Genomic DNA, 95,382 nt, shown 5'->3' with positions numbered 1-95,382 from the left:
GCTTACTGATAAGCCCGTAAGAAGCCGGCCATTATAACCTACTCACTTAACTTGTCAACGTCCTTGCTGGCTTTATTTCCTACCAAGCATCCTGCTCGCCCTTCCAAAGGCTTCATACCCGGAAGAGCTGCGTATTATACAACTACAGCCAATATGGTCAAGAAGTTATTATTTAAAAATCCTTTTATGCGTTTAACCAATCAAGATATTTTGTGACGCCCTGCTTAACGGTCAGAAACTCCTTCATATAACCCGCCTCTCTTAAACCGGAAATATCGGCTTGCGTATAACTCTGATAAGCCCCTTTTAAATGATCTGGGAAAGGAATGTACTCAATACTTCCTCCCTTATGCCAATCAATCACCGCCCGAGCTACCGCATTAAACGTTTCCGCTTGCCCCGTCCCCACATTATATATTCCGCGCTGCTCTGGATGATCTAAAAACCACAGATTTACATCGACAACATCATCAACATGAACAAAGTCGCGCTTTTGCTCACCGTCAGCCATGCCGTCGCACCCTTCAAACAGTCTTGCTTTTTTTTGCTCGATAAGCTGCCGATTAAAATGCAGTGCAGTACTGCTCATAGAGCCTTTATGCTGCTCCCTGGGCCCATAAACATTAAAATAGCGAAAACCGACAATCGGGCTTTTTGTTTTAGCCAATAAAGGGCGAACATACTGATCGAACTGGAACTTTGAATAAGCATACATATTGATAGGATGCTCACAGCAGCGCTCAACCCGAAAGCCATGCTTGCCGTCACCGTAAACCGAAGCAGATGACGCGTACATAAAAGCGACATTCCTTGCAATGCACCAATGCAGCAGGCGCTTGGAATAATCATAATTGTTCTTCATCACAAACCGCCCATCCCATTCCGTCGTCGCAGAACACGCTCCCTGATGAAAAACAGCCCGCACCCCATCAAAAAAGTGAGCCACACCGATTTTCTCTATAAACTCCTCCTTGTCCATATAATCGGCGATATCAAGATCGGCGATATTGTGCATTTTCCGCCCATTAACCAGATGATCGACCAACAATATATTGCGCTCGCCGCGCTGGTTTAATGCCCGAATAAGATTACTACCGATAAAACCGGCACCGCCCGTGACAACAATCATTCCAATCCCCTCGCTTTTTTAATCATCGCCGTCGTCGACTGACCGTCGACAAACTGCAAAATCTTTACTTCGCCGCCCGCCTTAATAACGCAATCGCCACCGGCGACTTGCTCCTCACTGTAATCGCCGCCCTTGACGATAACATCCGGCAACAATCTGCAATACAGTCTTTCAGGGGTTTCCTCTTCGAATGAAACCACCCAGTCGACGCAGGCTAATGCCGCCAAAACCGTCATCCGCTCCTGCAATCCATTTATAGGCCGGGTCTCGCCCTTGAGCCGCCTAACCGACGCGTCGGAATTCACGGCGACAACCAAGCGATCACCTAAGGCCCTTGCCTGCTGTAAATAAGTCACATGTCCGGCATGCAACAAATCGAAGCAGCCATTGGTCATAATGATCCGCTCATCGTGAGCCTTTGCGCCAACAAATATATGCGCCAGCTCATCTTCCGAAACGATACCATACTGTGAATCCCGATCGCCGTGCATGGCGCGCGTTAGCTCCTGCATTGATACGGTCGACGTACCCAGCTTTCCGACCACGATACCTCCCGCCAGGTTAGCCAGATACATCGCCTCATGCAACGCCATATCCAATGCCACACAAAGAGCCATCACGGCAATAACCGTATCGCCGGCGCCGGTTACATCAAAGACATCCTTGGCCTGGGCCGGCAATGAATGTACATGAACCTCCTGTATCAAGGTCATCCCCGCTTCGCCGCGAGTCAGCAAAAGCGTCGGGATTTGATACTGCGTTAACAGGCCCCGGCCTTTTTCTATCAAATCTGCTTCATGTTCAGCGACGCCAACTACTGCCTGCAATTCAGACAGGTTTGGCGTTATCAGGTCCGCTTGGGCGTAACGCCGATAATCCACGCCTTTGGGATCCACCAAAACCTTAAGACCTGCCTGCTTAGCCTCAATGATATGCGCCGAAACATCCGCCAACGTTCCTTTGCCATAGTCGGAGAAAACAACTGTATCATGCTTGGGCAGATACTCGGCCAGCTTGGCACGCAAGGCAGCTGCATCAAACCTGAGAGCCGTCTCTTCAAAATCAAGCCGGATAAGCTGTTGATGCTGCGCCATAATCCGTAACTTGCAGATGCTGCGAATATCCCGCTCGACTACAAAGTCGCAATCCACGCCTTCCGCTTCCAGCAGACGCCTTAATATATCGCCCTCGGCATCATCGCCGACAACGCCCAACAAGGTGACCTTGCCGCCTAATTTGGCAATATTGAGCGCGACATTGCCCGCACCACCGACGCGATCTTCGATAGCTTTAACACGAACCACCGGCACAGGCGCTTCCGGCGAAATACGCGAGGCCTGCCCGGACCAATATCGGTCCAGCATCACATCGCCGATGACTATGATTCGAGCCCGCCCAAACTCAGGTACAGCCGCCAACATTAATAGGCCTCCTCGGCAACCGTTCCTACGTCGCCTAAAGCGCCTATTTTTGGTCTTCTATCTCCTGCGCCGATGCTGTCGTAAATAGCGCCATATCCGGTTATTCCGATAACAACCATACCTTTCAACCTTGCAGCTCCCACTGCGTTTAATATCTTTTTACGGCATCCCGACGAGGAAACTGCTACCAGCTCCCCAGCAACATGCCGACAATCAATCCGGCGCTTCATCATAGCCTTATGCTGTCCAAGCTCGGAAATAAATGTCTTCAAAATAATGCTCCCTAAGCAATGCCTGAGTTTAATGCTTCAGTAGCGGCAACCGGCTTACCGCCCTTACGATGTTCCTTGAATTGCATGGAATGCAAGCGCGCATAGGCCCCATTCGTTGCAATCAGTTCCTGGTGAGTGCCTCTTTCCACGATTCGGCCATGATCCATCACCAAAATTATATCGGCGTTTTCAATGGTCGATAACCGGTGGGCAATAACCAGCGTCGTCCGGTTGCTCATGACCTTTTGCAGCGCCGCCTGTATATACCGCTCAGATTCGGTATCCAGCGCCGATGTCGCCTCGTCCAGTATCAAGATGGGCGCGTCTTTCAGCAGCGCACGGGCCAAAGCCAATCTTTGCCGCTGCCCACCGGACAGCTTGACGCCATTCTCGCCTATTTCCGTATCCAGTCCCTGCTCCAGCTTGGCGATAAATTCCATCGCATAGGCATCCGTTGCGGCCTGGGTTATTTCACTTCGGGATGCGGTTGCAAGCGCCCCGTAAGCGATATTGTTGGCTATCGTATCATTGAATAAAGTCACTTGCTGGTTGACCAGCGCCAATTGTTTTCTTAAATTCGCCAGCTGATAAGTATTTATTTCAACCCCGTCCAGCAATATCTCCCCGGTATCATGCGGATAAAACCGCGAAACCAGATTGGCGAGCGTGCTTTTACCGCCGCCGGAAGCCCCTACCAGCGCAATAGTCTGTCCCGGCTCGGCCTTGAAATTGATGTCGATCAGCGCCGGTTCATTTGCGCCTGCATATTGAAACGTCAGGTTTTTAAATTCCAGCGCTCCCTTGCATCTTTCGGCCTGATAGGTGCCTTCATCCAATTCGCCCGGCTCATCCAAAATCTCAAATAACGATTCGGCGGCCGCGATGCCTTTTTGAATATCGCTGTTTGCATCGCTCAACTGCCGGATCGGTTTCGGCAATAAAAAAGCCGCCGTCAGATAGCCGACAAACTCGCCGACAGTGGATTGCTTCATCAGGAACAATGCCATGTACATCAGGAATGACAAGGCTATCGCGATAATAAACTGCATGATCGGATTATGTATCGCCATCGTCGTTGACAGTTTTAACGATTGGCTCCGGTTATATAAACTGCTCTCCAAAAACCGCCGACGCTCGTATTCTTCGCCGCCGTAACTGCGCACAACCCGATGCCCACCGACCAATTCCGAGGTGATATGGGTCATGTCGCCTATCGATTCCTGCATTTTCTTGCTGATCCCCCGTAGGCGTCTGCTGACATACCCGACCAACACCACAAGAACCGGCGCTATGGCGACAAAAACCAGCGACAACATCCAGTTTGAATAAAACAGGTAAATTAACAAACCTATCGCCGTAAAGCCTTCGCGCACAATGGTGCGCACCGCATCGGTGGTGGCCTGGGTCACCTGACCGACATTATTGGTTATCCTTGAAATCATGTAGCCGCTGTTATGTGCGTCAAAATAGGCGGTCGGCAATCGCGTATACTGATCGAAGATTTCACAGCGCAAGGCATGCACGACATTGTTAGATACCTTGGCCAGAAAATAGTTGCCCAAATAAGCGCCAATGCCATGCACGATAATTAATCCGCTGAACAATAGCGGCAGATAATTCATGCCCTCCCGCGTCTCGGTTTGCAGCGTATCGATGATATGTTTGATCAAGGCCGCAAATAAGGTTTGGGTACCCGAATAAATCAGGAAGCCGATAATGCTGATTGCAAAAAGCCCTAAATGCGGCTTCACATAGGTCAACAAACGCTTGTATATTTGGGCGCTTTCTTTAGATTTTTTTTTCATATTTTTTGAATATTTCATTAAACGCGCGGCGCATTAGACGCGTCCCCACAATACTGAGATACGCCTTTTATTGCGACAATAAAATCCCGCTGCTCCAAACGGTCCAACAATCGCTGATAATTAAGGTCCTGCTTGCTCTTGTCATTATGCCGATGCCATAGATGCAGCACAGGCGCCGCAAACCGACCTTCCTTGCGCTTGACGCCCGCATGTATCAAGCGAATGACCAGATCGGAGTCCTCAAAACCCCAGCCCTCAAAAAGCTCGTCAAATCCATTCGTCCGCAAAAAGTCGCTTTTCCATAGCGCCAGATTACAGGTCATGGCTTTTTGCCACTTGTTGGGCTGCAATTTCCTTAAAAACCCCAAGGGCAGCCGAATAAAAGCAGAAACCCGGTTGATCTTTTTTTGCAGCCGGAGGGACATAAAATAACTCAACGGCTTTTGATGCAACGGAATATGTTTTTCAATGACTTCCTGGGTAAACGACTCGCTTAGCAACACCCTGTTGCCCGGCACAAAATAACCGGGTTCCGCCAGCTGCCGATGCCGGGCAATAAAATCAGGCCGAAGCACACAATCACCATCAATAAACAGCAAATAGCCGCCCTGACTGCTTGCAACCGCCTTATTCCTGATGGTACCCGCTCTGAAGCCTTGGTCCTCGTGATGAACATAGCGAATCGGCACCGGGCTGTTGGCGCAATAGGCTTGGGTCCGCTCCTGATTGGCCGGCGTGGAACCGTCGTCGGCAATGATGATTTCAAACGCCGGATCTTGCTGGGCAAACAGACTGTCCAGACAAAGCTCCAATGCAGCCGTCCAGTTATACGTGGTTACGATAACGGAAATTAAATTCATGCTTAACGAGGCTGCCGGTTTTGCAATTCCAGCAATTTAAGATATTTGTAATAAGCGCCTTCCGCATTGGAAATCGACAGCATCAGCCCTTGCCGTCCGTCCAGAAAAGCCGCTTTAATCCAATAAGTGCGGATGAACGTCCATAGCCCTTTTAAGACGGCTTTACCCAACGATGAGCGAACGCCCCGTTGATAGAGCATTTCCGCGCCCAAGCTTGAATAGCTGTCCACTTTATGCAAAACCTCATCCAGATTTACAAAGGCGTCATGCAGCAGCGGCGAGCGTAGGCGACCGATTTGCCCCTGAACGATAATATTCTCATGGACGACTGAATCGGTGAACCGGCCGCAATCGCGTCGAAACAATCTTAATATATAGTCGGGCCACCAACCGCCGTGCCGCATCTGCCTGCCGCAATAGCTGGAAAGGCGGGGGATTTCATAACCCTTACAGTTTCCCTGTTGGATCGCTTTTTCAATTTCCGCCCTTAACTCCGACGTCACAACTTCATCGGCATCGACCGATAAAATCCAGTCGCCATTGGCCTTATCCAGCGCATGCTGCTTCTGAATGCCGAACCCCGGCCAGTCTGTTTCATAGACTTTATCGGTATATTGGCGGCAAATGGACACCGTATCATCCTCACTGCCTGAGTCGAGCACCACAATTTCATCCGCCCACGCAACCGACTCCAGGCAGCGGCCAATATGTGACGCTTCATTTTTGGTGATAATGATTACGCTAAGCACACTCAGCCTCCGCCATATTCTTCGGCTGCCGTGCTAATAAACAACCGACAAAAAAAGCCAGCAAATGTCCCTCTGGAAAGGTTTTAAAGTTTGAATTAAACAAACTGGTGGCTGCAACCGCAACCAGCACACTCGCCGCAATCGCTCCATACGGCTGCTGGCTTGCCCCCTGCCTGATAGCCGTGTAAATGTAAGCTAAAAATATCAATAATCCGACCAAACCATTTTCCAGCCAGACGAATAGATATTGATTATGCGGATCGGATGCCGGTGCGCCGCGCCAATCTTGATATTTTGCGGCAACATGTGCGCTGTAAACCGTCTTGAAAGAAGACGTTCCATAGCCAAACAACGGTTTTTGTTGGATTAATTCCAGCGTATTTTGCGCAAAAATAACGCGAATCCCTATAGACGTTACACTTTCACTGCTCTGGTAATTGGTTTTTTCCTCCAATCCTAATTTAATACGCTGCTGTAAAGTACTTGAAGTTAATATCACTAACAACATTGCAGCTGCAACAATACCATGAATATAATGAAGTTTTTTATGCTTATACAGAATAAAAAACGCAAAGGCGGCGGCGGCAGGCAAAGCAAGATAACCGCTTCGAGACGGACTGATAAAAAAAATATTAACCAAAAACAAAGCCATCACTCCGACTAACAAAGATTTTTTTTGCAGACTGAGCGATTCTTTGAGCAAAAAAATACAGCATAAGGTGGCAACCACAAACGCTAAACTTTGCGAAGAGTGGTTGGTCATAAAAATGCCGGCCTCCCTGCCCGACCTTACAGTAATATCCAGCAACCACAAAGGGACTGCGATCACAGCGGCGAGAGACATCGCCGCTAAATAGCAGTAAATAAAACGCGCTTTCCACTGCGATTCATAAAACAGACCGAATAAGACAAAAGTGAACAATAATTTTTTCCAGCTGGACAACGTATCGATTTTATCCGACCAAGAGGTATCGGCGTACAGACTGCTGATAACAAGCCAGGCAAAAAACAGTAGCAGCATTTTCCCCGCAGGCTGCACCGCCGATCTTTTCAGGCTTTGCCAAACTTGCCCTGAAATAAGCCAGGTTAGCAGCATGACAACGCAAGCCACACCGGTAACAGCCGTAGAAGCCGGGGCGGCAATGGCCGCAATTATCGCCACACATCGGCAGATTAAAAGGGATTTTTCAGCAATCGCTGTGTAGGAAACCATAGACTTTTTTGATTAACGCTATTAATTGATAAATAGTTTTGCGTTTTAACTTTTCAAAGTTAAATAACGGATTTTGCAACCGCGCTGGCGAAACGGATTCCAAGGGTAATGTCAAACAAACCATTTTACTGTCTTGTTCAACAATAAGATCTTCTCACCGCAGTGTGTTGGTATCGAGCAGCTTGCGGCCAATGTTCGATGACATAAGATTTGCAAACAGCCAATAAGCTGTTGTTTCTTAAAAAGAACGCCCTATCCCTTCCCGCTATCCCAATCAAAAGTAAACGCCGCCGAAATCCTGCTTTAGCGCGTTATTTTTCCATAAAAGCGCGGCCATTGGGTAAGTTTTTTGTCATTAAGCCGATTGCTATGCCCAAAACTTATAGCTGCGGATTGAGCAATCATTGACCTAAGGAAGCGCTGAACAAAATGCTTCCGTTCATGGTTCGACGGGCTCACCACGAACGGAATCAATACGTTACCGCTCGTCCCGAGCCTGTCAGAGGACTAAGTCAGCGCTTCCCTAACAATTGCCCGGCCATGCGTTTAACACGTTCCGGGGACAGTTTATCCAAACATTGACTCCTGCTTTGCCGATACCGGTCGCAACCTTCTAAATGACAAGGAACGCAATCTGCCTCACCTTGAATGAGGTTGACATTATTAACATGCTGACAGCCTGTTTTATGAAAAGGATTGATGTTTTGACTAAACCCGTAAGGCCAGGGCGCCCATTTTACCGGATTGGTCGGCCCATAAAGCGCAATCACCGGGACTCCTGTTGCAGCGGCCAGATGAGTGATGCCGGTATCGGGACCGATATATAATTTTGCTTGAGCAATGATGTACGCCAATTGCGCCAACGAAACCTGACCCGCCAGATTGATCGTATCCTCGGGAAGCTGACGTTGAATAGTAGCGACATAATCAACCTCCTCCTGGGCGGAACCTCCCGAAAGAACCAGCTTCAGTCCCAGCTCTTTGAGATAACGGCCGACCTCGATCCACCCCTCTACAGTCCATTGCTTGTATGTCCATTGCGGATGCGGGTGCAGAACCGCGTAGCCGGTATTATCCGACAAAAAAGGAAATTGCTTCGCTAACTGCCGACTGTCGCCGATTTGCGGCGGCACCAATGCAAAGCACCGGGGGACATCAATCAAATCCAACAATTTAAGGTGTTGCAGGACCGTGTGCGTGTTTTCGTCATCGAATTCCGTCCAACGCTGAACAAAAAATCGCTTCCACCAGCCGGTGGAGTTTTTCGGCGGCACGGCGGCAATCCGAAACGGCGCGGCGAGCAAGGTGTACAAAAACGGACGGTCTCCCGCCTGAGTGGCGACAGCAAGATCATACCGCCTGAATAATTGCCTGAATAATTGCCAATAATCAGGAAGCTTAGGGCGGTTAGGCGTGGTAATAATATGATTAATATCCTGATTGCCTTGTAGCATGGCAACCGTATTACGGAACACTAATACATCAAGCCGGGCATCAGGGTAGGCCTGCCGCAACGAATGCAATAAGGGCGTTGTCAACAGCACGTCGCCGAGATAGCGCATAGCGATCACTAGGATTTTTTTCGGCTTTGGCTGCAAAGCTTGGCGGTTTTTCATTAGTTAAATTATGTTCCGGCAATGACTACAATGAAGCGCTTACCATCCTATCCATAAAATGGATGCTTACACTTCCGCCCCATTCAACCAGAGATCATGTTTGTTGCACATGCTCAACGCATAAATCGGGCCGCTATAATCATGCAGCGTATATGTCGATACTGCGGCTTTGTCCTTATCCGGCTTAAACAGGTATTCGCCTATGAATTTATAGCTTTGGTCCAGCAGAACGTGCTTAACAATATAGTGTTCGTAACCTTTCATTTCATGGGCGGTGACGATTTTTACAACGACTTCCACTCCCGCTTTTTCTATTTCAATGTTGGGCAAGTGCGTTGCAACTTTATCGCTCCAGCGGCCGGGCGCATCTTTTGTATAATAGATGCTTCCTGCCGCCTGTTTTCCGCTGTCGGCCAATGCCATTGCCGGTGCAACCATACCTGCACCCACACCCGCTGCGCTTAATCGAATAAAATCGCGACGATCCATAATATTCCCCTTATTTTTGCTTGCTGATGATTCCCTGTTTACGACAGGGCGCTTTAGTTAATTTAGCGTAATCCGATTACGCGATTTTATTCATTTTCCGCGCCCTGATATGCGCTTTTTCGTAACTTGGCGGACTTTAGCCAGTCGCGGACACTCTTTGCCGCCTTTAATACCGGCGCGGCGCCCCCCATAGCCACCGCATCAACCAGACAATACCAGGCGGCGACACCACTAGGCGGATTGCCTTGAGGCAGCCCCAAAACAGGGTCTATCGCCGCCCACTTCCAGGTGCCAACGGCGGTGCCGATTAACTCCAGCCATGTGGTAATAAAAAAGGCCGCCAAATAAACCATTGGCGAACGGCCCTTAAAAAGATAAGCCAGAAAAACACAAAACAGCAATGCACCAACCGAATCGCCTTGTTCGGCATAACCACTGATACCCCAAACAGACCAGACGCCGCACACGAATACCACTGAGGTGGCGATTTCTCTGGCATAACGCTGAAATAACCCGGAACGGCCCAGCGCGACCGCAGTTAAATAAACCATGCCATGACCGGGCGGCACATAGGCCGGAACATTCCCGAAGCGGTATGTGTATCCGCCCATAAAAGGCGACGCAAAATGCTCGCCGATAGTCGCAAACATGATGGCAATGACAACCTGCACTCTTATTTCTCTATTTTCCCCAAGCAACAATCCGGTCAAAAACACCCAAGCGCAAACACCAAGAGCATTTTGCTTTCCCAGGCTCCCATTGGCATCGCTCAACAGGCAGACCGCCACGCAAAAAAAAGTAAACGCCGCTATAAAATAATCCCGCTTTCTATGGGAATAAGCAACGTTAACAGGTGGAAAATGACGCAGCACAATGACCTCGTATTCAATCAATAAAATGTAAGTAAATAATTCACCATGAAAACATGCATAAGTTAATTTAAGCAATTACCATGAAGAGCATGAAGGAATGAAGCTTAAATTCTTCATGTCCTTCATGCTCTTCATGGTTTAAAAATAAAACCTGCTCAAGTTATTTTATGCACATTCCTAAGTAGTACGGCTTCTCTTCGTGAACTTCGTGGAGATATATTTTAAATTGGTTCGGGTAAGTCAGACCGTCACACAAACATCCAGGCTATCACCGCATATCGGCCAAATTTACCCAGCAATATGATTAAACAGGCCTGCAAAAATGGCAGCTTTAGCCATCCGCCGGCAAAACACAACGCATCGCCAACCACCGGCAACCAGGTAAAAAACAGCGTCCAAATACCTTTTTGCCTTACTAAAGCCAACGCTTTTTGTTTGTTTTCCGATAAAAGCGTGGCAACCGGGAACTTTTTAGCCGCCAGAACGCCCAAGCCCCATGTTGTGATCGCGCCCAGCGTATTGCCTATCGTGGCAACGATAACGACAAGCTCAGCCGGATAGTGTCCAGCCGCTATCATATAAGCCAAAACAGCTTCCGACCCCCCCGGCGCTATCGTTGACGATATAAATGCGCTGATAAACAGCCCGCCTATTTCAAACCCTATGTCTTGCACTTTTTCTCTCAAAAAAAACCCCTGCGGTCAAAGAGCGCAGGGGTTTTCATGTTGCCGGAACTTAATTTCCGGGCAATATCTTGTTTTTATTGGAAACGACCAGTTTAATCAAACCGGATAACAGCTTTATCACCAGCTCAATTCCCGCTCTCAGCCATTCAAAAACAGTTGCGACCGCTTCCGATACGCTCATCCCTTTAAATTTTTTCGCCAGGAACGGCGCAAGCAACAAACCAATCGCTAAACCGATCACGGTGACGCCTGAAATAACCGAGTCTTCTTTCGGTTGTTGTGTGGACGCCGGGGCCACAGCGGGAGCAACAACCGGAGCGGGTGCCTCAGCTGCCGCCGAAACCGCAGCCATCACTGTCTCCAGGCTTCCCTTGTAGTCGTCCGGCACAACGTAAGCGGTCACGCCGGGAATACTGGGCAGATCGCCATCGCCTTTGCCGACTTTCAACTGGGCTTTCATGCCTTTTTCCATATGCTGGGCAATGTCGCAATGCACCAGATAGGTTTTGTCTCCGGGAGGCAGAATCAATGTTCCTGAAATTTTCGCAGGCCCGGACACTTCTAAATGAAACATACCCTTTGGATACAAATATTTGGGCAAGCCATGCATCATCCATTGATGACGGATTTTATCTTCATTGACAAAATGGACGGTCAATTTAGTGCATGGCTTAAAATTAAATTCCTGCGTATCAAACGCAAACATTCTGCCGGGGAATTTCTCAGCGTATTTATGACCGGCATGCACGGTAATTTCCTTGGTCTCGGCGATGCGGTCGCAGCCACCCGGCAACGTGCTGGTATTCTGACCCATCACCATGCCGCCACCCATATCCATTAAATGGCCATCACCGTGATCCATCAGCATACCGTTATGATCTTCATACTCCACCGCCAATACCGGCGCAGAAAAAAGAAAAATCAGCGCCCCAGCCGATAATAACTTCACCATTATTCATTTCCCCCTGTTTAATAAATTCAAAGCTTCCGCCCCTGTTCCTTGCCTACGTCCCTGTAGGCAATGGCGTCACAGGACAACCGACCTAAAAAGCCGTGCCTGTTAGCCTTTAATTTTCGCTATGATTTCATCCACTTTGCTTTTGAAACCTGCGTGTGACAAATAAAGCACATATAAACCCGCAAATGCGAACAATGCGTACAACATCATGTTGTTTTTACTGACTGCTTGCCCGCCGCCTGCTTTAAAGCCCATATGCGCATCCAATCTCTGACCGGAATCAGGAACCAGCGTAATATGGATCAGGTATTTGCCTGGCTCAGGCACGCCATTCGGGAGTTTTAACTCAACAGTACCTTTTTTATGCTTCTGGGCCGGCAGGAAGAATACGCGAGTTCCTTCAGGTTCTTTTGTCACTTCAAACTCAACCGACATATCCCTGTATTTCATGTCCTGATAATCGAATACCAGCAAAGTCATTTCGTCAGTACGCGGAATATTGGCGCAAAAATCTTCAGCGGGGAACGCGTTGGGTTGGTAAGCGGTGTAATGCAACCAATGCCCCGGCTCCAATTCAAATTTACATTGGTCAGTATCGGTACCGGCAGCTCCACCATGCGCCCATAACGATGCAGAAAACAACAATCCCAGAAGTACCAGGAAACCTTTTCTTAAAATGTGTGTACTGTTCATAATGTCTTCCAGTTTTGATAAAATTATTATTATGAAAAAATGTAAATGCTATTAATTTTGACCTCATCAAAAACAAGCTTTTTCCGCTGTATTCTGACTAATAGCAATGGGTCACTCTAGCACATCAATTTAGCCAAATAAAGGAATTGATGGAAAGCCGGCCCTACAAATACCATTTAGGTAAATGCGCGGCTGTACTATTGATTGCTATCCTTCCCTGCTTTTCGTAGACTTAAGCCAACTTTATTCAAACGGAGTTTTACCGCATGTCATCCTTGACCACTTCTACAGCCTGGACAGCTTTAATAGAACATCACAACGAAACCAAAAATATCCTGCTCCGCGACAGCTTTAATGCTGATAACAACCGACACAACAAGTTCTCCCTCCGTTTTAACGACATCCTTTTCGACTACTCCAAAAACAGAATAACCGATCAAACCCTACCCTTGCTAATTGACCTTGCCAAGCATGCCGGGCTGGACGAAAAAATCAAGGCCATGTTTTCAGGAGCTGAAATAAATAAGACCGAACACAGATCCGTGCTGCATACCGCCTTGCGCAACCGAAGCAACCAACCTGTTTATGTTGACGGACAGGATGTGATGCCGCAAATCAACAGCGTTCTCGCCCAAATGCGGACTTTCAGCGACCGCGTCCGTTCAGGCGAATGGAAAGGCTATACCGGCAAGTCGATTACCGACATCGTTAACATCGGCATCGGCGGCTCCGACCTGGGACCGAAGATGGTTTCGAGAGCGCTTACCCCTTATGCTTCCGAAGCATTAAAAGTTCATTTTGTGTCCAATATCGACCAGGCCGATCTTGTTGAAAATCTAAAGCACTTATCGCCTGAAACGACGCTGTTTCTGATTGCGTCCAAGACATTTACCACGCAAGAAACCATGACCAATGCAAAATCGGCAAAAAGCTGGTTCCTTGAAAGCGCAAAAGATCCGCAGGCCGTCGCCAAGCATTTTGTCGCCATCTCTACAAGCACCAAGAATGTCGCCGCATTCGGCATCGATACCGCCAACATGTTCGAATTCAGGCATTGGGTCGGCGGGCGTTATTCTCTCTGGTCAGCCATCGGCCTGTCTATTGCCTTGTATGTCGGCATGGATAATTTCGAGGAACTTTTGCTAGGCGCTTACGAAGTTGACGAACATTTTCGCACCACGCCTTTTGAAAAGAACATCCCGGTCATCATGGGCTTGCTCGGCATTTGGTATAACAACTTCTATAACGCGGAATCCCACGCCCTGCTGCCTTACGACCAGTCCATGCTTTATTTCGCCGATTATTTTCAGCAAGGAGACATGGAGAGCAACGGCAAAAGCATAGACCTTAACGGTGAAAAAGTAGATTACAGCACCGGCCAGATTATTTGGGGACAACCCGGAACCAACGGCCAACATGCCTTTTTCCAGCTTATCCATCAGGGTACCAAACTGATACCCTGCGATTTTCTGGCCGCCGCGAACAGTCAATACAAACTGCCCGATCATCATGACATTTTGATTTCAAACTTTCTCGCCCAGCCGGAAGCCTTGATGAAAGGCAAGACTGCCGAAGAAGTTAAACAGGAATTATCGGATGACGAAAAAGCCGACGCCGTATTGGTCGCATCCAAAGTATTCGACGGCAATAAACCGTCCAATTCGTTTTTATTCAGCAAATTGACGCCCAAGACCTTAGGCTCGCTGATTGCATTTTACGAACATAAAATTTATGTTCAGGGCGTCATCTGGAACATCAATTCATTTGACCAGATGGGCGTGGAATTAGGCAAAACCTTGGCCAAAGTCATCCTGCCGGAGCTGCAAAACGACAAAGTCATCAACAGCCACGATTGCTCAACCAATGCATTAATCAATGCATACAAACAACTGCGACTGCCAGGGACGGCGGAGGTGTCGCAATCGGTACGGAACCGAAGCGACCGGCAATATTGACTCGTCTGCCCGGCCTGATTATCGGCTTTGTTTTTACCGCTTCGCTGACGGCTTGCGACAGCGGATTTCTGTCGCACAACAAACTGGAGCAAATCAAACGGGCGGGAACGTTGCACGTATTAACCAGAAACGATCCGACAACCTATTATGAAAGCCCGGAAGGCTTTACCGGGCTCGAATACGATCTGGTCATGCTTTTTGCCGAGCAGTTAGGCGTTAAAGTAAAGTTTGAAACTCCCGGCACCTTCGACGGCATCCTGAATCGCATTGCCAAAGGCAAGGCCGATATTGCCGCCGCCAGCCTGACCATCACCGAGCAGCGCAGCAAAAAAATGCGCTTCGCCCCGGCCTATTATGAAGTGACCGAACAGCTGATTTACCGGTCAGGCGCTCGCCGCCCAAACGATGTCAGCAGCCTGACCCACGGCATTATCGAGGTTGCCAAAAGCACCAGCCACATCGACAGCCTGACCTATCTAAAGCAGGACACGCCCGAGCTGGCCTGGAATGTCAACGACGAACTGGATACCGAAGGCTTGCTGTATCTGGTCAACGAAGGACTTATCGATTACACCGTAGCCGATTCAAACCAGACCATTTTGATCAGCCGTTTTTATCCCAAACTTAACATTGCTTTCGACATTTCCGAACCCCGCCAACTGGCTTGGGCGTTAAGCCCATCGGACGACAACAGTTTGTACGATGAAGTTGTACGTTTCTTCGGTCGCATAAAAAAGGATAAGACGCTCGATCAACTACTCGAAAAACATTACGGGCATACCAGCAGCTTAAGCTATATCGGCAACTGCAAATTCCGCCAGCATCAAAAAAGCAGGCTTCCGCTGTATCAGAAATATTTCAATTCGGCGGCAGCGCAATACCATATAGATTGGCGCTTACTGGCCGCAATCGGCTACCAGGAATCCCACTGGTTGGACAAAGCCGCGTCCCCGACCGGCGTCGAGGGCATCATGATGTTGACTAACGATACCGCGGCGGACCTCGGCATCAACAATCGTACCGATCCGGCTCAAAGCATTGACGGGGCTGCACGGTATTTTCAACAACGAATCAAGATCATCCCCGAGCAAATCCCGGAACCCGACCGAACCTGGTTTGCGTTAGCCTCATACAATGTCGGCTTGGGCCATCTTGAAGACGCCAGGACATTAACAAAAAAACAGGGCGGAAATCCCGACAAATGGATGGATGTCAAACAGAGACTGCCCCTGCTCACCGAAGAAAAGTGGCACCAACAAACCAAACACGGCTATGCCAGAGGCTATGAGCCGGTTAAGTTTGTCGAAAACATTCGCAGCTATTACGATTTACTGGTCTGGCTGACCGAGGAAAACCAGATCAAGAAAAATGCGATGGACAAGGACAGCGAAGATTCTGAAAATGAAGCGGTAACCATTGATCCGGCGGCGCTTTAAAAGTCTTTTATTCACCACGAAGGACACGAAGTTTTTAGCTTTTTCTTCGTGTCTCGGCAACTGCTCCTGCGTTGCTCTAGCTCCTGCATCCATGCAGTCGTTCGTGGTGATAGTTTTTTATTCATCAGCGTCTGGCTTTAAAAAAATCCCGCAGCATTTCCGAGCATTCCGTTTCCAATACGCCGCCGTCCCAGCTGATCCGGTGATTTAAAAAGCTCGCATCGGTCAGGCTCAGTGCATTGCACACCGCGCCCCGTTTGGGATCATACGCGCCGAACACCAGCCGCTTAATCCGCGCATGACTCATCGCGCCTATGCACATCACGCAAGGCTCCAGGGTCACATACAGGGTCGCATCGGTCAGCCGGTAATTTCCCAAGGCTACGCCGGCGCTTCGCATCGCAACCACTTCGGCGTGAGCGGTCGGATCATGACTGCCTATCGGGACATTCCAGCCTTCCGCGATACATTGATTGTCCCTGACCACGATAGCGCCGACCGGAACTTCGCCCTGCCGCTCGGCCCGCTCTGCCAGCCTGATCGCATGGCGCATCCATGCTTCGTCCGTTGCAAGGTTTATTCCCATTCAATCGTTGCGGGAGGCTTGCCGCTGATGTCGTAAGCGACGCGGGAAATGCCCGGCACTTCATTGATAATGCGGCGGGAAATCAAGTCCAGAAACTCATACGGCAAATGCGCCCAGCGCGCGGTCATGAAATCGATGGTTTCGACCGCGCGTATTGCGATCACATAATCATAGCGGCGGCCATCGCCCATCACGCCGACCGACTTGACCGGCAAAAATACCGCAAACGCCTGGCTGACCTTGTCGTACAGATCATGGCGATACAGTTCTTCAATAAAAATCGCATCGGCCTGACGCAGCAAATCGGCATATTCCTTTTTCACTTCGCCCAAAATCCTGACGCCCAAACCGGGACCGGGAAACGGGTGGCGATAAACCATATCCGCCGGCAAGCCCAGCTCCACGCCGAGCTTCCTGACTTCGTCCTTGAACAGCTCACGCAACGGCTCAACCAGTTTTAACACCATGTTTTCCGGCAAACCGCCGACATTGTGATGCGACTTGATCAAATGCGCCTTGCCGCTTTTGGAACCGGCCGATTCGATCACGTCGGGATAAATCGTACCTTGCGCCAGCCATTTTGCGTCGGTAATTTTCGCGGCTTCCTCATCGAATATTTCAATAAACAGACCGCCGATGATTTTGCGTTTTTGTTCCGGATCGGTGATGCCGCTCAGGGCGTCCAGATAGCGCTGCTCGGCGTCCACCCGGATCACTTTAACGCCCATGTGCTCGGCAAAAGTCGCCATCACTTGGTCGCCTTCGTGCAGGCGCAGCAAGCCGGTATCGACAAAAACGCAGGTCAACTGGTCTTTAATAGCCTTGTGCAGCAACGCGGCGACAACCGACGAATCGACGCCGCCGGACAAGCCCAAAACCACATGATCGGTGCCGACCGTTTTACGCACGACCTCGATGCTGTCTTCGATGATATTGCTGGATGTCCACAAGGCTTCGCAGCCGCAAATTTCCAGCACAAAACGTGACAATATCCGACCGCCTTGCTTGGTATGAGTCACTTCGGGATGAAACTGCAAGCCGTAAAAGCCTTTGCCTTCGTTGGCGATACCCGCAATCGGCGCGCCGTCCGAACTGGCAATCAATGTAAATCCGGGCGGCAAATCAACCACGCGGTCTCCGTGACTCATCCAGACATCCAACAGGCCATAGCCTTCCGGCGATAAATGATCTTCGATGCCGGTCAGTAATTTCGAATGGCCCCGAGCCCTGATTTGCGCGTATCCGAACTCGCGGTGATCGGAACTTTCAACCTTGCCGCCCAGTTGCTCGGTCATGGTTTGCAGGCCGTAGCAGATGCCCAGCACCGGAACGCCCAATTCAAAAACGATCTGCGGCGCTCTCGGCGTATCGCCGCTGGTTACCGTTTCCGGGCCGCCGGACAAGATAATGCCGTTGGGCACGAATTTTTCAATTTGTTCGGCGTCGCATTCGCAGGAATAAATTTCGCAATAAACGCCGATTTCACGAATACGGCGCGCGATCAATTGGGTATATTGCGAGCCGAAATCCAGAATCAGGATTTTGTGGGTATGGATGTTTGGGGATTGTTGTTTCACGATAGAACTCTTTTAGATCAGGCGAAAGGTTAAGGGCGAAGGGCGAAGGACGAAAGGCGAAAAAACCGTGCTTCAAATTAGATCAATCCTAACCTTTAGCCCTTCGCCTTTCGTCTTTAGCCTAAACTCACTCCATCCTGTAATTAGGCGCTTCTTTAGTAATGGTCACATCATGCACATGGCTTTCCCGCATACCGGCGCTGGTCACCCGCACGAACTGCGCTTTCTCATGCATGATCGCAATGGTTTGGCTGCCCGTGTAACCCATGCTGGCGCGAATGCCGCCGAGCAACTGATGAATAACCGCGAGCAAGCTGCCTTTATAAGGCACCCGGCCTTCAATGCCTTCCGGCACCAATTTTTCGACCAGCTCGGTTTCTTCCTGAAAATAGCGGTCGCTAGAACCTTGCTGTTGCGCCATCGCGCCCAGCGAACCCATGCCGCGATACGATTTATAAGACCGGCCCTGAAACAGTTCAACCTCGCCCGGCGCTTCCTCGGTACCGGCAAACATGCCGCCCAACATCACCGCATAGGCTCCGGCAGCCAGCGCTTTGGCGACATCGCCGGAATAGCGGATACCGCCATCGGCAATCAACGGCACGCCGGTTCCTTTTAACGCATCGGCGACATTACTGACTGCGGTAATTTGCGGCACACCGACACCGGCGACAATACGGGTCGTGCAGATAGAACCGGGACCGATGCCGACCTTAACGCCGTCCGCGCCCGCTTCAACCAAGGCCAGCGCCGCCTCAGCCGTCGCAATATTGCCGCCGATTACCTGCACCTGAGGATAGTTTTGCTTGACCCAACGCACCCTGTCCAATACGCCTTGGGAGTGGCCGTGCGCCGTGTCGACGATAATCACATCCACACCGGCTTCGACCAGGGCCGCGACGCGCTCTTCGGTACCCTGCCCGGTACCGATGGCCGCACCGACCCGCAACTGCTCGTGTTCGTCTTTACAGGCCAACGGGTAATCCTTGGCTTTCTGAATGTCCTTTACCGTGATCATGCCGCGCAAATGGAATGCACCATTAACCACCAGCACTTTTTCGATGCGATGTTCATGCAGCAGCGCAATCGCTTCTTTACGATCGGCATTTTCATTAACCGTAATCAACCGCTCTTTGGGCGTCATGACTTTTGAAACCGGCTCGTCAAAGCGCGTCTCAAAGCGCAAATCGCGGCTGGTCACAATGCCGACCAATTCATCGCCGTCAACCACCGGCACGCCGGAAATATTTTTGGCTCGGGTTAATTTGATAACGTCCCGAATGCTCACATCCGGCGAAACCGTGATCGGATCTTTAATCACCCCGCTCTCGTATTTTTTAACGCTCTGGACTTCGCGCGCCTGCTGCTCGGCGGTCATATTCTTATGAATAATGCCGATGCCGCCTTCCTGGGCAATCGCAATAGCCAGCCGGGCTTCGGTCACCGTATCCATCGCCGCCGCGACCAGCGGGATATTCAGCGTAATGCCCCGCGTCAGCTGGGTCTTCATCTCTACGTCGCGTGGCAGTACAGTCGAGTGCGCAGGCACTAATAAAACATCATCAAACGTCAGCGCTTCCTGAAGAATTTGCATAGACCACACCTTATAACTCAGTGAAAAATAACCGCGCATTATACAGCGTAGGATGGGTAGAGCGCGAGCGAAACCCATAAATTATTGAATGATCGGGGATTTTGTGATTGGGCAGGCGTGCGTTTGCGGTGTCTAGCGTTTAGGTTTATTATTCTCGGCCGTTGTAAGTGGATATGCTTAAATTATTCGCGGCCTTATGTGATGCCAACTGAATTTGTTTTAGGACGCACCAAATTTACACAACCGCATGGAACAACAATGATTTTTAAATTTTGTAAGTTACTCGACACACAAATGATGCAATGTCTTGCGTCTCTTAGAGATTTCTAATATTAGTTAAACGGCAGTTTTTTACGGGGTTAAAATGACGGACCTAGAATCGCTTTCTCACAAGCTCAAGATCAAATTTGGTACAGCACCGCATGAACCAACAGAGGCTCAAATAGCTCTGATTTCCGATGCTATCAAAAAAATCATTCAATCTGGAAAAACACCATCGGCAAAGGACTGGTCAGATGTGGTTCATCGGTATTGCCCAAGTGCCGGTCAATACAGATGCTTAGGAATTGACAACTCAGACCTGAATACTCTTCTTGCTCTAGCACTCCAGGTAGCTAATAGAAAGGGGGGATTATGAGCACCTTAAATTTAAGCTTGAAAGTATATGCTCGATTGCATCTTGGAATCCAACAACATTCCAACTTAAAACAATTGCATATGAACTGGTTCGTACACACCCCACATCCATCAATGATGTTGAGGCAATTATTGCTAGTGTATGCCCTAATACGACTTTTATTTGTTTGGAAGGGATTGATAACTCGGACGTTCGGGCTCTCCTTGAGTTAGCAATACAGGTCGCAAATGCAAAGAGTTAACGAATGAACCCAACCAAAGAACAAGATGTAGTTAATGCAAAAAACAAACTATCTGAACTAAAGTCAATATATATGACTTCTATCGCTCAATACATTGAGCATGACAGGCGTTCAACGAATAATGGATTATCTGAATTATTGGCCTGCCAAAAAACCGGAAATGAATACTTTAATTACGCCGAAGAATTTGTTGGCAATAGTGACTTATTAGGAGCACATAATAGTTCATTTTGGGCACAGGGTTTTGCAGAGGATTGTGCTGAAATATTAAACTCCATGCCAGCGCACTTTAAACTATTACAAGATGGTTTTTCTAAGGCTAATAGCCAAGCAGCCAATCTCGTAAGCCCCGGTAGAACAGCATATGCAAACATGCAGCGAATGGTTTACAAGTATTTGACAAAATCGGAATCCAACAAAATAAAGTCTGTATTTTTAAAGTCAAACTTGCCGATTTATGGTTTTAATAATCAAGCGAGAGAATTCATGAGTAAAAAGCTTCAAACTATACTTTCCTTCAGTTTCGGAGTTGTCTTTGTAGTTGTGATGCTAGTGATTAGCTTTATTCAGCCGATACCAAGCAGTTTTCAATATTCGGTATTTCGAACAGTTCTAGCTCTTGCTGGTGCAGGAGCCGTTGCAGTTTTTCCTGGGTTTATTGAAGTAAAATTTGGCAGTTGGCTTAGGGCTGGAGGTGCTCTTGCAGTCTTTGTTGTTTTGTATTTCTACAATCCAGCACTACCAAATACAGAAATAAATTCAAACTCAATTGCTGAGTCCAGTAATTCTCTTCATACAAATACAATCGGTTCAAACTCGATTGATTTTTCGCATAAGTAGCGCCAGCCGACATGAGCCGATTCGAGCGATGGCAAGAACAGGCGTTTCCGGCACACACCACCCAAACTCACCGGAATAACACCACTTCGCGCTACGCGCTTGGATGGCCTTATTCCGGCTTACACCATTTCGATCAGTCGAGGCGAAGAGATTGCGCCTGCCAACCGACCTGATCACATCTATTTCCCAAGCGGGTCGGGGCTTGCAACCCCGGCCCAAACGTTTGCCGCCGCCGTTATATTTGAACCACGCACGACCCGGCGGGCTGAATAGCTTAGCCCGTCCAGCCCACTTTTTAGTTAGACAATCATAAACACTAACTTTAAAATCCAAGTTGCTTTAAATTCAGGCTTACAAAATGCCTAGAAAAATCAGAGAGCTTATACAAGATTTAAAAAACGCTGGGTTTTATGAAATTTCCGGTGGAGGCAAAGCTTTATCAAGAAAAGCATATTGCGCAAGCTTTGGAACGGGTGAAACTATGAAAAAAAGCGATCTGTACCACAAGTGGGTAGAGTGGAGTGAGGAAGACCAAATATACATTGGAAAATGCCCTGATCTAATTACTGGTATCCACGGAGATGATCCGGTGAAGCTGTACAGCGAATTATGCGAGGTCGTTGAAGATGTTATTAGTCACTTTGAAACCGAAGGCCGCACACTTCCCAGCCCTCACATTCGGCCCATGCGGGATGTGGCCTGAAAATTGACTACCGAGAGCACAAAATTCTGTAGCCGGTTCGAGAGACAACGAAAACCGGCTTTCTCACCCATGCCATTTTGATCGGGTCGGAGTAACGGAATTACACTCATCTCCCCAGCCCTACGCCCTCTTATTTCTTCGCCGCCTGCATTTTCAGCAATGCCAGTTTTTTCTTCTTCGCACGCTCCGCTTTTTCAGCCTCTTCCATTTCCTTGCGCAAACAGCGCGCATCGTAGCGCCGTTTTGCCTGTGCGGATTTTTGCGCCCGGCTCCGTGCGGTATTGCTTGGCGGTGCGGGCTGCATGACGATGCAATCGACCGGGCAAGGCGCTACGCATAATTCACAGCCGGTACATTCTGAGACGATAACCGTGTGCATGAATTTTGATGCGCCCAATATCGCATCGACCGGGCATGCGGCGATGCATTTGGTGCAGCCGATGCAGTCTTCCTCGATAATGAACGCAACGCTTGCGGGCTTGTGTATGCCGAATTTAGCATTCAGTGGCTTGGGGGGGACGCCCAATAAATCGGCCAGATCGCGTATGCCCTCGTCACCGCCCGGCGGACACTGGTTGATGTCCGCCGCGCCCGAGGCGATGGCCTCGGCGTAGGGGCGGCAGCCTTGGAAGCTGCATTGCCCGCATTGGGTTTGCGGCAGTAAGGCGTTTATTTGGTCAATCAATGTGGGATTTTCAAGTGAAACAGGCATATTCCGGGTATTAGTCTGGCCGATTTGACAAACTCATCATGGCTACCAACTTAACACAGCGCAGTTTAAGGTTAAGCCGTTCGTGGTGAGTCCTTCGACCAGGCTCAGGAGAGCCTTGTCGAACCATGATCGGCTTAACCGTCCATCCTTCGACAAGCTCAGGACGAACGGTTAAGCCTTACGCGTATCTCCCTCTTAAGTGAGAGATCTTCATTATTACTTAACCCGCATCCCCGGCTGAGCCCCTTCATCAGGGCTCAAAATCCAAATATCCTTGCCGCCGGGTCCTGCGGCCAGCACCATGCCTTCGGACAGGCCGAAACGCATTTTCCTCGGCGCAAGATTGGCGATGACCAGGGTCAGTTTCCCTTCCAAATCTTCCGGGCTGTAAGCGGATTTAATCCCGGCAAAGATGTTGCGGGTTTCATCGCCGATGTCCACGGTCAACTGCAACAACTTGTCCGCGCCTTCGACGTGCTCGGCCTTGAGGATTCTGGCGATACGCAAATCCAGTTTGGCGAAATCTTCAAACTCGATCGTGTCGGCAATCGGTTCGCATTTTTTAGCCTTCGGAGCTTCGGCGGTTTTTTCCAGATTTTCTTTGGACGCCTCGATAATCGCCGCGATTTTATCGGCCTCAACCCGCGTCATCAATGGTTTGAATTCATTGATGACGTGATTTAACAAAGGCTTCGCATCAGCCGGCCAGGCTTGCGCGTCGATGTTTAAGAAGCTTTCCGAATTGCCCGCCAACACAGGAAGCACCGGCTTTAAATAAACGGCCAGCAGCCGGAACAGGTTGAGTCCCATCGTGCAGACTTCGTGCAGCTCTTTATCCTTGCCTTCTTCTTTGGCGATCAGCCAGGGCTTAAGTTCATCGATGTACTGGTTGGCTTTATCGGCCAGCGCCATGATCTCGCGCATGGCTTTGCCGAATTCGCGTGCCTCGTAATGCTCAGCGATTTGTGCGTTGGCGGCGACGAATTCATGGAATAAGGCTTGCTCCGAACAGTGTTCGGACAGCTTGTTATCGAAGCGTTTGGCGATAAATCCGCTGCAACGGCTGGCGATATTGACCACTTTACCAACCAAGTCGGAATTAACCCGCTGGCTGAAATCGTCAAAATTCAAATCGATGTCATCGACCCCGGCGCTGAGCTTGGCGGCGAAATAATAGCGCAGGTATTCGGGATTCAAATGATCCAGATAGGTCCGGGCTTTGATGAACGTGCCGCGCGACTTGGACATTTTTTCGCCGTTCACGGTTAAAAAACCGTGCGCGAAAATGGCGCTGGGCGTCCGAAAATGAGCGCCGCTGAGCATCGCAGGCCAAAACAACGCGTGGAAATAGATGATGTCTTTGCCGATGAAATGATACAGCTCGGCGTCGCTGTTCTTTGACCAGAATTCATTAAAATCCAGCCCCTGCTTATCGCACAGGTTTTTGAAACTGGCCATGTAGCCGATCGGCGCATCCAGCCAGACATAAAAATATTTGCCCGGCGCGTCGGGGATTTCAAAGCCGAAATACGGCGCATCGCGGCTTATGTCCCATTGCTGCAAGCCGCCGTCCAGCCATTCGGCCAGTTTGTTGCTGACTTCGGGCTGCAAGTGTCCTGCATTCGTCCACTCGCGCAACATGTCGCTAAAGTTGGCCAGATCGAAGAAATAATGCACGGACTCTTTATCGACGGGCTTGGCGCCTGAAATCGCCGACACCGCGTTTTTCAGTTCGGTCGGCGCATAGGTTGTACCGCACACTTCGCAGCCGTCACCATATTGATCGAGCGCGCCGCATTTGGGGCATTCGCCTTTGATAAAGCGGTCGGACAAGAACATGTTCTTAACCGGATCGAAGGCCTGGGTAATGCTGCGCGAACTGATGTGTCCGGCATCGCGCAGACGTTCGTAGATCAGCGACGAGAAGGCTTTATTTTCTTCGGAATGGGTGCTGTGGTAATTATCGAACGCCACGCTGAACTCGGTAAAGTCGGCCAGATGCTCTTTGCCGACCTGGGCGATCAATTGTTCCGGGGTAATGCCTTCCCGATCCGCCCTGAGCATGATCGGCGTGCCGTGGGTGTCATCCGCGCAAACGTAATAGCAGAGGTTGCCACGTTGTTTTTGAAAACGCACCCAAATATCCGTTTGAATGTATTCAACCAGATGACCGAGGTGAATCGGGCCGTTGGCGTAAGGCAGCGCGCTGGTGACGAGAATTTTTCTATCTGACATAGTGTAAAAGCTCTAGCAATTCGAAGGCAAAATTAGCTGGTTATTATGGCATAAAATAAACGCAAGCTGCGCAGCTAAAAAGTGCATTGTCGCAGGGTAATCGGTAGAATGAACGCTATCTTGACTTAATCGCTTGGTTATTGATCGGGCGCATTTTATTGACAATTAGGAGCATGGGCATGGCGAGCATCGAAAAGGCTGATGTAGAAAATCTTCTGCAAACATTTATCGATCCCAACAATGGAACCGATCTGGTTTCCGCAAAATCGGTCAAAGCCATCGAGATCGATGGCAGCAACGTCGGCGTTAAACTGGAGCTGGGCTACCCCGCCAGAAGTTATATCCCCGAACTTAAAGCGGCGGTTGAAGAACACCTGAAGACGCTTGCCGGCATCGGCAATATCAGCGTCGAGATCAGCGTAAAAATCGTTTCCCATGCCGTGCAACAGGCATTGAAACCGCTGCCCAACGTCAAAAATATTATCGCCGTGGCGTCCGGCAAAGGCGGCGTCGGCAAATCGACGACGGCGGTCAACCTGGCCCTGGCTCTGGCCGCGGAAGGCGCTAATGTCGGCATTCTGGATGCGGACATTTACGGCCCCAGCATCCCGATGATGCTGGGACTTTCAGGCCTTCCCGAAAGCAAGGACCAGAAAACCATGATGCCCAAGGTCGCTTACGGCGTGCAGACGATTTCCATCGGCTATCTGGTCGAGGCCGATCAAGCCATGATCTGGCGCGGCCCGATGGTCACCACGGCCTTGCAGCAACTGCTGAAGGACACCAACTGGGACAACCTGGATTACCTGGTTATCGATTTGCCGCCCGGCACCGGCGATATTCAGCTGACCCTGTCCCAGCAGATTCCGGTCAGCGGCGCGATCATCGTCACCACGCCGCAGGATATTGCGTTGATCGACGCCCAGCGCGGCTTGGGGATGTTCGAGAAAGTCAACGTGCCGGTACTGGGCCTGGTTGAAAACATGAGCATCCATATTTGCAGCAACTGCGGCCATGAAGAAGCCATATTCGGCGAGGGCGGCGGCCTTGCGATGGCCGAACGCAACCGGATCGAGTTTCTCGGCTCCCTGCCTTTGGATATAAATATCCGGCAATTTGCAGATAGCGGCAGGCCGACCGTGGTGGCCGACCCGGACGGGCGGCCTGCGCAAATTTACAAGCAAATCGCCCGCAAGACAGCGGCGCGATTGGCGCTGAAGGCCAAGGATTTCACTACGAAGTTCCCCAAGATTGTCGTACAGAACACGTAATATAAAAAAGCTTTTCACCACGAAGACACGAAGAGCTCGAAGAAAAAACATCAAACTTCGTGTCCTTCGTGTCTCGGCAACTGCTCCCTGCGTTGCTCTACCTCCTGCATGACCCACAGGGATGTGGGAAATGCAGATATTGCAGGAGCAAATATCTGTCCATGCAGTCGTTCGTGGTGAATAAACAACTCTTAATCGCCTGTTTCCCGTCATTCCACGCTTAGTTCTTGTGCCGCCTGTGGCTAATGAGAAGTTATGAAGTTCTGTGTTAAAATCCGCCTTTTTAAATCAATCAGGTAGTAATACTCCATGAGCATTAAGTCGGACAAGTGGATACGCCGCATGGCGGAACAACAGGGCATGATCGAGCCGTTTGAGAGCGGACAGATCAGGGATTCGGAACGCGGCCGGGTCATTTCCTACGGCACCTCCAGTTACGGCTACGATGTCCGCTGTTCGGACGAATTCAAGATTTTCACCAACATCAATTCCGCTATCGTCGATCCCAAAGACTTCGATTCAAACAGCTTTGTCGATGTTAAGTCCGATGTCTGCATTATTCCGCCAAACTCGTTCGCGTTGGCCAGAACGGTTGAATACTTCCGCATTCCCCGCGATGTGTTGACGATTTGCCTGGGCAAATCGACCTATGCCCGATGCGGCATTATCGTTAATGTCACGCCGCTGGAACCCGAATGGGAAGGCCATGTAACGCTGGAATTTTCCAACACCACGACACTGCCCGCAAAAATCTATGCCAATGAAGGCGTGGCGCAAATGCTGTTTTTCGGCGGCGACGAGGTTTGCGAGACCTCTTACAAAGACCGGGGCGGCAAGTACCAGGGCCAGACAGGCGTTACCTTGCCGAAAGCGTAAGCAGGTTTAATAATTCACCACGAACGACTGCATGGCCGCAGGAGGTAGAGCAACGCAGGGAGCAGTTGCCGAGACACGAAGAACACGAAGAAAAAACAGGTAAAAAACTTCGTGCTCTTCGTGCCTTCGTGGTGAGCAAAAATGCGTAACTTTCGGATGTTCTTGCGTGAGAACTATTGAATTTTCAACGGCGCAGGCAGATTGATCGGCGGCAGCTGCACAAAAAAACCTTTTTCTTTCAGGCTTTCAAGCACTTTTCCGGCGTCTTCCTTGGCCAGTTTGCGTTCCGGCGTCAGCTCCAAATCCATCACAAATTCCATATTGCCAAAGCTGTTGAACAGCGCTTCCGGCACCTTTGAAAAATCGTCTTTTTTATCGACATACAAATAAAGATTTTCTTTTTTCAGGCTTTTATAAATAAAACACAGCATATTGTCAGTCGCAGTAGTCAATCAAAACGCCCATTCTAACCATTTTTGATTAGAATGGCCTTTTCTTACCGATCGAATAATACGCAATGAATAAATCCTCGTTCCACCCCGATGATTTTTTTAAAAAAGCCTGTGCTTTTGAAGCCTCGCTGATTCTGGTCGCGGCGCTTTTAGGCTGGATCGCAAACATCAACCCTTTCGCTGACCTGAATTTTTCAGAATCGGCCATCGCTTGCGGCGTGATAGGGACAATACCTTTATTCTTAATGTTCCTGCTCCTGGAGCAGATACAGGCGGAGCCGGTCATAAAAATCAAGAACATGCTGTTTCAGACCCTAGGCCCCAGTTTGCATCGTTACCACTGGACCGACTTGTTCATACTGGCGGCGATTGCCGGACTATCGGAAGAGCTGCTGTTTCGCGGCGTCATTCAGCCCTGGATGGAATCGTCCTGGGGAATACCCGCAGCTTTGATCGGCAGCAATATTATTTTTGGCTTGGTTCATGCCGTAACCCCGCTTTATGCCGTGTTAGCGGCTTTAGTGGGGATCTATTTAAGCTTATCCCTGGATTATGGCGGCGACAGAAATTTATTAATCCCTATCATCATTCACGGCTTGTACGATTTCCTGGCGTTTGTCGCCCTAATGCGCGCCTATCGGGCAAGCCTTCTGACCGGTTCGGGCCAGTAACGTTTAAATTTAAAATCGACCCACTTGACAAATAAATCGTTGCCCCCATTTATTCCGGTGAAGACGAATCATCGTTTTTAAGTTTGTTATTGCATTAAATCATTAATCTTTAGGAGACGAAAAATGGCTATCATACGTTATGAACCTTGGGGTTTACTGAATCAATTACAAAGAGAACTGTCGCTTTCGCAAGATGAAAAAGCCGGTGAAGGCTCGGTTGCAACCGCCGAATGGGCGCCCGCGGTCGATATAAAAGAAGAAGCCGACAAATTTGTCATCCATGCCGACATTCCGGGGGTCAAGCCGGAAGACATCGAAGTCAGCATGGAAGCCGGTGTTTTGACCGTAAAAGGCCAAAAAGAAACCGAAGTCAAAACCGAAAAAGAAGGTTATAAACGGATCGAAAGAACATCCGGTTCTTTTTACCGCCGTTTTAGCCTGCCCGATTCTGCCGATGGCGATGCAATCAATGCAAAATGCAAACTCGGCGTGCTGGAAATCATCATTCCCAAGCGGGAAGCCATTAAGCCGAAACGCATCAATGTCGTGTCGGAAGAATAATTTCAAATACTCACCGGCATCATTAATCCTGCTTTTGTACAAACAGGACAACCCCAGGAGCAATCGGGAACCGAAAGCCTCCGAGGGGCGTTGATTAAATCGATTGCGTTCATGGTTCGGCAAGCTCGCCATGAACGCAATCGGAAACTCCACTCTCATCCACTATCGAAGGATTAAATCAGCGGCTCCTTGGGAGAAGATGATGCCAAAAATGACTATGACTAAGCATTTAAGGCGCTTGCTGTTGTGTTCGGCCCTTATGATTATTCATTTTTAGCTAAGGATCGTGCATAAATTAATTTAGGCAATTACCATGAAGAGCATGAAGGACATGAAGACTTAAACCTTTCATGCCGCTTCATGTCCTTCATGGTTAAAAAATGAAAAATAAAACTTGCTCAAGTTATTTCATACACGTTCCTAAATACGATTAACCGATTAAGTTTTGATGCACCCAAGGATGACAATTGATTTCCGGTAGTGTACAAACATCAAATCCGCCTGGATTCTCCAGGCAACTTCAACTGTGATCCGACAGGCAACTCAACATGCAGTATAAAGATTACTACCAGATCATGGGGCTATCCAGAAGCGCCAATCAGGCTGAAATCAAGCGCGCCTATCGCAAACTGGCGCGCAAGTACCATCCCGATGTCAGCAAGGAACCGGACGCCGAGGCCAAATTCAAGGAGCTGGGCGAAGCTTACGAAGTGCTCAAGGACCCGCAAAAAAGAGCCGCTTACGATAAACTGGGCTCCAACTGGAAAGCCGGCGAAGATTTCAGCCCACCGCCAAAATGGGATGAAGGCTTCGAGTTTAGAGGCGGCGGTTTTACCGGTGGCGACGCCAACGCTTTTAGCGCTTTTTTTGCACAATTGTTCGGTCGCGACGGCTTCCGTCCAGCGGACCAGGTACCGCACGGTTTCCGCGTGCGCGGCCAAGACAGTCATGCGAAGATTTATATCGACCTGGAAGACAGCATCCAGGGCGCAACACGCAATATTTCCCTGAGTACGCCGGAAATGGATGCGCAAGGCCGTGTGCAGATCAAACATAGAAACCTGAACATCAAAATCCCCAAAGGCGTTAAGCCCGGACAGCACATCCGGCTGGCCGGCCAGGGCGACCCCGGCCTTGGCGACGGCAAATCCGGCGACCTGCTGCTCGAAATAGCCTTTAACAATCACCCGCTGTACCGCGTTTCCGGGACCGATATTTATCTGGACCTGCCCGTTACGCCCTGGGAGGCGAGACTAGGCGCTAAAATCAAGATCCCGACACCGGTAGGAACCGTCGACCTGAAAATACCGCCCCACTCGGAGCAAGGCACCAAACTGCGCCTAAAAGGCCACGGACTGCCCGCTAAAACGCCCGGCGATTTCTACGTGGTGCTGCAAATCGCCCTGCCGCCCGCACACAGCGAAGAGGCCAAAGCAGCCTACCAAAAAATGCAGCACGAGTTTGATTTTAACCCACGCGTATCCCTGGGGGTATAACGCCAATGAATTCGCATCATTTATTACCGGTTCATACCGGAACCGTTATTGAAGACGACAAACTGACGTTAGGGCAACTGTGCCATGCTTGCGGCGTGCATGCAGACTGGGTTATCAGCCTGGTTGAAGAAAGCATTATCGAACCGCAGGAAGGGGATGAAATGCACTTATGGCGTTTTTCAGGCGCAAGCCTGGTAAGGGTGCGTTCTGCGCTACGGCTACAGCGCGATCTCGGGGTTAATCTGGCCGGCATCGCACTGGCGCTGGACTTGATCGAAGAGCTCGAACAGCTGCGCACCCGGCTAAAAATAATGGGTCACGACTAAATAATACCGGGTTTACGGGCAAACGGCCGTCATTAGCCGATTTCATTTCCATATTCGAAAAGATGACAATGACTTTGCAGTAGCGTACAAATATCGAGTCTATCTGGGTTTTTCCAATTGTCATCGGACGGGCCGGCATGCAATATAAAGACTACTACAAGGTCATGTGGCTGCCAAGAAACGCCACGCAAGTCGAAATCAAGCGCGCCTATCGCAAACTGGCGCGCAAGCACCATCCCGATGTCAGCAAAGAACCGGATGCCGAGGCAAAATTCAAGGAGCTGGGCGAAGCTTACGAAGTGCTCAAGGATCCGCAGAAAAGGGCCGCTTACGATAGGCTAGGCTCCCACTGGAAGGCCGGGGAGGATTTCAGTCCGCCGCCAAACTGGGACGAAGGCTTCGAGTTTAGCAGCGCTTCCGCCGATAGCGAAACCGGCGCGTTCAGTCATTTTTTTGAACAATTATTCGGGCGCTCGGGACTCCGTTCAGCCGACCGGAGACAGCGCGGCATCCATGCACGGGGCCTGGACAGCCGGGCGAAAATTTATATCGATCTGGAAGACAGCATCCAAGGCGCGACGCGCAATTTTTCCCTGAGCATGCCCGAAACCGATGCACAAGGTTTTGTGCAGGTCAGACACAGAGCCCTGAACATCAAAATCCCCAAAGGCATCAAGGCCGGCCAGCACATCCGGCTGACCGGCCAGGGCGAACGCAGCCCTGATGACGGTAAAACCGGCAATCTGCTGCTAGAAGTCGCTTTTAACGCCCATCCCATGTACCGGGTGTCCGAAACCGATATTTATCTGAATCTGCCCGTTACGCCCTGGGAAGCGAAGTTAGGCGCCCGCATCAAAGTGCCGACACCGAACGGAAGCGTTGAGCTGAAAATACCGCCCCACTCCCAACAAGACTCTCATCTGCGTTTAAAAGGCCTTGGGTTGCCGGCCAAACCGCCGGGCGATTTCTACGTGATGCTAAAAATTGTCCTGCCGCCGGCGAATACCGAACAAGCCAAAGCAGCCTACCAAAAAATGCAGCAAGAATTTGATTTTAACCCGCGCCTATCCTTGGGGGTATGAGACCCATGAATTCTGACGACTTATTGCCGGTACAGACCGGAACTGTCATTGAAGATGACAACCTGACGTTAGAACAGCTGTGCGATGCTTGCGGCGTCCAGCCCGACTGGGTTATCAGTTTGATAGAGGAAAGCATTATCGAACCGCAAGGGGATGAAACTCATTTATGGCGTTTTTCCGGTGCAAGTTTGGCGCGGGTACGTTCCGCGCTAAGGCTGCAACGCGACCTGGGCGTTAACCTGGCCGGTATCGCGCTGGCGCTGGACTTGATGGAAGAGCTAGAACATTTGCGCGCCCGATTAAAAACAATGAGGACATGACTGAAAATATCCAAACCGTCCACACTGCACTACTGAAACCCGGCAAAGAATTTATCCGCCTAATCTGCGGAAATGCAACCCTACCACGATGCGTAAACTAATAAACAGCAACATGACTGACGCCATATAAGCCGTTGCCACGCCGACAGAACCAACGCTCGCGCCAAGCACAAAGCTCAGCGACACCATCATTACCGTAGAAACCATAGTCAAGCTTAATACGATGCGGTGCGAGCCCATAAATTGCAGGTAATAAGGCACATCGGCAAACAGGGCGCTGAAGCAGGCGCCTGAGGCAATAATCAGCATAGTATGATAGCTGCCGCTGAAATGTTCGCCGAATAATCCCAGTATGGGACGGCCCGCGAAAATCAGAGTGACCAGCAAGGCCAGAACCATGCCGCCGACCGCTAACCCCCTTTGTTCCATAATCTTTCGTATCGCCTGTTTATCACCGCGGCCTATCATCACAGCCATCATGGGCAGATAATAACGATTGGTCGAGGTCCCTATCAGCGAAATAATACCGCCTGTCTGGGCGGCAACGGCATAAACGCCCACTTCTATACCCGAAGGGAACAGTATTTCCAGAATAATAACGCCGCCGCTGGTCATGACGGTTAACAACAGGCTATTCAAAACCAGGGGCAAAGAGCCTCTAAGCCATTTTTTACCCTGCATGACCGGCATCGTATTTTTAATGCCTGCCGGCATCAGCCTTTTAGCCATGCACCACATAATGACCAAGGCAATCGTCCATGCGCCGCCGAAACAAAGCACTGCGGACAGGGCGGATACTTTAACAGGGCTCAATGACAAACCGGCAAGCAGCACAAGATAAACCGCCGGCAGAAACAGCCTGTAAATCGTGACACTGAGCAGCTGAGCGCCATGCGCGGCAATAACATCAACCAAAAACAGCGTCACCGCGATGACCGGCAAAAAACCGGCGAACACGACAATAGCGATATGCACGTCGGCTTGCCGTAATGCTAAAAAAGCTTCAAGGCTTATACTCAGTATTGCCATCAGCAACAGACTGAAAGCGCTGATGCTGCGCAAGGCAAACAACCAGAAGCCGCGAAACCTTTGCCAGTCCTCGCGATCACGCAGCAACGCTATAGCCCGCAACGCATATTTTTCAAGGCCCAGGGTCGCCAGCGTTGACAGCATTGTTACGATTGACACGGCCACACTGTAATCGTCAAAGTCACCGACGCTGAGCCATCGCGCCAGAAAAATATTGGCTATGTATATCAGACCGTAATTGGCCAGCGCCATTACAAACAATCCCAGTGAACGAAAACTATTCGAATGCGGGTCTAGGTGGTGATCCATTGACGCTAATATTTTTAAGTAAAACCATGATTAGAATAACGGCCAATAAGCATTTAAAGCGCAGCTTGCCCCCCAGTACTTTGTAACTTAGGATCGTGCATAAATTAATTTAGGCAATTACCATGAAGAGCATGAAGACTTAAACCTTTCATGCCGCTTCATGTCCTTCATGGTTAAAAAATGAAAAATAAAACTTGCTCAAGTTATTTCATGCACGTTCCTAATCAGTTTTGAGCATCGGGCTCCTTTCTGATTATTTTAAAACATTCAACAGTTCCGCTCATTTCATTGGCCGTCAGCAGATAATGCTCCCCGTCTACCGTAAAATGAGTGATTCCTTCAGGCGACTTGCCTTCGTCGCCGCCAATCTTGCCCAAAGCGATTACCGTAGGGTGGAAAGGATCTGCCAACGAAATCAATCCAACTGAACCGGCTCTTTCCATACCGACGGCGACAAAAGGTACGCCGTCCAGATCGAACGAAACCACCATTTCCGGTTCAGAGCCTTTTTTGTTGCTGCGCCGCTCAGGGTAGACTTTATTGGCGAACGCAAGCTCATCAAGCTGATTGCCGGTGTCGCCCAGCAAGACGCCTGTCGCTGCATCGAAAACGCTGACCGAGCGCCCGCCGCTGACCGGCTGTCCCTCCGCCGGCGTTGAAGTATCCGAATCGGTATCGCCTTCATCGGCAGTGACGAAATAACGGCCGTTAGCTACCGTGGTTATCCCGTCGGGCTCGCGCAGCCCGGCCATCGATTGCTCGAATTTCACCCAACCGTCGTAGCGGGCGTCGGTTTTATGTTGGCTTGCGCCCAGGCCGTAGTAACTGATGACCTGTTCGCTGATTAAATCGACGACCGCAACCGCATCGTCTTCCTGCAAAGTTACATAGGCTTTCTTTGCGTCCGGCGAAATGGCGATATATTCCGGCTCCAATAAGGCGGGAGAATGGGTCTTTATCGGGATTAGTATTTTCTGCTCGCCTTTGGTTTCCGTACCATAAACATCCTGCCCTTCAAAATACCCCAGCAGGACTTTTTTCTTGTCAATCTTGCCGTTGCCGTCAAAATCCATGTTCTTGCTGATAATGCCGTCGCCGTTCCAGTCGATTTCTCTTTCCATAAACCGGCCGCCTTTGCTGACAATAAAGCCTTCATAGTTAATCGCGTTGGCCAGCTCCAGGTTTTTGTGGCTTACAATATGCCCGGATTGGCTTAAACGAACCGTGGAAATGCTGCCTTCCGGCGAGAAAAATTGTTTGCTCGACGGTTCAAACAAAAAATCTTCCCCTTCATTGGCGATCATCGCGAGCTTGCCGTCTTCGGAAAAAACCACCGAATCAGGCCCAAAGCCGACGACGATACGATCGATCAATACACCTGTTGTTGCCGAACGAATCTCCAGCCTGCCGGGGCGGTTACCGACATCGATAACCGCCGCAAACAGATCCAATACAGGATGAAAAGCAACCGAAGTCAGCTCTTCGCCCTTGCTTAATTTAAGATTGAAACGCGCTTTTCTCTGCAAATGCTGAGGCTGGCTGACATCCAGCACATCAACTTCGCCCGTTGCGAAATTGCTGAGCACCGCCCGCAACGTCGATTGTTGTACGCTGACGATTTCCGTGCCTTTGTCATGCCCGGAATCATAGAGACTGACCGGCTCTATGACCCAATTACCGGTAACGGATGGAACCGGCGCCAATGCGCAACCTGCCAACCATAAAACAGGTATTAATTTAATGATGTAACTAATTTTCAACGCTAACCTCTTTAATGACCGATTTTATAGACTGTTTAAATCGCCCATCATATATGAATTCTTTCCAATAAAAAAAGCCGCGCTGGAAATCCAGCGCGGCTTTTTATCTAACTAATACCCGATCTATTTAATACGCTAATTGTGTGCGTATAGTGAAAGTATCATTCGTATCTGGTTTACCTCCTGTAACGGTAGTAACAGCTGCATCAGTCATATTAAATGCCCGGGTGTAGTCACCCATTATGCGGATATTACTGTTAAGGTACCAGTTTAAAGCGACAGTGACATTCGACATTTTGCCACCGCGGAAAGCACCATCGTTTAGATCGGCATCAGAGTAACGGGCCGCAAGTTCCCATGCACCCAAGCCGCCATTCTTAAAACTGAAATTCTTCGCTGGATCGACTTTATAAAACCGGCCTTGCTTGTAGTGGCGCGATTCACCGGTGATTGTCCATGCAGCGTCTGCATACCAGCCATCTAATTCCAGATTAGTGCCGCCATTTTTACGATCAAGCCAAGTGCGCGTATATTCCGCTCCTACTGAAACAGGCCCGTAAAGTCCGGCAGCTTCTAGGCCCATCATTTTGATGTTGTTAACACCGGTTACTCTGGTATCTATCAAGTTAAGATTAGACATATGATTGGTTTCATATACATAATGTACGCCGCTGCTATCCAGAACCTTATCGTCAGCGTTTGGCGCCCGGTAATTACCGGCGACACCTAAATGCACAACTTTGGTTTTCTCTTCAATCGGCGCATAAGTAGCGCGTCCTGAAATAGCCCAACCTTCGTCACCTTTGTTAGGAGCGGCGGGCTTATTAGCGGTAATAGTGTCGCCATAAATACCGAGCGCAGCGGTATAGCCTTTTTTGGCTTCACTTTGAAGATTCAGACCGATCGCACGATCAACAACCGGGGCGTTTAATACGTTCATTAAGGAACGCTCGGCAAACATCAGATCGTTAGAGCTTTCGAGCAACTCCCGACTGAAGTTTTGTTTCTGTTGACCAACAGTAGCGCTCATGAAACCTAAGCCGGTATATTGAATAAATAAATCCTTCATGGCAACGCCGTTATCAGCGAAGTCCGCTTGGGTTTTAAAGTTCCAGTCTTTAAAGAAAGTACCGGTAAAGTCTATCCGGGCGCGGCGGAATTCCGTGCCGTCATTGGCTTCAACATGATTGTTTGTGCCTGCTGTAACAAAGTTATCATTGCTGCTGTAATTCGCATCTGCCTGAATACGGCCGCCCAGTTTAAATTTGAAATTTTTATCCTTTGTTTCAAAGTTAAGACCTTTTTTATCCAGCTTAACATTAACCGAATCAGGCCCTGTAGATTCCTCTTTGTGCTCTTGCAATGCCTTGATTGCGTTATCTTTTAACGCCAAATCTTCGCGAATGGCTTTAATTTCCGCTTTGTCCAGTTTCTCTGCTTTAGAGGGAGCATTGTCGACTTTCTCGAAAGACCCCATCAGTTCCCGACCCCGACCGGGTTCCGCATAAATTTGTTTGGTTTTGGTATCGACATAAAGGTCCATCGCAAAAGCGCCGGATGTTACGCCCGCTCCTAAAACGGTAGCAATGGCCAATGTAAGTTTAGAAATTTTCATATTTTGCTCTTGGTTGTTATCAAAAAAGTTTGAGCAAGAATATGGAAAGTAAATGACAGCCTAATGACAGCTTTGTTACATTTTTGTTACAGCGCAACAAATCGGCAATTAATTTGCCAACCTGCAACAATTTAAATCCGCTGTTTGGATTTTCTGCTATTCCTAATAAAAACCAGCAGGTTAGCAATTATCTTTTTAGCAACAAAGACACTGTATTTTAGACGTTAACCCCGAAGTAACCTGCTCTCTGTGTTAAATCAACATCTAAAAGCCGGCCGATGTGGCTACAAAGTTGCAACAACGCAGAGGGGTGTGGCTACAGTAAAACGGCTCTATGTGAAATTGAGTCGGTAACTTATTGAGTGGATAACTTTTCGTAAGCATGTCACCTTTCCCCGTTCGCCCTGAGCCTGTCGAAGGATGAATGGGGAAAGGTGACATGCTCTGATGGATTATATGAGCCAACAAAAATATATTATTATGAATTCAATTACTTATCAGATAAGAATAATATCAAACTCAACCGTAAATCCGCCCATCCTTCGACAAGCTCAGGACGAACGGATTTACTCTTCTCGACGTCTCGATGAGGATTGTAATGAACACAGGTGTACTAGCCATTATTGTTTTAGCCGTTTTGATCATTGGATTATTGTTTTTCGGTGTATCCAAGTTATCTGAAGAATAACTCACCTCGCAACGGCAAGCCGGTTTACTGTTCCGCTTGCTTAAACACCAAATCAATCCGGGCGCCGCCTGCCGCGCTGACGCGTTTTAACTCAAGCCGCGCTTTATGCAGGTCGGCAATCTCCTTGACAATCGCCAAACCCAATCCGCAACCGTCGCCCGGGCTTCCGGGAATGCGATAAAACCGCTCGATAACCTTGTCCATTTCAGCTTCGGGTATGCCTGGGCCGTCGTCTTCGACAATCAGCCGAGGCGCCGGATGGCTCTTGACTTTAACCACAATATTGCCTTGGGCATGACCGTAACAAATGGCGTTATCCAGCAGGTTAGCCAGCAATTCCCGCAACAGCACCTCGTCGCCGCGCACATACACCGCCCGCTTCGAGCCTTCAAAGCTCAGCTCCATGTGCTGCTGCAACGCTTTAGGCACCCAGTCCATGCAGGTTTCCCTGGCCAGTTTGCACAAATCCACCGGCCGCAATTCATAATCGCCATTAACCGGTTCCGACCTGGCTAACACCAATAATTGCGTGGTCAGGTGCGACATGCGGTCGGCACAACCCTGAATATGCCTCAGCGCGGGTTTCATGGCCGACAGGTCTTGTTCGCGCTGCGCGCGTTCGACTTGCAGTTTCAAGCCCGCCAGCGGAGTGCGCAATTGATGCGCGGCGTTGGCGATAAAGCGTTGCTGAGCTGCAATGGCTGCCGACAATCGCGCCAGTAAATCATTGATGGTATCGGTCAGCGCCCGCACTTCCAAAAACACATGCCGATCGGAAATGGGCCGTAAATCGCGCGACGAGCGCTGGGCAATTTCACCGGCCAATACGTGCAACGGCTGCAAGCCGCGTTTTACGCCTGCTACCAGATAAATTCCCGCCAGCAACACCAGCGCCATCTGCGGCAACAGGTCGGCCAACAAAATATCCGTCATCATGTTCCGCCGTTTATTTAAGGTTTCCGCAACGTGAACGAAAACCTTTTCCGATGTATTCTCGCGGGTAATCGACATGGACACCACCCGGACCGGTTCGCCATACATTTCGTCGTCAAAAAAGACCGGATGCGTCCAGTCGGTTTTCGAATCGAACGGCTCGGGAACAAATTTGTCGCCCGCCAGCATGCCTTTTTCTTCGGAGATGATTTTAAAATAGGTTTTGTCCGATTCATCCCATTTGAAGATCTCTAAAGCGGCGGGAGGCAATTCCACGAATATCTTGCCGTTGCGCACCTTGATTTCCTGGGTTAACGACCTTGCGGAATCGAGCAGCCAGCGGTCATACGCCACGTCGACATGATGCAGGGTGACAAAATAAGACAGGACAGACTCGAAGCCGATAAAAAAAATCAGCGGAATGGCCAGACGTAGAAGAATTTCCGTTTTGAGGCTGCGCTGTTTAGTCTTCATCCGAGCGCTCCAGCAAATAACCGAGCCCGCGCACCGTCCTGATCACCGCGCCATAGGGTTCGATCCGCTTGCGCAATCGATGCACATAAATTTCAACCGCATTATCGGTCAGCGCGTCGCCGTCAACGGCCAGCCGCTGCGCAATGCGGTCTTTGCTGACGACTTTTCCGGCCTGAATCAGCAGTATTTCCAATACGCCGTATTCCCGCGCCGACAAGCTGATCGCCTGACCGTCGACCAGGACTTGATGATTGCGGGTATCCAGCACCAAGCGGCCGATCACAATATCGTTATTAAAGCCGCCGTAACAGCGGCGAATCAGCGCATGAACCCTGGCTTCCAATTCCCTGAGTTCAAAAGGTTTGGTCATATAGTCGTCGGCGCCTTGTTCAATGCCGCTGATCCTGTCGTTGACGCCGTCGCGCGCGGTCAAAATCAAAATCGGCAACGGGATTTTCCGGCTGCGAAGCTTGCGCAACAGCTCCAACCCATCCATATCCGGCAAGCCCAAGTCCAGTACGATCAAATCGAAACCTTGCGCCAGCAACAACTGTTCGGCGTAAGCGCCGCTCGTGGCCGAAGTCACCGAATAGCCGCTATCGCTCAAGGTGTGCGTCAAGCCGTCGGCTAGAACGGCGTCGTCTTCTATTAACAAAATGTTCATACAGTCGGAAAATTGTGAAAGGTTCTTGAAAGGTTAAGCGGCTAGGATAAGTATCATCGGGATAAACAGCGCCAGCTGTTTAAATTTAAAACCGGCTAAAAATTGGGAAAACAAATGAAAACCTTAATCAGAGAAGTGATTCAAAGTAGTGCAATCGGAATTGCCGGCGGCAATCATGATATGCGACCGGCGAAGTGAGTTTTTATGAGGACAGTTTACGTTATTAGCCCTGTTATGTACGTCCAGCTGGAAGACGAGCACTTTAGAATCAAAGGAATATTACTATGATACACAAACACACTCAATATTATATCCGCCATCTAAAAGACGATATCCCCGCAGGACTCGTAGTGTTCTTGGTCGCCCTGCCATTATGCCTGGGTATTGCGCTAGCCTCGGGCGCGCCGTTGTTTTCCGGGCTGATTACCGGTTTAGTGGGAGGGCTGATCGTTTCATGGCTCAGTGGCTCGCAACTGGCTGTTTCGGGTCCTGCCGCAGGTCTTACCGTGATCGTTTTCAATGCCATTGAAACCCTGGGCAGTTTCCAGGGTTTGCTGTTAGCCTGCGTCTTAGCCGGGATCATTCAACTCGCCTTGGGCTACCTCAGAGCCGGGATTATCGGCGCTTTTTTCCCCTCGGCCGTCATTGAAGGCATGTTGGCGGCTATCGGTTTGATTTTGATTATCAAGCAGATTCCGCATGCCACCGGTTACCATAGCAGCTATGAAGGCGACGAAAGCTATATGAAGGAAACGGCCCGCTCAAGCTTTATGGAATTGGTTGACGCATTTGGCGGCATATCGCCAGGTTCGACTGTTATCAGCGGGGTGGCGTTGTTGCTGTTGATCCTATGGAGCATGCCCTGGTTTAAAAAGCAGAAACTGTTAAAGCTGATTCCAGGACCATTAGTCGTGGTGCTGTGGGGAGTCGGCTATAACCTGGCCGCGACAAAATTTGCACCGGCTTGGTCGGTCGGTGCGGAACATCTGGTCAGTTTACCGGTCCCGGAAAAAACCACGGATTTCTTCAACAATTTCATGTTCCCCGATTTCAGCTATCTGACCAACCCGCAGGTTTATGTAGTCGCAATAACGATTGCGATCATCGCCAGCCTGGAAACCCTGCTCAGCCTTGAGGCGACTGATAAACTCGACCCTTTCAAGCGTATCGCGCCAACCAACAGGGAACTGAAAGCGCAAGGAATCGGCAATATCATCAGCGGCCTGATCGGCGGCCTGCCGATGACCGCCGTTATCGTGCGTAGCGCGGCCAGCATCAACGCCGGCGGCCGAACCCGCATTTCCTGCTTCACTCACGGTTTGTTTTTGTTGCTGAGCGTCCTGTTTTTGGCGTACTACCTGAACTACATTCCGTTGCCCTGTCTGGCGGCGATTTTACTGCACACCGGATATAAGCTGGCCAACCCCGGCCTGTTCAGCCATTTCTACCACAAGGGCATGAGCCAATTTATGCCGTTTGCGATCACCGTGCTCGCCATTCTGATAACCGACCTGTTAAAAGGCATGGCGATCGGCATGGTCATCGGCCTGTTTTTTGTAGTCAAAGCCAATTATTCCGCGGCAATTACCTTGATTCAGGACGGGTCGCATTATGTGCTGAAATTCAACAAAGACGTTTCTTTCCTGAACAAGGCCTTGCTCAGGAAATTCATCCTTCGGATTCAGGAAAACAGCAGCGTAGTCATTGATGCGAGCAATGCCAAGTTTATCGATCATGATATTGTAGAGTTAATCGAGGATTTTCTGGTGCAGGCGCCGGACGACAACATTAGCGTTGAAGTCATCGACTTATACGGCAAAGAAAAGATCAAGAAGCATGAATCTTTAGTGGTGTTGAATGAACGCGCCGACGCTTAAATACCTTCCGGTATAAGCTCTTGCCAGCGCTCTCATAAACGATAAGAAACACTGCCGATCCGGCAGAAAGGGCATTGCAACCTTAACCAGCCTCCACAATCTCAGCGTATTTGCCGACCTGCTCGGCGGTCGGCAAATACGCCGCATTCGCATCGAATGCCCCTTAGGATCGTGCATAAATTAATTTAGGCAATTACCATGAAGAGCATGAAGACTTAAACCTTTCATGCCGCTTCATATCCTTCATGGTTAAAAAATGAAAAATAAAACTTGCTCAAGTTATTTCATGCACATTCCTTAATAGCTCCATGACTTTTGCAAGCGGATCCTGCCCACATAACCCAATTGGCACAAAACCTGCTTTTAATTTATCAAACAAGAAAATCCGCAGGCTCGGCTAATTAAATTGTTTAACTTAAACAGCCGAGCCTGCGGATTTTTTTACTTAATGGATAGCGATTTACTTTCAATAACCTAACCAGGAATGCAACGTTATGCGGAGACCCGGAAAATCATTTCACCCCTCCCTATCAAATTCATCCCGATATCTTGGTTTCATCCTTACGCTAAGCGTTTTTTGGCATGACAGCCTGTCCGCAGAAACGCTCAGCTTAGCTCAAATACTTAATCTGCTTGAAACGCACAATCCGTCGCTAGCCAATGCTCAAGCCCGCAAGGAGTCCGCGCAGGCCGCATTGGTGACGTCCAAAGCCTATCCGAATCCCGAGCTGGAAATAGGCGGAGGCTCTTCGACCGGCATCGGCCAGGGCGCGCTCAACGGTTCCAATGAGCAGGTTTATATCTCCCAAACGCTGGACCTGCCGTTCGTAAGAGAAGCCCGAAGCAAGGTTGCCGAAGCCGGTATTACTTCGGCGGATGAAGCCGGCCGCCATGTCTGGCTGACCGTGCGCAGCCAGGTACGGCTGGCGTTTTACGAGATTTTGCGGCGTCAGGCGGAACTGCAAATCAGCAAGGACAACGAGCAATTACTGACGCAGATACGCGATAAAATCAAACTCAAGGTTGAAGTAGGGGAAGCGCCCCGTTATGAACAGGTCAAATCCGAAGCGGAAGCGCTGAACGCAGTAAAACTGCGGGAAAGCGCGGAAACCCGGGTGGATGACGCCAAATCGGCGCTACGCATGATGTTCGGCCCGGCCTTGCCGCACCAATATGAGGCGGCGGGCGACTTGCCCGCACCACCCGCGTCACTGCCATCCCTGGAAAGTTTGCGTGAAGAAGTGATGAACAAACAACCCGTCTTGCAGCAGTTTCGCGCCGAAATCGAAAAAGCCGAGGCCAAAGTCAAGTATGAGCAAAACCTCCGCTACCCGCAGCCGACCTTGAAAGCGGGCGCGGAACGGGATCCGGGACTTGAGCAGTGGCGGGTCAACATTGTCGTCCCCTTACCGTTGTGGAATCAGCGCCAGGGGCCTATCGGCGAGGCCGCTGCGGAGCTGCAACAAGCCGAAGCATTGGCCACGCAACAGGAGTTCTCGGTCATGCGGGAACTGGAAAACGCTTACAACCGGTACCGGATAGCCCATCGCCAAGTTGAAACTTTCGATGCCGGTTTGCTGAGGGAAGCCGAAACGGTGCTCAAAGTCGCCGAATCCGCCTATCGCCTCGGCGAACGCGGCATTATCGATTATCTCGACGCCCAACGCACCTACCGCACCGTTCGTAGCGACTATATGAACGCCCGCTTCGACCGCCAGGCCGCATTGATTGACCTGGACCGTTTACGCGCTACCGATCTGGAGGATCTGTAACTATGACATCATTTTACCCTTTGCTGTTTATCCTGCTGCTGATCTCCCCGGCAAGCAACGCCGACAATGCCTTACCGGTGGTCAAAGCCAACTCCGTACTGATGAAGCAGATCAAAGTCATCGCGATAGGCAAAGGCCAAGTGCATGATTCCTTGCGCTTGCCGGCGCGGGTCGACCTGGATCAACAGCGCGTCGCCCGGATCGGCGCAACGGTAACCGGCCGGATTACCGAAATCCAGGCCGTACTCGGCCAGGAAGTCCGTAAAGGCGAACAGCTGGCGATACTCAACAGCACCGAACTCGGCATGGCCCAGTCGGCTTATCTAAAGACCAGTTCGCAAGTCAATCTGCGCCAACTGGCGGTAAACAGGGCCAAGCGCCTGCTGGCCAGCGACGTGATCGCGGCTGCCGAGCTTCAGGAAAGGGAAAGCATGCTGAATGAAGCCGACGTGGATTTGCGCACCGCGACCGACCAGTTGCGCGTGTTCGGCATGTCGGACAGCGATCTGTCCAGGCTGTCCAGGGAAAAGAAAATCCATTCGTTCCTGCCGATTACCGCCAGCATTCAGGGTACGATTGTCGAGCGCAACGTCACCGTCGGCCAAGTCGTGCAGCCCGCCGACGCCTTGTTTACCGTAGCCGACCTGTCCCATGTCTGGGTGGTCGCCGAGCTGCCTGAGCAACAGGCGGGCTGGGCGCACAAGGGCGATGAAGCGCTGGTCACTATCGCCGCCCTGCCGGGGGAAGAACTGAGCGGCCGCCTGATTTATGTGGACGACATGGTTGATCCCCAGACCCGTACCGTCACTGTGCGTATGGCGCTGCCCAATCCGCAGCGTGTTTTCAAGCCGAACATGCTGGCCACCTTGCTGATTCGCAAGCAGGGCGTACAGGAACTGGTTTTACCCGATTCGGCGGTGCTGCGCGTCAATGACGGCGATCACGTCTTCGTCCAGACCGCGCCGGAAGAATTCCAACTGAGACCGGTACAACTGGGCATTCGTTACGGCAATGTCCGCCGCGTTCTCGGCGGCTTGAAACAGGGCGAGAAGGTTGTCGTGGAAGGCGGCTTTCATCTTAACAGCGAACGCCAGCGCAAGGAATTGGAGTAAAACCGATGGTCGAAGCCTTGATTCGTAGAAGCCTGGATAACCGTATCCTTATTCTGGCGCTGGCGCTGGCGTTGGCGGCTTTTGGCGTGCGCGCGCTACAGTCGCTGTCCGTCGATGCATTCCCCGATGTCACTAACGTGCAGGTGCAAATCGCCACCGAATCCTCCGGGCGTTCGCCGGAGGAAGTCGAGCGTTTTATTACCGTGCCGCTGGAGATCGCAATGACCGGCCTGCCCGGCCTTACGGAGATGCGCTCGTTAAACAAAAACGGCCTGTCCCTGATCACACTGGTGTTTACCGACGCTACCGACGTCTATTTTGCCCGGCAATTGGTCATGGAGCGCCTGATGGAAGTCAGCCACAACATGCCCGAAGGCGTCAATCCGGTATTGGGTCCGGTTTCCACGGGGCTTGGCGAAGTGTACCAATACACACTGGAGCGGGCTGACGACGGGGAACGCGCGCTGACCCCGGAAGAGCTGATGCGCCGCCGCGAAACCCAGGACTGGGTCGTGCGCCCCCTGTTGCGCGGCATAGCCGGGGTTGCGGAAATCAATTCGCAGGGCGGCTACAACAAGCAGTATCAGGTATTGGTCAATCCCGACCGCATGCACCATTACCATATCACGCTGGACGAGGTCTTTAACGCACTGGCGCACAACAACGCCAACAGCGGCGGCGGCGTTTTACCGCATTTCGCCGAGCAATACCTGATTCGCGGCGTCGGTTTGATTCGCGACGTCGCCGACATCGGCAATATCGTGCTCAAAGAGCAGCACAGCGTCCCTGTCCACATTCACGATGTCGCCGAGGTCAAAATCGGCCACGAAGTGCGGGTCGGCGCGGTGATAAAAAACGGTTATACCGAATCGGTCGGCGGTATTGTGATGATGCTACGCGGCGGAAACGCCAAAGACGTCGTCAGCCGCATCAAGGAACGGGTGCAGGAAATCAACGACAAGAACATGCTGCCGGAAGACCTCAAAATCGTTCCGTACTATGACCGCAGCGAACTGGTCGATGCCGCGTTGCACACCGTCACCAAGGTACTGCTCGAAGGCGTGGCGCTGGTCGTCGTGATTCTGCTGCTGTTTCTCGGCGATATCCGCTCCAGCCTGATCGTTGTCGGCACTTTGCTCATTACGCCGCTGGTCACCTTTATCGTCATGAACCAGCTGGGCATCTCCGCCAACCTGATGTCGTTGGGCGGACTGGCTATCGCGATCGGCCTGATTGTCGACGGCTCCGTCGTCGTGGTCGAAAACGCCTTCAGCCAGCTGACCGAGCGCAAGGGCCGCTTTACCAGCCGGGTGAAAGTGGTCATGGCCGCCGCCCAGGAAGTCGCCACCCCGGTGTTATTCGGTGTCGGCATCATCATTCTGGTATTCCTGCCGCTGATGACATTGGAAGGCATGGAAGGCAAGATGTTTTCGCCGCTGGCTTATACGATCGCAATAGCCTTGCTGATTTCACTGATTCTGTCGCTGACCTTAACGCCGGTTTTATGCTCTTATCTGCTGGAAGGCCAGCATGGAGAAGAACACGATACGCGCATTATTGCGTTCATGAAAAAGCCTTATCTTAGGCTGCTGGATATAGCCCTGCAAAAAGGCAAGACCGTCGTTTTTCTGGCTGCCGGCCTGTTTGTCGGCGCACTGCTATTACTGCCCTTTTTGGGTACCGCCTTCATTCCCGAGATGAAGGAAGGCTCCATTGTTCCGGCAATCAACCGGATGCCGAATATATCGCTGCAAGAAGGTATAAAAATGGAAATGGAAGCCATGCGCATGGTCATGGAGATTCCGGGCGTAAGCCTCGCGGTGACCAATATCGGCCGCGGCGAAAGCCCGGCCGACCCGCAAAGCCAGAACGAATCGACCCCGATCGTCAGTTTGAAACCCCGTGATCAGTGGCCTAAAGGCTGGAGCCAGGATCAGATCGCCGATGCGATACGCGACAAGCTCAATGAAAATCTGCCCGGCATCCAGGTGGTGATGGCGCAACCGATTTCCGACCGCGTGGACGAAATGCTGACCGGCGTGCGCTCCGATCTGGCCGTGAAAATATTCGGCGACGATCTGGAGCAGTTGAAAACAACCGCAAACGACATCGCCCGGCTTGCGGGCGCTATCCAGGGCGCTCAGGACATCCGCGTGGAACGGCTGACCGGACAGCAGTATTTGTCGATCACAATCAACCGCGAAGCCATCGCCAGACACAGCATCAATGCGGCCGATATTAATGAGGTCATTGAAACGGCTATCGGCGGCAAGACGGCGACGGAAATCTATGAAGGCGAACGGCGCTTCTCGGCAACCGTGCGTTTGCCGGAAGGTTTTCGCAACAGCATCGAAGCCATTGACGCCATGCTGCTGACTTCGGCCAACGGCGCGCGCGTACCGCTGGGCGATCTGGCCGACATCCGCCTGAATGACGGGCCTTCGCAGATCAGCAGGGAAATGGGCAAACGCCGGATCGTTGTCGGCGTTAACGTCAGGGACAGGGACTTGGGCAGCTTCGTGGCGGAACTGCAAAAAGCCGTCTCCAACCAGATCAAGCTGCCGGAAGGGTATTACCTGGAATGGGGCGGACAATTCCAGAACATGGAACGCGCGCTGGGACATCTTAAAATCATCATCCCGATTACGATCGGCGCGATTTTCTTTCTGTTGTTCATGCTGTTCAACTCGCTACGCTTTGCCGCGCTGATTATTCTCGTACTGCCGTTTGCGTCGATAGGCGGCGTGGTATCTTTGTTCATCACCGGCGAATACCTGTCGGTGCCGGCCTCGGTGGGCTTTATTGCGCTGTGGGGCATCGCCGTATTGAACGGCGTGGTGCTGGTTTCCTATATCCGCAACCTGCGCGACAGCGGACTCAGCCAGATAGAGGCCATACGCCAGGGCTGCGCGCAACGCTTTCGCCCGGTCATGATGACCGCCACCGTCGCGCTGCTCGGGCTGGTGCCCTTCTTGTTCGCCACCGGCCCCGGCTCGGAAGTCCAGCGGCCTTTGGCTATCGTTGTTATCGGCGGACTGATCACGTCAACATTGCTGACGCTGATTATGCTGCCTACGCTTTATCGATGGTTCGAGGAAGACCGTTAGTCTCTTTGATTCATCAGACGTGACCCCCCTTTTCCCTACGGCATCACAAAACCGTAATGTCGTGGCGGACTTTAAAAAATTTTATGTGCATTGTGCGTAAACACAGCGGAGAATGAATGTGAACTTTTTACCGGGAGTAGAACATGCCGCACAATTATTTGAAAACAAGTTACGCCTTAGCCCTTGCAATCGCCGGAATGCTGGCGACCGCCCCGGTTCTAGCCGACAAGCATGCCGGGAAAGGCCACGAAAAAGCCGAGAAACATGAACGGCGGGAAAAACAAAGTCATGACAGGGAGCGCGATGATCGGCCATTTCAGCAAAAAGGCGAACAAGACCATAGAGAACAGCGCTATTTCGACGACCGGCACCGAGCCGTCATCCATGACTACTATGTCGAGCAGTTCCGTACCGGCCGCTGTCCGCCGGGCCTCGCCAAGAAACAGAACGGCTGCGTTCCGCCCGGACTGGCAAGACAGTGGAATATAGGCCAACCGCTGCCCCGCAACGTGACTTACTACGATCTGCCGTCGGCAGTACTTAATCAGCTGGGAGCGCCGCTGCCCGGACACCGTTACGTGCGAGTGGCGGACGACGTCCTGCTAATCAGGCTAGGAACGGGATTGGTTGTAGACGCCCTTCAAGGACTGGGCTGGCGCTAACAGTCGTCATATTTAAAGCCGAACACAGGGCTAGGGAAGCGCTGATTTAGTCCTTCGACAGGCTCAGGACGAACGGTAACGTATTGATTCCGTTCGTGGTGAGCCTGTCGAATCATGAACGGAAGCATTTTGTTCAGCGCTTCCCTAGGTTCTATCCCGCCAAGACAACAATGCGATGTTTCTCCGCACGAAAATAAACGCTGTACGGAAAACGATTGTAAACAATTATTTACCACCGAGAAGACACGAAGTTTTTACCTCAGATATTACCGGGTAGGTCGGGTAACTGCTTTTCGTTGCCCGACATTTGAAGCGCGTATATGTCGGGCATAAACGGCATGCCCGACGGGACTTTAATGCGTACCCGCCAATTTAAGTACCAGCGCAGTTATCAATACTGTTTGCAGCACACCAACGCCCACCACCCAACGGATTAACTCCGCTTTAGTTTCGGCAATATCACGCTTTAGCTCGGAACGTACCAGCTCAATCTTTAACTCCAGTTCCCTTAAGTCGCGCTTGGTGGCTAAATTATCTAAATCATAATCATGCCGTGCCTGCTCCAAGGTATTGCTGGATGTTGTTTTTTGTAAGTTGGTTATTACTTCCGCCTGTTCTTCGCTAAAACCTACATCCTTAAGCTTTTTAACAAACTCATGCGTATCGAAAGTTAATGTATTCATCGTTTCACCTGCATTGATTTAGAATGCATTGTATAGGCAAAGGTCATCATGCACAAAAAAGCCGGTGTGTCCGGCCTCTGCTGCTATGTCATGCGGTAACGGCACTAAGCTTTAAAGTTGCAATGCGAATCGGGCGGAAATTCTAAGCCCAGAACTATGATCGAGCTCTGCCTTGGCAAAGCACCGTACCAATCAAGCGAGTCGGGTAGTTGCAACAGCTTTTCGTCGCCCGACATTTGAAGCGCGTATATGTCGGGCATAAACAGCATGCCCGACAGAACTATATCTTCTTTGGGTCGGCAGGACTTGTATACAGATGAGCGCCGGAGCGTGGGAGCGATCAACAACCCATTGTTATTGATGCAATACATCCCAAACCGGCTGCAACAGGCTTTGGCATTGCAGCTCAAACGGCTCGCCCAGCACCTGCCCCAAGTCCGCCACATTGCCGTAAAGCCGCCTGAGTTCCGGCTCGTAAGGCTGTTCCACGGCCCTGGACAATTGCTCGATTGCCGCATCCAGCGCCGACTTTGAGGCCCGGCTGCCGATTTGCAGTTTGTGGGCCTGTTTGATGTACGCCAACGCCGGTTCGACAAAAAATGCATCGGGCTGTTTTCGGCCCTGCCGGTATATTTCTATCCATGCGCTCAGCTGCTCCGCTTGGCAATGTTCGGGCAACAAGCTTAAGTCTTCATCGGTGCTGAGCAAAAACGTCGACTGCATGGATGCAGGAGGTACGACCCCACGGATGGGGGAGGTAGAGCAATGCAAGGAGCGATTGCCGAGAGCAATGCAAGGAGCAATTGCCGACGATTGCCGCTGGACTTCGTTAATTATCAGATGATGCAACAGTGCGCAGACAAAATCCTTGCCCTTAAGGGCGGCGTAACGATAAATGAGGCTGCCGTGCTGATAAAGGTTGCCGAGTTTGCCGGCCAGACGGTATTGCCCGACAATTATATCTACCGGCAAATCGTCTAAAGACGCGCCTAAGTCTTTTTCCTTTATTCGTTGGACAAATTCATTAATCGCCTGCTGTTGGCGGTCGAACTCCAGTTCGCCCGGTACGCCCGCCAGCCACCGGCCTTGGGCTTGCAGTTTTTTTACCGTGGGCTGCTTGCCGTTTAGCGCCTCGTGTATCCATTCATGATAAATCGCGTAACCCTCCAGCTTGTCGACGCTAAACGGCTCGCGCTCTTCGGCATCGGCTTCCATGCCGCTAAAGCGTAAATCCATTTGCCTCTGCACGAAGTAACGTTGTGGATGGCGGAAGAAACTGAACAATTCGCTGAGCTCGATCACTTCGGTTTCCGCAGCGTCTTCGAGGATTGCTCCTTGCCACCATAAATCGACAAGGGCGGACGGTCGGTCGCCCCTGCCGGACAATGCTCTGGCGGTTTCGCAATCGGTCTCGGAAAAGCTGAATAAATCCGCCGCACCGTCAAAATAGCGCCGACTAAACGGTTGCAACGGATGCCGGGTAATCAGGCCGCCACACTGCAAAACCTCCAGCAATTCGCTGATCACCACCGATGGCGGAATGGCATCGTTGTGGCTGATCGACTGGCCGATATAGGTCATGATCAGCCGCTGTCTGGCCGACAACAGGATTTCCAGAAACTGGTAGCGGTCATCGCTGCGGTGCGAGCGGTCGCCTTTGCGAAAATTGTGCGCCAGTAAGTCGAAGGTCGGATGACGGTCGATTTTTGGGAACTCGCCGTCATTCATGCCCAACAACGCAATCACCTTGAACGGGATCGAGCGCATCGGCAACATCGAACAAAAGGTCAGCTGTCCGCGCAAAAAGCCGTTGGACGATTTGCGCTCGGCAACCATGCCTTCCAGCCAGCTGATAATCACTTGCAGCTCGACGTCATCATTATGGACTGCGGCCAGTTCGGCGGACAATTCCGCCAGCAGTTCGTTAAGCTGTCGGCGCTCGACCGGTTCCGCAGCCGCCAATAACTGGTCGGCGTAATAATAAAGCTGCGCGCTCCAGCTTTTCAGCGGTTTCGCCTGTTTCAGTTCCTTGCTGGCTTTAAACAGCAGCTGCATAAAATCGCACAAGCCGCCCAAAGCCAGCGCCGAGGAACCTTCAATATCCCTGTAGGGCAGCACCTCTGCAATAAAATCCTGATCGCTGCCGACCGCATAGCCCATCAGCAGCCTGTCCAGCATTGCCTGCCAGGTATTTTCGCTCAGTTCCGGCAGGCCCAGTTCCTGCTTGTGTTGCGCGGACTTGCCCCAGCGGACATGGGTATCCTGCACCCAGTGTTTGATCAGTTCCAGGTCGACCTCGGACAAACCGAAACCCGGATACACCACCGGCTGTTCCAGCAAATCCAGCACCGATTGCCAGCCGAAACGGCTTTGGCTCAAGTCCAAAAAGCGGATGAAGGCGTCCAGCGCGTTGTTGCTCAGGCGCAAGCTGCGATCGGCGACCGCATGTTGAACGTCATCGAACACGGCGGAAATAAACGGCTCGTACACCTGGATGTCCGGCGCCATGACCACGATGTCGCGCAGTTCCAGCGACGGGTCGTTTTCCAGCGTTTGCAGCAACTGGTTTTTCAGCACTTCCACTTCGCGCATCCGGGAATGGCAGGCATGGATGCTGATTGAGTCGTCTTGTTGCAGTACCTGTCCGTCCAGCCGGTTATTCAAGATGCCGTTTTGCAGCCGTTGCAGATGAGTGCGCGCCTCGCCCAGTTCGAAACTTTCCGGTTCGAAATCGAACTGCGCCTGATCCAGCAACATTTCCTGAAACTCGCGTCCCTGCTGGCCTAAGGTTGACAGCAACGGATGGCCGGTAAAATTTTCGTCGATTGCCCGCTGTCTCTTCGTTGCCAGATCGGCCCAAAAATCCTGCGCCGGATTGAGCAGGAAAAGATGCAGCTGGCAATGTTTGGACAAGCCTTGCAAATAGCTCAAGAATAACGGCGGCATCGTGTTAAGCCCGAACACCGAAATCCGCTCCGGCAGTTGCCCGCTGAATGCGCCTTCCTCCGCGGCATTCAATTTGGCGATCACGTCCAGCCACAACGAGCCCCGGTGCTTGTTGCCGGTCTGTTCGGTTATTTGCAGCCACAACGCCTGCTGCCAGCGTTCGGTTGTTGTCTGGTACAGCAACTGGCCTTTTTGCCACGCCTCCAACATATCCGGCCGCATCATCTGGTACTGGTCGAAAATCTGCGCCAGCTGCTGGGCTAACTGGTAGCGCTTTAACGCGACATTCTCGCCGGACAGGTATTGCGTTAACGGCAAAAATACCTCGCCGTCCAGTCGGTCGCATCGGTTCCCTACCGATTGCGACACTTCTGACCTCCAGGGAGGGAGGAAATGCCGAGGACTGCCGGGAGCAGTCTCGGTCGCCATCCCTGGCAGTCGCCTGAGCAAGGCCTCGATCCGCCATAGCATCAAGTTACGCTCGAAAGCCGCATCGCTCAAGCGGCTGTCGATGTTCTGCGCCAGCGAGCTGAAAAACTTGCCCGGAAATAAAAACTCGTAATTGCCCCATACCTTGAATCGGCCGGCCAGCTGCTGCGACAACCAGCGCTCCATGCCCTGGCTTTGGATCAAGAAGACCTCCTTCGCAAAAGGCGAGGCCAACGGCGAGTTTTCGATGACTGCGCACAGGTGGGCGACCAGGTTTTCGGTTTTATTGGAGCTGTGCAGGATGAACATGGGCGCTTGAGTTTATCGTGGGCATTTTTTAAAAATCAGCTGAGGAATCTTTGCATCTGCTGTATTATCACACACCATTTACAGTCCCTTAACTAAAATCAGGAAGCCTCATGACTCAAGACGAATTAAAACAAAAAGTAGCTCAAGCCGCTTTACACTATATTAAAGATGTTTCCATTATCGGCGTAGGCACCGGTTCTACGGTGAAACATTTCATCGATTATTTGGCCGATTTTAAAGGCCAGATCGAAGGCGCTGTCTCCAGTTCCGAAATGAGCACCGCACATTTGAAAAAAGTCGGCATTCCTGTGCTGGACCTGAACTCAGTCGGCACGCTGGATGTTTATGTCGATGGCGCTGACGAGGTGACGCCGCATAAACATATGATTAAAGGCGGCGGCGGCGCATTAACCCGCGAAAAAATCATTGGCGCAGCCAGCAAGCAGTTTGTTTGTATTGTCGATGAAACCAAATGCGTCGATGTGCTGGGTAAATTTCCGCTGCCAGTTGAAGTCATCCCGATGGCCAGAAGCTATGTTGCACGGGAGCTGGTTAAATTGGGCGGCCAACCGGTGTGGCGGGAAAACGTTATCACCGACAACCACAACGTGATTCTCGATGTACATAACCTGGACATTATCGATCCGATCAAGCTGGAACAAATCATCAACAACATTACCGGCGTAGTGACAGTCGGCATTTTTGCGATGCGTCCTGCGGATGTGGTGTTAGTGGGCAAGGGCGATGAAGTCATCACGCGATAACAAACTTCTATAGCGTTGATTCACTCTGATCGAGCCGGCAACAAGCATTTTGCCGGCTCGATTATCTCCTGTTCATCAATATCCTTAATCGAATAATCCTGCTTGTTGAGTTTATACGGATTGACGGTTGACGCGGACTTGACCACTTTGTTGATGTCGGTTTGGTAAACCCGGCTGACCGGCGTCGGGCCGAAGAGGGTGATTGACGGCCTATTTAATCCCCAGGCCATGTGCGTTGGCCCGGTATCGTTGCCGATCAGCAAATCGGCGTTGGCAATCAGCGCTTTCAGGCTGTTCAAATCCAGCTTGGGCATGACTTTGATCAGGCCGGATTGCGCCGCCATCCACTCCGCTCGGGCTTTTTCCTGATCGCTGCCCCAGATGACCAGGCAGTTTTGCTGCAAGGCCTCTGCTATTTTTACGAATTTTTCCGCCGGATAGTTGCGGCTGTCCCAGGTTGAGCCGATCACCAGCACGATATTGTTCCGGTCTTTTGACAGGTAGTCATAAATTTGCGGATCTTCGTTTTTGAAGAACAAAAACGGCTTTTTGTTGAGAATTTGCTCTTTGGTGATGTCGAACCCTAAAGGGCCGGACAGGACCAATGCATTTCTGTCGATGGTATTGGCATGAAAAGCGCACGCCACTTTAATATCGTAAAACCATGATGCGGCTTTTTCCCTGATTGAATCGGCATCGAATCCGGCGATGCGCTTTCCGTGCCGCGCTTTTGGCATACCCAGCCCCCCTGCCGCTACCAGTTTGGCGGTGACCGCCGATTTAATCAGCCCTTGGGCATCAATAACCAAGTCATAATTATTTTTTGCGTAGCCGCGGATTTTTTTGAGCTGCCGAACAAAACCGGTCTTATCGTTTTTTAAGGCTTTCAGGTTAACCGTCAGGATGTTATCGATGTCGGGATTGTTTTTTAAAACCTCGGCGAAGCGCTCTTCAACGATCCAGTCGATCTGAATTTCCGGGGAGTGCGCCTTGATAAACTGAAGAGCGACCATCGCATGGACGATGTCGCCCAGGGCCGAGAGTTTTACGATCGCTATTTTCATGTAGGCTCTGCTTCGGTAAGCGCTATCAATTGAAGCACCCGGTCCGGTGTGATGCCGGTCAGGCAATGGGTGTGGCCCAGCGGACATTCGCGCTTGAAACAGGGTGCGCAATCGAGATTCAATGAGATAACCTGGGCCTTATCGTTCAGCGGCGGCGTAAATCCCGGATCCGATGAGCCGTAAATGGCGATGATTTTTTTATCCAGCGCGGCGGCGACATGCATCAAGCCTGAATCGTTGGTCACCACATTATTAACCAGCGACATCAAATCAACCGCCTCGGCCAGGGATGTCCTGCCGGTAAAGTCGGTACAAAGGCCGGAAGCTGCTTTATTGATTTGCGCGGCGTCGGCTTTGTCCTTTTCGGAGCCGAACAGCCAGACCTGCCAGCCTTGGTCGATTTTATGCCGGGCGACTTCGGCGTAATACTCGGTCGGCCAGCGCTTGGCCGGGCCGTATTCGGCGCCGGGGCATAAGGCCAGTATTCTTGGAGAGGAAATCAGCTTGAATTTATCGATGACGGCTTGTTGCCGGTCTTTGCTGATCGTTAGCGCAGGCGTCGGGCATACCGGCGGCAACTTCGCATCTTTGGGCAAACCCAAGGCGACAAACCGCTGCACGGTCATGGTCAGCCGTTTTTTATCGAGCTTTCTGGCATCGTTCAGCAAGCCCCAGCGGTATTCGCCGATGTAACCTGTACGAACGGGTATATCGGCAAAAAACGTTGGTATTGCGGATTTCCAGGAATTCGGCAGCAGGATGGCCTGATCGTAGCCTTCCGGGCGCAGGCTTTTACCCAGTTTGATGCGTTCGATCAGGCCGAACTTACCGCGCGGCAGCGGCATCGCAATGGCTTGGGTCACTTCGGGCATTCTTTCCAGCAGGGATAATGTCCATGACGGAGCCAGCACGTCGATCCGGCAGTCCGGGCGGGCATTTTTCAGCGCGATAAACAGGCTTTGCGCCATCACCATGTCGCCGACCCAGGAGGGGCCGACGACTAGAATCTTGTGATATTTTTTCAAGACCTTAAATGACTATATACTTTATAAACCACGAAGACACGAAGAAAGAAACATAAAACTTCGTGTCTTCGTGGTTCATTTTTTTAAAAAACCTTAAGCAACGTAAGTCAACCAATCGGCATGGTCGTCTCTGCGCCCATGCACATAGTCGAAATACAGAGACTGCAATTTCTCGGTGACCGGCCCGCGGCTGCCTGAACCGATTGCGCGATTGTCCAGTTCCCTGATCGGCGTTACTTCAGCCGCAGAACCGGTAAAGAACGCTTCATCGGCCACGTAAATCTCGTCGCGGGTGATGCGTTTTTCGATCACTTCATAACCTTGCTCTCTGGCAATGGTGATGACCGAATCACGGGTAATGCCTTCCAGCGCCGAGGTGGTTTCAGGCGTGTAAATTTTGCCGTTGCGCACGATAAACAGGTTTTCGGCGCTACCTTCCGCCGCGAATCCTTCATGATCCAGCATCAACGCTTCGTCGTAACCGTTGGCCAAAGCTTCCTGTAACGCCAGGATGGAATTGATGTAATTGCCGTTGGCTTTGGCTTTGCACATGGTGCTGTTGTGATGGTTGCGGGTATAAGACGACGTGCGGATGCGGATGCCGTGCTCGATGCTGTCCGCGCCCAAATAAGCGCCCCATGACCAGGCGGCGACCATCACGTGGACTTTCAGGTTGTCGGCTCTTAGCCCCATACCTTCGGAACCGAAAAAGCACATGCTGCGAATATAGGCGCTGTCCAGGTTGTTCTTGGCAACCGCATCGCGATGCGCCTGGTTAAGCTCGTCTTTACCGTAAGGCATTTTCATATTCATGATATGCGCCGAACGGAACAGGCGATCCGTATGTTCCTGCATCCTGAAAATCGCCGTGCCTTTTTCCGCATGATAAGCCCGTATGCCTTCAAACACGCCCAATCCATAGTGCAAGGTGTGCGTCAACACATGGACTTTAGCTTCGCGCCACTCAACCCACTTGCCATCCAGCCAAATAACGCCGTCTCTATCATCCATCGTCATCGTTTATTCTCCAACTTAAATTAATGTTTATTTATGTAAGGGCATGGAACATGGATGCCAACAGTAGGCGCCTCTAGGCGACACGGATTTGACTGATAACCACTGATAACCGTTTTAATCCGCCTAATCAGGTCATCCCTGTCTATTACCTACTCCATGTAACCATGCCAAATCTGTTCGACTTGTGCGCTCATTTTGGCGACCTCGGCCTCGGCTATAACAGCCTTATCCCCTTGTAAAACCTGTTTATGACCGAAATCCCGATAGGTGCAGTAAGCGTTTTTAAGTGTTTCCTGATCGGCTTTGGAAATAAAGCCCTGCTGTTGCAGGCCTTCAAGCAGTCTGACATTATCGGTGTAGGTCGTCAGCGCTACATTAAGAGCCGCCTGATCCAATACGCCAAATTGTACTATAAACTCAATATCAGCAATACCGCCTTTGCTTTGTTTTAGGTCAAACTTGTCTTTATCTTTGGTAGCCAGAGCCTCGCGCATTTTTTCGCGCATCTCCCGGACTTCTTTTTTTAATACGTCTGTATCCCTGGGCAGGCTTAAAATCCGGCTGCGTATGGCCTCATACTGTACTTTAAGCCGAGGGTCTCCGGCGATAAAACGGCCTCTGACCAAGGCCTGCAACTCCCAGGTCCAGGCCTGGTTTTTCAGGTAATCTTCATAAGCGTTAATATGGCTGACCAGCAAGCCGGAGTCGCCATTGGGCCGCAGGCGCATATCCACTTCGTAGAGTATGCCGGACAACATCTTGGTATCGAGTATATGCCGGACTTTCAGCCCCAAACGACCGTAAAACTGGGCGCAGGAAATCGGCTTTGCACCATCGGTCATCGCATTGCCGTCCTTGCAATCGTACAAAAACACCAGATCCAGGTCGGAGCCGTAACCCAACTCGATGCCGCCCAATTTGCCGAAGCCTATGACCGCAAAACCGATAGACGTATTATCGGTCACCGGCGGCTGGCCATGCTTGTCAGTCAGCATCAGCCACGCGCGTTCAACGACATGACTGACGATGCTTTCGGCGATATAGGTCAGGTAATCGCTGACCACCATCAGCGGGATTACGCCCATAATATCGGCGGCGGCCACTCTTAATACGTTCAATTGTTTAAACTGGCGCAGCACCACCATCAGCTGCTCAAGATCCTGCACCTCGACATGAGCCAGCAAAACCCGAAGTTGCCGGTCAAGATCGGCTTTTTTGAGCGGCTCGTAAAGCGAGCGGGTATCCAGCAATTCGTCGAATAACACCGGGTACAGCGATAAATAATCGCAAATCCACGAACTGGCCGATGACAGCTTGACCAATTGCGACAAGGCGCCGGGGTTTTCGGACAATAACGATAAATAGACATTCCGGCCCGCAACCGCCCCAAACAATCCGAGTATCCGCATCAGGGTTTCATCCGGGTTAGCAACCTGCCGCATGGCTTCTATCAACTGCGGCATTAACCGGTCAAGCACGCCTGCACCTTTAGCTGTCAGCCTTCTGACGGCGGCGGAATGCTTAAAATCTTTTATTGCAGCGAGCATCGCGCCGGTGTCTTGAATGCCCCATTCTTTTAAATGGTCCATCAACTCCGAATCATCGGCCACACAAGCCCAAATTCTTTGCGCCGTTCGTGGTGAGCCTGTCGAACCATCCTGTTTTGACAGGGAAAAAACCTGGTCAAAAACCTCATGCACCTGCACTCTTACCTTGTCCAGATCCTGTTTAAAGCTAGGCCAGTCTGGATAATCCAGCGAATACGCCAATATCTGTTGCGCTGCCGGGTTTGTCGGCAAATCGTGGGTTTGTTGATCCTGATATTGCTGGATATGGTTTTCCACCCGACGCAAAAAACGGTATGACTGCATTAACTGATCGGCATCTTGTTGCGCCAGCAACTCCCGATCGCCCAGCAGTTGTAATACATCCAGAATCGGACGGGTTTGCAGGGCTTTGTCGTTGCCGCCGCGGATCAGTTGAAACGCCTGGCCGATAAATTCGATTTCGCGGATGCCGCCCGGCCCCAGCTTGATATTTTCCATGCGGTCCTTGCGCCGCAACTCCTGGGTGATCTGCGCCTTTAACGAGCGCAACTCCTCAAACGCGCCGTAATCGAGATAACGCCGGTACACAAAAGGCCTGAACATAGCCATCAGCTGCGCGCCGACTTTAAAGTCGCCCGCAACCTGGCGCACCTTGATCATCGCGTAACGCTCCCATTCCCTGGCCTGGGTCTGGTAATAGTTTTCCATGCCGTCAAAGGTCATGATGATGGGCCCGCTGTCGCCATAAGGTCTTAAGCGTATGTCGGTGCGGAACACAAAACCGTCTACGGTGATCTCGTCCAGCACTTTGATCAGGTTGCGGCATAGCTTGGTAAAAAACTCGCCGTAGCTGGTTTCTTTCCTGTCCGGCAGCACGCCGTCTTCCGCATAAGCAAAAATCAGGTCGATGTCGGAGGAATAATTCAATTCGTAAGCGCCCAGCTTGCCCATGCCCAGCACCACGATCTGCTGCGGGCTGCCGTCGGACAATAACGGCGTGCCTCGTAGTTCGCAGGCTTCCTGATAAAGAAAATCCAATGCGTATTGTATGCAGGCGTCAGCCAAGTGCGATAAATCGGCCAGCGTTTCCGATAATTCGGCCCAGCCGGCCAAATCCCGCCAGGCTATCCTGACCATCTCCCTGCGCCGAAAATCGCGCAATTTCGTCATTAACTCGGCCTGCGTCTCAACCGGCGTGTGCGCCAGCCCTTCGGCCGAGCTCAGGACAAGCTTTTCGGCATAATTGTTTTCGCTGTAAACCGCCGACAAATCGCCGGAGTTAACCAGATCGGCCAGCAGCTCGGGCTTGCGGGTACAGCTTTCGGCAACAAACAGGCTGGAGCACCAGACCCTGACGATAGATGCGTTAAATGCCGGTGTTGGATTGATATTGAGTTTAAGTTCCGTAACCCGTTCATCCCATTTAGTCAGCGAGTCGATCACCGTAGCCCTTAACTGATCAGGTAGCGCTGCAAATTCGGATTCGATATTTTTGATAAAAGACATGGCTGAAAGGCGTCAATGGAAAAACCCATGATAACGAAAACAGGCGCGCAACGAATAGCGCTATTTGTAAACATCTTGAATATGAACAACGAAGATGGGTAGAACGAGTCTTGATAAAATGATAAAGTTGAACAAATCCTCATTAAACTATTTACGATTTAAACTTATGAAAACGCCCACATTTACCAAGAACTTCTTTTTTGCTGCACTGACCAGCGCGGTTATCGCATTATCGGTTACCGGCTGTTCGGATGATGAACAAAAAACCGCAGCGGCGAAACCGGCAGCGACCGCCGAAGTGCACAACCCGTTCGACCATTCCCACGACACCCCGGTGACCGATATACAAAAACACAAGTTTGAGCATGATTTTGCCGACCAATGCGTACAACGGGAATTGAAGAATTCAACCAATAAAGAATTCGATAAGGCGCGCTATTCTACGCCGTGCATGTGCATAGCCAAATTCTTGATGAAAGATTTGACTGCCGATGAGGCTCAACTGTTTCTCGGCGAGCATAAAAACGCCCAGTCTTTAGTGATCAAGTATGAGAATGCGGCTTATCATTGCCTGCAACAGAACGCCCTGCCTAAAGGACCGGATTTTACCAGAGTGCCACAGGCTAATTGATTTAACATTTCGGCAACACAGCGTGTCCGTCGGGTTACATACCGGACTTAGGATCTGGTTACAAATAACTTCCCGAAATCACTATTTTCGGTCGTCAAGCCGTTCGTGCTGAGCCTGTCGAAGCATGATCGGCTTGACGCGGTGGGTCGAAATTTTTCCGCCCACCCCATTCGACAAGCTCAGGGCGAACGGAAAAATTTCATCCGATCCATGTCGGGAAGGTATTTCTGACCATATCCTTAAGCAACAACCGTAATAACCGTCTTCCCTGCCAGTTCTTTTAATACCTGCAAACCACCTGCGATAATCATTTCAGGATTAGGATGCTTCGATTCCCCGGCAACCTGCTTTAGACAATCGGCCGCCAATATCCCTTCATGCTCCTGGATTATTTCCAGCAACCGGTAAGTGATCGGAGTGATTTCTATAAAATTAACCTCGTCATTCGGATTGCGATAAACAACCAGGAAGGTGGCTTGTTCCGGCGCCGTTTCAGGTAAAAAAGCGGGGGATATTTGCTGGACGGGATATTGGTAGGCCAGCGGCCAAGCTAAAGACGACAACTGAATACGCCTATTGAGCAAATCATCCAGGTTCTGCTGATTTTCATGCACGGTTTCCTTGGCGATGGACAAGGCCATTTCCACCCATTCGTAATGCGCCAGCTCCAGCATAAACGGGAAATCATCCGCACCGTCCCGCTCGTTTTGCAGATAATCCAAAAACTCTTCAGGGATTTCTGAAAAATGCGGCGAACGACTGACATGCTTGGCGAAAAAATCCTGTCCCAGCTCAAACCATTGCCGGTCATTCAATAGTGTCCGCAACACTGGAAAATTGGCCGACAAAAAGCTGTCGATATTATTAAAAAACAGCTCGCGATACATCGCCATGCGCTGCGGCTGGACATCGGCAGGCGGCGAATTGTGTTCGGGATCTCTGATGTACGCGGCAAACTCGCTCTGCTTGGTTTTAAAATCGACGCTCATACCGGCCTCAAGCGGATTGCTTGGCATGCTGGGTTCCCCAAGCGGCTTGTATCGCGCTGATGGTGTTAACCTCCCTGATTAACTCTTCCATCTCCGGGATATTAAAATCCCGCTCCAACAGCGTCGGAAACACTCCGTAAAGCTCATAAGCCTTGCCCAACAGTTTCCAGACCGGATCGATCACGTCTGCGCCGTGGGTGTCGACCAGAAAATCTTCAGCCTCGACATAATGCCCGGCAATATGCGCGTAAGCGATGCGGTGCGCAGGCACGGCCTTTAAAAAAGCCTCGGCATCGTAACCGTGGTTAACGCTGTTCACGTAAATATTATTGATGTCGATCAGCACATCGCAATCGGCTTCTTCGATAACCGCATTGAAAAAATCGATCTCGGCCATTTCCTGACCGGGGGCGGCGTAATAGGACACGTTTTCGATGGCTATCTTTTGCTCCAGAATATCCTGGACGCGCTTGATCCGCCCGGCAACATGGGTAACCGCTTCCGAGGTAAACGGGATCGGCATCAGGTCATATAAATGTCCGTCCTTGCTGCAATAACTTAAATGTTCGCTGTAAAATTTTATTTGATGTTCGGCCATGAACCGTTTGACTTCGCGGACGAATTTTTCATCCAGCGGATCGGTGCTGCCTATCGACAGCGATAAGCCGTGACAGACAAAATCGAATCGCTCGGTCATCGCGCGAAACTGCTTGCCGAATTTTCCGCCGATGGTGATCCAGTTCTCCGGCGCGACCTCATAAAAACCGACTTCTTCGGGCGGGGATTCAACAATCTGGCTTAAAAATGATCGCCTAAGACCTAAACCGGCGCCGTGAACGAGATTCTGGGTTGTGTCCATAAGAACACCTTGCTGTGATTTGATGGGAACTGGAGGGCATGATGATCACGCCCTCCTTATGCTAAAAACGGAAAGGCCGCCTTAGACTTATTTGCCGGCGGGTTCTTTAGACATATTGCCGCAAGAGCCTTCCTTGCCTTTCATCATCGCGCCGCAGGCCGCTTCCATACCTGGTTTCATTTTGCCGTCTTGCATCATCGCGCCGCATTTGCTTTCGCCGCATTTGCCTTCGGCGGCTGGTTTTGCTGCATCTGGTTTTTTGTTGCCCGCACATGCTCCTTCCGCCGCTTTAGGCTTCTCCATACCGCCCATTGACGCACCGCATGACATTTCAGCCGCTTTATCCGCAGCGGCAACTTGCATGTAACCGGCCGACAATTCAGTCATACCGAAAGGATTGGCTTCTGCATTAACCGCAGTTGCAGCAAATGTAGACAAAAAAGCGGCACCCATTGCAGCAGCTAAAGGGGTTTTATTAATTTTTTTCATTGTAACTCCAGGGGTGTTGGTTGTTTCAATCCGCTCCCAGCGGGTTAAGTCGGGAGATTAATCGATACGCAACGTATCGAATGTTGCTTATCATATCAAAACCGTCTAAATAAAGAATGAATATCCTTCTATACCACAAAACTCCGTCAAATTATCAGCCCGGTGCATGCTTTATATTAATGTCCGGTTTTATTCTGATACTCGCACAAGTCTTCAATAACACAGCTCTCACAACGCGGCTTTCTGGCAATGCAGGTATAGCGCCCATGCAGAATCAGTAAATGATGCGCATCTTTCTTATGCTGTTTAGGCACCCACTTGTCCAGTTTACGCTCCACCTCCAGCACATTTTTACCGGGTGCAATGCCGGTACGGTTGGCAACCCTGAAAATATGGGTATCCACCGCAATCGTATGCTGCCCAAAAGCGGTATTCAATATGACATTGGCGGTTTTTCTGCCGACCCCGGCCAGCGCTTCCAGCGCTTCCCGTGTTTGGGGTATCTGGCCGTCATGTTTCTCAAGCAACTGCCTGCAAAGCGTGATGATATGTGCCGCTTTGCTGTTAAACAGCCCGATGGTCTTGATGTGCTCTTTTAAGCCCGCCTCGCCCAGCGCCAAAATGGCTTGAGGCGTATTGGCGACCGGAAATAATTTGGCGGTCGCTTTGTTGACGCCCTTATCGGTCGCCTGCGCCGACAAAACGACCGCAATTAATAGTTCAAAAGCACTGGTATAATGCAGCTCCGTAGTCGGTTCAGGTATGGCCAAAGCCAGCCGATCAAAAATTTCCAGGCGTTTTTTTAGATTCATGCGGTATTTGGTTTTACTCGATAGTGTGCCGCTATTTTCAGCATAATCGAAGGATCAAACAAGCTATGTCTGAAGTGAGGATGTAAGAATTTTTGTGAAACAGTCGTTTGGCGGGAAACTGCCTCCCATTCCCTTTTACTTCACGGCAGAGCAATGTCGCTTAAAAACGATGGATTGGCTAAACTGTTATTAGCGACTCCTGTCATGATGCTGTCTCACCAACTCTTCATACAGATCAACATACGACTGCACCATCTGCTCAGCCGTAAAGTGTTCCCAATATCGCTGCTCGGCACGCCTGCCCATTTCTGCAGCTTCCTCAGGATGCTCCCACAGATAACGCATCGCTTGCCGAAGCGCCACTGGATCGCTGGGCGGCACAACCAGCCCAGTCTCATCCGCAACGTTGATATAGGTAGTACCGGTTCCAATTTCGCTGGAAATCATCGGTTTTTTGTACATTGCGCCTTCCAGCAACGAAATACCAAAAGCCTCAGAGCGCAGATGCGAAGGAAAAACTACACCATAACATAGCGTTAACAGTGCTACTTTATCTTCATCCGGCAACTGGCCCAAAAAGTGGATATTGCGCAACCCAAGCCGAGCTGCCTGTGATTTCAATTCCTGCTCAATTGGGCCCGCGCCTACAATCACTATGGGATAACCGGTCCCTTGTGCAGCCTCCAGCAAAATGTGAAGTCCTTTGTAGTAACGGATGACCCCAACAAACAAGAAAAACTTCGGGCCGAGTCTCTCCCGCCAGTACTGCAATCGATCAGGCATCGCTTGGGGATAGGTGGCTTTGTCTAACCCTATCGGAATCACGCTGACTTTGTCTGAGAACATCCCAAGCACATCGCTAGTGGCCAGATAATTTGGTGAAGTGGCCACAATGCGGTCCACACTCGCCAAAAACTTTCGCTTCAATGGCCGGTAAAGCTTAAGTAAATGCTCTTGGCGGATGATGTCCGAGTGATACGTCACCACGGTCGGCTTCTTCATCCTCGTTGCAAAATGCACTACATCCATGAATGGCCATGGGAAGTGGTAATGAATGACATCGGCCTGTTTAGCTAACTGCGCAAAACGCAAAAAAGCCGAAAAAGAAAAACCCGTCGAAGCAATTTGCAAGTCAAGCCTGGCGCGATGCGCCAAGTAGCCATCAATTTCGATAGTACGCGGCACACGGTCAGGTGTTAACGAGAGCACATCGGTTTTGACGCCCAGCTTATTGGCTCCTCTGGCAATCTGATTGATAACCTGCTCAACGCCTCCCATCGTGTCAGGGAAGGACGTCTTGAAAAAATGTAGAACCCGCATGCAATCTCGTTCCAATTAACCTGATATTGATTTAAACCACACCGCGTAAGGCTGAGCCAGCCACCATTTCAACGGTACTCGCCCATAATATTTGCGGACAACATTGATCGCCTCCTGGTAATGTCGCCGACGCTGGGTTTTGGTCTTTGTCGCCTCATGTTCGCGGTTTACCGCAACAAAGTCATCCAAAAACTGCAATGATCCAGCCTGCTTGAATAATCGCCACCACAAATCGTAATCCATCGCCATATGCAGTTTACCATCGACGCCACCCACGCTCTCCCAAGCTGCGCGCCGGATCAGGGTCGCCGGCTGTGAAATAATGCAACGCAACGCCAAGCGCCGTTCAAGGAAAGGTTCAACCCATACCGGATAGCGCTTTCCCGATTTCTGCACCACATTCCATGCCCGACCATAAACGGCAGGCGCATCGGGATATTTTTCTGACTCGGCAATGAGTTTTGCCAAACCACCTGGCAAAAACCAGTCATCGCTATTTAGCCAGCACACATAGGGTGCCCGCCCCTGAGCAATGCCTTCATTGATTGCTGCGGCCTGTCCGTCATCGGCGTGACTACGCCACCCCGCCAATCGGTGTTCCCACTTACGGATCACATCAACAGAATGATCGGACGATCCACCATCCAGCACAAAGACTTCAACAGGGATTTCCTGCTGAAAAATAGAGGCCAACGCATCATCCAAAAACCGCCCTTGATTAAAAGAGGGAACCGCAACCGTCACCAACGGCTCTACCATGTCTTACTCGGCCGATTTGGTCAAAAAATCCGCATAAGACTTGGCAATCCCATCGCGTAACGAGGTTTTAGCCTGCCAACCCAATTCTCGCATCCGATCAACATTCAATAGCTTGCGCGGCGTACCGTCGGGCTTGCTGGCGTCAAACACAATCTCACCATCAAAGCCGACAACGCTCATTACCGTCTCGGCCACCTCGCGAATCGTCACATCTTCAGCCGTGCCGACATTGAACAGCCCCTCACTGATGTTTTGTTCCATTAAAAAGATACAGGCATCCGCCATATCGTCAACGTATAAAAACTCTCGCATCGGTTTACCGGACCCCCATACCACCAGTTCTTTATCGCCACGAACCTTGGCTTCATGCGCCTTACGAATCAGTGCCGGCAGCACATGGCTAGTGTTCAGGTCATAGTTGTCATTGGGGCCGTACAGATTGGTCGGCATCGCCGAAACATACTGAGTACCGTACTGACGGTTGTAATTCTCACATAACTTGATACCAACAATTTTGGCAATCGCATAAGGCTCGTTGGTTTGCTCCAAAGGTCCGGTGAGCAGATATTCTTCCTTGATCGGCTGCGGACAATCTCGCGGATAAATACAACTGGAACCCAGGAACAGCAAACGCTGCACTCCCGCCTTCCAAGCCGCATGCACAATATTCGCCTCTATCATCAGATTCTGATAGATGAACTCTGCACGATAGGTATTGTTAGCATGAATGCCCCCCACTTTTGCAGCCGCCAGAAAGATGTAATCCGGCTTTTCGTGTTCAAGGAACTGCGTGACTACGGTCTGATCGATTAAATCCAACTCGGCATGAGTACGCGTTATTAAATTCGTGTAGCCAGCAGCGGCCAATCGGCGAGCAATCGCCGACCCCACCATGCCGCGATGGCCCGCAATAAAAATCTTGGCATTCTTGTCCATTGACTTACTCGTGATAGTTATACGTTGAGTAGCCATGCTTCTTGACCAGCTCATCGCGCTCTGCTGCCTTCAAGTCTTCCCTCATCATTTCAGAGACTAATTCCTTGAAGCTGATCTGGGGCGTCCAACCCAGCTTTTGCTTGGCCTTGGTCGCATCACCCAACAAAGTTTCAACCTCGGTGGGACGGAAATAACGCGTGTCGACAGCCACGATACATTTGCCGTTTGCGTCGTACCCTTTTTCATCGACGCCCGTCCCTTTCCAATCGATCGTCAGTCCAATTTCCTGTGCCGCCGTATCGACAAATTCGCGCACACTGAATTGAACGCCAGTGGCAATTACAAAGTCTTCTGGTTGATCCTGCTGTAACATCAACCATTGCATTTCAACATAATCCTTGGCATGGCCCCAATCGCGCTTTGCGTCGAGATTACCAAGAAACAGACAATCTTGCAGGCCGAGTTTAATGCGAGCCAGAGCGCGAGTAATCTTGCGCGTAACGAATGTCTCGCCACGCACAGGAGATTCGTGGTTAAACAAAATTCCGTTGCAGGCATAAATACCGTAAGCCTCACGATAATTCACCGTGATCCAATAGGCGTAGAGCTTGGCCACTGCGTAAGGCGAACGAGGATAGAACGGGGTTGTTTCTTTCTGAGGCGTTTCTTGCACCAAGCCGTAAAGCTCCGAAGTCGAAGCCTGATAAAAACGAGTTTTCTTCTCCAACCCAAGGATACGGATAGCTTCGAGAATACGCAAAGCGCCGAGAGCATCGGAGTTGGCCGTATACTCCGGCTCTTCAAAACTGACGGCAACATGACTTTGCGCCGCAAGATTGTAAATCTCATCTGGCTGAACCTGTTGAATAATGCGGATAAGACTCGAGGAATCAGTCATATCGCCATAGTGCAGAATGAAGTTACGATTGGAAACGTGCGGGTCTTGATACAAATGATCGATGCGATCTGTATTAAAGAGCGAAGCTCGACGTTTGATGCCATGCACCTCATAACCCTTCTTTAATAAGAGTTCTGCGAGATAGGCCCCGTCCTGACCAGTAATACCTGTTATTAAAGCTTTTTTCATTGCTACTCCTAAAAAACAAAATCATTAAAATCAATTCGAATTGATCACCAAGTTTTTCAACCGCAGCATCTGTGCCGTGACCATTTTCTTGACCATCTCATCAAAGCTAATTGTTGGCTCCCAACCCAATAGCTTGTTTGCCTTAGAAGGGTCGGCTAGCGTCTGTCCGGACTCCATCGGGCGGACTAATGCCGGATCGCTAACCACGCTTTCGCGCCAATCTCTATCCACAGAACTGTAAGCAGTTTCGCACAAATCCCTTAATGTATGCAGCTTCCCTGTGCCAATCACAAAATCATCCGCGCGTTCCCGCTGAAGCATCAGCCACATTGCATACACAAAGTCGCTGGCGTAACCCCAATCCCGAGCAATATCAAGATTGCCCAATGCGAGCTTTCCTCGCTGAACAATGGGACGGCCCATTTCGTTAATATCTGGGGAATCTATAATCCCCAGCGCTGCACAGGCGGCACCGTAAGCTACCTTTTGCGTCAAAAAATGCAATGGTCGGCGCTCACTTTCATGATTGAACAAAATTCCGCTCGCGATGTAGAGTCCATAACTCTCGCGATAAATCTTCGCCATCTGATGGGCGTAAACCTTGGCGGCTGCATAGGGATTTACCGGATTGAAGGGGGTTTCCTCGCTCTGGGGTACGATGGAGGCCTGGCCAAACATCTCAGAAGAAGAAGCGTGATAAACTCGACACGCCGGACAATGGTGCCGAACCGCTTCAAAAAGACGCACAGCCCCCAAGCCATTTACCAACAGCGTCTCCGGGGCTCGCGACCAAGATTCGCCAGGGCGCGACTGAGAGGCCAAATTATAAATTTCATCGGGCTTGGCGTCCTGAATGGCGGACGCTATGTCAACTCCCTCTGACATATCACCAAACAAAATCTCTACCCGGCCAGACAAATGACTGGCATTATTTTGTCGGTACCAACTTTCCTTTCGAGCCAGACCGAAAACCTGGTAGCCTTTTTCAAGCAACAATTCGGCAAGAAACGAACCATCCTGCCCGGTAATCCCCGTAATCAAGGCTTTCTTCATGCCTCTACCCGCCGTTTTGGAGAAGCCAGCGCCTCGTCGTAAAGTTGCAGCAAGGCAGCTGCGCTAGACTTCCAATTAAACAGGGCAGCCTGCTTCTGCGCAGCCATACCAAGCTGATCGCGCTCATTCCTGTTCATCGCAAGCCTTAACATCGCTTGAGCCCAACTTTCGATATCTTCCGGGGCGAGCAGAATAGCAGCATTTCCGGTCACCTCGGGAATCGAAGTGGAATTTGAAGTCAGCGTCGGCGCACCGAATTGCATGCCTTCCAGAACGGGTAACCCAAATCCTTCGAATAACGAAGGATAGAGATTTGCGTAACAATTACGATAGAGCCAGATCAACTCCTCGTCTGATACATAGCCGGTCATCACCACCTGAGCCTCAATCCCTAATTCAGCCAAGTGCTTCTGAAAATCCTCCATCAACCAACCTTCCCCACCTGCCAACACCAGCGGCATGGGTACTCCTCCTAATGCCAGATAACGAGCATACACCTCAGCGAGGCGTCGCTGATTTTTTCTTGGCTCAATGGTACCCACGCTCAGCCAGTAGCTCCCGACAGACACAGCATCGAGTGCCTTTGGCCGCCGCCCCTCCGCAGATGAATCTGCAAATCGTGAACACGGGTAAATAACACGGATGCGATTCTCGGGAAAGTGAGGGAACACACTTAAATAATGAGTCCGTGAAGCTTCTGAAATAGCGACTACCCAATCCGCCGCAATCGCAGAGCGAAATACGCCATCGAAACACCCCACTCTATTCGTCTCGGTGGTCCAAGATGGATCAACCACAAATCCCATATCGTAGAAGGTATAAATCAGGCGGCTCGACGTCAATTGAGTTGGGCACCAGAAGTTATTGGCATGGATAATATCCGGCAGACCGAGGGATACTTCAGCGTTATTTCCCGTCCAGAATACACGCGCGGCTTCCCTCGTGAGATGCCGTGGACCGTAGTGGACGTCACGGCCGGGATACGGATTCCCGATAGGCATCAATGCATCAAAATAAAAGTCACCGAAACTGGGGAACAGCGAATAGCGATGTTCGGGCGCTAGTTCTAGCATCCTCTGAATCAGGGCGTGAGCAAAATAGCCGCAACCGGCCTTGCCGGAACCAGTTTGTGAAATGTCGAAACCGATGTTCATTCTGTCAATTACTATAAATCTATTGGGTTACTTAAGACCTTAATGGCGTATATATTAAATATGAAGAATGAAAGTAGAGTTATCTAGCATGTTATTTTCATTGCAACTCTGATCGCTTATATCGCATATAAATATGATTATACTCGACTGCAACCAGAGTCAGAAACGAAAATAGAGAAAAGACGAGCTTCCAGAGGCCATTATGCTGGATAACGCACTCCAAAATAATACGATGCTGGCCGCCCAGCGTATCGAGTCAAGTTTGAGCGAATCCTTGACCATTGCAAGGCGATGAAGTGCTTCCGGCAATGGAATTACGGCAATAAGCAGACCGACCACAATTACAACAAGCCCATGTGGTGGAAAAATCAGGGCAAATGGTTCCGTCGTAGGTTGCAGCTGAGGAATCAGGCCGTACATCCGCCCCAACAACTGTATCGCATAGTCCAGCGACTCCGCGCGGAACAGTACCCATGCGTTTATAATGATAACGAAAGTCAGTAACTGTTTAACCACTCCGGGCATTGGGAGATCCCAGCCGCGCCGTTCGCACATTTTTTCCAAGGTAAGAAAGAAACCATAATAAGCCCCCCAGAGAACGAAATTCCATGCAGCTCCGTGCCATAAACCTGAAATCAGGAATACGATCCATAAATTGAAATACATGCGCCATGGTGCAACCTTATTGCCGCCCAGAGGAATATAAAGATAAAGACGCATCCAGTTGGAAAGCGTGATGTGCCATCGTTGCCAGAATTCAGTCACACTCTTGGCCGTATAGGGCTGATTAAAATTTTCCGGAAATCGGAAACCGACAACCCGGCCTAACCCTATGGCCATATCTGAATAGCCGGAAAAATCGAAGTAGATCTGAACGGAGTAGGCGAGTACGCCCACCCATGCGTAATGCGAGGGCAGACTTTCAGGTGGCAAAGCAAAGATGGCGTTGGCAATCTCCCCGGCAGGATCCGCAATCAGTGCTTTTTTCCCCAACCCGCGCGCAAAGCGGAAAAAACCGGCTATAAACTCCTCGGCACTATGGGTTCGCACCCTGATTTGCTGGCTGATCTCATGATAGCGAATGATTGGCCCGGCAATCAGTTGCGGAAAGAAAAGGATATAGAGCAGAGCCTCGATAAATGAAGCCGGTGGGGATGTCCGTTGTTTGTAGAGATCCAGTACAAAGCTGATTTTATGAAAAGCAATGAAGGATATCCCCAGAGGCAGAGCAACCCCGTACCATGAAGGTTTCTCTATGCCAATCATATGCAACAACGGTTGAACTTGATCAACAAAGAAGTTGGCGTATTTAAAAAACAGCAGCGCACCGACATTAATCAAAATGGCGACGACAAGCCCGCCTTTTTTTACCTCCTCGCTGAGAGTCGGATTCATCAGAACATGTTTGATAATCATGTAGTCTATCCATGTCCCGGCAATGACATACCAGACAAAAACCGGATCGCCCCAAGCAAAGAAGAAGATACTGAACAGGACAATCACCGCATTGCGCAGACGAATACCCGGCACGGCAAAATAGGCCATCAAAAACAGAGGAATGAATACAAGGAGAAACAAAGGGGAATTAAAAAGCATGGGGTATTTCCTGCAACCGAGCCTGGAATGAATTTTTCACTTATTCTATCTATTTTGTCTCTTGCAGAGACAGATGCATAACCACCACCGCAAGTTGTCTTGGATCATTTGAACCGTAATTCTTTTTTCCGTGATTCCAATCCTGGTAAACAATCTCCAGAACATTGAGCCCTTGTTTAGCCGTCAGCGCCATGTCTGCGTCAACTTGCTTTTGGATACCGATTTCTTCCGAAGAGAAGTGGCGAATATCCTTTCCATTGAGACGGATGGTCACAGTCTGGTCTGGAATCGGTACTCCATTCTTGAAAGCAAATTTCAGCAGGAGTTGCCGTGCCTGTTCTGGCCATGCGGGATCGATATAAAACTTGATGCGCGTCGCGGGCCCAAGCGCCCAGCGCCAACTTTCCTTGTCATTGCTTTCCAAACTGCTTAAGCCACCAACTAAAACATCCTCTGACTCCTCACTATTAATCAAATTAACGGTTCGTATCCCGGCTTGGTCGAGTATTTGCGCCGACGGTAGCACTTCGATTGAAATCCTCTTATTCGCTGCCTTATCTGTGCCAGCACCCAGCATCTGAACGCCATGTAATAGCATGGCGAGCGGTTGCCCAGAGGCGTCTTGTAGTGAGATTTCGGTCACAAGGTCGTCTTGCCATTGGAAGGTGCTTGGCACTGTCAACTCCAGCATCCCACGGCCTTGTGCCAGTGTCGCCTGGCCAATCGACTTGCCATCCACAAGAATATCCAAACGGCGCGGAATACTCTGATCTGAAGACAGATTTTCCACATCAAGCGTTAGTTGGATACGGTTGCCATTGGTTGGTGGGCGAATAGCAAAGCTTGCCTTATGGCCGGTTGTACGCCACTGTTTGTTGCCAAGATCGCGCCATCCTTGCACCAAAAATCTTTTGGGATCAACCATTCCTGCATCTGTTTTTGTTAACAACCCGTCCAATAAAACCTGCGTTGCGCCAAATTCCATACGATCCGGGTTGTCACGCGAAATGTTGCCGTCCGACACTTCCATGACCAGTAACTCTTTAGTCAAGATTTCAGGCAATGCGGTACTCTGCTGCAGTGGAGTCTGAGCTGTTACCCTGCCTCCCATCCCAATGGTTTGACGTGAAATAAAGCTGTCATAGCGCGTTAACCAACCAGGAGACCAACTCATCTCCGGCAGCGCTTGCGTAAGGGCATAGACAATTTGATCGGAAAAGCTGTCCCCTATGATGATAATCTTGCGACTTTCCTCCCCGGGACTCTGCTGAGGGGTGATTTTAGGGAAAGGAGCTTCGCCAATAATGGCATCCGTGGAGAATATGTTTAGGATTGAAGCGACGTCCGTATCCGACCATTTGGATTTTCCATACTCAACATTAGAACAATTAATCGTGAAAAAGGGGTGCCCAGTCAAAGCCTCGGCCTTGCGCATGATTTCATCGGTCATCATGCACCCGGCCCAGTAACTCCAGTGGAAGCTTGTGGTGGTAAAGAAGGGCCATGGGGAAGCGGCTTTTCTTTGCGCAAAAATGCGCTGTATATTAAGAACGTTGACTCCGCTTTCTTCCAGCACATCCCCATACGAAACAGCGCGGCTCATAATGGTTTCAGCCGGAGCAATCAGATAAGGTGCAGCATATTCCGGGTACACCCTGACCTTTGGGGGTGGGGTAACAACCAGCAGAGCTACTCCATGATGGCTGAGCATCTCTTGCAAAATTCGCAACCGGCGAGCTGAGCGCTGATAGTGTTGCTTGATGGTTTCATGATGCAGAACGTCGTCGTTTAAACGACGTATCGCGTCCACCGGGTAGAAGCCAAATTCCGGCGTCCAGATATAACCGCTGTTGGGGCGCGTAGGAAATAAGCAATATATTGTCTCGTTGTAGGAACGAATTAAAATGGAGCGTAAACTTCCTATATGACTTAGAAAGCGTTGCTCCAGAAATGGCTGCCATTCGCGTTTGAAAAACCCCTTCCAAAATTGCGCGGGTTGAGCAATGGGTTGCGTGCGCTCCTGGAGGGTCAAATTGTGCCATTGAATTCCCAGAATTGGAAAAATCAGCATGACGATAATAGTCATGACAAGTACTCGCCTATAAATACGCCCTGCTTTTCCCATTATTTAAAACCTACAAACCACTCTCAAGAGAGAAGTTCTGAATAAGGAATTTGGTTTCCCGTGAATCGCCCTCAGAAAGACGGATAGGTTCGCCATCAGCCTTTAAGCGAACCACAATGTCCTCTGAGTTTGTCTCAACGACAGGACTTTCATACTCTCCCCATCCACCTTTCATCTGGATTTCAAATGAAGCCAATAGTTTGCCCGTATTCGTATTTAATTCCACAGTCAGTGTGCGCGGGTTTCCGGCGAGCTCGTATTGAAATTTCACTTTTGTTCTGGGTGTTTTTCCAATGTGATGGAATCGATATTCAACAGACTCTTTTACCCAGTTCCATGTCTTCTTGTCGCCAGTTTCCGTGCCATAAGCGCCCGTAATGGAATCAAGATTATAAAAAGAAAAGGGGGCTTGACGAATAAAAAACGGCCCGACCCGATCAAGCGGATTTTCACCCGCTGTTTGCGTAGGTTTTAGCTGGATCATCCAGTCGGCCGTATCTATCGGCATATCTCTTTCCTCCTCAGAGAGGAATTTACGCAGATAGCCATCTTCATACTTTCCCGCCAATTTACGGTCTGACAAAACATATGCGACCATTTGCGTTATTTTGTGGTGTTCAAAAGGAATTCCCAAATAAATGACCTGATCTTTTGGGATATTGGCGACCCTGGATCGCAAATCCAGAAATACATTAAATGGCGAATATTTTTGCATAGTTTCATCCTGAAGTTGCAGGGTGAACATTTGAGCGACTATTACTGATTGTATTGCCATCCCAGCAACCAAAGCAGTTAAAAAGGCGTATTTACAGATGCGTTTATACCTTTCTACATTCACTAAAAACCACGCAATTGCGATTCCCACCAGCCCAAGGTTAAAGGGGGCCAGCCACTTGGCGATCTTGAACTGGAGAAATGTGACGCCAATTTCCCCTTCCAAACCGGAGGTTGCATATCTGAATTTAGCAAAAGCCAACCAGAAAACCAGATTAATACAAGCTAAAAGAAGAACGGTGAGATTTCTCGGTTTCGGACGAAGAATCTTGACTAAAATGACCACCAGCACAATCAACAGCAAAGGAAACACCCAACTGCTAACTACCCGATCAACCCAAAAAACTTGACTGTCAAATGGGGATTTCATTCCAAAAGAATGCGCAACAAATTGAACGGGCGACCAGAGCACTGGCCAACCAAAATGAAACGTTCCTGACGCAGTGCCCAAGAGTGTGTAAATTAAATTTCTAAGTATGCGGACACCCTCGATATTGACCACTACCAATATTTGAACTGCAAGCACTAATACAGATCCCATGATCCGGCTTTTTTCGCTCCAATACAGTGAGCACACCAATAGGAGAAACAAGCCAATACCTGCGCCAACAACAGGGAACATATCGTTATAGGAAATCAAGAGTGCAGAGCAAATCAGTGCAAGCGGCAAGAGGACAATAAACTGTTTTGCCCAGGATGGCTTTGAGTCTAAGATATAACCTATTAAGCCGGGAATCAGGCAGGCAAGTCCGGCAGAAAAAGCCAGTCCGAAAGTCTGTGGGAAAAATCCATATTGTGCGCCAAAGACAAACCCATTCATCGTAAAGGCCGGCAAAGTACATAATGCGAGACCAACAGTCCTTGAAACTGGAACCACCTGCCGAATAACTCCTCCTATGGCAAGACTGCCTAAAGCGAATGCCAACCCTACTGTGGGTAAGTAGACATAGTAGGACCATTCCAAATGAAAGAGCGATTGGACGAAACCGAGAAAAAACGAGCCGCCCATCCGGTGTCCATCCGCTTGATAAAGAAAGACTTGTGTTTCCGCTGGAAAAAATCCTGAAGCCCGTGCAGCCTCGGAAAATGCGTGCTCTTGCAGCCACTGGCCATGCACGAGATAAGTGAATGAATCGTTGAAGGGATTGAACGAATCAAACCGGATGGCTGGCGCAAGTACGGGGATTGTTGCGACAATCGCAAACGCGGAAACGATTAACCAATTACGGAACAGATCGGCGCGCTGTTTCTCAAACGCAATGCCGAGTAGAAGCAACCCAACAGAAAGGGAAATAGAGATACCGGTTTTGAAGGGAGATAACCAACCATACACCGTTGTAATCAGCACAATACCCGCTAAACCCAAAAGAGGGGCAATATAAAACCCAAAGGAATCATTCAAAGAACTTGGAAGAAGATCGGCAATGCGTCGTCCAAGCGCCGTTACTACCAGCAACAGGCAAACTAATACTGTAATTGATGTTAGATATATCAAAGTGATGTTCCTAGATGAAGATTAATCCGAAAATATTCAGATTAAGTATGTGAAATAATATAGCGGCTCGCCGCCATAATATCGGCGACGCAAATATCATTGTTTCCTAGTTGAGCGCGGTCATTATTTCCATAGCCCGTCAGCACTAAGATTGATTTAACCCCGGCAGCCAAACCAGCTTGAATATCGCTTACTTTGTCTCCAACTAGCCACGAACCACCTAAATCGACATCAAAATCCTGGCTTGCCTCGTTGATCAGCCCAGGCATGGGCTTTCGGCATTCGCATGCCTCACTGAAGTCTGGATGGTGCGGGCAATGATAAAACCCATCAATCGCAACGCCATGCTCTTTCAATTCCTCATTTATCTTTGTGTGCAAAAGGTTGACCTCTGTATCGGTATAATAACCACGGGCAATTCCTGCTTGATTCGTAATCACAATAACAAGAAATCCGGCTTTTTTTAGCGATACAATTGCGTCGATTGCACCGGGAATCCATTCCCAATCCTCAATACGGTGAACATACCCTTTCTCTACATTAAGGGTTCCATCACGATCCAGAAATACAACTTTATTTGTCACGAACACAACTCAACTGTTATTTGGGTTAGCTGTCTGTCTAGAATTTTGCGTTAGCCGATACTTGCACCATGCTGCCAGTGTAAATGTATCCTGCACCTCGGAACGCTCAATCATATTTTCCAATTCCTGAAAATCGAAAAAGCGGAATTCCCTAAGCCCTAACTCAAATTCTCTTTGACTTGTCGAATATCCTGCTTCAGCCACATAAAGGTGAACCCTTGCAGCCAAAACACCAGAATCTGGCGTGATGAATCCCAGCGAAGAAAAACAACTTTGATCGGCAACCACCCCCGTTTCTTCTAACAATTCTCTCAACGCCGAGGCTACTTCATTTTCTCCCTCGTCCACAAAGCCATGTGGTATTTCCCATGAATAAGCGCGTATTGCCGGGCGGTAGATCCGTATCAACCCGACCTGTCCGTCGACAACCGGTAAGATAGCCACTCCAGTAATAAGATTTTTCCCTGCATTCTTTGGCGCAACCACCAGATAATCTCGAACTTCGCTACCTGCCTTATCGATCACATGATCGAAATAAACAAAAAACTTAGAATTCTCACATGCTAGACGCCTTTCAACCACCTCAATAGGTAAATCGTCATCCCCGATTTTTTTGTCTGAAGTCATGGCGCTAAACAATTTCAGACTGGTCTACAATCCATTCGGCAAAAGCCAGCGAACTGGTAAATGCTGGTGAAATGGCATTCAGCACATGCAGTGAGTCGGAAGACTTCTCGATGACATAGTCCATTTCCAACCTTTTTTCCCGCACATTAATAAGTTGAGGACGAATACCCACCTTATCACTAGAGATAAGATCATCGTAAGTCAATTCGGGCATCAGCTTACGCACCGCAGCAAAGAAATTTTTCTTACGATACTTGCCCAGTTCGGTATGCACCAATTGCCGGAAATTCTGATGGTTGGCTAAATACATTTTGGATACTTCAAGCCCAACTCGTAGCGATTCGCCTAATTGCGCACCTTGCAGAATCCCGTAATTTTCTCGCCCCAATGCAGGAATGGCCGTCGGCCCCGCATAGACATCCCCGCTCGCTACACGAGTCAAATGCACGCCAAGGAAAGGTTGGTTGACATCAGGAACGGGATAGATGTTGGCGTGTACTAGATGCGCTCGTTCAGGGCGCAATTTGAAGTAGATGCCCTTAAATGGCAACAAAGCATAGTCTAATCCTAGCCCAAAAAACTTAGCCACTTTGTCAGCGGAAGCACCGGCACAGTTGAACAGATACTTATAACCAAATTCGCCAATAGGAGTGATTACCTTGCTAACGTCCGTATTTATGGAGGATACAGGTGCGTTAAAAAATATCTTTACACCGTCATTAATCAATAATTCCTGTAACTTCGATATTACGGCTTTGCTGTCTATCACCGCCGTATCCGGGCAATGTATGCCTTGCTGGTAAACCCCTGCATGGGGTTCAATCTGGTGTATACCTTGTTCGTCGAGTCGTTCCGCCCTTATCCCGTTCTCCCTCGCGTTTTTAAGCAGGCGCTCAATCACGGGTATATCCTGTTCGGAAGTAGCAACAATTACCTTGCCGGAGTGCTGACAGTTAATGCCATGCTCTGCCGCAAATGCTTTCATGCGGCGTGCGCCTTCCGCACAAACCTTGGCTTTCAACGTGCCGCTATCATAGTAAATGCCGCTATGCAGTACACCACTGTTGCGCCCACTGGCATGCTTGCCCAGAACCGCCTCTTTTTCCAGTAAAGCAATACTTGCTGTTGGGTGACGCTTACGCAACTCACGTGCAACCGTCAGACCTACAATCCCCCCCCCAACAATGAGGTAATCAACTGATTCTTTCATCTCATCTCCATCTATTTCAAAGCGTGGAAACCAAGCTAAACATTGCCGTATTGAGAGTTCTTGATCATAGTGTAACCTTTGATCAGCTCTGCTATACCCGCATCCAGCGACATTGAGGTCTTGTAGCCTGTTGCTTCAATTTTTGCGTTCGACACAATGTAGTTACGTTGATCGGGGTCTTTACCTACGGGTGCATCAAGGAAGACAAAATCAGGAACTTGTTTCTGGATGGTTTCGCACAGTTCTTTCTTCGATACGTTGGCTTCGGAAAGACCGACGTTGTAAATCTCGCCTTTCATTTTGTCAAAGTTGACGATTGCGTGTTGGAAAGCACGAGAGACGTCACGAACATGCACGTAATTGCGCTTGAAGTAGCCTTCAAACAGGACGACGAATCGATCGTTAACGGCACGGTAGGTGAAGTCATTCACGAGTAAATCAATCCGCATCCGTGGCGACATGCCAAACACGGTGGCAAGACGGAAGCTGATTGCGTTTTCGCGTTGCATCAGTTCTTTTTCAATGCCTACTTTTTCTATCGCGTATTGGGAGATAGGGCGCAGGGGCGATTCTTCGGTGCAGAAGTTGTTTTCGTCGCCGGTGCCGTAAGCGCTGTTGGTGGTCGGCATCAGCACGATTTGCTCTTTGGACAGCAGCTTAATCATCAACGTGATTGCGTCGTGGTTAATCGTTGTTGCGCCAACGGGATCGAGGTTACACAGCGGAGCTCCGACTAATGCCGCCAGCGGAATAACGATGTCGGCTTTTTTGAGCAACGGCGCCATTACCTTCTCAAGGCGAATGTCGCCCTTGACGACAGAAAAGTTTGGATTGTTGCAAACATGATTAAGGCTGGTCTGCTTGAACATGAAGTTGTCCAGCACTGTTACTTTGTGTCCGGCATTAAGCAGGTCCGGAACCATGGTAGAACCGAGGTAGCCGGCGCCGCCGGTGACGAGAATATTGTAGCTCATTGTGTTCCTTTCTAAATTGTCAAAAAAATTATTCGCCAAACATTGCTACTTCGACACATTCACAGATGGTCGACCATCGCGTCCACAAAAAACGATACTTGGCATCCCCATGATGCTGTATTGCTCCAGCTCTTTAAGAATGCTCGGAGATTGTCCTGAAGTGGTTATACCTAAGAAACATCCTTTGCCGTTGCCTTACCGATAAGCTGCCGCGGAAAAACCAAGTCATAACCGCAGTCGTTAGCGATGGCGGTAAGTATGTCAATCGTGCCACCTACATTGCCGAAGCGTTCGCCCATCTAATTTGACAACTCGTTGGGACTAAGATTCAATGTAGAAACCACGGACAATCCCGCCTGATAGTCACTACCACGGCGGCCATTATAGTCGCCGTGGCGGCAATGATCGCATATCCCATCAATAAATACGGAGTCATCAATACGGTAAAGATTGTTTTTCTCGACATTAACGCCCTCATCCCGATCAAGAAACAGCATAGGCCGTTTCTTGGAAGAACTGGACAATTGCCGCCTACCTTAGGAAGCAAATAGAGCTGCGATATTTTCCCGGTTCGGCTGAGTGACAACACCTTTTTCAGTGATCAAGGCGGTGACCAACTCCGCGGGCGTAACGTCAAAAGCGGGATTGCGAATCTGAACGCCTTCCGCCGCCCACTGACATTCCCTAAATCCGGTTACCTCATCGGCAGACCGTTCCTCGATAGGAATCGCGGTGCCATCAGGAATAGCCAGGTCGATCGTGGACAGCGGACAAGCCACATAAAACGGGATGCCGTGACGTTGCGCCAACACGGCGACCATGTAAGTGCCAATCTTGTTCGCCACATCCCCGTTCGCCGCCACGCGATCGGTCCCGACCACTACGGCATCGATCTCACCCCGGCTCATTAAATGTCCGGCCATATTGTCGGTGATCAATGTCACGGGAATCTTCTCTTGCACCATCTCCCACGCTGTAAGCCGCGCGCCCTGCAGGAAAGGCCGGGTCTCGTCTGCGATAACCGAAATACGCTTACCGGCTTCCACTGCGGAGCGGAAAACACCCAGGGCCGTACCATGTCCCGCTGTCGCCAAGGCGCCTGCATTGCAGTGCGTCAGCACCCTCGCGCCGTCCGGCAATAAGGCTGCGCCGTAAGCGCCCATAGCCCGGTTGATGCGAACATCTTCGGCCGATACTTCATGCGCTTCCGCAAGCAGGCGGTCAACAATTTCATCCACCGTGCCTTGCTTGTTGGCCTCCCACACTTCGCGCATCCGTTTCAACGCCCAGAACAAATTCACCGCCGTAGGGCGACTTGCCGCTAGCACCTCGAATCCTTTTTCCATACCCGCAACAAATGCTTCACGGCTTGCTTGTCGCAGAGCCAAAGACTCCAGCGCAACGCCATAGGCGGCGGCACAACCAATTGCAGGCGCGCCGCGAACTACCATTGAACGAATGCCTTCCGCAACCTCGGAAGCAGAGCTATAAGGCAAATATTCAAACCGTGCCGGCAGCACTCTTTGATCGATCATTTCAAGACGCCCATCACGCCAGCGTAATGTTTCTACAGACTGGCTATCGTTACTCACATCAACCATTGTCAATCGCCCTCAAATTCACAAAGTGCAAAAACTTTGTGCCCATGCTTTTCCAGCCGGCCGCGACCGCCAAGATCAGGCAAATCAATCACAAAGCAACATTCCACAATCTTGCCGCCCATGCTCTCGATCAGCTTGCACGCCGCTTCAGCGGTACCGCCGGTAGCAATCAAATCATCCACAAGCAGCACCCGCTCACCTTGGGATACCGCATCCACATGTATCTCGATACGATCAGTGCCGTATTCAAGTTCATAATCGTGACCCACCGTTTCTGACGGTAGCTTGCCTTTTTTGCGAATGGGTACAAAGCCCACGCCCAATTGATAAGCCAGCGCCGATCCAACTATAAAACCGCGCGCCTCGATTCCGGCTACCCGGTCAATTCTTACACCCGTATAGCGGTTAACTAATTCATTGATGGTGACTCGAAAACCCACCGGGTCTTTTAACAACGTTGTGATATCCCGAAACATCACCCCTTGTTTGGGATAATGGGGGACGGTACGAATACGTGATTTTATTGGCATTCTTGATTTCCTGTTTGAATAAATCTTGGCGGGCAAACTTTATGAGTTTCAAGTACATGTAAGGCAGCATGAGCCCAAGCATGCGAAGAGAAAATGCACATATCGTACCATGTCTACGACAGCAATCGCAAATATCCGGTGAACCGGATGAATCTCGTAACCTATTAGTTCCACGGTGGTTAGTACTCGAAGCGTATGTGAATTATTGAACTGATTTCCAAACACGCCGTGAGGATATAATTGCAAAAACTACACTCATGATAAATTTACCGGCCCTCAAAATAGCGCCGGACTAACCCTTAGTAACCGTTAAATTTGACGGTATTTCATTAATCTTTGAATGTCGGAGGACATACCCTCCGACATTCCTGAAGCGCCTAGATTTAGGTAAATCCCAGAGCTGTTTTAGCAGTTCTGACAAAGATGGTTAAAGCTTGGTTTTATCGCCTGAGCACACGCCCAGCAACGGCATCAAGGCGCTTCAACATCTCAGGGGCTCTTGCATCAGGACCGGTGATTAATGCATGCTCAAGCGCGCTACGACACGCACACGTTCCGGCTGTAGCGTCCGCATGTATCCGTGGAGCTACTTTTCTCACCATACTGCGAGCATTATCTGCATTGGTAAGCAGCACCTTAACAATCGCTTCTACTGTTACATCATCATGATTGGGATGCCAGCAATCAAAATCGGTCACCATCGCCACTGTTGCGTAACAAAGTTCGGCTTCTCGGGCCAGCTTGGCTTCAGGCATGTTAGTCATGCCGATGACATCGCAGTTCCAGCTTCGATATAGCTCCGACTCAGCCAAACTGGAAAACTGCGGCCCTTCCATAACAAGATAGGTGCCGCCACGAGCAACCTCAATCCCTGTCTCCCGGGCAGCTACTTCAATATGGTCACCTAGCCGACTGCAAACCGGATGCGCCATGGAGACATGCGCCACTAATCCTGTGCTAAAAAAACTCTTCTCGCGGGCAAAGGTTCGATCAATGAACTGGTCGACGATCACAAACATGCCTGGCCGTAAATTCTCACGCAAGGAGCCTACAGCGCTAACCGAGATAACGTCTGTGACGCCGGCCCGCTTCAACGCGTCAATGTTGGCGCGAAAATTAATCTCAGATGGTGGAATCAGGTGTCCGCGTCCATGGCGAGGAAGAAACACCATCTGCTGCCCATCCAGTTCACCAAACAGGAGTTCATCAGAAGTTTCACCAAACGGTGAATGCACTCGCTCCCAACGCTTGTTGGTCAGCCCTTCAATATCGTAAACACCACTGCCGCCGATAATGCCAATTACAGGTGTTTGATTGCTATTTGTCATGTGTCTTTATCCTTCAAATTTTAAACGTTTTGGTATTCTAATTCTGTTTACGAATGAACGGCCACAGCAATCCTCGTCCTGCCATATATCGACCGATGAACCAAGCCCACAAGTAAGTGCGCCAACACAAAGGTAGATCACGATCCATTAACAGGTCTCTGGAAAAGGAAGCGATTGCGCCAAACAAACTACTAGGGGATGGTTTCTTTGCTCTTGGGTTTGGGACATATTTAGCTTGAGTGTTGCCGCTCAAAACCCGTAGCAGGTAGCTTGCCGATTCCCGTCGAGACTCAATGAGTGCTAGGAATGCTGTATCGTCTGCGAAGCGGCCACGATTTCCGTAGGTTTCATCAAAAGGCGCCTTTCCTGTCCGGTAATGCAGATGCTCAAACACAACATCGTCCAGGTAACGGATACGATCAAAACCTGCGTGTTGAAGCCGTTTAAAAATATCTAACAGGTGGTAGTCAATGAATGCGCCTTGATATTCATTCGGATAGGGCTCTACCAGCAAATCGCATGTGCGCCGTGAAAGAATCGGGAATGTGCAAAGATTCCCTTTCTTGAAGAGGTCGTTGCAATAGGCCAAGTAAACTTTGTCCGGAATACTCGCATCCAGCTCAGCAATCTTCTCGTCCCACCCATAGGTGCCAATCACCATATCATCGTTAGAGAGAATAATGATGTCGCCTCGTGCCTGAGCCAGACAGGCGCTGTTATAACCTCCCATGGATAATGATGGCCCTATAATTCTTACGACATGCACATCGTGGCTGTCCAAATGATGGCTACCGGTATCGTCATTGTCGACGTACAGTATGACCTCAACCCGGTTGAGATGCGACGTTGTCTCGCCAATGCTTCTGAGGAGGCGATCTACGAGGAATGGACGCCCACGCGTAGGTAATAACAACGAAATTGATAGGGGCTTCATTGAATAACAAGATAAAATTAATTAATAATAATAAGGATTACTCGAACCCTAAAACTCTCAGTGTTAAATAATCTAGATCGTCATAATTAACGAATGGTAGCTCTCAAAAAATAAACTAACTTTATGTTGCGCAATCCGTCTGCGCTTGCTCGGCAGTAATTTTGGCAAACAGTGGACTGCACCTCAAGCTACTATAGAGCATTAATCGATCAAGATACATGCAATATTACGTCCGCTACTGCATATTTTGCATCTGCCCGTTTGAAAAATGAAATATAAAGAGGACAGCTTGGCTTTAAGTCGATATTTCATATCAGCTTTGTTTGGACAGGTTACTTAAGGAAGCGCTGAACAAATCGCATTCCACGTACAATTGCCAGACAAACTGATTTTCTCAAAAATCGCCACTTGGCAGCACCCAATAAATGGCATTTTTAACCGTTTTCCCCGATTCTTCTTCATCTGTCGTTTTCGGGAAACGACAGATACATTTTGCCCTCAGGCAGCCATCAGCTGCCGTCTGAGCAGGTATAGATTTGCCAGTCCCGCCAGCAAGTGGCCTGCGTTGCATTTATCTCCAGACCACGTAGCGGGCCTTTTGAAAGCCAAATTGTTGTTTCGAGGTCAGCAAAACTGGCTTGATATGACATGCCGGCATTAGGCTTGTTTTGATTGATGACAATATTATCCCATACCCGGAAATTTAATCAGCGCTTTCTTAGCTTGGCGGCTGAGGCTCTGAGCTCGACTGTATAAGTGTTTGATTTTGACTGGCTAATTTCGACTCACATTTTAAATTTAAAAGGATTTTTAAAAAATGTGGCCAGTTTAAGTAGCCACATTATCCGAACGTGGGGCCGTTTCACGCAGTATTAAAACGCCGCAAAACGCCGCTAGTCTATCCGCAGCCCTTTCAGCGTCAACAACCCTTTAGCTCCACAGTTAGACAGAATTTCAAGTTTTACAAAACGCGCGTTGCGCGGCTCATCAAGTTTGATGTTATGCCAGCCGTCGTCAGACTTATCGTCTAAGCAATTGTTTTCAAAGGTTAAAGCGCTAACCCAAGACGCTCCATCCTCACTAAGCATAATCTTAATTGTCTTTGGCATACGCACCACGAGCCCATCTTGCGGCAAAATGGCTAAATTATTCACAGGCTTTACTTCGTTAAAATCGACTGTTATTTCCTGTGGGTATTTTGGATTTAATTCTGCATGCCAGCCTGGGTCCATCGAAGCAAACAGTCCCGAAGGACCATAATTTCCAAGAGTACTGGATGCGCTAATTTTCGGTGGCTTAATTCGCGAAAATTTAGGTTTGACCGGTTTGGATGTAAGCTCTGAGAAATTAATTACAAATGGCTCAACATTACTAATAATTGTCTCCTGCCCATACGCATAGCCAAGAACAATATTTTTCGGCTCTTCCAGAGCCTTATCCGCACATTCTTGATCAAAAGCGCAGTAAACTAAATTAAATTTTGGCCGGTCAACACGCTCTCGAAGTAATGCATGAACCATCCAAAGGACAGAAACTGGGTTGTATGCGCTTGCGAGCACGGCGTTCTCATGGTTAACCTTTGAACCCTTAAGCATGTTCTCTATACCAACGGGACGATTAATTTTTGGCAGTACAACAAATAAAAACCGGTTGTCAACCCAGCCTTTCTGAGCTACCCATTCGGATATTCTTGAGCGCATAGCTTGTATTTCCACTCCAGTAACCACCGCCTCAAGCGTGGATAGCCGGTTTTGAACTAAAGCAGTTGGCAACACTATGAGTAGTAAGGCAGCTAAAGGAGTCCACTTAGAATATTTATTTAAAAATAATTTAAAAAACGATGACAAAAGTACGGATATTGCTGAGCAAAAAAACAAATACCAAGGAAAAATATGCCTGGTAGAAAGACCACCCATTTTACTGAAGAGCCAGGGCGATGCCGACGCCAAAAGTACAATGCTGGCGATTGATAAAAAAACGATACTAAAAATCAGTGCCGACCTAACACTTTCATTCCGTTTTTTCCTGATTAACCATCCAGAAATTAGGGGCAGCACAACTAGAATTATCAAAGTTGCTCCTGGAGGGGTAGAAAAATTCAGCGGCGGCATTGAGTAGAAATACGTTGCTGCTGCAAGCACTCTTTCCCATAGCACTGCTGGAGTGAGCTGAACGCTTACTTCGTACTCACCCAAATCTTGAGTCTTTTCCAATAACGAGACACTCGCCTTGACCAGTACATAATATAGAATGGAGTTACCGAAATAAAAGATAAGGGTTGAAAAAAGATTTTTAAGCCTTTTTGATAAGTTTATTGAACTGCTAAAGCTAAATTCTATTAGTGCGAGCGGCAAAACCATAAAAGCATATGCCGGATATATCATACAGGCTAATACGAAAAACAAGGAGGCAAGTAAAATTCTTTTAAATTCTCCGCTATTTGTTTTATTCCTTTGGCTGTATTGACTAAAGGATGCGGCTGCCAAGATGACAGCAATGAGCACCATCGCTGCCGGCATACCTTGCAAAAACATAAAAGAATACCCCGGAGCAAACATAAGAGCAGCAGCCGTCGCTACTCCTGTAGCCAAGCCGCCAACAAGCGGTGACAAAACAGAACCCAAGTACATCACCGTCACAAGTGCTATTACTAGAAGGACAGGCCGAAAGTAAGCAAAATCAGATATATTGAATACTCCGGCATGCCCTATACATTCGGTAAACCATATCAGCGGCCTACCGGTCTGAACATACAAGCCGGAAACCATATTTGCGCACAACTTTGCTCGCTCAAGTGCTGGTTCACCGTCAATTGAGTACCTGAATGCCCTCCACTGATCTTGAGTGACATAGTCGAACTGCAAGGTTGGCAAATAAGCAAGAACGACCAGAAGCAACGACGTTATGATTACTAATTTAGAAATTACATCTTGTCCTCTCCACGTTCGGACTGTCTTGTTAAGCAGGTTTTCAAATATCATTTTTTTCGGCCTCCAGAGCCAGAGTTCACACATAAATTGGAAGTAATACAGCCTCCCTAACGAAAGATTTGCAGCTCTCTTTCGCCGCCGATACGACGTGGTGCGTCATTGGTATTTCAGTTATTTTCAGTTTTGCCTTCGCCCACCGAAATGGTTTCACCGGTTGATCCACCATCCACAACGCTGATTGGACTCAGCACGAACAATCAACTTTCGGCATGAGGGTTTTCATGCCTTTGACTCCATTTTTTCGATCTTTTCTTCAAAATATTTGAGGGCGAATTGATGGGCGCCAAAAATCTAACGGCAACCGATACGATGAGAATGCGGCGGATGATGTCGTTAACATCAGTTTACTGGTCTGTGAATGCCTACAATACATCGCTATTGATAGTATAAGTGACCATGATCGATAGCAGCAACAGAAAAAACCAAGGTTGCAGATAGAAAAAAGGTCGCAATAAATAATTTAGGAACCCGGTTAATCCGGGTAAAGGGAGCAAACTGGAGGGTGTCCTGAATTTTGTGTAAACGGAGTTTATTAAAGGGTTTGGCATTCGATCATCGGTTTGAATAGTAAACCGATTCAAAGCGGTTTTCCGGTCATGTAAAGGCATGGTCCATTTTTTATTGATGTTCATCAGTGCCAGATAGAACGGCTTTGACAGCGCCTCATCGCTGGGAAACGAGCCTCGATTCTTGGTAAGCGCTCAACCATTCCACATCGTCAGACCGTCGCCGTTATGATTTAATCGGCTGAGGCAAAAGGCAACAGTTCGTTGATGCGGCTATTGGGCCAAGTGGGGTTTGAATGACGGCGGCGCGTTGACCGGCGCGCTCCGATCCAGCGAACAACCCGTTCTTTTTACCCAAGGCAATCGGTCGAATGCTATTTTCGACGGAGTTATTATCGATCGGCAAATCACCGGTTTCGGCATAACGCATCAGCGCCGCCCAGCATTTCAAGCTGTAATCGATGGCTTTGGCCGTGGTGCTATTGGGCGCGGTGCGCAGACGCGTTTGTTGCAGCCAGTCGTATAAGGACGCCAGTATAGGCAGACTTTTCTCTGCCCGTAGACGTTGACGCTCGTCGACTGTCATCTGGTGGCCTTCGATTTCGATGGTATAGAGCAGCGCGATGCGGTTCAAGGCTTCTTGCGCGATCGGACTTTGACTGGTCTGGAACAGGTCAAAGAATTTCCGGCGCGCGTGCGGCCAACACGCGAGTTCGATACAGGGTTCGAGCAGACGTTGGGTTTCGGGATGCGCACGGGCAGCCGCAAACAAGGCTTTGTAACCACCATAGTCGTCGACCACGAGATGGCCTTGCCAGTCTTGTAGAAACGCTTGCGTAGGCGGCCACTGCGACCGGCTTGATAGTCGAAGACAATTGAGTTTGGGCCAGATTGCAAATCATTGCTGCGGTAAGCCCCACAGATAGGCTTTCTTGGACTTGCCGTTGCCGGGATCGAGTGCGGCGCCGGGGTTTCATCGGCATGCAAGCTATCGCGCTGCAATAGATGCCAAGTCAGGCGGTCGACCAAGGGTTGTAAGGCGACGCCGAGTCATCCGACCCAATCAGCTAGTGTGGAACGAGACAGATTCACGCCGTCCCGAGCTGCGATTTGTTCCAGTCGATACAGCCGCAGATGATCGAGGAATTTGTTGATCATCACCGAAGTCAGCAAACCCACCGCGGGCGTGTCGATCAAGCCAGGCATCGAAACAACTCTGCCACCCAATTCGCCGATACAGAGGCGGGCAACTCCAAGCGTTGACCTTAGGCATGGGTAAATACCATGACGCCTGCCGCAGACGGCTCAACCCGCACCGGTATCAAGGCAGCCGGAGGACTCGGGTAATTTGCGATAGTCGCTCAGTCGCGCCGCAAAAAATGTACGAACATTGATTGGCTGCTCAGCACAATACTCGGCTTGCGACAAGCCACTGCGTTGCCACGCTTCAATATGCTCACGCCATTTCCGATGTGGCGGCCATAATTTCTCCTGTTCAAGAAATCACAGGATGCCGCAGGCGGAATATTGTTTACACGTGGGAAGGCTGGCCGCTTACATTGCTTCAGCAGGCCATTTCCGTCGATCAGGTCTTCGGGTTTTTGATAACCTGACATAAGCTATCGATTAGGTCGGTAGGAATGGGTTTTGATACGGTCATTTTGACTCTTTACTAAGGTACGGCAGTTTCCTGCCTAATGACCGTTTACACAAAAATTTTACGCCCCCCACCAGGATTGCACTTCGGAGTTGAATCCGCCAAACGTCAACAGAACCTAGACTGCATTTTATGTCCACTTCTGCTGTTGTCAGATCGTCGTTAAGCTGGCCTCATATCCTCAAGGGAACTCCCGCATTATTCTTTTCCCAAGTTCAGAGAAGACTTGAGTTGAAGCATTTGGCGTAAAATGAACATTGTCCGCTGTTATTAGTGTTCCGTCGACTATGAAATTACACGTTTCATAATCATCTGGAATACGGCAAAGCTGTTCTTGAATATCGTAATATGCAACGCCGGCAGCAACCGCAACATTTTTCATCTGGTCTCTCGCCTGCGTCATCGAATTTATCAGTCCCTTAGAAGCGGCAATATTTATTTCACTTTCATTCTTTGGCAGCGGGACTGTTTTTCTTAAAATATCAGGCAACCTTTCTTTGAAAATAAACGGGAGACCTATAACTAAAACTTTTTTGTTGTTTTTAGAAAAAAAGTCTAGTGTAGATTTAAAGTTTTCTAAATCAGGGCCTAAACTGATTATAATCGTCAACTCAATATCGCTTTCTAAGATATGTTTAAATATATAATCATTCGATTGCCGACAGTAGCCTTCCCCCCAATTAATACCCGGACGGCAATTAGAAGGTGTCAATTGAAGTATATTATACCGATCTGCGGGTAAATTTTTATGCAGACCATGCCATGAAAAATCAGCAACTGAATCGCCAAAAACAAGAATATTGATTTTATTTTTTTCCGGATAAACACATTTTTCCTTTGAAAAATTATCAAAATTGGTAAAACTGCATGCGGCATCTCTAACGTTTCTATATTTTAAAGATTCACTGGTCTTATTTGAGATATCATCAACCCCTTCAGGGTGACGCCAAGGCCAGCCTGAATTTTCCCAGGCCCCTGCAGCGGGAATAACCACTATAATTGAAATTACTGCAAATGATAAAAAGAATTTAAATGTGTTACCTTTCGAACTGAAGCGCCGGATAGGCGATTCAATAAATCGATAAATTAAAGTAGCAAGCAAAACAGAGAAAAAAAATATTAAAAGCTTATCTTTTATATCAAGGTCCCCGTAATTTTGATATTTAAAGAATACAATAATCGGCCAATGAACAAGGTATAACGAGTAGCTTATTAATCCTAAATAAATGACAAACTTCAAACGAAATAAAAATGAAAAAATGTTCGACCTATTTGCAGACCAAATGATTAAAGCCGTACCAATACATGGAATAAGAGCATTATACGATGGAAACCGAATCTGGCTTGTAAAAGTAAAGGCAGAATAAAATATCAGTCCTAAGCCAAAAAAAACCACTAAATCGGCATAAATCTTTGAACTAGGTCTTAGATACATTAAGAAAAATACAGCAGCCCCTATCGCAAATTCGTATATTCTAAAAGGTATTAAAAAGAATTGAGTTGCTGTATTAATCGATGTTTCAAATAAAATATTTAACATCAAACTACAAAGGCCAATACCAAGTATAACTATATATGGCTTAATATTTAATTTAACAACAGCAAAGGCTATCAATATAACCCAAAAAATATAAAACTGAGCTTCGACACTTAACGACCACGTATGCAGGGCCGGTTTTAAAGTCGCTGCAACATCGAAGTAGCCCGATTGACTCCAAAAATAAAAGTTTGAAATCCCGAACATTGAAGACACAACAGAGCCGCCAAATTTCTGAAGATCCTGAGCACTCATAAGAAAGAATGCAATCAAAAAACTTAGAAACAAAGTTGTTATAAGAGCAGGGTAAAGTCTTTTAAATCGCCGAACAAAGAACTCTTTAAACTCTACAGTACCTTTTAATTTTATCTCCTCCAATATAATGGTTGTCATTAAGTATCCACTAATTACAAAGAAGACATCTACTCCAATAAATCCGCCGGAAACGGCAGATACATCAAGGTGGAACAAAATGACTAAAATAACGGCTATAGCGCGCAATCCATCCAGCTCTCTATAATAGTTTTTGCCACTTTCCATTAATAAACTTGGTTTGATGTTGTGTACCATTAGATTTTTCCAGTTGGCCTCATAATAATTTCGTTACTTAAATAGAAGGAAGAGTCAGATATCCATCGCTTAAATCAAGCGTTACGAAGGAGTATACAGGATGCGTACGTTGGCAGAATGGTGTACTTTGCCCCCCGCCGGGTGTTTTGACGCAGTGTAGCGTTAGCGTAGTCAAAATGCACAACCATCCGATGATCCAAGCATACGGGAGCATGGCGCGCAGCAACGCGAAATTGTGCGTCTGACGGGCGGGGGATGAAAGCGGATCGCTTTGAATGCATAATTGCCAAATCATTTTTCGCTTTAGCGAAAAACCCTGGCCCGTTGATATGGGAACGAGGTGGAAGTCCATTAGCCGTTGCCAGTATATCTAACCTCAATCGCCATTGCATCTATCAGTGGCTGGGACAATACGACAAATTGGCGCTGCCCGTGCTTTGATTATTCGACCCTCAAACCCCGCAACGTTAAGAACTCTGGATCACCACAATTTGAAAATATAAGAATCTTCAGATAACGCATCTTCACTGGTTTAGCAAATTTAATATCGCGCCACTCTTGTGATGCATTCGATGTACAAGCATTGTCAGTAGCTGCTACTGACGTCCATGATTCACCATCACTGCTAACTTCAACGCCTATGGCTTTTGGTGCGCGGCCAACGTTTCCGTCTTGGGGTAGCAATCCTATAGTACCAAATGATCGGGGCTCATGAAAGTCAATTAACAGCGTCTGCGGGTACTTTGGGTTGCGCTCAGCGTGCCACCCAGGTTGTCTGTGGAAAAACAGACCTTGAGGACCAAGGCTTTCCATTTGGGATGATGCTTTAACGTCTGGCAACACCACTCGTTCAATTACTGGATTTATTGGTTTTGAAGTGATAGCTGAGTTATTAATTATGAACGGATTTTCTATGCTTTTAATTGGTACATCACCATTAGTAATTCCTAGCGCCACTTTGGCACTATCCGCGACAATGTTATTTGCACAATTTTGATCAAAAGAACAGTCAACTATCTCGACTGATTTACCTACCGGGTGGTTTTCTTTTTCTCTCAGTAGGGCGTTAATCATCCATGGGATTGTGACAGGATTACCTGCGCTGGATAACATAGCATTCTCGTTATTAATTTTCCCGTTCATCCTAATATTTTCCGTATTATCGAGCAATTCTTTTACAAAAGCAGGTCTGCTTTCTGAAGGACGAACAACCAATAAATACCTATGGCCCAGATACCCCTTGCCCTCCAACCACTCGCCTAATATTGACCGCATATTTTGAATTTCGATTTCAGAGACGACTACTTCTAAAAAAGATAGTTTATTTTGTATTGCAGCGATAGGAATCATGCAAACAATCAAAGTAAAAACAGGCGCCAAACTACTAATTTTTGGGAAGAGATTTTTTGCAACTAAAAATATTAAGCCAACAAATGTCGCGCAAAAAAACAAATACCACGGTATCAGATGCCTAGTCGAAAGAGAGTCCATTCGGCTAAATAACCATGGTGAAATTGAAGCAAGAAGAATAACGCAGCCAATAATGAAAATGAGTCCACTGAAAGCAATGGCAGATAATAAATTCATGTTCTTATTTTTATATGCGCACCAAGTAGTGTTTGCAGTAAAAAGCCCAAGCAGAACCACAGGCAAACCTTCTGGCGTATGAAAATTTAATGGTGGCATCGCATAAAAATATTTTGCCGATTCTAGTATGCGCTCCCAGATTATGCCCGGACTCAACTGCACCGCCACTTGATACGGCCCCAAATCGGGATTATATCCTGTTAGCTTGAACAAAATGACGGCTGTAATTTTTACAAAAAGATAATAGAAAACTGCAGCGGAGAAATAAAATAAAAGTGTCAAACAGAGAGACTTAATCTTCTTTGACCAGGACTTATTCTGGTCAAAACCAAATGCTATCCAAGCTAACGGAACAACCAAAAATGCCCATGCTGGATACATTAAACAACTCGACACAAACAGAAAAAAGGGCGCCCAAAGTTTTGTTATTTTAAAGTCCTGGGTAGTTAAGTCTTTGTCGGACCACTTTCTTAGGAGACTGAATGATGCGGCCGCCAAAATAACAGAAATCAGTACCATTAAGGCTGGCATGCCCTGAAGGTACATGAAAGAATATCCTGGAGCCATCAAGAAAGCCGAAGCAGCCAATATTCCCATAGCTAAGCCGCCAACTATGGGGGCCAACACCGCGCCAAGATAAACCGCAGTAATAAGCACAGTAGACAGAACAAGCGGACGCAGGTAGATAAAATCCGAAATCTTCGCTACCGCTGTATGCTCCACACACTCTGTCATCCATACCAACGGCCTTCCTGTCTGGACATAAAACTTCCAAGTCGTTTCCACGCAAGCTTTTGCGCGTTCGTAGGGAGTCTGTTCCAGAGTTGAATATCTAAAAGCTCTCCACTGATCTTGTGTTACATAGTCGAATTGTAATGTCGGAAGGTAGGCCATCACCAACAATAAAAGCGTTGTAAGGATCAAACCTTTTGAAAGAACCGTTTCTGTATTCCAATATTTTCGTACTTCAGTAAAGCAAGCGGGTGTTCTCATTAGTGTCTCTAATCTCGACTTACAATTTTTTCACAACCATTACAAGGCTAACGCCAAAAGGCAGGTTAATGCAGCGGATCACCCACGCCTCAACGTACATGATGACTTTAAAAATAGTGTTAATAAATGAAGGCGGTAAATCGTTATAGGACTTTTTGGTCTTGGCGGGAAAAAACATTCGCAAAGCCGTAGTTAATGCCACGAACAAAATCTTTACTGGATACAAGATAGCGTTGTAAAAACTGAGCTTTTCAATCGTCAGTTTTGAGTTGACTGTATCCAATAACGCGTTTTTGGAATATCGCCTAAAATGGTGTACCACTTCATCCATTTCAGACCATAAATGCATGTGTGCCGGCACTGTAATAAATGCCAATCCACCTGGTTTTAAATGGTCGGCAACCCACTGCATCGCAGCATGATCATCCTCGATATGCTCCAGCACATCCGCCAAGAGCATTACATCGAACTTATGATCAACAGGCTCAGGGGATTGCCATCTAATTGGAGTTGCTTCCGGTTCGGTTTCAGATATGTATGCCAAGCAATCACTATCAGTTTCCAACGCATAAACGGTGCCATATTCTGACAATAAAGAAATATTCGCGCCAAAACCGCTGCCCACGTCGGCAACTAGGTAATCGCGACGATCGCCAACTAGGTATTTATCCATCATGTAGCGTAATAACCTTTCGCGCCCAAGCCACCACCAATGTTGACCTTGAACGTCGCGCATTAATTCATATTCGTTTGCTTGCATATTGCTTACCTAACCGGTCATTGCGTGGTTTTGTTTTTGGCGCATTTTTTACCGCCAAGCCAAAAAAACCGTTCCAACCAGAATTGGGAATAATAGGCGGCACCCCAGCGTAGTATCTGTAATTTTCTTTCGCCTCCAATACGGGCTGGTTCTGCCGCAGGAATTTCGCCAATTCTCATGTTCATTTTAGCAGCACGAACGGACATCAACGGCTCCCAACTTATTTTTGTTCCAAATAGCCGTTCGGGTATTGTATAAGCCTTTTCATTTAGCAAATCCAGTTCATCAATCAACGATGTACGATAGGCCCGTAAGATGACCATGACATCCGTATAATGCGCCCCGTAAAGGAGATTTACAGTTTTTGTGAAGAGCCAGTTACCAAAAGCAGTAATTATGTCGTCATCCTCGCTGCCCGCGCCGGGTAGGTACCGGGAGCCGATGACCATATCAAAACCTTTTTTCATCTCTTCGATTAGTAGTGGAATGGCCGAAACAAGTGAATTACCGTCTGGGCTGAAAGTTAAAATAACGTCCCCTTTAACCAACGGCATAACTTCGAAATATCCATAGCGGATGCCTTTTTGCCTTTGTACATGAACTTCGTAACCATTTTCACGCGCCCACTCAATGGTTCCATCCGTTGATCCCCCATCCACTACAATTATTTGTTCACACCATGACTTGTCTATCTGGGGCATGATAGCTTTCATGCCATCGATCTCATTTAACGTCATTACCAGGAGGGTTGTTTTCATTATTGATCCTTTGTTTTCTTGAATATTGTTGTGGCGAATTTTATGCTAACCAAAAATGTCACGGCAGCAGATACAATAAGAATGCTCCTGACTATTTCGTTGACATCAGATTGCTGGGTAGTAAAGGTTTGAAGTGTATCGCCGATGTAGGCAATTGCAATTGCTGGGGGTAGCAAGAAAATAAAAGTTTCCCAGAGGAAATTCCAATTCGATAGCGAAGTAAGGCCAAGCAAATAATTTAAAGGACCGGCAGGGATAATAGGGTTAATGCGTGCGAATGCAACAAATTTCCAACCACCTTGATCGAACTCGCGTTGTACCGTGCTCACCCATTTATTATCAAATTTTTCCGAGAGCGGCTGACCAATTAACAATCTGGCCGCAATAAATGCAATCCAGCCACCGGTAGTCATTCCTATGGTGGCGTAAACGCCTCCAAGAAAACCACCCCAAAAAAATCCAGCGGCAAGATTTAACGGTAGGGACGGCACAGAAGCAATGACTGATATTGCATAAACCAGGATGAATAAT

General features: G+C 49.3%; 79 protein-coding genes and 2 pseudogenes (1 of these 81 running past the window's edge). 20 read left to right on the top strand and 61 right to left on the bottom strand.

Annotated features, from left to right (window positions below; translation table 11 throughout):
• Nucleotides 1-184: 184 nt before the first annotated feature.
• The 13 genes from rfaD to B0F88_RS10590 all read right to left on the bottom strand — a co-directional run bounded on the left by rfaD (nt 185) and on the right by B0F88_RS10590 (nt 12,763).
• Nucleotides 185-1,129: an ADP-glyceromanno-heptose 6-epimerase gene (gene rfaD / locus B0F88_RS10650; RefSeq protein WP_104423915.1), complete on the bottom strand. Its 945-nt coding sequence runs from the start codon at nt 1,127-1,129 to the stop codon at nt 185-187.
• Nucleotides 1,126-2,550 (bottom strand): bifunctional D-glycero-beta-D-manno-heptose-7-phosphate kinase/D-glycero-beta-D-manno-heptose 1-phosphate adenylyltransferase HldE, encoded by a 1,425-nt coding sequence (hldE, locus tag B0F88_RS10645; RefSeq protein WP_104423914.1) that lies wholly within the window; start codon nt 2,548-2,550, stop codon nt 1,126-1,128. The genes rfaD and hldE overlap by 4 nt, the downstream gene beginning before the upstream one ends.
• Complete coding sequence (locus B0F88_RS10640) at nt 2,550-2,822, bottom strand: hypothetical protein (RefSeq protein ID WP_104423913.1); 273 nt, start codon at nt 2,820-2,822, stop codon at nt 2,550-2,552. Before B0F88_RS10640 ends, hldE begins: the two co-directional genes overlap by 1 nt.
• 11 nt (nt 2,823-2,833) lie before the next feature.
• Nucleotides 2,834-4,627, bottom strand: a complete 1,794-nt coding sequence (gene msbA / locus B0F88_RS10635) for a lipid A export permease/ATP-binding protein MsbA (RefSeq protein ID WP_104423926.1) — start codon at nt 4,625-4,627, stop codon at nt 2,834-2,836.
• A 17-nt stretch (nt 4,628-4,644) separates the two neighbouring features.
• Nucleotides 4,645-5,487 (bottom strand): glycosyltransferase family 2 protein, encoded by an 843-nt coding sequence (locus tag B0F88_RS10630; protein WP_104423912.1) that lies wholly within the window; start codon nt 5,485-5,487, stop codon nt 4,645-4,647.
• Nucleotides 5,488-5,489: 2 nt separating this feature from the next.
• A complete protein-coding gene (locus B0F88_RS10625; protein ID WP_104423911.1) occupies nt 5,490-6,236 on the bottom strand; it encodes a glycosyltransferase family 2 protein in 747 nt (248 codons plus the stop codon).
• Nucleotides 6,229-7,179: an O-antigen ligase family protein gene (locus tag B0F88_RS10620; protein ID WP_258076618.1), complete on the bottom strand. Its 951-nt coding sequence runs from the start codon at nt 7,177-7,179 to the stop codon at nt 6,229-6,231. The genes B0F88_RS10625 and B0F88_RS10620 overlap by 8 nt, the downstream gene beginning before the upstream one ends.
• A gap of 782 nt (nt 7,180-7,961) precedes the next feature.
• On the bottom strand, nt 7,962-9,065 hold the full coding sequence (rfaQ, locus tag B0F88_RS10615; protein WP_104423909.1) for a putative lipopolysaccharide heptosyltransferase III: 1,104 nt from the start codon (nt 9,063-9,065) through the stop codon (nt 7,962-7,964).
• A 66-nt stretch (nt 9,066-9,131) separates the two neighbouring features.
• Nucleotides 9,132-9,554 carry a desulfoferrodoxin family protein gene (locus B0F88_RS10610; protein ID WP_104423908.1) on the bottom strand — a complete coding sequence of 141 codons (423 nt, stop codon included), beginning with the start codon at nt 9,552-9,554 and terminating at the stop codon, nt 9,132-9,134.
• Nucleotides 9,555-9,640: 86 nt separating this feature from the next.
• Nucleotides 9,641-10,426 carry a hypothetical protein gene (locus B0F88_RS10605; protein WP_104423925.1) on the bottom strand — a complete coding sequence of 262 codons (786 nt, stop codon included), beginning with the start codon at nt 10,424-10,426 and terminating at the stop codon, nt 9,641-9,643.
• Between the two features lie 248 nt (nt 10,427-10,674).
• Entirely contained in the window at nt 10,675-11,100 is a 426-nt protein-coding gene (locus B0F88_RS10600) for a YqaA family protein (RefSeq protein ID WP_104423907.1), read from the bottom strand.
• Between the two features lie 61 nt (nt 11,101-11,161).
• Nucleotides 11,162-12,064: a copper oxidase gene (locus B0F88_RS10595; RefSeq protein WP_104423906.1), complete on the bottom strand. Its 903-nt coding sequence runs from the start codon at nt 12,062-12,064 to the stop codon at nt 11,162-11,164.
• A 108-nt stretch (nt 12,065-12,172) separates the two neighbouring features.
• Complete coding sequence (locus tag B0F88_RS10590; protein ID WP_104423905.1) at nt 12,173-12,763, bottom strand: hypothetical protein; 591 nt, start codon at nt 12,761-12,763, stop codon at nt 12,173-12,175.
• 266 nt (nt 12,764-13,029) lie between these two features.
• Between B0F88_RS10590 and pgi the strand changes: the two genes are divergently transcribed.
• Together pgi and mltF are read left to right on the top strand one after the other, a co-directional pair.
• Nucleotides 13,030-14,718 (top strand): glucose-6-phosphate isomerase, encoded by a 1,689-nt coding sequence (gene pgi, locus B0F88_RS10585; RefSeq protein WP_104423904.1) that lies wholly within the window; start codon nt 13,030-13,032, stop codon nt 14,716-14,718.
• Entirely contained in the window at nt 14,715-16,154 is a 1,440-nt protein-coding gene (gene mltF / locus B0F88_RS10580) for a membrane-bound lytic murein transglycosylase MltF (protein WP_104423903.1), read from the top strand. The genes pgi and mltF overlap by 4 nt, the downstream gene beginning before the upstream one ends.
• Nucleotides 16,155-16,278: 124 nt before the next feature.
• Here the strand turns inward: mltF and tadA are convergent, their stop codons facing one another.
• From tadA to guaB, 3 genes are all read right to left on the bottom strand, one after another.
• Complete coding sequence (tadA, locus tag B0F88_RS10575; protein ID WP_104423902.1) at nt 16,279-16,740, bottom strand: tRNA adenosine(34) deaminase TadA; 462 nt, start codon at nt 16,738-16,740, stop codon at nt 16,279-16,281.
• Nucleotides 16,731-18,317 (bottom strand): glutamine-hydrolyzing GMP synthase, encoded by a 1,587-nt coding sequence (guaA, locus tag B0F88_RS10570; RefSeq protein WP_104423901.1) that lies wholly within the window; start codon nt 18,315-18,317, stop codon nt 16,731-16,733. The genes tadA and guaA overlap by 10 nt, the downstream gene beginning before the upstream one ends.
• 127 nt (nt 18,318-18,444) lie before the next feature.
• Nucleotides 18,445-19,911 (bottom strand): IMP dehydrogenase, encoded by a 1,467-nt coding sequence (gene guaB, locus B0F88_RS10565; protein WP_104423900.1) that lies wholly within the window; start codon nt 19,909-19,911, stop codon nt 18,445-18,447.
• Between the two features lie 364 nt (nt 19,912-20,275).
• Between guaB and B0F88_RS10560 the strand changes: the two genes are divergently transcribed.
• The 3 genes from B0F88_RS10560 (at nt 20,276) to B0F88_RS19540 (ending at nt 22,332) form a co-directional block, all read left to right on the top strand.
• Entirely contained in the window at nt 20,276-20,548 is a 273-nt protein-coding gene (locus B0F88_RS10560; RefSeq protein WP_104423899.1) for a hypothetical protein, read from the top strand.
• Between the two features lie 244 nt (nt 20,549-20,792).
• A complete protein-coding gene (locus tag B0F88_RS10555) occupies nt 20,793-21,629 on the top strand; it encodes a hypothetical protein (protein ID WP_104423898.1) in 837 nt (278 codons plus the stop codon).
• 358 nt (nt 21,630-21,987) lie between these two features.
• Nucleotides 21,988-22,332 (top strand): hypothetical protein, encoded by a 345-nt coding sequence (locus tag B0F88_RS19540; protein ID WP_219820828.1) that lies wholly within the window; start codon nt 21,988-21,990, stop codon nt 22,330-22,332.
• 130 nt (nt 22,333-22,462) lie between these two features.
• Here B0F88_RS19540 and rsxB read toward each other — a convergent pair whose 3' ends face one another.
• The gene (rsxB, locus tag B0F88_RS10545) at nt 22,463-23,044 is read right to left on the bottom strand and encodes an electron transport complex subunit RsxB (protein ID WP_104423897.1); all 582 of its coding nucleotides are present in this window, start codon (nt 23,042-23,044) and stop codon (nt 22,463-22,465) included.
• Nucleotides 23,045-23,260: 216 nt separating this feature from the next.
• A complete protein-coding gene (gene metG, locus B0F88_RS10540; RefSeq protein ID WP_104423896.1) occupies nt 23,261-25,279 on the bottom strand; it encodes a methionine--tRNA ligase in 2,019 nt (672 codons plus the stop codon).
• A 179-nt stretch (nt 25,280-25,458) separates the two neighbouring features.
• Between metG and apbC the strand changes: the two genes are divergently transcribed.
• A complete protein-coding gene (apbC, locus tag B0F88_RS10535; RefSeq protein ID WP_104423923.1) occupies nt 25,459-26,550 on the top strand; it encodes an iron-sulfur cluster carrier protein ApbC in 1,092 nt (363 codons plus the stop codon).
• A 309-nt stretch (nt 26,551-26,859) separates the two neighbouring features.
• Entirely contained in the window at nt 26,860-27,426 is a 567-nt protein-coding gene (dcd, locus tag B0F88_RS10530; RefSeq protein ID WP_104423895.1) for a dCTP deaminase, read from the top strand.
• A 173-nt stretch (nt 27,427-27,599) separates the two neighbouring features.
• Here the strand turns inward: dcd and B0F88_RS10525 are convergent, their stop codons facing one another.
• Complete coding sequence (locus B0F88_RS10525; RefSeq protein WP_104423894.1) at nt 27,600-27,857, bottom strand: YcgL domain-containing protein; 258 nt, start codon at nt 27,855-27,857, stop codon at nt 27,600-27,602.
• An 86-nt stretch (nt 27,858-27,943) separates the two neighbouring features.
• Here B0F88_RS10525 and B0F88_RS10520 point away from each other — a divergent pair, with 86 nt between their 5' ends.
• The 6 genes from B0F88_RS10520 (at nt 27,944) to B0F88_RS10495 (ending at nt 32,334) form a co-directional block, all read left to right on the top strand.
• Nucleotides 27,944-28,549, top strand: coding sequence for a CPBP family intramembrane glutamic endopeptidase (locus B0F88_RS10520; RefSeq protein ID WP_104423893.1), 606 nt, complete (start codon nt 27,944-27,946; stop codon nt 28,547-28,549).
• A gap of 123 nt (nt 28,550-28,672) precedes the next feature.
• Nucleotides 28,673-29,110: an Hsp20/alpha crystallin family protein gene (locus B0F88_RS10515; protein ID WP_104423892.1), complete on the top strand. Its 438-nt coding sequence runs from the start codon at nt 28,673-28,675 to the stop codon at nt 29,108-29,110.
• A 548-nt stretch (nt 29,111-29,658) separates the two neighbouring features.
• Nucleotides 29,659-30,606, top strand: a complete 948-nt coding sequence (locus B0F88_RS10510; protein WP_104423891.1) for a DnaJ C-terminal domain-containing protein — start codon at nt 29,659-29,661, stop codon at nt 30,604-30,606.
• Nucleotides 30,607-30,611: 5 nt separating this feature from the next.
• Nucleotides 30,612-30,932: a chaperone modulator CbpM gene (locus tag B0F88_RS10505; RefSeq protein ID WP_104423890.1), complete on the top strand. Its 321-nt coding sequence runs from the start codon at nt 30,612-30,614 to the stop codon at nt 30,930-30,932.
• A 137-nt stretch (nt 30,933-31,069) separates the two neighbouring features.
• Nucleotides 31,070-32,014 carry a DnaJ C-terminal domain-containing protein gene (locus tag B0F88_RS10500; RefSeq protein WP_104423889.1) on the top strand — a complete coding sequence of 315 codons (945 nt, stop codon included), beginning with the start codon at nt 31,070-31,072 and terminating at the stop codon, nt 32,012-32,014.
• 5 nt (nt 32,015-32,019) lie between these two features.
• Nucleotides 32,020-32,334: a chaperone modulator CbpM gene (locus B0F88_RS10495; RefSeq protein ID WP_104423922.1), complete on the top strand. Its 315-nt coding sequence runs from the start codon at nt 32,020-32,022 to the stop codon at nt 32,332-32,334.
• A gap of 51 nt (nt 32,335-32,385) precedes the next feature.
• Here B0F88_RS10495 and B0F88_RS10490 read toward each other — a convergent pair whose 3' ends face one another.
• From B0F88_RS10490 to B0F88_RS10470, 5 genes are all read right to left on the bottom strand, one after another.
• A complete protein-coding gene (locus tag B0F88_RS10490; RefSeq protein ID WP_104423888.1) occupies nt 32,386-33,672 on the bottom strand; it encodes a lipopolysaccharide biosynthesis protein in 1,287 nt (428 codons plus the stop codon).
• 224 nt (nt 33,673-33,896) lie between these two features.
• Nucleotides 33,897-35,432 carry a choice-of-anchor I domain-containing protein gene (locus B0F88_RS10485; RefSeq protein ID WP_104423887.1) on the bottom strand — a complete coding sequence of 512 codons (1,536 nt, stop codon included), beginning with the start codon at nt 35,430-35,432 and terminating at the stop codon, nt 33,897-33,899.
• A 127-nt stretch (nt 35,433-35,559) separates the two neighbouring features.
• Nucleotides 35,560-37,047: an OprO/OprP family phosphate-selective porin gene (locus B0F88_RS10480; protein WP_104423886.1), complete on the bottom strand. Its 1,488-nt coding sequence runs from the start codon at nt 37,045-37,047 to the stop codon at nt 35,560-35,562.
• Between the two features lie 712 nt (nt 37,048-37,759).
• On the bottom strand, nt 37,760-39,142 hold the full coding sequence (locus B0F88_RS10475; protein WP_104423885.1) for a sensor histidine kinase N-terminal domain-containing protein: 1,383 nt from the start codon (nt 39,140-39,142) through the stop codon (nt 37,760-37,762).
• Nucleotides 39,132-39,806, bottom strand: coding sequence for a response regulator (locus tag B0F88_RS10470; protein WP_104423884.1), 675 nt, complete (start codon nt 39,804-39,806; stop codon nt 39,132-39,134). The genes B0F88_RS10475 and B0F88_RS10470 overlap by 11 nt, the downstream gene beginning before the upstream one ends.
• A gap of 284 nt (nt 39,807-40,090) precedes the next feature.
• Here B0F88_RS10470 and B0F88_RS10465 point away from each other — a divergent pair, with 284 nt between their 5' ends.
• The 5 genes from B0F88_RS10465 to B0F88_RS10445 all read left to right on the top strand — a co-directional run bounded on the left by B0F88_RS10465 (nt 40,091) and on the right by B0F88_RS10445 (nt 48,336).
• The gene (locus B0F88_RS10465) at nt 40,091-41,683 is read left to right on the top strand and encodes a SulP family inorganic anion transporter (RefSeq protein WP_104423883.1); all 1,593 of its coding nucleotides are present in this window, start codon (nt 40,091-40,093) and stop codon (nt 41,681-41,683) included.
• A gap of 494 nt (nt 41,684-42,177) precedes the next feature.
• Nucleotides 42,178-43,455, top strand: coding sequence for a TolC family protein (locus B0F88_RS10460; RefSeq protein WP_104423882.1), 1,278 nt, complete (start codon nt 42,178-42,180; stop codon nt 43,453-43,455).
• Between the two features lie 2 nt (nt 43,456-43,457).
• Nucleotides 43,458-44,567 carry an efflux RND transporter periplasmic adaptor subunit gene (locus tag B0F88_RS10455; RefSeq protein WP_104423881.1) on the top strand — a complete coding sequence of 370 codons (1,110 nt, stop codon included), beginning with the start codon at nt 43,458-43,460 and terminating at the stop codon, nt 44,565-44,567.
• 5 nt (nt 44,568-44,572) lie between these two features.
• Nucleotides 44,573-47,674, top strand: a complete 3,102-nt coding sequence (locus B0F88_RS10450) for an efflux RND transporter permease subunit (RefSeq protein ID WP_104423880.1) — start codon at nt 44,573-44,575, stop codon at nt 47,672-47,674.
• A gap of 143 nt (nt 47,675-47,817) precedes the next feature.
• Nucleotides 47,818-48,336, top strand: a complete 519-nt coding sequence (locus B0F88_RS10445) for a hypothetical protein (protein ID WP_104423879.1) — start codon at nt 47,818-47,820, stop codon at nt 48,334-48,336.
• Between the two features lie 353 nt (nt 48,337-48,689).
• On the opposite strand, the gene B0F88_RS10440 is transcribed toward B0F88_RS10445, so the two are convergent.
• Both B0F88_RS10440 and recC read right to left on the bottom strand, forming a co-directional pair.
• Entirely contained in the window at nt 48,690-49,019 is a 330-nt protein-coding gene (locus tag B0F88_RS10440; RefSeq protein WP_104423878.1) for a DUF1640 domain-containing protein, read from the bottom strand.
• A 354-nt stretch (nt 49,020-49,373) separates the two neighbouring features.
• Nucleotides 49,374-52,703 (bottom strand): exodeoxyribonuclease V subunit gamma, encoded by a 3,330-nt coding sequence (gene recC, locus B0F88_RS10430; RefSeq protein ID WP_104423876.1) that lies wholly within the window; start codon nt 52,701-52,703, stop codon nt 49,374-49,376.
• A 110-nt stretch (nt 52,704-52,813) separates the two neighbouring features.
• Here recC and rpiA point away from each other — a divergent pair, with 110 nt between their 5' ends.
• Nucleotides 52,814-53,467 carry a ribose-5-phosphate isomerase RpiA gene (rpiA, locus tag B0F88_RS10425; RefSeq protein ID WP_104423875.1) on the top strand — a complete coding sequence of 218 codons (654 nt, stop codon included), beginning with the start codon at nt 52,814-52,816 and terminating at the stop codon, nt 53,465-53,467.
• A 20-nt stretch (nt 53,468-53,487) separates the two neighbouring features.
• Here the strand turns inward: rpiA and waaC are convergent, their stop codons facing one another.
• From waaC to glnE, 4 genes are all read right to left on the bottom strand, one after another.
• Nucleotides 53,488-54,531 carry a lipopolysaccharide heptosyltransferase I gene (waaC, locus tag B0F88_RS10420; protein WP_104423874.1) on the bottom strand — a complete coding sequence of 348 codons (1,044 nt, stop codon included), beginning with the start codon at nt 54,529-54,531 and terminating at the stop codon, nt 53,488-53,490.
• Nucleotides 54,528-55,556: a lipopolysaccharide heptosyltransferase II gene (waaF, locus tag B0F88_RS10415; protein ID WP_104423873.1), complete on the bottom strand. Its 1,029-nt coding sequence runs from the start codon at nt 55,554-55,556 to the stop codon at nt 54,528-54,530. The genes waaC and waaF overlap by 4 nt, the downstream gene beginning before the upstream one ends.
• 93 nt (nt 55,557-55,649) lie before the next feature.
• A complete protein-coding gene (locus B0F88_RS10410; protein ID WP_104423872.1) occupies nt 55,650-56,573 on the bottom strand; it encodes a branched-chain amino acid transaminase in 924 nt (307 codons plus the stop codon).
• Between the two features lie 149 nt (nt 56,574-56,722).
• Nucleotides 56,723-59,626 (bottom strand): bifunctional [glutamate--ammonia ligase]-adenylyl-L-tyrosine phosphorylase/[glutamate--ammonia-ligase] adenylyltransferase, encoded by a 2,904-nt coding sequence (glnE, locus tag B0F88_RS10405; protein WP_104423871.1) that lies wholly within the window; start codon nt 59,624-59,626, stop codon nt 56,723-56,725.
• A gap of 166 nt (nt 59,627-59,792) precedes the next feature.
• Between glnE and B0F88_RS10400 the strand changes: the two genes are divergently transcribed.
• Entirely contained in the window at nt 59,793-60,257 is a 465-nt protein-coding gene (locus B0F88_RS10400; RefSeq protein WP_104423870.1) for a hypothetical protein, read from the top strand.
• Nucleotides 60,258-60,496: 239 nt separating this feature from the next.
• On the opposite strand, the gene B0F88_RS10395 is transcribed toward B0F88_RS10400, so the two are convergent.
• The 31 genes and pseudogenes from B0F88_RS10395 to B0F88_RS10245 all read right to left on the bottom strand — a co-directional run.
• Entirely contained in the window at nt 60,497-61,273 is a 777-nt protein-coding gene (locus tag B0F88_RS10395; protein WP_104423869.1) for an HvfC family RiPP maturation protein, read from the bottom strand.
• Nucleotides 61,254-62,105 carry an HvfB family MNIO-type RiPP peptide maturase gene (locus B0F88_RS10390; protein ID WP_104423868.1) on the bottom strand — a complete coding sequence of 284 codons (852 nt, stop codon included), beginning with the start codon at nt 62,103-62,105 and terminating at the stop codon, nt 61,254-61,256. Before B0F88_RS10390 ends, B0F88_RS10395 begins: the two co-directional genes overlap by 20 nt.
• 87 nt (nt 62,106-62,192) lie before the next feature.
• On the bottom strand, nt 62,193-62,594 hold the full coding sequence (locus B0F88_RS10385) for a hypothetical protein (protein ID WP_104423867.1): 402 nt from the start codon (nt 62,592-62,594) through the stop codon (nt 62,193-62,195).
• A gap of 176 nt (nt 62,595-62,770) precedes the next feature.
• Nucleotides 62,771-63,406 carry an endonuclease III gene (nth, locus tag B0F88_RS10380; protein WP_104423866.1) on the bottom strand — a complete coding sequence of 212 codons (636 nt, stop codon included), beginning with the start codon at nt 63,404-63,406 and terminating at the stop codon, nt 62,771-62,773.
• 189 nt (nt 63,407-63,595) lie between these two features.
• Nucleotides 63,596-64,726: a glycosyltransferase family 4 protein gene (locus tag B0F88_RS10375; RefSeq protein WP_104423865.1), complete on the bottom strand. Its 1,131-nt coding sequence runs from the start codon at nt 64,724-64,726 to the stop codon at nt 63,596-63,598.
• Between the two features lie 15 nt (nt 64,727-64,741).
• Nucleotides 64,742-65,485: a glycosyltransferase family 2 protein gene (locus B0F88_RS10370; protein ID WP_104423864.1), complete on the bottom strand. Its 744-nt coding sequence runs from the start codon at nt 65,483-65,485 to the stop codon at nt 64,742-64,744.
• A 3-nt stretch (nt 65,486-65,488) separates the two neighbouring features.
• The gene (gene fcl / locus B0F88_RS10365; RefSeq protein ID WP_104423863.1) at nt 65,489-66,421 is read right to left on the bottom strand and encodes a GDP-L-fucose synthase; all 933 of its coding nucleotides are present in this window, start codon (nt 66,419-66,421) and stop codon (nt 65,489-65,491) included.
• Between the two features lie 4 nt (nt 66,422-66,425).
• Entirely contained in the window at nt 66,426-67,508 is a 1,083-nt protein-coding gene (gene gmd / locus B0F88_RS10360; RefSeq protein WP_104423862.1) for a GDP-mannose 4,6-dehydratase, read from the bottom strand.
• A 30-nt stretch (nt 67,509-67,538) separates the two neighbouring features.
• The gene (locus tag B0F88_RS10355; RefSeq protein WP_104423861.1) at nt 67,539-68,561 is read right to left on the bottom strand and encodes a GDP-mannose 4,6-dehydratase; all 1,023 of its coding nucleotides are present in this window, start codon (nt 68,559-68,561) and stop codon (nt 67,539-67,541) included.
• On the bottom strand, nt 68,558-69,715 hold the full coding sequence (locus B0F88_RS10350) for a glycosyltransferase family 4 protein (RefSeq protein ID WP_104423860.1): 1,158 nt from the start codon (nt 69,713-69,715) through the stop codon (nt 68,558-68,560). Before B0F88_RS10350 ends, B0F88_RS10355 begins: the two co-directional genes overlap by 4 nt.
• A 159-nt stretch (nt 69,716-69,874) precedes the next feature.
• Nucleotides 69,875-71,311, bottom strand: coding sequence for an MBOAT family O-acyltransferase (locus B0F88_RS10345; protein WP_104423859.1), 1,437 nt, complete (start codon nt 71,309-71,311; stop codon nt 69,875-69,877).
• A 49-nt stretch (nt 71,312-71,360) separates the two neighbouring features.
• Entirely contained in the window at nt 71,361-73,397 is a 2,037-nt protein-coding gene (locus B0F88_RS10340; RefSeq protein WP_181049880.1) for an alginate O-acetyltransferase AlgX-related protein, read from the bottom strand.
• 49 nt (nt 73,398-73,446) lie between these two features.
• Nucleotides 73,447-75,705: a hypothetical protein gene (locus tag B0F88_RS10335; RefSeq protein ID WP_146083344.1), complete on the bottom strand. Its 2,259-nt coding sequence runs from the start codon at nt 75,703-75,705 to the stop codon at nt 73,447-73,449.
• 41 nt (nt 75,706-75,746) lie between these two features.
• Complete coding sequence (gmhB, locus tag B0F88_RS10330; RefSeq protein ID WP_219820826.1) at nt 75,747-76,289, bottom strand: D-glycero-beta-D-manno-heptose 1,7-bisphosphate 7-phosphatase; 543 nt, start codon at nt 76,287-76,289, stop codon at nt 75,747-75,749.
• A gap of 9 nt (nt 76,290-76,298) precedes the next feature.
• Nucleotides 76,299-76,916 carry an NUDIX hydrolase gene (locus B0F88_RS10325; protein WP_104423855.1) on the bottom strand — a complete coding sequence of 206 codons (618 nt, stop codon included), beginning with the start codon at nt 76,914-76,916 and terminating at the stop codon, nt 76,299-76,301.
• Between the two features lie 4 nt (nt 76,917-76,920).
• Entirely contained in the window at nt 76,921-78,126 is a 1,206-nt protein-coding gene (lhgO, locus tag B0F88_RS10320) for an L-2-hydroxyglutarate oxidase (RefSeq protein WP_104423854.1), read from the bottom strand.
• Nucleotides 78,127-78,161: 35 nt separating this feature from the next.
• Nucleotides 78,162-79,100, bottom strand: coding sequence for an NAD-dependent epimerase/dehydratase family protein (locus tag B0F88_RS10315; RefSeq protein WP_104423853.1), 939 nt, complete (start codon nt 79,098-79,100; stop codon nt 78,162-78,164).
• A 328-nt stretch (nt 79,101-79,428) separates the two neighbouring features.
• Nucleotides 79,429-79,566, bottom strand: coding sequence for a hypothetical protein (locus B0F88_RS19355; RefSeq protein ID WP_181049879.1), 138 nt, complete (start codon nt 79,564-79,566; stop codon nt 79,429-79,431).
• Between the two features lie 70 nt (nt 79,567-79,636).
• Entirely contained in the window at nt 79,637-80,701 is a 1,065-nt protein-coding gene (gene mtnA / locus B0F88_RS10310) for an S-methyl-5-thioribose-1-phosphate isomerase (RefSeq protein ID WP_104423852.1), read from the bottom strand.
• Between the two features lie 2 nt (nt 80,702-80,703).
• Nucleotides 80,704-81,231 carry an adenine phosphoribosyltransferase gene (locus tag B0F88_RS10305; RefSeq protein WP_104423851.1) on the bottom strand — a complete coding sequence of 176 codons (528 nt, stop codon included), beginning with the start codon at nt 81,229-81,231 and terminating at the stop codon, nt 80,704-80,706.
• 440 nt (nt 81,232-81,671) lie between these two features.
• Nucleotides 81,672-82,559: an S-methyl-5'-thioadenosine phosphorylase gene (locus B0F88_RS10300; RefSeq protein ID WP_104423850.1), complete on the bottom strand. Its 888-nt coding sequence runs from the start codon at nt 82,557-82,559 to the stop codon at nt 81,672-81,674.
• Nucleotides 82,560-82,596: 37 nt separating this feature from the next.
• Nucleotides 82,597-83,289, bottom strand: coding sequence for a hypothetical protein (locus B0F88_RS10295; RefSeq protein ID WP_104423849.1), 693 nt, complete (start codon nt 83,287-83,289; stop codon nt 82,597-82,599).
• A 1,097-nt stretch (nt 83,290-84,386) separates the two neighbouring features.
• Nucleotides 84,387-86,474, bottom strand: coding sequence for a discoidin domain-containing protein (locus B0F88_RS10290; protein WP_181049878.1), 2,088 nt, complete (start codon nt 86,472-86,474; stop codon nt 84,387-84,389).
• A gap of 551 nt (nt 86,475-87,025) precedes the next feature.
• Nucleotides 87,026-87,181, bottom strand: a pseudogene (locus B0F88_RS19535) (IS256 family transposase); the annotation flags it as partial.
• Nucleotides 87,182-87,215: 34 nt separating this feature from the next.
• Nucleotides 87,216-88,147 (bottom strand): annotated as a pseudogene (tnpC, locus tag B0F88_RS10280) (IS66 family transposase).
• 147 nt (nt 88,148-88,294) lie between these two features.
• Nucleotides 88,295-88,417 (bottom strand): hypothetical protein, encoded by a 123-nt coding sequence (locus B0F88_RS19995; RefSeq protein ID WP_445641280.1) that lies wholly within the window; start codon nt 88,415-88,417, stop codon nt 88,295-88,297.
• A gap of 410 nt (nt 88,418-88,827) precedes the next feature.
• The gene (locus tag B0F88_RS10270) at nt 88,828-90,753 is read right to left on the bottom strand and encodes an acyltransferase family protein (RefSeq protein WP_104423847.1); all 1,926 of its coding nucleotides are present in this window, start codon (nt 90,751-90,753) and stop codon (nt 88,828-88,830) included.
• 441 nt (nt 90,754-91,194) lie between these two features.
• A complete protein-coding gene (locus B0F88_RS10260) occupies nt 91,195-93,333 on the bottom strand; it encodes a discoidin domain-containing protein (RefSeq protein WP_104423845.1) in 2,139 nt (712 codons plus the stop codon).
• Nucleotides 93,334-93,352: 19 nt separating this feature from the next.
• Nucleotides 93,353-94,093 (bottom strand): class I SAM-dependent methyltransferase, encoded by a 741-nt coding sequence (locus tag B0F88_RS10255; RefSeq protein WP_104423844.1) that lies wholly within the window; start codon nt 94,091-94,093, stop codon nt 93,353-93,355.
• A 17-nt stretch (nt 94,094-94,110) separates the two neighbouring features.
• Nucleotides 94,111-94,851, bottom strand: a complete 741-nt coding sequence (locus tag B0F88_RS10250; RefSeq protein ID WP_104423843.1) for a glycosyltransferase family 2 protein — start codon at nt 94,849-94,851, stop codon at nt 94,111-94,113.
• Nucleotides 94,851-95,382 carry the 3' portion of a TVP38/TMEM64 family protein gene (locus B0F88_RS10245; RefSeq protein WP_104423842.1) on the bottom strand. The gene runs 188 nt beyond the window's last position, so only the last 532 of its 720 coding nucleotides appear in the window; the start codon falls outside the window, past its right edge — the gene reads right to left on this strand; it ends in the stop codon at nt 94,851-94,853. The genes B0F88_RS10250 and B0F88_RS10245 overlap by 1 nt, the downstream gene beginning before the upstream one ends.

Source organism: Methylobacter tundripaludum (assembly GCF_002934365.1).
GTDB lineage: Bacteria > Pseudomonadota > Gammaproteobacteria > Methylococcales > Methylomonadaceae > Methylobacter_A > Methylobacter_A tundripaludum_A.
This window is presented reverse-complemented; position numbering and strand designations above follow the sequence as displayed.

What these genes read in the sequence shown, in the direction of transcription:
- B0F88_RS10250 (WP_104423843.1), bottom strand. Translation starts at nt 94,851, where the DNA reads ATGAAAACAACCCTCCTGGTAATGACGTTAAATGAGATCGATGGCATG.
- B0F88_RS10305 (WP_104423851.1), bottom strand. Translation starts at nt 81,231, where the DNA reads ATGCCAATAAAATCACGTATTCGTACCGTCCCCCATTATCCCAAACAA.
- B0F88_RS10315 (WP_104423853.1), bottom strand. Translation starts at nt 79,100, where the DNA reads ATGAGCTACAATATTCTCGTCACCGGCGGCGCCGGCTACCTCGGTTCT.
- B0F88_RS10525 (WP_104423894.1), bottom strand. Translation starts at nt 27,857, where the DNA reads ATGCTGTGTTTTATTTATAAAAGCCTGAAAAAAGAAAATCTTTATTTG.
- B0F88_RS10555 (WP_104423898.1), top strand. Translation starts at nt 20,793, where the DNA reads ATGAACCCAACCAAAGAACAAGATGTAGTTAATGCAAAAAACAAACTA.
- rfaQ (WP_104423909.1), bottom strand. Translation starts at nt 9,065, where the DNA reads ATGAAAAACCGCCAAGCTTTGCAGCCAAAGCCGAAAAAAATCCTAGTG.
- B0F88_RS10630 (WP_104423912.1), bottom strand. Translation starts at nt 5,487, where the DNA reads ATGAATTTAATTTCCGTTATCGTAACCACGTATAACTGGACGGCTGCA.
- B0F88_RS10610 (WP_104423908.1), bottom strand. Translation starts at nt 9,554, where the DNA reads ATGGATCGTCGCGATTTTATTCGATTAAGCGCAGCGGGTGTGGGTGCA.
- B0F88_RS10450 (WP_104423880.1), top strand. Translation starts at nt 44,573, where the DNA reads ATGGTCGAAGCCTTGATTCGTAGAAGCCTGGATAACCGTATCCTTATT.
- B0F88_RS10560 (WP_104423899.1), top strand. Translation starts at nt 20,276, where the DNA reads ATGACGGACCTAGAATCGCTTTCTCACAAGCTCAAGATCAAATTTGGT.
- B0F88_RS19540 (WP_219820828.1), top strand. Translation starts at nt 21,988, where the DNA reads ATGCCTAGAAAAATCAGAGAGCTTATACAAGATTTAAAAAACGCTGGG.
- B0F88_RS10515 (WP_104423892.1), top strand. Translation starts at nt 28,673, where the DNA reads ATGGCTATCATACGTTATGAACCTTGGGGTTTACTGAATCAATTACAA.
- B0F88_RS10295 (WP_104423849.1), bottom strand. Translation starts at nt 83,289, where the DNA reads ATGGGAGGTTATAACAGCGCCTGTCTGGCTCAGGCACGAGGCGACATC.
- B0F88_RS10370 (WP_104423864.1), bottom strand. Translation starts at nt 65,485, where the DNA reads ATGGTAGAGCCGTTGGTGACGGTTGCGGTTCCCTCTTTTAATCAAGGG.
- B0F88_RS10410 (WP_104423872.1), bottom strand. Translation starts at nt 56,573, where the DNA reads ATGACGATGGATGATAGAGACGGCGTTATTTGGCTGGATGGCAAGTGG.
- B0F88_RS10445 (WP_104423879.1), top strand. Translation starts at nt 47,818, where the DNA reads ATGCCGCACAATTATTTGAAAACAAGTTACGCCTTAGCCCTTGCAATC.
- guaB (WP_104423900.1), bottom strand. Translation starts at nt 19,911, where the DNA reads ATGCAAATTCTTCAGGAAGCGCTGACGTTTGATGATGTTTTATTAGTG.
- B0F88_RS10590 (WP_104423905.1), bottom strand. Translation starts at nt 12,763, where the DNA reads ATGAACAGTACACACATTTTAAGAAAAGGTTTCCTGGTACTTCTGGGA.
- rfaD (WP_104423915.1), bottom strand. Translation starts at nt 1,129, where the DNA reads ATGATTGTTGTCACGGGCGGTGCCGGTTTTATCGGTAGTAATCTTATT.
- B0F88_RS10355 (WP_104423861.1), bottom strand. Translation starts at nt 68,561, where the DNA reads ATGAAGAAAGCCTTGATTACGGGGATTACCGGGCAGGATGGTTCGTTT.
- waaC (WP_104423874.1), bottom strand. Translation starts at nt 54,531, where the DNA reads ATGAAAATAGCGATCGTAAAACTCTCGGCCCTGGGCGACATCGTCCAT.
- B0F88_RS10300 (WP_104423850.1), bottom strand. Translation starts at nt 82,559, where the DNA reads ATGACAAATAGCAATCAAACACCTGTAATTGGCATTATCGGCGGCAGT.
- mtnA (WP_104423852.1), bottom strand. Translation starts at nt 80,701, where the DNA reads ATGGTTGATGTGAGTAACGATAGCCAGTCTGTAGAAACATTACGCTGG.
- B0F88_RS10400 (WP_104423870.1), top strand. Translation starts at nt 59,793, where the DNA reads ATGAAAACGCCCACATTTACCAAGAACTTCTTTTTTGCTGCACTGACC.
- B0F88_RS10465 (WP_104423883.1), top strand. Translation starts at nt 40,091, where the DNA reads ATGATACACAAACACACTCAATATTATATCCGCCATCTAAAAGACGAT.
- dcd (WP_104423895.1), top strand. Translation starts at nt 26,860, where the DNA reads ATGAGCATTAAGTCGGACAAGTGGATACGCCGCATGGCGGAACAACAG.
- B0F88_RS10375 (WP_104423865.1), bottom strand. Translation starts at nt 64,726, where the DNA reads ATGCGGGTTCTACATTTTTTCAAGACGTCCTTCCCTGACACGATGGGA.
- B0F88_RS10480 (WP_104423886.1), bottom strand. Translation starts at nt 37,047, where the DNA reads ATGAAAATTTCTAAACTTACATTGGCCATTGCTACCGTTTTAGGAGCG.
- B0F88_RS10460 (WP_104423882.1), top strand. Translation starts at nt 42,178, where the DNA reads ATGCGGAGACCCGGAAAATCATTTCACCCCTCCCTATCAAATTCATCC.
- B0F88_RS10505 (WP_104423890.1), top strand. Translation starts at nt 30,612, where the DNA reads ATGAATTCGCATCATTTATTACCGGTTCATACCGGAACCGTTATTGAA.
- rsxB (WP_104423897.1), bottom strand. Translation starts at nt 23,044, where the DNA reads ATGCCTGTTTCACTTGAAAATCCCACATTGATTGACCAAATAAACGCC.
- B0F88_RS10255 (WP_104423844.1), bottom strand. Translation starts at nt 94,093, where the DNA reads ATGCAAGCAAACGAATATGAATTAATGCGCGACGTTCAAGGTCAACAT.
- B0F88_RS10325 (WP_104423855.1), bottom strand. Translation starts at nt 76,916, where the DNA reads ATGACTTCAGACAAAAAAATCGGGGATGACGATTTACCTATTGAGGTG.
- metG (WP_104423896.1), bottom strand. Translation starts at nt 25,279, where the DNA reads ATGTCAGATAGAAAAATTCTCGTCACCAGCGCGCTGCCTTACGCCAAC.
- B0F88_RS10520 (WP_104423893.1), top strand. Translation starts at nt 27,944, where the DNA reads ATGAATAAATCCTCGTTCCACCCCGATGATTTTTTTAAAAAAGCCTGT.
- B0F88_RS10395 (WP_104423869.1), bottom strand. Translation starts at nt 61,273, where the DNA reads ATGCCAAGCAATCCGCTTGAGGCCGGTATGAGCGTCGATTTTAAAACC.
- glnE (WP_104423871.1), bottom strand. Translation starts at nt 59,626, where the DNA reads ATGTCTTTTATCAAAAATATCGAATCCGAATTTGCAGCGCTACCTGAT.
- B0F88_RS19355 (WP_181049879.1), bottom strand. Translation starts at nt 79,566, where the DNA reads ATGTCGAGAAAAACAATCTTTACCGTATTGATGACTCCGTATTTATTG.
- hldE (WP_104423914.1), bottom strand. Translation starts at nt 2,550, where the DNA reads ATGTTGGCGGCTGTACCTGAGTTTGGGCGGGCTCGAATCATAGTCATC.
- B0F88_RS10475 (WP_104423885.1), bottom strand. Translation starts at nt 39,142, where the DNA reads ATGAAGACTAAACAGCGCAGCCTCAAAACGGAAATTCTTCTACGTCTG.
- B0F88_RS10340 (WP_181049880.1), bottom strand. Translation starts at nt 73,397, where the DNA reads ATGACTATTATCGTCATGCTGATTTTTCCAATTCTGGGAATTCAATGG.
- nth (WP_104423866.1), bottom strand. Translation starts at nt 63,406, where the DNA reads ATGAATCTAAAAAAACGCCTGGAAATTTTTGATCGGCTGGCTTTGGCC.
- B0F88_RS10495 (WP_104423922.1), top strand. Translation starts at nt 32,020, where the DNA reads ATGAATTCTGACGACTTATTGCCGGTACAGACCGGAACTGTCATTGAA.
- B0F88_RS10390 (WP_104423868.1), bottom strand. Translation starts at nt 62,105, where the DNA reads ATGGACACAACCCAGAATCTCGTTCACGGCGCCGGTTTAGGTCTTAGG.
- B0F88_RS10260 (WP_104423845.1), bottom strand. Translation starts at nt 93,333, where the DNA reads ATGAGAACACCCGCTTGCTTTACTGAAGTACGAAAATATTGGAATACA.
- lhgO (WP_104423854.1), bottom strand. Translation starts at nt 78,126, where the DNA reads ATGAAAGAATCAGTTGATTACCTCATTGTTGGGGGGGGGATTGTAGGT.
- B0F88_RS10455 (WP_104423881.1), top strand. Translation starts at nt 43,458, where the DNA reads ATGACATCATTTTACCCTTTGCTGTTTATCCTGCTGCTGATCTCCCCG.
- msbA (WP_104423926.1), bottom strand. Translation starts at nt 4,627, where the DNA reads ATGAAAAAAAAATCTAAAGAAAGCGCCCAAATATACAAGCGTTTGTTG.
- B0F88_RS10345 (WP_104423859.1), bottom strand. Translation starts at nt 71,311, where the DNA reads ATGCTTTTTAATTCCCCTTTGTTTCTCCTTGTATTCATTCCTCTGTTT.
- B0F88_RS10595 (WP_104423906.1), bottom strand. Translation starts at nt 12,064, where the DNA reads ATGGTGAAGTTATTATCGGCTGGGGCGCTGATTTTTCTTTTTTCTGCG.
- B0F88_RS10350 (WP_104423860.1), bottom strand. Translation starts at nt 69,715, where the DNA reads ATGAACATCGGTTTCGACATTTCACAAACTGGTTCCGGCAAGGCCGGT.
- B0F88_RS10470 (WP_104423884.1), bottom strand. Translation starts at nt 39,806, where the DNA reads ATGAACATTTTGTTAATAGAAGACGACGCCGTTCTAGCCGACGGCTTG.
- B0F88_RS10440 (WP_104423878.1), bottom strand. Translation starts at nt 49,019, where the DNA reads ATGAATACATTAACTTTCGATACGCATGAGTTTGTTAAAAAGCTTAAG.
- tadA (WP_104423902.1), bottom strand. Translation starts at nt 16,740, where the DNA reads ATGGGAATAAACCTTGCAACGGACGAAGCATGGATGCGCCATGCGATC.
- gmd (WP_104423862.1), bottom strand. Translation starts at nt 67,508, where the DNA reads ATGAAAAAAGCTTTAATAACAGGTATTACTGGTCAGGACGGGGCCTAT.
- B0F88_RS10500 (WP_104423889.1), top strand. Translation starts at nt 31,070, where the DNA reads ATGCAATATAAAGACTACTACAAGGTCATGTGGCTGCCAAGAAACGCC.
- recC (WP_104423876.1), bottom strand. Translation starts at nt 52,703, where the DNA reads ATGTTCATCCTGCACAGCTCCAATAAAACCGAAAACCTGGTCGCCCAC.
- B0F88_RS10385 (WP_104423867.1), bottom strand. Translation starts at nt 62,594, where the DNA reads ATGAAAAAAATTAATAAAACCCCTTTAGCTGCTGCAATGGGTGCCGCT.
- apbC (WP_104423923.1), top strand. Translation starts at nt 25,459, where the DNA reads ATGGCGAGCATCGAAAAGGCTGATGTAGAAAATCTTCTGCAAACATTT.
- B0F88_RS10490 (WP_104423888.1), bottom strand. Translation starts at nt 33,672, where the DNA reads ATGGATCACCACCTAGACCCGCATTCGAATAGTTTTCGTTCACTGGGA.
- B0F88_RS10290 (WP_181049878.1), bottom strand. Translation starts at nt 86,474, where the DNA reads ATGATATTTGAAAACCTGCTTAACAAGACAGTCCGAACGTGGAGAGGA.
- B0F88_RS10510 (WP_104423891.1), top strand. Translation starts at nt 29,659, where the DNA reads ATGCAGTATAAAGATTACTACCAGATCATGGGGCTATCCAGAAGCGCC.
- B0F88_RS10270 (WP_104423847.1), bottom strand. Translation starts at nt 90,753, where the DNA reads ATGGTACACAACATCAAACCAAGTTTATTAATGGAAAGTGGCAAAAAC.
- pgi (WP_104423904.1), top strand. Translation starts at nt 13,030, where the DNA reads ATGTCATCCTTGACCACTTCTACAGCCTGGACAGCTTTAATAGAACAT.
- rpiA (WP_104423875.1), top strand. Translation starts at nt 52,814, where the DNA reads ATGACTCAAGACGAATTAAAACAAAAAGTAGCTCAAGCCGCTTTACAC.
- fcl (WP_104423863.1), bottom strand. Translation starts at nt 66,421, where the DNA reads ATGGACAAGAATGCCAAGATTTTTATTGCGGGCCATCGCGGCATGGTG.